The 81,644-nt window shown below is 62.5% G+C and carries 71 protein-coding genes and 1 pseudogene; 32 read left to right on the top strand and 40 right to left on the bottom strand.

The features are described 5' to 3' along the window. Positions 1-38: 38 nt before the first annotated feature. From IT775_RS21330 to IT775_RS17715, 4 genes are all read right to left on the bottom strand, one after another. The gene (locus IT775_RS21330; RefSeq protein WP_246525698.1) at positions 39-497 is read right to left on the bottom strand and encodes a thiamine pyrophosphate-dependent enzyme; all 459 of its coding nucleotides are present in this window, start codon (positions 495-497) and stop codon (positions 39-41) included. Between the two features lie 51 nt (positions 498-548). Beyond that, positions 549-1,517, bottom strand: coding sequence for a thiamine pyrophosphate-binding protein (locus IT775_RS17725; RefSeq protein WP_246525697.1), 969 nt, complete (start codon positions 1,515-1,517; stop codon positions 549-551). Positions 1,518-1,851: 334 nt separating this feature from the next. After that, the gene (locus IT775_RS17720) at positions 1,852-2,016 is read right to left on the bottom strand and encodes a hypothetical protein (RefSeq protein WP_212702571.1); all 165 of its coding nucleotides are present in this window, start codon (positions 2,014-2,016) and stop codon (positions 1,852-1,854) included. 40 nt (positions 2,017-2,056) lie between these two features. Next, entirely contained in the window at positions 2,057-2,527 is a 471-nt protein-coding gene (locus IT775_RS17715; protein ID WP_212702570.1) for a phosphate-starvation-inducible PsiE family protein, read from the bottom strand. A gap of 652 nt (positions 2,528-3,179) precedes the next feature. On the opposite strand from IT775_RS17715, the gene IT775_RS17710 reads away from it, so the two are divergent. Beyond that, complete coding sequence (locus tag IT775_RS17710; RefSeq protein ID WP_212702569.1) at positions 3,180-4,370, top strand: alpha/beta hydrolase; 1,191 nt, start codon at positions 3,180-3,182, stop codon at positions 4,368-4,370. Positions 4,371-4,905: 535 nt separating this feature from the next. On the opposite strand, the gene IT775_RS17705 is transcribed toward IT775_RS17710, so the two are convergent. Then, positions 4,906-5,796 carry a cation diffusion facilitator family transporter gene (locus IT775_RS17705; protein WP_212702568.1) on the bottom strand — a complete coding sequence of 297 codons (891 nt, stop codon included), beginning with the start codon at positions 5,794-5,796 and terminating at the stop codon, positions 4,906-4,908. 211 nt (positions 5,797-6,007) lie between these two features. Here IT775_RS17705 and IT775_RS17700 point away from each other — a divergent pair, with 211 nt between their 5' ends. Next, on the top strand, positions 6,008-8,467 hold the full coding sequence (locus tag IT775_RS17700) for a cation-translocating P-type ATPase (protein ID WP_212702567.1): 2,460 nt from the start codon (positions 6,008-6,010) through the stop codon (positions 8,465-8,467). A gap of 606 nt (positions 8,468-9,073) precedes the next feature. Here IT775_RS17700 and IT775_RS17695 read toward each other — a convergent pair. The 4 genes and pseudogenes from IT775_RS17695 to pncB all read right to left on the bottom strand — a co-directional run bounded on the left by IT775_RS17695 (position 9,074) and on the right by pncB (position 13,413). Further along, positions 9,074-10,054 (bottom strand): heparan-alpha-glucosaminide N-acetyltransferase domain-containing protein, encoded by a 981-nt coding sequence (locus tag IT775_RS17695; protein ID WP_281414374.1) that lies wholly within the window; start codon positions 10,052-10,054, stop codon positions 9,074-9,076. 161 nt (positions 10,055-10,215) lie between these two features. Then, positions 10,216-11,396: pseudogene (locus IT775_RS17690) on the bottom strand (IS3 family transposase). A gap of 40 nt (positions 11,397-11,436) precedes the next feature. Then, the gene (locus IT775_RS17685; protein ID WP_212702565.1) at positions 11,437-12,117 is read right to left on the bottom strand and encodes an NnrU family protein; all 681 of its coding nucleotides are present in this window, start codon (positions 12,115-12,117) and stop codon (positions 11,437-11,439) included. A gap of 3 nt (positions 12,118-12,120) precedes the next feature. Continuing rightward, entirely contained in the window at positions 12,121-13,413 is a 1,293-nt protein-coding gene (pncB, locus tag IT775_RS17680) for a nicotinate phosphoribosyltransferase (RefSeq protein WP_212702564.1), read from the bottom strand. Between the two features lie 125 nt (positions 13,414-13,538). On the opposite strand from pncB, the gene IT775_RS17675 reads away from it, so the two are divergent. Further along, complete coding sequence (locus tag IT775_RS17675) at positions 13,539-14,090, top strand: DUF1176 domain-containing protein (protein ID WP_212702563.1); 552 nt, start codon at positions 13,539-13,541, stop codon at positions 14,088-14,090. A gap of 12 nt (positions 14,091-14,102) precedes the next feature. Here the strand turns inward: IT775_RS17675 and pncA are convergent, their stop codons facing one another. Beyond that, entirely contained in the window at positions 14,103-14,699 is a 597-nt protein-coding gene (gene pncA / locus IT775_RS17670; protein WP_212702562.1) for a bifunctional nicotinamidase/pyrazinamidase, read from the bottom strand. 138 nt (positions 14,700-14,837) lie between these two features. On the opposite strand from pncA, the gene IT775_RS17665 reads away from it, so the two are divergent. From IT775_RS17665 to trhO, 4 genes are all read left to right on the top strand, one after another. Continuing rightward, entirely contained in the window at positions 14,838-15,044 is a 207-nt protein-coding gene (locus IT775_RS17665) for a hypothetical protein (protein ID WP_246525694.1), read from the top strand. Then, on the top strand, positions 15,037-15,417 hold the full coding sequence (locus tag IT775_RS17660) for a hypothetical protein (RefSeq protein WP_212702560.1): 381 nt from the start codon (positions 15,037-15,039) through the stop codon (positions 15,415-15,417). The genes IT775_RS17665 and IT775_RS17660 overlap by 8 nt, the downstream gene beginning before the upstream one ends. 62 nt (positions 15,418-15,479) lie before the next feature. Further along, on the top strand, positions 15,480-16,715 hold the full coding sequence (locus tag IT775_RS17655; RefSeq protein ID WP_212702559.1) for an Hsp70 family protein: 1,236 nt from the start codon (positions 15,480-15,482) through the stop codon (positions 16,713-16,715). A gap of 30 nt (positions 16,716-16,745) precedes the next feature. Next, the gene (gene trhO, locus IT775_RS17650) at positions 16,746-17,660 is read left to right on the top strand and encodes an oxygen-dependent tRNA uridine(34) hydroxylase TrhO (protein ID WP_212702558.1); all 915 of its coding nucleotides are present in this window, start codon (positions 16,746-16,748) and stop codon (positions 17,658-17,660) included. A gap of 86 nt (positions 17,661-17,746) precedes the next feature. Here trhO and IT775_RS17645 read toward each other — a convergent pair whose 3' ends face one another. The 7 genes from IT775_RS17645 to IT775_RS17615 form a co-directional block, all read right to left on the bottom strand. Further along, positions 17,747-18,958, bottom strand: a complete 1,212-nt coding sequence (locus IT775_RS17645; RefSeq protein ID WP_212702557.1) for an MFS transporter — start codon at positions 18,956-18,958, stop codon at positions 17,747-17,749. Between the two features lie 75 nt (positions 18,959-19,033). Then, positions 19,034-19,453, bottom strand: a complete 420-nt coding sequence (arfB, locus tag IT775_RS17640) for an alternative ribosome rescue aminoacyl-tRNA hydrolase ArfB (protein ID WP_212702556.1) — start codon at positions 19,451-19,453, stop codon at positions 19,034-19,036. A 252-nt stretch (positions 19,454-19,705) separates the two neighbouring features. Beyond that, positions 19,706-20,329: a queuosine precursor transporter gene (locus IT775_RS17635; RefSeq protein ID WP_212702555.1), complete on the bottom strand. Its 624-nt coding sequence runs from the start codon at positions 20,327-20,329 to the stop codon at positions 19,706-19,708. A 68-nt stretch (positions 20,330-20,397) separates the two neighbouring features. Further along, a complete protein-coding gene (locus tag IT775_RS17630) occupies positions 20,398-21,312 on the bottom strand; it encodes an esterase-like activity of phytase family protein (RefSeq protein ID WP_212702554.1) in 915 nt (304 codons plus the stop codon). Beyond that, on the bottom strand, positions 21,285-22,214 hold the full coding sequence (mepA, locus tag IT775_RS17625; protein ID WP_212702553.1) for a penicillin-insensitive murein endopeptidase: 930 nt from the start codon (positions 22,212-22,214) through the stop codon (positions 21,285-21,287). Before mepA ends, IT775_RS17630 begins: the two co-directional genes overlap by 28 nt. Beyond that, on the bottom strand, positions 22,187-23,569 hold the full coding sequence (locus IT775_RS17620; RefSeq protein ID WP_212702552.1) for an MFS transporter: 1,383 nt from the start codon (positions 23,567-23,569) through the stop codon (positions 22,187-22,189). The genes mepA and IT775_RS17620 overlap by 28 nt, the downstream gene beginning before the upstream one ends. Positions 23,570-23,633: 64 nt before the next feature. Then, positions 23,634-24,170, bottom strand: coding sequence for an acyl-CoA thioesterase (locus IT775_RS17615; RefSeq protein WP_212702551.1), 537 nt, complete (start codon positions 24,168-24,170; stop codon positions 23,634-23,636). Between the two features lie 133 nt (positions 24,171-24,303). Between IT775_RS17615 and IT775_RS17610 the strand changes: the two genes are divergently transcribed. The 5 genes from IT775_RS17610 (at position 24,304) to pbpC (ending at position 35,170) form a co-directional block, all read left to right on the top strand. Beyond that, complete coding sequence (locus IT775_RS17610; RefSeq protein ID WP_212702550.1) at positions 24,304-24,588, top strand: YggT family protein; 285 nt, start codon at positions 24,304-24,306, stop codon at positions 24,586-24,588. Positions 24,589-24,704: 116 nt separating this feature from the next. Further along, the gene (recQ, locus tag IT775_RS17605; protein ID WP_212702549.1) at positions 24,705-26,744 is read left to right on the top strand and encodes a DNA helicase RecQ; all 2,040 of its coding nucleotides are present in this window, start codon (positions 24,705-24,707) and stop codon (positions 26,742-26,744) included. Positions 26,745-26,777: 33 nt separating this feature from the next. After that, positions 26,778-27,557, top strand: a complete 780-nt coding sequence (gene yaaA, locus IT775_RS17600) for a peroxide stress protein YaaA (RefSeq protein WP_212702548.1) — start codon at positions 26,778-26,780, stop codon at positions 27,555-27,557. 147 nt (positions 27,558-27,704) lie between these two features. Next, positions 27,705-33,140, top strand: a complete 5,436-nt coding sequence (locus tag IT775_RS17595; protein ID WP_212702547.1) for an alpha-2-macroglobulin family protein — start codon at positions 27,705-27,707, stop codon at positions 33,138-33,140. Next, positions 33,137-35,170: a penicillin-binding protein 1C gene (pbpC, locus tag IT775_RS17590; protein WP_212702546.1), complete on the top strand. Its 2,034-nt coding sequence runs from the start codon at positions 33,137-33,139 to the stop codon at positions 35,168-35,170. The genes IT775_RS17595 and pbpC overlap by 4 nt, the downstream gene beginning before the upstream one ends. Here the strand turns inward: pbpC and rsmD are convergent, their stop codons facing one another. Both rsmD and IT775_RS17580 read right to left on the bottom strand, forming a co-directional pair. Next, complete coding sequence (rsmD, locus tag IT775_RS17585) at positions 35,171-35,728, bottom strand: 16S rRNA (guanine(966)-N(2))-methyltransferase RsmD (RefSeq protein WP_212702545.1); 558 nt, start codon at positions 35,726-35,728, stop codon at positions 35,171-35,173. Further along, the gene (locus tag IT775_RS17580) at positions 35,725-36,936 is read right to left on the bottom strand and encodes an NAD(P)/FAD-dependent oxidoreductase (protein ID WP_212702544.1); all 1,212 of its coding nucleotides are present in this window, start codon (positions 36,934-36,936) and stop codon (positions 35,725-35,727) included. Before IT775_RS17580 ends, rsmD begins: the two co-directional genes overlap by 4 nt. A gap of 93 nt (positions 36,937-37,029) precedes the next feature. Between IT775_RS17580 and IT775_RS17575 the strand changes: the two genes are divergently transcribed. The 3 genes from IT775_RS17575 (at position 37,030) to IT775_RS17565 (ending at position 39,790) form a co-directional block, all read left to right on the top strand. Further along, positions 37,030-37,515 (top strand): peroxiredoxin, encoded by a 486-nt coding sequence (locus IT775_RS17575; RefSeq protein ID WP_212702543.1) that lies wholly within the window; start codon positions 37,030-37,032, stop codon positions 37,513-37,515. A 249-nt stretch (positions 37,516-37,764) separates the two neighbouring features. Next, a complete protein-coding gene (locus IT775_RS17570) occupies positions 37,765-38,844 on the top strand; it encodes a hypothetical protein (protein ID WP_212702542.1) in 1,080 nt (359 codons plus the stop codon). A 160-nt stretch (positions 38,845-39,004) separates the two neighbouring features. Further along, positions 39,005-39,790 (top strand): EF-hand domain-containing protein, encoded by a 786-nt coding sequence (locus tag IT775_RS17565; protein ID WP_212702541.1) that lies wholly within the window; start codon positions 39,005-39,007, stop codon positions 39,788-39,790. A 78-nt stretch (positions 39,791-39,868) separates the two neighbouring features. Here the strand turns inward: IT775_RS17565 and IT775_RS17560 are convergent, their stop codons facing one another. The 7 genes from IT775_RS17560 to IT775_RS17530 all read right to left on the bottom strand — a co-directional run bounded on the left by IT775_RS17560 (position 39,869) and on the right by IT775_RS17530 (position 46,612). After that, complete coding sequence (locus tag IT775_RS17560) at positions 39,869-40,714, bottom strand: mechanosensitive ion channel family protein (RefSeq protein ID WP_212702540.1); 846 nt, start codon at positions 40,712-40,714, stop codon at positions 39,869-39,871. Next, a complete protein-coding gene (locus tag IT775_RS17555; protein WP_212702539.1) occupies positions 40,711-41,007 on the bottom strand; it encodes a 4a-hydroxytetrahydrobiopterin dehydratase in 297 nt (98 codons plus the stop codon). The genes IT775_RS17560 and IT775_RS17555 overlap by 4 nt, the downstream gene beginning before the upstream one ends. After that, positions 41,004-42,191, bottom strand: a complete 1,188-nt coding sequence (locus IT775_RS17550) for a GNAT family N-acetyltransferase (RefSeq protein WP_212702538.1) — start codon at positions 42,189-42,191, stop codon at positions 41,004-41,006. The genes IT775_RS17555 and IT775_RS17550 overlap by 4 nt, the downstream gene beginning before the upstream one ends. A 49-nt stretch (positions 42,192-42,240) precedes the next feature. Then, positions 42,241-43,008: a glycerophosphodiester phosphodiesterase family protein gene (locus IT775_RS17545; protein ID WP_212702537.1), complete on the bottom strand. Its 768-nt coding sequence runs from the start codon at positions 43,006-43,008 to the stop codon at positions 42,241-42,243. Next, positions 43,005-43,469, bottom strand: coding sequence for a RidA family protein (locus IT775_RS17540; protein WP_212702536.1), 465 nt, complete (start codon positions 43,467-43,469; stop codon positions 43,005-43,007). The genes IT775_RS17545 and IT775_RS17540 overlap by 4 nt, the downstream gene beginning before the upstream one ends. Positions 43,470-43,574: 105 nt before the next feature. Then, positions 43,575-44,882 carry an HlyD family type I secretion periplasmic adaptor subunit gene (locus IT775_RS17535; protein ID WP_212702535.1) on the bottom strand — a complete coding sequence of 436 codons (1,308 nt, stop codon included), beginning with the start codon at positions 44,880-44,882 and terminating at the stop codon, positions 43,575-43,577. Next, complete coding sequence (locus IT775_RS17530) at positions 44,879-46,612, bottom strand: type I secretion system permease/ATPase (protein WP_212702574.1); 1,734 nt, start codon at positions 46,610-46,612, stop codon at positions 44,879-44,881. The genes IT775_RS17535 and IT775_RS17530 overlap by 4 nt, the downstream gene beginning before the upstream one ends. A 285-nt stretch (positions 46,613-46,897) precedes the next feature. Between IT775_RS17530 and IT775_RS17525 the strand changes: the two genes are divergently transcribed. Next, entirely contained in the window at positions 46,898-47,629 is a 732-nt protein-coding gene (locus IT775_RS17525) for an MlaA family lipoprotein (protein ID WP_343231161.1), read from the top strand. Next, entirely contained in the window at positions 47,619-48,224 is a 606-nt protein-coding gene (locus tag IT775_RS17520; protein ID WP_212702534.1) for an MlaC/ttg2D family ABC transporter substrate-binding protein, read from the top strand. The genes IT775_RS17525 and IT775_RS17520 overlap by 11 nt, the downstream gene beginning before the upstream one ends. Positions 48,225-48,294: 70 nt before the next feature. Here IT775_RS17520 and IT775_RS17515 read toward each other — a convergent pair whose 3' ends face one another. Further along, entirely contained in the window at positions 48,295-50,469 is a 2,175-nt protein-coding gene (locus IT775_RS17515; protein WP_212702533.1) for a transglycosylase domain-containing protein, read from the bottom strand. Positions 50,470-50,728: 259 nt separating this feature from the next. On the opposite strand from IT775_RS17515, the gene IT775_RS17510 reads away from it, so the two are divergent. The 7 genes from IT775_RS17510 to IT775_RS17480 all read left to right on the top strand — a co-directional run bounded on the left by IT775_RS17510 (position 50,729) and on the right by IT775_RS17480 (position 61,293). After that, positions 50,729-51,067 (top strand): P-II family nitrogen regulator, encoded by a 339-nt coding sequence (locus tag IT775_RS17510; RefSeq protein WP_212702532.1) that lies wholly within the window; start codon positions 50,729-50,731, stop codon positions 51,065-51,067. Positions 51,068-51,090: 23 nt separating this feature from the next. Then, positions 51,091-52,434 (top strand): ammonium transporter, encoded by a 1,344-nt coding sequence (locus IT775_RS17505; protein ID WP_212702531.1) that lies wholly within the window; start codon positions 51,091-51,093, stop codon positions 52,432-52,434. Between the two features lie 259 nt (positions 52,435-52,693). Continuing rightward, on the top strand, positions 52,694-55,018 hold the full coding sequence (locus IT775_RS17500) for a Tex family protein (RefSeq protein WP_212702530.1): 2,325 nt from the start codon (positions 52,694-52,696) through the stop codon (positions 55,016-55,018). 65 nt (positions 55,019-55,083) lie between these two features. Then, positions 55,084-56,778 carry an adenine deaminase gene (gene ade / locus IT775_RS17495; protein ID WP_212702529.1) on the top strand — a complete coding sequence of 565 codons (1,695 nt, stop codon included), beginning with the start codon at positions 55,084-55,086 and terminating at the stop codon, positions 56,776-56,778. Positions 56,779-56,924: 146 nt separating this feature from the next. Beyond that, positions 56,925-59,024 carry a 3-hydroxyacyl-CoA dehydrogenase NAD-binding domain-containing protein gene (locus IT775_RS17490; RefSeq protein WP_212702528.1) on the top strand — a complete coding sequence of 700 codons (2,100 nt, stop codon included), beginning with the start codon at positions 56,925-56,927 and terminating at the stop codon, positions 59,022-59,024. A 3-nt stretch (positions 59,025-59,027) separates the two neighbouring features. Next, the gene (locus IT775_RS17485; RefSeq protein ID WP_212702527.1) at positions 59,028-60,215 is read left to right on the top strand and encodes an acyl-CoA dehydrogenase family protein; all 1,188 of its coding nucleotides are present in this window, start codon (positions 59,028-59,030) and stop codon (positions 60,213-60,215) included. Between the two features lie 4 nt (positions 60,216-60,219). Beyond that, a complete protein-coding gene (locus IT775_RS17480; RefSeq protein ID WP_212702526.1) occupies positions 60,220-61,293 on the top strand; it encodes an acyl-CoA dehydrogenase family protein in 1,074 nt (357 codons plus the stop codon). A gap of 223 nt (positions 61,294-61,516) precedes the next feature. Here the strand turns inward: IT775_RS17480 and IT775_RS17475 are convergent, their stop codons facing one another. The 10 genes from IT775_RS17475 to IT775_RS17430 all read right to left on the bottom strand — a co-directional run bounded on the left by IT775_RS17475 (position 61,517) and on the right by IT775_RS17430 (position 70,670). Further along, positions 61,517-62,560, bottom strand: a complete 1,044-nt coding sequence (locus tag IT775_RS17475; protein ID WP_212702525.1) for an NADP-dependent oxidoreductase — start codon at positions 62,558-62,560, stop codon at positions 61,517-61,519. 111 nt (positions 62,561-62,671) lie between these two features. Then, positions 62,672-63,085 (bottom strand): PaaI family thioesterase, encoded by a 414-nt coding sequence (locus tag IT775_RS17470; protein WP_343231160.1) that lies wholly within the window; start codon positions 63,083-63,085, stop codon positions 62,672-62,674. 14 nt (positions 63,086-63,099) lie between these two features. Further along, positions 63,100-64,134, bottom strand: coding sequence for a phosphotransferase family protein (locus tag IT775_RS17465; protein ID WP_212702523.1), 1,035 nt, complete (start codon positions 64,132-64,134; stop codon positions 63,100-63,102). 8 nt (positions 64,135-64,142) lie between these two features. Next, positions 64,143-64,811: a histidine phosphatase family protein gene (locus IT775_RS17460; RefSeq protein WP_212702522.1), complete on the bottom strand. Its 669-nt coding sequence runs from the start codon at positions 64,809-64,811 to the stop codon at positions 64,143-64,145. A gap of 64 nt (positions 64,812-64,875) precedes the next feature. Continuing rightward, positions 64,876-66,078: an acetyl-CoA C-acyltransferase gene (locus IT775_RS17455; RefSeq protein WP_212702521.1), complete on the bottom strand. Its 1,203-nt coding sequence runs from the start codon at positions 66,076-66,078 to the stop codon at positions 64,876-64,878. A 24-nt stretch (positions 66,079-66,102) separates the two neighbouring features. After that, complete coding sequence (locus IT775_RS17450) at positions 66,103-67,032, bottom strand: SDR family NAD(P)-dependent oxidoreductase (protein ID WP_212702520.1); 930 nt, start codon at positions 67,030-67,032, stop codon at positions 66,103-66,105. Next, the gene (locus IT775_RS17445; protein WP_212702519.1) at positions 67,029-67,508 is read right to left on the bottom strand and encodes a MaoC family dehydratase; all 480 of its coding nucleotides are present in this window, start codon (positions 67,506-67,508) and stop codon (positions 67,029-67,031) included. The genes IT775_RS17450 and IT775_RS17445 overlap by 4 nt, the downstream gene beginning before the upstream one ends. A gap of 3 nt (positions 67,509-67,511) precedes the next feature. After that, a complete protein-coding gene (locus tag IT775_RS17440) occupies positions 67,512-68,330 on the bottom strand; it encodes an SDR family NAD(P)-dependent oxidoreductase (protein ID WP_212702518.1) in 819 nt (272 codons plus the stop codon). Positions 68,331-68,340: 10 nt separating this feature from the next. Beyond that, positions 68,341-69,462 (bottom strand): acyl-CoA dehydrogenase family protein, encoded by a 1,122-nt coding sequence (locus tag IT775_RS17435; protein ID WP_212702517.1) that lies wholly within the window; start codon positions 69,460-69,462, stop codon positions 68,341-68,343. An 11-nt stretch (positions 69,463-69,473) separates the two neighbouring features. Beyond that, positions 69,474-70,670 carry an acyl-CoA dehydrogenase family protein gene (locus IT775_RS17430; protein ID WP_212702516.1) on the bottom strand — a complete coding sequence of 399 codons (1,197 nt, stop codon included), beginning with the start codon at positions 70,668-70,670 and terminating at the stop codon, positions 69,474-69,476. 171 nt (positions 70,671-70,841) lie between these two features. On the opposite strand from IT775_RS17430, the gene IT775_RS17425 reads away from it, so the two are divergent. The 5 genes from IT775_RS17425 to IT775_RS17405 all read left to right on the top strand — a co-directional run bounded on the left by IT775_RS17425 (position 70,842) and on the right by IT775_RS17405 (position 75,799). Further along, positions 70,842-72,044, top strand: coding sequence for a branched-chain amino acid ABC transporter substrate-binding protein (locus IT775_RS17425; protein ID WP_246525690.1), 1,203 nt, complete (start codon positions 70,842-70,844; stop codon positions 72,042-72,044). A 71-nt stretch (positions 72,045-72,115) separates the two neighbouring features. After that, the gene (locus IT775_RS17420; RefSeq protein ID WP_212702514.1) at positions 72,116-73,048 is read left to right on the top strand and encodes a branched-chain amino acid ABC transporter permease; all 933 of its coding nucleotides are present in this window, start codon (positions 72,116-72,118) and stop codon (positions 73,046-73,048) included. Further along, complete coding sequence (locus IT775_RS17415) at positions 73,045-74,325, top strand: branched-chain amino acid ABC transporter permease (RefSeq protein WP_212702513.1); 1,281 nt, start codon at positions 73,045-73,047, stop codon at positions 74,323-74,325. Before IT775_RS17420 ends, IT775_RS17415 begins: the two co-directional genes overlap by 4 nt. Further along, on the top strand, positions 74,322-75,095 hold the full coding sequence (locus IT775_RS17410; protein WP_212702512.1) for an ABC transporter ATP-binding protein: 774 nt from the start codon (positions 74,322-74,324) through the stop codon (positions 75,093-75,095). The genes IT775_RS17415 and IT775_RS17410 overlap by 4 nt, the downstream gene beginning before the upstream one ends. After that, positions 75,092-75,799, top strand: a complete 708-nt coding sequence (locus tag IT775_RS17405) for an ABC transporter ATP-binding protein (RefSeq protein WP_246525688.1) — start codon at positions 75,092-75,094, stop codon at positions 75,797-75,799. Before IT775_RS17410 ends, IT775_RS17405 begins: the two co-directional genes overlap by 4 nt. A gap of 295 nt (positions 75,800-76,094) precedes the next feature. Here IT775_RS17405 and IT775_RS17400 read toward each other — a convergent pair whose 3' ends face one another. Continuing rightward, positions 76,095-76,463, bottom strand: coding sequence for a winged helix-turn-helix transcriptional regulator (locus tag IT775_RS17400; RefSeq protein ID WP_212702511.1), 369 nt, complete (start codon positions 76,461-76,463; stop codon positions 76,095-76,097). A gap of 155 nt (positions 76,464-76,618) precedes the next feature. Between IT775_RS17400 and IT775_RS17395 the strand changes: the two genes are divergently transcribed. Further along, on the top strand, positions 76,619-77,329 hold the full coding sequence (locus IT775_RS17395; RefSeq protein ID WP_212702510.1) for an MBL fold metallo-hydrolase: 711 nt from the start codon (positions 76,619-76,621) through the stop codon (positions 77,327-77,329). Positions 77,330-77,439: 110 nt separating this feature from the next. Here the strand turns inward: IT775_RS17395 and IT775_RS17390 are convergent, their stop codons facing one another. Then, entirely contained in the window at positions 77,440-77,940 is a 501-nt protein-coding gene (locus tag IT775_RS17390) for a PaaI family thioesterase (RefSeq protein ID WP_212702509.1), read from the bottom strand. 70 nt (positions 77,941-78,010) lie between these two features. On the opposite strand from IT775_RS17390, the gene IT775_RS17385 reads away from it, so the two are divergent. Then, entirely contained in the window at positions 78,011-78,487 is a 477-nt protein-coding gene (locus IT775_RS17385) for a MarR family winged helix-turn-helix transcriptional regulator (RefSeq protein WP_212702508.1), read from the top strand. A 33-nt stretch (positions 78,488-78,520) separates the two neighbouring features. On the opposite strand, the gene IT775_RS17380 is transcribed toward IT775_RS17385, so the two are convergent. Further along, positions 78,521-80,152 (bottom strand): long-chain-fatty-acid--CoA ligase, encoded by a 1,632-nt coding sequence (locus IT775_RS17380; RefSeq protein ID WP_212702507.1) that lies wholly within the window; start codon positions 80,150-80,152, stop codon positions 78,521-78,523. Positions 80,153-80,446: 294 nt separating this feature from the next. Between IT775_RS17380 and IT775_RS17375 the strand changes: the two genes are divergently transcribed. Beyond that, positions 80,447-81,412 carry an NADPH:quinone oxidoreductase family protein gene (locus tag IT775_RS17375; RefSeq protein WP_212702506.1) on the top strand — a complete coding sequence of 322 codons (966 nt, stop codon included), beginning with the start codon at positions 80,447-80,449 and terminating at the stop codon, positions 81,410-81,412. Positions 81,413-81,644 lie beyond the last annotated feature (232 nt).

Here is an 81,644-nt window from a genome sequence, read left to right as displayed (position 1 = left end):
GCATCGACGAACTCATGCCCTGGAACTTCGCGGTCGCGTCAAGCCGCGCCGCGTAGGGGATCGCCGAGGCGCTTACGGTCCATTTTGCGATCGAGAAATTGAATATGCTCGGCGCCGTAGGCAGAGTCATTTGCCACTATCACGATTAGGTCCTGGTTCATTCGGACGGCGGTGTTGAACTCGTTAATACCCCCCATCATGAAGCCGCCGTCGCCGGTGAAGAGCACTACGGGTCGGGTCGGCACCGCGTAGCCCGCTCCGATGGCGACCTGTAACCCGAGGCCGATGGAGCCGAAATTGGTCGTGGCGATGAAACTTTCGGCGTTGGGGCAGGACACACGGCACCAAACCTCGGTCATAAATCGCCCCCCATCGGTGGTCAGGAAACGGTCCTTGGGCAACACCTCCTCAAGCCGGTCTAGCACGTACTCGAAGTTCACGAAGCCGGGTTTGGTCTCGTCGGGATTGCCTTTGGGATGGGCGGTCAGCACTTCCATGTCCAGTTCGGCTGTGAAGCCGCTTCCGGGGATTTCGGCCTCATCGAGCCATCAGACGATATTGTCCGCCGTCAAACCAGCATCGGCCACGAGCGCGGCGTCTGGATGATAGTTCTTAGCGACTTCGGTTACGGTATCGTTGATCTGCACCACGCGCTTGCCCTTCATCAGTGCCCCCTTGTCGGTGGTGAAATTGTGCAGGGACGTGCCAAAGGCGATGACGCAATCGGCCTTGGCAATTGCGTCATAGGCGGCGGGCGTCGAAAGCGTGCCGAATATGTCGATGTTGTAGGGGTGATCGTTGAACATCCCCTTGGCCTTGAGGGTGGTGGCAAGTGGGGCCTGCAGACGGTCCGCTAGCTTCTTGATCTGCTCGACCGCGTCCTTGGCGCCGATACCGGCCAGGATGATTGGCCGTCGCGCGCTCGCAATCATGCCCACGGCCTCATCCAGGTCATCGCCCTCGGGCACGTAGGCGGGCGCGGTGAAAGCGGGGAAGACGTGCCGGGTGTGCTCCACCTCCTGCCACATGAAATCAATGGGCATGTTCAACACGATAGGCCGCTTTTCCACCTGCGCCCGGTAGATGGCATGGGCGACATCGTAGGAGGCGGTCTCGGGCGAGCGCATCTGTTCGAACCCAGCGCCCGTGATCTTGACAGTTTCACGCTGGTCGATGTTCTGCAGATTATGCGGGTTGGACACGGCGGTATCCCCTGCCAGCAACACCATCGGCACATGGCCACGTGCGCCCTCGGTCAGGGCGGTGACGCAGTTGGTCAGCGCCGGGCCATGAGTAACAGTGGCGATGCCGACTTTGCCCGCAACGCGGCCATAGGCCAGAGCCATCAGAACCGCGCTGCCTTCGAAGGCCACGGGCACGAAGGTTGCGTCGCCGGCACGCACGAAATGATCGACCATGAAAAGATTGGCATCGCCCATCAGCCCGAACATCGTGTCGAAGTCATGGTCTGCAAGGGATTGGGCAATGGATTGGTAAACATACATGTTGCTGCTCATCGGTTGTCTGTCTGTGTGGGCTTTCGAGTTCTTATCGAACTACCGATGCGGAGATTTCGCAAACTTCCAGTTCGCAAAGGGAGTTCTGCGTAAAATGCGCACAATTTGGCGGAACGGTGCGCGGTCCTCGCGTTTTGTAGTTTTCGCGAAGACGGTCCTCTTCTCAAAATCTACCAGGGGCTCGTGACCGCAGTTTGCTGTGTTTGGTCCCGACGTCTGCTTCTGGGACGGGGCGAGGGCTTTGCAAAGCCCCCTTTCTGCGCAAATCCGTCGTTGGTCCAAGCTACAGCGAACGACCACTTTCAGCCCGAAGCGGACGTGGTCGACCGGTAGGTCAGCGCTGCGTCACCTGGGGCACGCTCGCCCCGCCGACCCCGACCGACAAACCAATCTCGAGCTTGTCGTCGCCAAACACGTCTCTTAGATCAATCCCCATGTTCAGGCAGGCGGTGCCATTTGCGCGGTTACCAAGTACAGGTGCCGAGATGTTCTGAAGCACGGCGATGACGGTAGATTTGCTGGTTGCCCAGATCGAACGGTCAGCTGCGCTTTGTGATCAGCCAGTACGTAATTCCCAATGCAAGAACGACGGCCGCCGTTCCATAAATATATGGCGGTGTGATTTGGTCATAGTCGAATATGATGACCTTCCGTGCGATTGCCATCAAGGCCGTCGCGACGACCAGCCGTACCGGGATCACGTTGGTGCTGAGATACATGCTGATATTTACGAATATCTCAATCGCGATCAGCACCGCGAGGAAGGAACCGAAGGTCGCCAGGAGGTCGCTGATCTGCAACAGCATGAAGGGCGGCTCTGTAACGCGTTGGTAGAGGACGAAGATCACATCGCCTAGGCCCCATACAATAACCATCACCATAAGTATTGCTAGAATCTTGACCGCGAAGCGAATGATCCAGTGCAAATAGCGGATCGTTGCATCCTCATGTTCGAGATGCAGGTCGTGACCTGGTTCACGCAAACCCAATTGGTCTTTCTCGTCAGCCATGTCGCCTCCAAGTCATTTTCGGCTGAACTGACGCTACCCGACAGACCGGCCGTTGCAGCCCCACCCCAGTGTTCCGGTTTGAATGTTAGAGCATGACTGGCTGTAGGTCTATCGGGGCCCTGTTTTCAGAAACCGACCACTGAAGTCCTCTGCACTTCGCGTCTGCGTTGGGCCGGAAGCACCAATTGCCAATGACGCCCAAGATGTCGGCAAAGTCCGCGTAGCAGGCATTGGTGTCGTCCGCCGCAAATATCGGTTTCCAGCCCGAAGCGGTCCTGGCTTGCCTCTGAATACCGATTTCGCGGCAGGGCCTGCCTCGGTATGGCGGCGCCTGAGCGCAACTCACCCTATCACCAGAGCGGCAAGCGATCCGACGACATTTCCTATGTCGGCAAACAACACGTACGCCGCTGCGCTGCGCATCGCGTGGGATCGCGCTGTTTAGTATTTGCAATCAATCGACCCGTCTTGGAGAGCCCAGCAATGCTGGTTGATCCTGGTGGACTCCTTCCCTCCGGTCCCACTCAGAATGGGCGCTTGGCCTTTGCGCTGCTTGAAGAAAGCCTCTTAGAGCGGTTGGGATTTCCTTGCTTTGTCTTCAGGCCGCCGATTAATCTTTGGTAGAGATGAGGTGCTGCAGAGGCGCCAGGATATGATCTACTCCTTTTACGACAACAAGTTAGACATCAAACGCTATGCATTGATGCGGGGCGGTGAGAACATCCCTGTTGAGCCGCAGGTTTTTGATATTCTCCACGTACTGGCCGAAAACGCGGGATCTCTGGTAACCAAGGATCAGTTGATCGAAGCAGTGTGGGAGGGGCGGATCGTCTCAGAAGCGACAATCAGCGCGCGGATCAATGCGGCGCGAACGGCTGTCGGGGACAATGGACGGGACCAACGGATTATCCGCACGGTTCCGAGGCGCGGGTTCGAGATGGTCGCGGAGGTAAGCATTCAGGAGAACGCCGGCCCCGTGACAAGGCCCGAGTTGCGTCAGACAATCCGTTACGCCGCTTCGGCAGACGGCACCAGCATTGCGTGGTCGAGTGCAGGAGAAGGAACGCCGGTTCTCTATGCCTGGCATCACCTGTCACACTTGGAAAAGGACTGGTACAGCGGATTGCTGCGCCGGGGTTTGACGGCTCTTGCGGAAAAGCACCGGCTGATCCGATATGATATCAGAGGAGCAGGCCTATCGGACCCGATCAAGCGCGAAGATAGTCTGGAGCAGCATGTGGACGACATGATTGCCGTCGCCGATGCCGCAGGCCTCGATCGCTTTCCGATCATCGCGACCCTGCAGGCTGCTGCCGTTGCGATCCGTCTGGCCGCAAGGTGGCCCGATCGCGTTTCGCGCCTCGTTCTGCACAACGGATATGCTCGAGGCAGGGCCACGCGCGAGAACGCTCCAATAGATTCCGCAAACGACCCATTTATAGCGCTTCTCAAGAGCGGCGGCTGGGGGGATCCGGATAACGGCTTCATGCGTGCCTGGGCAACGATGGTGCTGCCAACGATGTCTTTCGACGAGACAACAGAGCTCATTCAACTCATCGCACATGCCTGCTCGACCGAGGATGCCTTGTTGCAGCGAAATCTGATCGACAACCTCAATGTCCTGGATGATTTGGCAAAGGTGCGCGCGCCAACGCTCGTGATCCATACACAAATGTGTACGATCCACCCGACCGCTGAAGGGCGTCGTGTGGCTGCCGGGATTCCTGGCGCCGAATTTCTGGAAGTGGACAGTTCGAACTCCTTCCCGATCTCGAGCGACCCTGCATTCGGCCGTATCTTCGACGCAACGCTAGAATTTCTGGATCGAGATAAGGAAAACTGAAGGAGGATCTTGGTCGTCATATGGCGTTCGAAGGGAATTCTCTTCGACAATCCAATCAGCAGCGGCGCAACTCCCTCTCTTCGAGCGCAAGACGGACTTTCACAACCCTTTCTCAGTGACCGCATTGGGCCGAATACGTGCGATTTAAAAGGCCCGCCCGACCCTGAGTTTGCAAAGTCAGCTTCCTGCGCAAAGCCGCCGTTGGTTCAGGTCGCAGCGAACGATCACCTTCAGCCCAACGCAGCCGATCATCAAAGGGCTTTTTCGTGTCTGCGTCGAACAGTCCGTCGGTTTGCGGTAAACAAAGATGCTTCATCTTGCTCACGAGTTGGGGCCTTCGGCAAATCCGGTGCGGTTCTGACTACCCGTTGTCCCGCGCGGTGCTTAGTCCTTTAGTTGTTCTGAGAACTTCCAACAGGGGGGGCTGTCCCCGATGAGACTGATTTTTTAGGAATCTGGATACCTGATAAGTATCTGGAGTGCCCGCGGGATGAGCTAGAGATTCTTGGAAAACAAGGCCGGTCCGGATCCCGCGTCAGTCAAGCACGATGATACCGGTGTGTTTCGATTTGTGCTCCGGCTCGACGTGGATCGTGACATTGGTGTCGGGAACGGCCTTGGCGACCGCGGCCTCGACACGATCACAAATCTCGTGCGCGTCGAACACGGACATCTCGCCCGGAACAACAAGGTGGAATTCCACGAAGGTGGCGCTGCCGGCGTGACGGGTTCTGAGATCGTGCGCCTCGACAGCGCCGTGCGCCTCGGCCGATATGGCCTGGCGTATCTGTTCGAGCGTCTCGTCTGGCACCGCCTCGTCCATCAGGCCGCTCAGCGATTCCTTTACCACCCGCCAGCCGGACCAGAGAATGTTGACCGCAACCAGCGCCGCCATCACCGCATCGAGCACCCACCATCCCGTCACCAGGGCAAGCAGCACGCCACCGGCAACGCCCGCCGAGGTCACGACATCCGTCCACAGATGCCTGCCATCCGCGACCAGCGCGGGCGATTTCAGTTTCTGGCCCTGTCGCACAAGCACCCACGCCCATACGCCGTTCAGCGCCGTCGCTGCCCCATTGACCAACAACCCTTCGATCGGCGCGTCAAGCACCCGCGGGCTCATGAACCCATGATATGCCTCGCGCAGGATGAAAAGCGCGGCGACGATGATCATGACCCCTTCAAGCACCGCGCTGAAGAATTCGGCCTTGTGGTGGCCGAAGGGATGGTTCGCGTCGGCGGGACGTGCGGCCACCCGGATGGCGATGAGGGCGGCGAAGGCCGTTGCGAGGTTGACCGTGCTTTCCAGCGCGTCCGACAGGAGCGCGACAGATCCCGTCATCCACCACGCCAGAACCTTGAGGCCAAGCACAAGGCAGCCGATCAAAAGACTTCCGGTGGCCAGTTTCAGCGCAGCAGACATAACATTCCCCTTCAGTTGTGCCTGCCCATACAAGGTGTCGGAAAGTCCCTCAAGTAACTAAATTCGCGAATAATAATGACACTCAAACGCAATCCGGACCTGTTGGGCCTGCGCCGCGCTCGTCCGGATGAGACGAGTTGACTGCCATTCGGGGCAAGCCATAGGCTTTTTCGGACACCCGCTGAGAAACCTAAGAACGGGAAAGCACGACTTGCAACGTAAAGCTCCTCTCGAACGACTCGAAGGATTGTGGACCGAGTTCGAGGGTATAGATGATACCGGGGTGTCGGCACGACGCGCCAAATACGGGCCGAATACGATTGTAGCCGAGACGTCCTCGAGCTGGCTGGAGATCGCGCGCAGCACGGTGCAGGACCCGATGATCTGGTTTCTTGTCGGGACTGCCGCCCTGTTTCTCTGGCTCGGGGATTACACAGAGGCGGTCGTTCTTGCTGCTGCCCTGATCCCGATTGTCGGTATGGACGCCTATCTTCACCGGCGCACTCAGGCTTCAACAGAGGGGCTTCGGGCGAGGCTCGCGTCCCATGCGCGTGTGATCCGGGGCGGGCAGGAGCACGACATTCCCTCGACGGCCCTCGTTCCGGGCGATCTCGTCATCGTTCCTGCGGGCGCCTACTTTCCGGCAGACGGCCTGATCTTGTCCGGCAGCGCCCTTCAGGCGGACGAGTCCACGCTCACCGGCGAGGCTCTGCCGGTTCGGAAAAACCCGATTGCATGCCCCCCTGCCGGCCCCTGGGAGGCGACAATCGACGGGGAACACTGGGGCATGGCCGGCACGCGGTTGCTGACCGGGGAAGCCCGTGTGCGCATCGCATTGACTGGTAGCGAAACCCTCTATGGAGAAATCGCACGGCTTTCCAGCACGACGCGAGCCGAACGGACTCCCCTGCAGGAGGCGATCGCACAGCTCGTCCGGATCCTGCTCGTTGCAGCGCTGTTGCTCTGCGCAATCCTCGCGGTCATCCGGTATGTGCAAGGTTACGGCGTGGTCGATGCCCTCCTGAGCGCGGTCACCCTCGCGATTGCGGCGCTGCCCGAGGAATTTCCTGTCGTTTTTTCGTTCTTTCTCGGGCTCGGCGTCTATCGTCTCGCCAAGCAGCAGGCTCTGGTCCGCCGGGCCGTTGTCGTAGAAAACATCGGCCGGGTTTCCTGCATCTGCACCGACAAGACAGGTACACTGACTGAAGGGCGGCTCTTGCTCGACCATGTCGTTCCCGCCGCGGGGCTGAGCCGGGAAGACGTCCTTACCCTCGGCGCGACGGCCTCGAGAACGGAAACAGAAGACCCGCTGGACCTGCTCCTTCTGAAGAACGCACGCCCCCTAGCCGGACAAGTCGAGGCGGTCTTCCCCTTCACCGAGGATCGGCTCCGCGAAGTGTCGGTTATGCGCGTCGCGGACAGCGCATGGCGCGTGGCAATGAAAGGCGCGCCCGAAAGTGTGCTTTCGATGACCGGCCTGTCGGAGCGGGAGCGTGAGGCCTGGCTGCACCGGACACAGGACCTCGCCGCTACGGGTCACAAAGTCATTGCCGTTGCGGCCCGGTCGCTGCAGAGCTGGTCCGGCGCAGAACCCGAAACCAGTTACGATTTCGCAGGTCTTCTTGCCTTCTCGGACCCGGTACGGCCGGGCGTCGCCGATGCCGTGAAAGAAGCGCAGCAAGCCGGGATTCGCGTGATCATGATCACCGGGGATCATTCCCGGACGGCAGCGGCGATTGCCAAGGAGATCGGCATCGGCGCGGCAGAGCCGCGGGTCATCGACGGTGCCCAGCTGGCCGAGCACCTGCAACTTCACAAGGGTGCGGAGGTCGGTTTCGACGTCGTCGCCCGATGCACGCCGTCCCAGAAACTCGCGCTCGTCGAGGCGCTCCGGGAAAAGGGAGAATTGGTCGCGGTTACCGGCGACGGCGTCAATGACGCCCCCGCGCTTCGTGGTGCGGATGTTGGCATCGCGATGGGGGAACGCGGAACGCGATCGGCGCGCGAGGTGGCCTCGATCGTACTTCTCGACGATAATTTCACGACGATCGTGCGCGCGATCGCCGAAGGCCGCCAACTGTTCACGAACCTTAGACTGAGCTTCGCATATCTTCTTATGCTGCACGCCCCGCTGGTGGCGACGGCAGCCTTGATCCCGCTTCTGGGATATCCGCTGCTATACCTGCCGATCCACATCGTCTGGATCGAGCTTATTATCCATCCAACGGCCATGCTGGTTTTCCAGAACCTGCCATCGCGGGACGCGCTGGCGCGTTCCAACCGGCGGCAGCGGTTACGATTTTTTTCCCCGGCGGAGTGGGCCAAGATCGGAATCGTCGGCGCCATCGCCATCGCGATCATCATGGGTGGCTATGTTTATAATCTCGGCACCGAATTCGATGTCCCGCACGCGCGATCGATGGCGATGGCGGCACTCATTACCGCGAGCGGAGCAATGACGGCGGCGCTGACGCGGCTTGGCTCGCGACCCGCCGTGATAGCATCGGTGCTTCCTGTCATATCGGCTTTCGTCATCATCCAGATCGAACCGATAGCCGCAGTTCTGCACCTGTCTCCGCTCCACTTCATTGACTGGGCAATCGCATTGCTCGGAGGGGGTATCATCAGTGCAGGGGCTGCATTTTCCCGGCGAGAAGGTGCTGAGCCTTGACGACACGACCGTGCTGGAAAACTGGGAATCGTTTCACGGTTATGTGTTTCCTCTTCCCGAGATTCATTAAGGTCTCGAAGCTGCCGTCCGCTGCAAAAGTACTGATGGTTAGCTACGGGCGTTCGCCAAACTTTGCAAAGTCCGCTTCCTGCGCAAAGCTGCCGATGGACTAGGTCACGGTGAAAGTCCGTTTCCCGCCCTTCTCTGTCTACCAGGCTGCAGGCTCCCCCAGCAGTGCATGAGGATCTAAGCCCGCGTACAGAGGCGATGCGCAAGATGGATGGGATTGATGAATACCACGCAATCTGTCTCGATGCCTCGGCATCGGCACGTCCACAAGTCGGCTGGGCGCACTTCTTTTGGCATGGTGATCAGACGTTGGCGCGAATTCACGTCGCTGCCGGGCAGGCCAGGTGACATCAATTTATGTCTGTGCGGGAGCAGTCAGTTCCCGTCCAAACAACTTTTTCCCAATACAAGACGCGTCCAATTCTGGTGCTCTGGTCAATCCCAAACTCGTAGACGCCTGTTGTGAATACAAAACCCGCGAGGAGTACTTCAGGGAGGATCAAACCAGTTCCAGTCAGTTGTGGCTCGTAAATAAGATCAGTCGCGCGCCAGGATTTCCCTGGTGGCTGCGCGCAGCGCTCTTTCTCCGCGTAGTAGGGCGGGCCTGAATCTAGGCTTTATGAGAACACTGTAGGCCATGCTAAGTGGGTACATTGCGGCGAGGCAAAGCACAGCAAGACTTATCCCATGTGTGAGCGCCGGTTCCTGTCCTGACAGGCGGATTGCAAATAAAAAAATAAAGAGACGTGTGACGTAACACATGAGCGCTGATTGCCCGAAGGTGATCAGAACGGCGTCCAGAATACCAAAGTTATATCTCTGCAAAAGGGCGAGAAGCAGACAGTTCACACCGGTGGCATAGACAAGAAGCAGGAGATGAGGCGGATAGCGTCGCAGATGGAACGCCTCGATCAGCGAAGCAGGCCTGTCCAGGAGCGATGCGATAGCAATCCCCAAAACAAACAGCTCCAGGGCGGAAAGACCAACAGGTATGAGCATCGCCTCAAAGCGCTTGCGCGATTCCAGAAAAAGGCGTTCGAGAATAAGGCCACAAAGCGTCATCCCGAGCCAGGGAACTGGCGTATACAGGATGAACGCATCAGGCCAGTGACCAGGTATGGTCAGCGCTGCAATCCAACTTGGAACAGACCTGGTCACATCCGGATAGGTCAACAGCGGCAGGTAAAGCTCGGGTGCCAGCAGAACCAGACCTGCAAATGCCATGACGACAGGTGTCGAGTATCGCATGAGGATGCTTGCCAGGATCATTGAAGTGGTCAAAGAAAATAAGACCCCGTGGAATCTTGTTGGCGCACTGGCATGCAAAAGGAGTGACCACGAGATCTCAGTAAATACCAATCCGTCTTCGGCGAGCTTCCATCCAAGATTGATGACGGTGAACTGCAGCACTATGAGCAGGATGCCGCGCGTCAGAAAGAAGGACTGGAGGCGTGCCGGCTGCCATCCGGCCTTAGATCTGGCGCGGTCAAGCAAGGTCATGCTCATCCCCTTGACCAAGAAAAAAACGGTGTCGCGCTGTGGTTAATGTATCGCACAGCAAATGCAGCCGTGTCGGTATAGGCGGATTGGGGGCGGTGCCAGAACTCCGTGCTCGATGTGCCAAGCGTTATGGCAATGGCATGGCTGATCAGCCCCACCTGAGTGGTCCAGCTTAATTGTTAGTGCATGACCGGCCTCGGGTCCATCGGGACGATGGTTTCCGGGGCTGGTGGGCGGTAGCCCAGAGCGCTGTGCGGTCGTTTTGTGTTGTAGTGTTTCCTCCATTGTTCGATCAGGATCTGAGCCTCACGCAGGCTGTAGAAGACCTCGCCATCGAGCAGTTCATCGCGGAACCGGGCGTTGAAGCTCTCGCAATATCCGTTCTCCCAGGGCGAACCTGGTTCGATGCAGACCGTTCTGGCACCGACAGCCTTGATCCAATCCTGGACGGCCTGAGCTACGAACTCGGGGCCGTTGTCGGAGCGGATGAAGGCAGGGATGCCGCGCAGGATGAACAAGTCGCTCAAGGCATCACTCACGTCGCCCGAGTTCAGCTTGCACTTCACCTTGATCGCCAGGCATTCTCGGCTGTGCTCATCGAGGATGTTCAACGTCCTGAGGACCTTTCCATCCTCCGTCCGGCAATGCACGAAGTCATAGCTCCAGACATGGTTGCGATGCTCGGGCCGGAGCCGAATGCAGGATCCGTCGTTCAGCCAGAGCCGTCCCTTCTTCGGTTGTTTGATTGGCACCTTGAGCCCCTCCCGCCGCCACAATCGTTCGACACGTCTGTCGTTGACCTCCCAGCCCGCCTCTCTCAGCAGAGCTGCAATACGCCGATAGCCATAGCGGCCATACTGACGAGCCAATTCGATCAGGTCCGACACCAGGCAGTCCTCGTCGGCACGCCCTCGCGGCTGGTGTCTCTGGGTGGACCGATGCTGCCCCAGGACGCGACAGACGCGGCGCTCGTAGACCTTCATCTGGCTGCGCACATGATCGATACAGGCGCGACGGCGAGTGGGGCTCAGGGGCTCCGCCCGTTCCGGCCTGAAACGGTCCACTGGACCGTTTCCGAGACGGCCCTCACTCCCTTGGCTGCTTCCGTCAGGATCTGCTTATCCAAGGTCAGATCCGACACGGCTTTTCTCAGCCGGTCGTTCTCTTTCTGAAGCCGCTTGAGTTCCTTCAACTGGTCGGTTCCCATGCCGCCATACTGCTTGCGCCAGCGGTAATAGGTTTGCTCGGTTATGCGAACCTCCCGGACCGCGTCCACGCGTGCCATCCCTTGCCCGACAAGAACCTCAACCTGCCGCAACTTAGTGACAATTTCTTCGGGTTTGTGACGCTTGTTCGCCATTTCTGATCCGCCGTTTTCCTAAACATGACGGTGGACCAACTCAGTGGGGAAGCATCAGGTATGGCGAAACGCCGAAGATCAGCGGATGCAGGCGCAGCAGCGCCGCGTATGTGAGAATTCCGAGGATCGCGCGCAAAGCGGCTTCGGGCAGGGACGCGGGGCTGTGAAACAGCGGCCCGCTGCGCAATGCCTGTCGCTGCCGTTCCCATTCCGCGCCCATCTCGCGCCGTTTGCGCCGGTCGATCAGGCGCATCCCCAGCAGTGAGAAACCCGCGAATGCGCCGAACAGGATCACGTGGGCCAAGTCACCATTCGGCACGATATGCGCCAGCGCCCATATCGCAAACGCTGCGAGGATCGGGTGGCGGGTCCAGCGGATCAGGCCGGGGTGGTCGGGGGAAAACCTGTCGTTGTGCGCACCGCCGAAGGAAAACGGATTGGGCCGCGCGATGGTGAGCGCCAGCAGGATACAGACCATTCCCATCGCGATCAGAGGTACATGATTTTGCCACGGCGCCCAGTCCCACAGCGTTACGGTCGGCGCGCGGCCCGCCGCCGTCAGCAGCCAGTACAGAACCGCCAGCGACAGGATCGAATAGGCGATGGTGAAGCCGCGCGGCCCGAGGACCGCGACGATGCGGGATTTCACGGCGGGGCGGATCGGCAGGCTGTGCGACAGGAAGAAACCGGCGAAAGCGGCGATGAATTCCAGCCAGCCCATCGTTCAGACCTCGACCTTCAGCGCCTGTTGCCGTCCGACACCGAACACCCGCTTGTAGCGGTAGATTTCATCCGCCGGACCCATCGCCTTGTTGGGATTGTCCGACAGCTTCACCGTCGGCCGACCATTGGCTGACACCGCCTTGCAGACCAGCGAGAACGGCGCCAGCGCATCGTCCGGCGTCAGTCCGCGGAAATCGTTGGTCAGCAGCGTGCCCCAGCCGAACGAGGGCCGCACCCGGCCGGCAAATTCGGCCTGCAACTCCTCGATCTTGTCGACATCCAACCCGTCGGAGAAGATCACCATCTTCTGTCTCGGGTCCTCGCCGCGCGATTTCCACCAGTCGATGGCGGTTTCGGCGCCCTTCGACGGATCGCCGCTGTCGATCCTGATCCCGGTCCAGCCGGCCAACCAGTCGGGTGCGTGTTCTAGAAATCCCTCGGTGCCATAGGTGTCGGGCAGGATGATGCGCAGGTTCCCTTCGTGTTCCTCGTGCCAGTCGGCCAGAACCTGATAGGGGGCCTGCGCCAGTTCCGCGTCGCTTTCGGCAAGCGCCGCCGTGACCATCGGCAATTCGTGCGCGTTGGTGCCGATCGCTTCGAGGTCGCGTTTCTTGGCGATCAGGCAGTTCGAGGTGCCGACGAACTTGTCGCCCAGCCCCTCGACCATCGCCTGCACGCACCAGTCCTGCCACAGGTAGGAATGCCGCCGGCGGGTGCCGAAATCGGCGATCTTCAGCCCGTCGATCTGGCGCAGCCGTTCGACCTTTTCCCACAGCTTGGTCATCGCGCGGGCATAGAGCACCTGCAGTTCGAACTTCTTCATGTCGTTCAGAACCGCGCGGCCGCGCAGTTCCATCAAGACCGACAGGGCCGGGATTTCCCACAGCATGACCTCGGGCCAGTTGCCCTCGAAGGTCAGTTCGTATTGCCCGTCGCGTTTTTCCAGGTGGTAATCGGGCAGGCGCAGGTTTTCGAACCATTCCATGAAATCGGGGCGGAACATCTGCCGCTTGCCATAGAAGGTGTTGCCGCGCAGCCATGTGCTTTCGCCGCGGCTCAGCGACAGCGACCGGATATGGTCAAGTTGTTCGCGCAATTCGCCTTCGTCGATAAGGTCGGCCAGCCGGAGATGTTTGCTGCGGTTGATAAGAGAAAAGGTGACCTGGGTGTCGCGGCTGTTGCGGAACACCGACTGGCACATCAGCAGCTTGTAGAAATCGGTGTCGATCATCGAGCGGACGATCGGATCGATCTTCCACTTGTGGTTCCAGACACGGGTGGCAATATCTACCATCGGCGTTCCCCTTTCGGGATTGGTTAAACCAATCTGCTAAGCCCTTGGCAAGGCAGGACGTATTATCGTGATATCTGCCAGCAATTGGTTCGCTGGGCAGTTCGGGTTTAGGAAAGGTTTTTGGAATGAAATTTGTTTTGGCCGCTTCGGTGGTGTTGTTTTCTTTGGCGGTGCCGGTGAAGGCATCATCCGGCCTGTTCTGGGAATACGGATCCTGGACAGTATACGTGGACGATATCGACACTGGCGAAGATCTGCGCCGCACCTGTGTCGCGATCACCGGCGGCGATGGAATGCCGACCGTGAAGGTCGAAATCAGCGACGGCGATGCCGGACCGCCCCACGCCTATCCGTCGGTGGTGATCAACGAAAGCGCGATACGCGGGTATGGCACCGTAATGCAGGACGGGCAGGACGCCTATGTCCGCTTCGATGACGAAGACAGCATGGACGGCACCGTTGCCGGATATTTCGACGATGAAGGTTTCGCCCAGGCCGATATCGCCTTCCATTCGCCCCAAAGCCAATGGGTGTTGCAGGCGATGCGGCGCAACGGACAGATGGACGTGGTCGTCGCCCATCAGGAATTCTTCACCGCCTTTCTTGACGGCTTCACCGCGTCCTATCTGAAAATGATGGAACAATGCGGGTTTGACGGTACAGGCGTCGTCGAATGATGCCTGCGGGGGTCAGTTCAGGCTGACGCCCACCTCCCTCATGCCCGCCATCGCCGCCGCCAGCGATCCGTCAAGGTCGATGGCGCGGCACAGGTCCGTGCGGACCGTCACGTCGAAGCCCAGCTTCGCCGCATCCACGGCCGAGAAGTTGACGCAGAAATCGGTGGCGAGCCCCACCATGGTCAGTTTTCCGATGCCGCGCGTACGCAGATAGCCCTCCAAACCGGTCGGGGTTTTCTGGTCGTTTTCGAAGAAGGCCGAATAGCTATCGATGGCGCGGCGGAACCCCTTGCGCAGCACCTGGTCGGCCCGGTCGGTGTTCAGCTCGGGGTGAAACACCGCGCCCTCACTGCCCTGCACGCAGTGGTCGGGCCACAGCACCTGCGGGCCGTAGGGCATATTCGTCATTTCCATCGGCGCCTTGTCCGCGTGTTGCGAGGCGAAGGAGGAATGATCGCCAGGATGCCAGTCCTGAGTCAGCACCACCGCGTCGAAATCTTCCATCAGCGCGTTGATGCCGGGCACGATGTCGTCGCCGCCGGGAACCGCCAGCGCGCCGCCGGGGCAGAAATCGTTTTGCAAGTCGATCACGATCAGGGCTTGGGTCATGGGTGTCTCCTTCGATCAAGGGGTAGCAGGCTGCGGCAGCGGGTCAAGCGGCAGATTGACTCCTAAACGGTACCAAGGTACCTAAATAGCATGAAGAGAATAGAAAGAGTACAAACCGGGCTGCGATTGGAAAAGCGCATGCTGAAGGTTCTGAAGGGGCTGGCCGAGCATCTGGATATCAGCATGGCGGAGCTGGTGGAGGGCATCACCCTGCACGCGCTGGAGGGCAAGGCGCCGCCGTTCAGCCCGACCGTCCTGGAAAAGATCGAAATGCTGAAGCAGGTCTATGATCTGGACCTGACGTCTGAGGATGCACACAAGATCGGGGAGGCGGAGGATGAGTGATTACGCAGCAAAACTTGCCGCGCTGGATGACGGTACGCTGAACCCGGCGGAATTTTCCCATCGCGACCATGTCGGCGTTACCATCCTCGCTTTGCAGCAGGGGGATTTCTACGACGCGCTGGCGCGGATTTCGCGGGGGCTGCGGGATCTGACCAAGGCGGCAGGTGTGCCGGAGAAATTCAACGCAACGCTGACCTTCGCCTTTGTCAGCGTGATCGCCGAGGCCCTGCCGGACCAGATCGACGATATCGACCGGGTGATCGACGCCCACCCGGAAATGATGGCGCCCGACGCGATTTCTGCGCTGTACGGGGCCGAGCGGATGTACTCCGATATCGCCCGCAGGCTGCCGGTGCTGCCGCTGGCCGGCTGACCCCTTGCCGGGCGCGCGGGATTTGCCTAGAACCGGCTCTTTCGCAACAAGGGGTAGGGCACATGGCCGTCCTGGCAATCGACTTCGGAACCTCCAACACCGCTGCCGGGGTTTGCGTGAACGGCGCGCCTTACCTGATCCCGTTGGAACCGGGTGAAGCGACCTTGCCGACGGCGGTGTTCCTGGATTTTGCCGCCCGCAAGACGTTGTATGGCCGCCGGGCCGCCCGGGCGATGATCGCGGGCAATGACGGTCGCTTCATGCGGTCACTGAAATCCGTGCTGGGCACGCCGCTGGCGCGGGAAAAGCGGCAGTTCATGAACGAGAAGCTGACCCTGATCGAAGTGATCGCGCGGTTCCTGCAGGAAATCCGTATCCGCGCCGAAACGGCCACCTATCAGACCTATGACCGGGCCCTGTCCGGCCGTCCGGTGCGGTTTCATTCCAGTTCAGAAGAACGTGACGCGCAGGCGCTGGTCGATCTAACCGAAGCCTATCACCTGGCCGGGTTCACCGATGTGGCGTTTCTGCCCGAACCAGAGGCGGCGGCGCTGGCGGTGGGCGGCGAGGGGCGCAACCTGATCGTCGACATCGGCGGTGGCACGTCGGATTTCACGCTCTGTGACCGGCAGGGCGGCGAGACGCGGATCATTGCCAGCCGGGGCGTGCGCATCGGCGGTACCGATTTCGACAAGGCGATCAGCCTGTCCCATGCGATGCCGCTGCTGGGCTATGGCGCGCAGATCGGCAATGAATTGGGGGCGGGGCACCATACCGCGCCACGATCGCTGTTTCGGGATCTGGCGACCTGGGAAAAGATCACTTTCGTCTACGGTGCGCCGCTGCTGCGCGATGTGCGCAGATGGGAACGCCTGGCGCCGCAGCCGGACCTGTTCGCCCGGCTGGGCGAGGTTCTGGAGATGCATCTGGGCCATGACGTGGCCTATGCGGTCGAAGCCGGCAAGATCGCTGCGAACGGCGCCGAGGATGGCACGATCAGTCTGGACACGGTCGAGCGCGGCCTGGCCGTGCCGCTGCCGCGCGACGTGATGCAGGCGGAGCTGGCGGATTTTGCCGATCAGGTCGCCAGCCATGCGGTGCAGACCGTGACGGATGCGGGCTGTGACCTGACCTCGGTGGATCGGATCGTCTATGTCGGCGGGTCCAGCCTGATGTCGGTGATCCGCGACCGGGTCGAGGCGCGGTTTCCCAATGCCGCGCCGGAAACGTCGGAGGTGTTTACGGCCGTGGTGGATGGGCTGACGCTGGCCGCCGAAACTGCGTTCGAACGCTTGTAGCGAAACGGCAGAAGGCTTACATCGTCCCCCATGCATATCGTTTGCGCGCTTTATCATTTCACCCGGTTTTCCGATCCGGCGGCCCTGAAGCCGGCGCTGCTCGACCTTGCGCTGGCGCAGGGGGTGACCGGGTCGCTGCTGCTGGCCCATGAGGGCATCAACGGTACCATCGCCGGATCGCGGGCGGGGATCGACGCGATGCTGGCCCATATCCGCGCCCTACCGGGCTGTGCCGATCTGGAGTGGAAGGAAAGCACCGCGTCCGAACCGCCGTTCCCGCGCATGAAGGTGAAGCTGAAGCGCGAAATCGTCACCATGGGCCAGCCCGATGTCGACCCCAAGGCGAGGGTCGGGCACTACGTTGAACCGCAAGATTGGAACGACCTGATCCGCAGCCCCGACGTGGCCGTGATCGACACCCGCAACGATTACGAAGTGGCGATCGGTACCTTCGAGGGCGCGGTCGACCCCCAGACCGAGAGCTTCCGCGATTTCCCCGCCTGGTGGGAGGAAAACAAGCACCGGTTCCACAACAAGCGGATCGCGATGTTCTGCACCGGCGGCATCCGCTGCGAGAAATCCACCAACTTCCTGATCGGCCAGGGGGTGGAGGATGTCTATCACCTCAAGGGCGGAATCCTGAAATATCTCGAAGAGGTTCCGCAGGAGGACAGCAGCTGGCAGGGCGAGTGTTTCGTCTTTGACGGGCGTGTGTCGGTCGGGCACGGGTTGGCCGAAGGTCCGCATCTGATATGCCACGCCTGCCGCCGGCCGATCCTGCCCGAGGACCGGCAGCGCCCCGAATACGAACATGGCGTGTCCTGCCATCACTGCATCGGCGAGACCAGCGAGGCCGACAAGGCTCGGTTCCGCGAACGGCAGAAGCAGATCGAACTGGCGCGCAAGCGCGGCGAGAACCACATGGGCGGCGCGCGCGGCGTCTGAGCGGGCTTGGGGGTGCTGCCCCCGCCGTTGAAAATCGGCGCGATTTTCAACGACTCCCCCGGGATATTTTTGAAAAGAAGAAGCGGTCAGGCGGGCAGGGGTGCCGGGCGGATCGAGCGGAACAGGATCGTCATTGCGATCAGGATGTTCAGCAGGTTCCAGCCGATGCCGTTCCAGAATGCCATCTGATAGCTGCCGGTGACATCGTAGATCCAGCCCGACATCCAGCCGCCAAGCGCCATGCCGATCACCGTGGTCATCAGAACGAAGCCGACGCGGCTGCCCGCCTCTTTCGCGGGCATGTATTCGCGCACGATAACCGCGTAGGATGGCACGATGCCGCCCTGGGCCAGGCCGAAGATGGTCGACACGACATAGAGCGACACCAGCCCGTCGAAGGGCAGGTAGAGAAACAGCGCCAGCATCTGCAGGGTCGAACCGATCAGCAATGTGCGCAGGCCGCCCAGCCGGTCGCTGAGAAGGCCCGAGATCAGCCTTGACGCAACCCCGCCCAGCAGCATCAGCGACAGCATTTCGGCACCCACCGCGGGGCCATAGCCGAGATCGACGCAGAAGGACACGATATGGACCTGCGGCATCGACATCGCGACGCAACAGCCGATCCCGGCGAGGCCCAGCAGGATCACCAGCTTGGTGTGGCTGAAGCCGCTCGATTGTGCCCGTGCGCTCGAGGCGGCGTCGGATCGGGCGGTGGCCTCGAGCGGCACGCGGCGGCGCAGCAGCTGGGCCAGGAGCAGGACCGAGACGGAACAGATCATCGCCAGCAACAGGTAGACCCCACGCCAGCCGTGGCCGGCCTGGAAATCCGCCAGCACCACCGGCCAGAACGCGCCCGAGAGGTAATTGGCGCTGGCGGTGATCGCCACCGCGATGCCGCGGCGTTTGAGGAACCACAGCGACACGTCGGCGATCAGCGGGCCGAAGCTGGCGGCGGTTCCCAACCCGATCAGCAGGTGCAGCGCCGACAGGACGAATACCGTGGGGCTGACCGCAGCCAGGGCAAAGCCCGCCCCGATCAGGATCGCAGACGCGCTCAGCGCCCAGGTGATGCCAACCCGGTCGACGATGGTGCCGATGAGGAAATTGCCCAGGGCGAAGCCGACCATGGTCAGGATATAGGGATAAGAGGCTTCGGCGCGGTCCAGTCCGAATTCCGATTGCACCGCGGGCATGACCACGATGACCACCCACATGCCGACATTGCCGATCAGCCCGATCAGCATGGAAAGACCCAGCCGGGTCCAGGAATAGCGGCTGTCTAGTATGTCGGCTCCCATGGCGGGACTATTGCCCGGAATGCGGACACGCGGAAAGACCGTATTAATCCCGTACTACCGGATTCGCCGGGGCCGCTAGTCGTCCGTGATCCGGCCACGCAGGGCCTTGACCTCGCCGCGCTGTTTCTTGGCCTCTATGCGGCGGCGCTGGCTGCCCTTGGTGGGCTTGGTGGGGATGCGGCGCTTGGGCCGTTCCAGCGCTTTCAGGATCAGGTCGACCAGGCGCTGCCGGGCAATATCGCGGTTGCGCGCCTGGCTGCGGGTTTCGTCGCATTGGATCACCAGCGCGCCCTCCTTGGTCCAGCGCCGCCCGGCCAGCCGTTTCAGCCGCGCCTTCACGGGGCCGGGCAGGGACGGACTGCGTTCGGCTTCGAAACGCAGTTCGACCGCGGTGCTGACCTTGTTCACGTTCTGGCCGCCGGGGCCCGAAGCGCGGACGAACTGTTCGGTCAGTTCCCAGTCGGCGATGGTGATGGTGTCGTTGATCCTGAGCATGTCGGTACTCTAACGCGCCGGGGAAAAAGAGTAAGGGCCGCCCTGCTCGGAGCGACCCTTGAGAGAAAAGGAGGTGGAGCCGGTTAGGCGCTCACCAATTCGGAAAATTTACAACCAAGGGTTGCCTCAGACGCTTGCCTTCCGAACTGTTCCGACACCTCTCTCCGCTATCCCATTAGACACAAGAGCACCTCCTTTCTAAGTTTTCGATAGGAGAATCGTGCCACAGATTTTCGCAAAGTCAAAACAAAATCATGTGGCAGGTGCCGTAAGTTTCCCCACGATGATGCGGAAAGGCACAAGTGCTATGATGGCGAGCGACAGTTTGACCAGCCAATCGGCAACGCCCAGCGAGACCCAGAGCGGCACGGTCGGACCGGCGCCCAGAAGTGGCAGGGTTTCGTTTGCCCAAGATACGTCGTTCGCCGGTTCGATGAAGCTCAGCCCGGCCGAAAAGGCGACAGAGAAAAAGATCGCGGTATCGAGCGACGATCCGACCAGGGTCGAGGCCAGCGGCGCGCGCCACCATTTGCCGCCGCGCAGACGGTCGAACACCGCCACGTCGGTCAGTTGCGCGGTCAGGAAAGCGAGGCCGGAACCGATTGCGATGCGCAGCGTTACCAGCGGGCCGAATTCGCCCATGATCTGGGTGCCGATCAACGAACAGATGACCCCGGTGACGAAACCCGCCACCACGACCTTGCGGGCCGGGCCGGGGCCGTAGACGCGGTTCATCACGTCGGTCACCAGGAAGGCGAAAGGATAGGTGAACGCCCCCCAGGTCAGCCACTGGCCGAACAGGAACTGGACGAAGATATTCGAGGCCAGCACGATGGCGGCCATGGCAAGGATGCCGGGAATATGTGTGCGGTTCATTTTTCGATCCGTTTTTACATGGTAGCGGCGACATGGTTCCCGGTCTCGCGGGAACGAAAGGGCGGCCTCTAATGGCTAAGTGACGCTTTGGCAAGCGTTTCCGCAAGGGCGTATTCCACGATCTCGGTGCGCTGGAAGAACTTGAAATTGTCGTCCGACACCATTGTCAGGCGGATATAGCCGGCCCCGTCGCGCCAGACCGACAGCCCTTCGAGGTTGTCATGCTGACCGAGCGAGGAGGTGAACAGAACTTCGCCTTTTGGGGCGAAATCCGCCAGATCGAAGCGCCGCACCCGGCTGCGAAATCCGATGCCGCCGAAGTTCCGTTCCAGCAGGTAGAACTTTCCGTCCGGGCCGAAATCGGCGCCGACGGGGGCGAAGCGTTCCGAGGGGGTGATGCGCTGAACGATCTGCCATTCGGTCCCGTCGTAGCGGTAAAGCGGCAGGCCGCCGGCGCGGGTCAGCGGCGCTTCGGGCACGGCGTAAAGATGTCCCCGATCATCGATGGCCAACGCTTCGAGAGCGGCATTGCCGGGCATGTCCTTGAAATCGGGATGGCCCGGCAGCCGGGTCGCCGGGCCTTGCGGATCGGAGTAGGCCCAGACCTTGGCCCCGGCTTCGAAGCTGACAAAAAGCCGGCCGTCGCTGCGCAAGGCCAAGCCTTCGGAATCGCGGCGCCAGCCGGTCAGCCGGGTACCGTCGGGTTTGAGCAGGAAATTCGATCCGGTCAGGGTCACGCCCGTCACGGTGCCGTTTTCGCGTTGCAGTTGGCCCTGCAAAAGCAGGGTCCGGTCTGTCACGGCGATGAAATTTTTACCGTCAGCGTCCAGTTCCAGTGCCGAGATGCCGCCGAATCCTTCCAGCGCTTCGTTCCAGCCATAGGCAGACAGCAGGCGCGCCTTTTCCTGCGGCCGGGCGCTGCCCGATACGGTCAGGCCAAAGGCGGCGAGCGCCGCTATTGCGATTGCAAGACGGATACGCATTGGTTCGGCAGATCGGCCATGGTTAGTTCACGGCGCGGTTTCGGCGGCGGTGCGTCGGGATCGGGCGGCTTGGGATGCAGGATGTCGTAAACCCAGTCCTCTGCCGCATCGCAGCCGTCACCGGGCGGTGGCGGTGGCTGGTTCACGCAGCCGCGCGCGCCCTTGGGGCAATTCAGCCGGACATGGAAATGGTAATGATGCCCCCACCACGGCCGGATTTTCCGCAGCCAGGCGCGATCGCCCTTTTCGTCCTTGCACATCTGCACCTTGGCGCCGGGGAAGACGAAGATGCGGGCGACGCGCGGATCGCTGGCGGCGGCTTTGAGGATCTCGTGATGCTGGCGGGTCCAGTTTTCGTTCACATAGGCGCCCTTGGCGCGCCGCATCGAGATCGAGGACATGTTTTCGCGTTCCGTCGCGCTCAGGTCCAGCCGGTCGGCCGGGCGCATCCAGATGTCGATATCCATGCCGATCTGGTGGCTGCGATGCCCGGTCAGCATCGGTCCGCCGCGCGGCTGGCTGATATCGCCGATGTAAAGCCCGCTCCATCCCGGTTGCTTGGCCGCCTTGGCCGACAGGTCGCGGATGAAATCGACGGTTTCCGGATAGCCCCAGTTGCGGTTGCGGCTGAGCCGCATTGCCTGCCATGTCGGGCCGGTTCCGGGCAGTTGCGTGCCGCCGGCAAGGCAGCCCTTGGCATAGCTGCCGTGCGGCTGGGCCTGTTGCGCCGATCCGTGTTCATGGCCCCCGAACAGCTGCTTGGCGGGCACCCCGATCATCGCCTTTGGAATCGCCTGCTGGGTCGAAAAGGCAGGGCGCGCGCCGTCGGTCTGCGGGCCGCTGGAATCGCAGCCCGCCAGGATCAGCGAAAGCGCTACGAGGCTGAGGAGTTTTCTTGCCATGCCTTCGGGTCTCCTTCGGGTTTGACCCAGCGTAGCAAGATCAGCCCGATAAGGAAAAGCGCGATCAGCGGAGAAACGCCCAATTGCTGGTTTTGGCTGATCGTGGAAGCCACCCCTATCAGCATTGGAGCCAGGAACGACGTCGCCTTGCCCGCCAGCGCGTAGAGGCCGAAGCTTTCGACCATCTTATGCGGGTTGCCCTGGCGCACCATCATCGTGCGGCTGGCCGACTGGATTATGCCGCCTGCCGCGCCGATCGCCGCACCCAGCAGATAAAACACGATATCGGGCAGTTTCGATTCCGCCCCGACCGGGATGCCATAGACACTGTCGCGCGACACGAAAACGATGGAGATGGCGACGAAGGTCAATACCAGGATGCAGGCGGTGATCACCGGCTTGGGGCCGAAGCGTTCATCCGCGTGACCGCCGAGCCAGGCAAAGATCGCCCCGGCGATGATGGCGATGATGCCGAAGATGCCGATGTCTTGTACGGTCCAGCCCAGTACGCCCTCGGCGTAGATGCCGCCGAACACATACATCCCGTTCAGCGCGTCACGGTAGAACATCGACGAGGTGAGATAAGCGAAAAGAGACGGCGTGCGCGGCAGCCGGGACACGGTGTGCACGACTTCCTTCAGTGCTTGCTTCACCGCGCCCTTGGGGGCACCGGTGGGTTTCGGATCGCGCACCCACAGGAAGAAGGGGATCATGAATACCGCGAACCAGATCGCGGTTAGCGGGCCGACGAAGCGGGTGCCTTCGCGCATTTCGGCATCCAGCCCGAAGATGGGCGACAAGCCGACGAAGGTTTTGCCGGTCGCCGCGCTTTCGGCGAAGAACGCCAGCATCAGGATCAAAGCGAGCAGCCCGCCGACATAGCCGAAGGCCCAGCCATTGCCGGAAATCCGGCCGATTTCTTCCTTGGTGCCCAAGTCGGGCAGCATCGAGTTGGTGAAGATGGTGGCGAATTCCATTCCGATCAGGCCGATCGCGAACAGGATCAGTATCGGGACCAGGTTGAAATGATCCGGCGCCGCCGTCCACAGGCCCACAGCCCCGACGACATACATGGCTGAGAACAGCCAGATCCAGCGCAGCCGGTTGCCCGATGTGTCTGCCATCGCACCAAGGATGGGTGCCAGAATCGCGATCACCACCCCCGCCGCGCCGATGCCGAAGCCCCAATAGGCTTGGGCCTGTGCATTGGCCGCTTCTTCCTGAAACCCTTGCAACACGAGCGCGTCGCTGACGACTTCCGAGAAGTAGGGCCCAAAAATAAATGTCAGAAGCAGCGTGTTATAGGGCTGGCTGGCCCAATCGAAAAAGAACCAACCCCAAATACGTTTGCGCATCCCTGTCCCCAAATCTTTTATCTCTTGCAACGTGTTATGACAGGCGAATTGTCGCTGAGGCAAGTCAATCCTGAATTGGGGGCCAGGGGCGTGCGTTTTCGGCATCAATCCATTTCAGAACCCATTCGGGCAGTTCCATCGCGGCGGTTTCGGCGGCCAGGGCGCGGCGCACCCGGTCGGTGCCGACGATACCGTTCGCATCGGTGATCGCGGCACGGTAGACGACGTGGTTGGCACAGTCGCCGTTCTTCTTCCACATCGATTGGTCGATATAGAGAAACTTGTCGTCCCAGCCCAGGGCGCGCGAGCGCATTTCGAACGTTTCGAAAACGCGGATGCGACGGCGGTAGCGCACGCAGGATCCGGCCATGGTCATGCCCCAGCCTTCGCGCTTCAGCGTGGCAATCAGCCCGACCCGCTTCGCCAGCAACAGCCGCCCCAGATCGAACAGCGTCAGGGTGCGGCCGTTGTTCAGTTCCATGAACGGGTCAAGGTCCCAGGGCAGGCACATATGCCGCGATACATGGGTGCCGTCATAGGGCAGCGCCGGTGCGTTGCGGTATTTGACGAACTCCTTGACCAGCCGGACCATCGGAAACATTGCGAGCTCCTTTTCAAAACCGTGTTTCTCTGTCGCCGGGCCGGGACAGGGTCAACAGAAACCCCGCGTCAAAGCTTGCGTCTTGGCACCCCGGCGCTTACCTGTTGAGCGACCCAAGAGAGAGGTGCCGCAGATGATTTCGCTGATCCAGATCCTGATGCTTGTGCTGGATGTCGTTTGGTTTTTCGTGATCGCGCATGTGATCATGAGCTGGCTGATCAGTTTCCAGGTGCTGAACCTGCATCAGCAGTTCGTCGCCCAGATCTGGTACGGGCTGAACCGGCTGCTGGAACCGCTCTATTCGCAGATCCGCAAGATCCTGCCGCCGATGGGGGGGATCGATCTTGCGCCGTTGGTGGTTCTGCTGGGCATCATCGCGATCCGCATCGTGGTTCAGAACAACTTCGGGGTTTACTGATCCCTATCTGACAATCCTGTTCCCAAGCCTCGTGCGCTGCCGCCGGGGCTTGTTTACCGATTCTTAGTGTGGGACAACTCCTGTAAGAGCAGAAACAAACAATCTTACAGGTCCTCATGCCAAGCGCTGCCACGCTTCTGAGCGATGTTTTCGGTTACGATGCCTTCCGCCCCGGGCAGGAAGAGGTGGTCGAGGCTGTCGCGGCGGGCCGCAACGTTCTCGCCATCATGCCGACGGGCGGCGGCAAATCCCTGTGTTTCCAATTGCCCGCGCTGATGCGCGACGGCGTCACGGTGGTCATCTCGCCACTGATCGCGCTGATGCGCGATCAGGTGCGCGGCCTGCGCGAAGCGGGAGTCGAAGCGGGCGCGCTGACCAGCGGCAACACCCAGGAAGAAACCGATGCGGTGTGGCAGGCGCTGGAGGAAAAGCGGCTGAAACTGCTGTACATCGCGCCGGAACGGCTGGGCGCGGGATCGGCGTTGAACATGTTGCGGCGGATCGGGGTCAGCCTGATCGCGGTGGACGAAGCCCATTGCGTCAGCCAGTGGGGCCACGATTTCCGCCCCGATTACTTGCGCATCGGAGAATTGCGGCAGGCGCTGGACGTGCCCTTGGCGGCCTTCACCGCCACGGCGGATGCCGAAACCCAGGCCGAGATCGTCACCCGACTGTTCGACGGGCAGCAACCCGACACCTTCCTGCGCGGCTTCGACCGGCCCAATATCCATCTGGCCTTCGCCGCCAAGAACAATCCCCGCCGCCAGATCCTGAGCTTCGCGAGCGCCCGCAAGGGGCAGTCCGGCATCGTCTATTGCGGCACGCGGGCCAAGACCGAAACCCTGGCCAAGGCGCTGCGGGATGAGGGTCACGCGGCCTGCCATTACCACGGCGGGATGGAGGCAGAGGATCGCCGCCAGACCGAACAGCGCTTCCAGCAGGAAGACGGGCTGATCGTGGTCGCTACAGTCGCCTTCGGCATGGGTGTGGACAAGCCCGATATCCGCTGGGTTGCCCATGCCGACCTGCCGAAATCGATCGAGGCCTATTATCAGGAAATCGGCCGCGCCGGGCGCGACGGGGCGCCGGCGGAAACCCTGACCCTGTTCGGCGCCGACGACATCCGCCTACGCCGCGCCCAGATCGACGAGGGGTTGGCGCCGCCCGAACGGCGCATGGCCGATCATGCGCGGCTGAACGCGCTGCTGGGCCTTGCCGAGGCGCTGAAATGCCGCCGCGAAACCCTGCTGGGCTATTTCGGTGAAACCGAGGTCACTTGCGGCAAATGCGACCTGTGCGATAGCCCGCCCGAGGTCTTCGACGGCACCCAGCCGGTGCGCATGGCGCTGTCGGCGATCCTGCGCACCGGGGAATGGTTTGGCGCGGGGCACCTGATCGAGATTCTACTGGGCAACGAAAACGACCGCATCCGGGCCAAGGGGCATAACGAATTGCCGACCTTCGGGGTCGGCAAGGAATACAGCCGCCCGCAATGGCAGGCGATTTTCCGGCAGATGATGGGCCATGACCTGATCCGCCCCGATCCCGAACGCCACGGCGCCTTGCGGATGACCGACACCGCCCTGCCGATCCTGCGCGGCGAGGACACGATCATGCTGCGCAAGGACACCATCGTTTCCGCGCAGCGTCGCCCGGCGGTCAAGGCATTGGTCAGCGACGAAGACGCGCCGCTGCTGTCTGCGCTCAAGGCCAAGCGCCGCGCCCTGGCCGAGGCTGCAAGGGTGCCGGCCTACGTGATCTTCAACGACCGCACCCTGATCGAAATGGCCGAAACCCGGCCCGCGACGCTCGACGACATGGCGCGGATCAGCGGCGTGGGGGCGAAGAAGCTGGAACGCTACGGCGCCGATTTCCTGTCCGTGATCACCGGCGCGGCCGAGGAAATGCATCCCACCCGCCGCAAACTGGCCGGCCGCGATGCCGGGGCAGTCTATGATCGTCTGCTGGAAGTTCAGGCCGATCTGGCGCGCGGCACCGACGGGTCGGAAAAACCGCTGAGCTGTTCGGCGTCGCTCTTGGCCAAGGTGGCGCAGCTGCGGCCGGGCGATGCAGGTACGATGACGCGTCTGCTGGGCGAAAAACGGGCCGACCGTTTTGCCACCGCCTTTCTGGACGTCCTGCGCGAAGCAGGTTAGAAACGTTCTAAACAACATTTCTGAGGACCCGTCATGCTGATCGTCGTTTCCCCGGCCAAGAAGATTGACACCACCCCGGTTGAGGGCATTACCCCCACCCAGCCGCAATTCGCGGATCGGGCCGAGGAACTGGCAGGCGTGGCGCGCGACCTGTCGGTCGATGACCTGATGAAGCTGATGCATATCAGCGAAAAGCTGGGCAAGCTGAACGCCGAGAGGTTCCGCGATTTCGGCGAGATGGAGGCCAAGCCCGCCGCGCTGGCCTTTGCCGGGGACACCTATGTCGGGCTGGAAGCGGGAACGCTGGAAGACGACGAAATGGCTTGGGCGCAGGATCATTTCCGCATCCTGTCGGGGCTTTACGGCCTGCTGCGGCCGTTGGATGAAATTCAGCCCTACCGTCTGGAAATGGGCAGCCGCCTGCAGAACCCGAAGGGCAAGAACCTCTATGAATACTGGGGCGGCGACATCGCCGAGGCGCTGAACGCGCAGGCGGCTGACATCGGCACCGATACGCTGATCAACTGTGCCAGCCAGGAATATTTCGGCGCGGTGGATTTGAACGCGCTGAAGCTGCGGGTGATCACCCCGGTCTTCATGGAAGAAAAGGCGGGCGTGCCGAAAATCGTCAGCTTCTACGCCAAGCGCGCCCGCGGCGCGATGGCCCGTTTCATCATCCAGCGCCGGTTGATCGATCCCGAAGCGATCCGCGATTTCGACACCGGCGGCTATCGCTTCAATCCCGACCTGAGCGAAGGCGACCGCTGGGTCTTCCTGCGCAGCGCTGAAGCAGCACAGGCCAACGCGGCCTGATCCTGGTCGCGGCTCCGTAAGGGCGACCCGCGCCTTTGATCAGTTTGCCCTGCTACGGGGTGTCCCGGATACCGGGCGGTTTCCCTTGCAGAATCTTCGATCCGCATGCCAGCATCGCGGCAATTGATTTAAGCAGGAGCCGCTTTCATGCGACGCGTTCTTTCAGCGCTTTTTGCCGCCTTTTGTCTGACCTCTCCGGGTGCCGCCGAAAATGCTGTGCCGCAGCGGCACTACGTTCTGACCCGCGATGTCGATTTCTACGGTTCCGATCTGCAGGCGCTGTTCGATACCGATTACAATGCGTGCGAACGGGCCTGCCTGGTGGATCCGAGTTGCAAGGCCTTCACCTTCAACGAAAAATCGAACGCCTGTTTCCCGAAATCCGATATCACGGACCGGCAGCCCTACGAAGGGGCGTGGTCGGCGGAAATCATCGAAACCCCGGCAGAGCTGCTTGATGCCGCAGCGGCGCGCGCCGCGGCTGCGCCCTTCCTGGGCCCCGGCGACATTAACGAGGCGCATGGTCAGGCGCAGCGGATTGGCTGGACCCATCCATCGGGGCAATATTCGGTCGAGGCGCTTCTGAACGCTGCACAGGAACGCCGCCAGCAGAAGGACTGGATCAACGCGATGCGCTGGATGGGCGGGGCGGTATCGCATACCGATCAGGCCGACCAGTGGCTGGAATATGCCCGCCTGTCGCTGTTGGCCGCCGAGGCCAGCAAGAACAACAAGAACCGCTATCGCAACCGCGCGCTGACGGCGGCGATCAACGCCTATCTGCGCGCCGGTTCCCCGGCGCTTGCCGCCAACAGCCTGCAGCTGATGGCCGACGCGTTCGAAGCCAACGGGCGCGGCCGCGACATGATCCCGGCCCTGCGGCTGGCGCTGGACAAGCAACCGAACTGGGTTGAATTGAGCGATGCGCTCGATGACGCCATCGGAAAATACGGATTTCGCATCACCGAAAATCTGGCCGAAAGCGACAGTGCCGACCCGCGCATCTGTGCCGAGTTTTCCGAGGCGTTGGTCAAGACCGGCGTCGATTACGCGCCCTTCGTCAAGCTGCCCGCCACGGACATGGCGGTGACGGTCAGCGGCAACCGGCTGTGCGTCGACGGGTTGGATCACGGCCAACGCTACAGCCTGACCTTCCGCGAAGGGCTGCCCGCGGCGAGCGGCGAAACTATGGCCAAGGATGTCACCATCACCCAATATGTGCGCGATCGCAGCGCCTCGGTCCGGTTCTCGGGCCGCGCCTACGTGCTACCGAAATCGCCCGATGCGGCGCTGCCGGTGGAAACGGTGAATGTCGATACGCTGGACCTGACGCTGCGCCAGGTCAGCGACCGCAACATGCTGCGGGTGTTCCAGTCGCATTATTTCGGGCGGCCGCTGAATTACTGGGAAGAAACCGATTTCAGCGCCCAGATCGGCGAACAGGTTTGGGCCGGCAAAGGCGAGGTGCAGAATGAGCTGAACCGCGACATGACCACCCGCTTGCCGCTGGGCGATATCATCGCCGACCTGCCCGCCGGGATCTACGCGCTGTCGGCCGAGGTGCCCGGCGCCGATCCCTATGAGGACCCGCTGGCGACGCAATGGTTCGTGCTGTCCGATCTGGGCGTCACCACGCTGAGCGGCGTGGACGGGCTGCATGTCTTCGTGCGCGGGCTGGGCGATGCCGAACCCGTGGCCGGGGCCAAGGCCACGCTGATTTCGCAATCGAACCGGGTGCTGGGCGAGGTTCAGACCGATGCCGAGGGTTACGCGCATTTCGACGCCGGGCTGACAAGGGGGCTGGGGGCGGCGGTGCCCGCGCTGCTGACCGTGGCGCAGGGGGATCGGGACCTGACCTTCCTGTCGCTGAAGGACCCGGCGTTCGACCTGTCGGATCGTGGGGTGGAGGGCCGCGAACCCAGCCCGCCGATCGATATGTTCCTGACCACCGATCGCGGCGCCTATCGCGCGGGCGAAACCATCCACGCCACCGTTCTGACCCGCGATGGCAAGGCGGCGGCGATCGGCGGTTTGCCGATCACCGCGATCCTGACCCGGCCCGACGGGGTGGAATACGCCCGATCGCTGTCGGCGCAGGACAAGGCGGGCGGCCATGTCTTTGCCTTCGCTCTGGGCGACAGCGTGCCGCGCGGGTCGTGGCGGCTGGATATCAAGGCCGACGTGGATCAACCGGCGCTGGCCAGCCAGACCGTTCTGGTCGAGGATTTCCTGCCCGAGCGGATCGATTTCACCCTGTCGCTGCCCGAACATGACCTCCGCCCCGGCGACCAGCCGCCCCTGACGGTTGAGGCGAAATACCTCTTCGGCGCGCCCGCGGGCGGGTTGTCGGTCGACGGCTCGGTGGTTTTGTCCGAGGCAGAGGAACTGAAAGGCTATCCCGGCTACCGCTACGGGCGGCAGGATGATGGGTTTTACAAACGCACCGAATTCTTCGGCGGCGGCGAAACCGACGATCAGGGCGTTGCGGTGATGCCCTTGCCGCTGCCCGTGATAGAGGATGCCGACCGGCCGCTGACGGCCGAAGTGCGGGTCAGCGTCGCCGAAGGATCGGGCCGCCCGGTCGAACGGCGGCTGACGCGCGACCTTGCCCCGGCGAAACCGATCATCGGCATCAAGCAGATGTTCGACGGCGTCGTGCCCGAGGGCGGCGAGGCGCAATTGCAGGTGATCGCGCTTGGCCCCGATTTGAGCCAGATCGACATGCCGGTGCGCTGGACCCTGAACCGGGTCACCCACCGTTACCAGTGGTATCAGCAATGGGGCAGTTGGAACTGGGAACCGATCACCACTCGCAAACCCATCGCCAGCGGCGAGGCGATGCTGGGCACCGATCCGCTGAAGGTCAGCGTGCCGGTCGAATGGGGCAATTACGAATTGGTGGTGGAACGGCAGGGCGGCGAATACGTATCGGCCAGCAGTTCTTTCTATGCCGGCTGGTACGCACCCGCCGATGTCAGCACCACGCCCGATACGCTGGAACTGTCGCTGGATAAACCGTCCTATCGCAGTGGTGAGGTCGCGCAATTGCGGCTGGTGCCGCGCTATGCGGGCAAGGCCTTGGTCACGGTGATGTCGAACCGGGTGATCGCAATGAAGGCGGTCGAGGTCAGCGAGGGCGAAAACCTGATCCCGCTCGACGTGACCGATGACTGGGGCGCGGGGGCCTATGTGACGGCTTCGGTGATCCGGCCGATGGATGTTAGCGCCGGGCGTAATCCGGCGCGGTCGCTGGGGCTGAGCCATGCCAAGGTCGATCCCGGCGACAAGCAGTTGCAGGTGCGCCTTGATGCCCCGGCGGAGGCCGATCCGCGCGGGACGCTTGCCGCGTCGGTGCAGGTCGAAGGTGTGAAGGAGGGCGAAACCGCCTATGTCACCGTCGCGGCGGTCGATGTGGGCATCCTGAACCTGACCGGTTTCCAGAGCCCCGATCCTTCCGGCCACTATTTCGGTCAGCGCCGGTTGGGCGTGGAAATTCGCGACCTCTACGGCCGGCTGATCGACGGGATGAACGGCGCAATGGGGCAGGTGCGTTCGGGTGGCGATGCCGGCATGGGCGCCGGGTTCCAGTCGCCGCCGCCGACCGAGGAACTGGTCGCCTATTTCACCGGCCCGGTTGAGGTCGGGGCGGATGGCAGGGCCGAGGTCGGCTTCGACCTGCCCGCCTTCAACGGCACGGTGCGGCTGATGGCGGTGGCCTGGTCGCAAACCGGCGTGGGTGAGGCCGAGGCGGATGTGCTGGTGCGCGACCCGGTGGTGGTCACCGCCAGCCTGCCGCGCTTCCTGTCGCCGGGCGATCAAAGCCGGTTGCTGCTGGAAATCGTCCATGCCACCGGCCCGGCGGGGCGGATGGGGCTGGACGTGACCGCCGATGGCGTGACGCTCGATCCCGCGTCGGTGCCGTCTGGCGTGACGCTGGCCGAGAAGGGCAAGGAAGTGCTGAGCTTGCCGGTGACGGCGGGCGAGGTTGGCGATCATTCGATCCGGGTGGCGCTGACGACGCCGGAGGGCCGCCAGCTGGTCAAGGACCTGACCATCGGGGTGCGCAATAACGATCCGGCGGTGTCGCTGACGCAGCGCTTCACGCTCGACGCGGGCAAGACCTTTCTGCTGGACGACGAGGTCTTTACCGGGCTTCGCCCCGGCAGCGGATCGGCGGTGGTGACAGCGGGGCCCTTGGCCAAGCTGAACGCGCCGGCGCTTCTGGCATCGCTCGACCGCTATCCCTATGGCTGCACCGAACAGGTGACCAGCCAGGCGATGCCGCTGCTGTATCTCAGCCAGCTGAGCGAATCCCTGGGGCTTGGGGGGCGTGACCGCATCCGCAAGCGGGTCGATCAGGCGGTGGAAAAGGTGCTGACGCGCCAATCCAGCAACGGCGCCTTCGGGCTGTGGCGGGCCGGGTCGGGCGATTTCTGGCTCGATGCCTATGTGTCCGATTTCCTCAGCCGGGCGCGGGCCGAAGGGATCGCGGTTCCCGACACCGCCTTCCGCATGGCGTTGGACAATCTGCGCAACCGGGTGAACTACAACCCCGACTTCGACGAAGGCGGCGGTGACCTGGCCTATGCGCTGATGGTGCTGGCGCGCGAAGGGGCGGCGGCGATGGGTGACCTGCGTTACTATGCCGACGTCAAGGGCGATGCCTTCACCACGCCGCTGGCGGCGGCGCAGCTGGGCGCGGCGCTGGCGTCTTACGGCGATCAGACCCGGGCCGATGCGATGTTCGGCCGTGCCGCCCGCATGCTGCGGACCCTGCCGGGTGAGGACAAACCGGTGCTGCGGGCCGATTACGGCACCAACCTGCGCGATGCCGCCGGGGTGTTGTCGCTGGCGGTCGAAGCCGGCAGCGCGGCCGTTGACCGCGATGCACTTGTGCAGCGCATCGGTGCCGCGGGGCGGGTGATGTCGACGCAGGAAGCGTCCTGGTCGCTGCTGGCGGCCAAGGCGCTGGTGCTGGACCCGTCGCTTTCCGGGCTGGAAATCGATGGCAGGCCGGTCGACGGTCCTTTCGCCCGCATGGTGGCCGACCGCGTTGGCGCGCAGCCGATAGCGATCCGCAACGTGTCGGGTTCGGCGACGCCGATCACCCTGACCACCACCGGCGTTCCCGAAGGCGGCGTGGATCAGGGCGGATACGGGTTCCGGATCGACCGCAGCTATTACACCACCGAGGGCGAGCCGGTGACCCGGGATCAGATTCGTACCGGCATGCGGCTGGTCGCGGTTCTGAAGGCGACCCCGTTCGAGGATGGCGGTGCGCGTCTGATGATCAACGACCCGCTGCCGGCGGGGTTCGAGATCGATAATCCCAACCTGCTGCGGCAGGGCGATATCCGGGCGCTCGATTGGCTCGACCCGGCCGAAACCGAACACAGCGAATTCCGCGCCGACCGGTTCCTTGCCGCCGTGGACCAATCCGGCAAGGACCCGATCGAGCTGGCCTATATCGTGCGGGCGATTTCGCCGGGCGCATTCCATCATCCGGCGGCCACGGTCGAAGACATGTACCGCCCGCAATACCGCGCCAATACCGCATCGGGCCGGGTGCGGATCGCGGAATGAAACGGCTCTGGCCGGTCCTGCTGGTCGCCCTGCTGCTGGGCGGGGGGGCCTTGCGCGACGGGTTCGACCGCTGGGTGGACCGGACCGAGCTGCCGCCGCTGATCGTCGACACCTCGGCCGAGGCGCGTGATCGCAATGGCGTGTTGCTGCGCGCCTATACGGTGGCGGATGGTCTGTGGCGGCTTCTGGTGGCGCGCGATGGGGTCGATGATGGCTATATCGCGATGCTACTGGCCTATGAGGACAAGCGGTTCTGGCGTCATCATGGCATCGATCCTTGGGCGCTGGTGCGGGCCGGGGGACAAGCGCTGTGGAACGGCCGGATCGTGTCGGGCGGATCAACGCTGACGATGCAGGTGGCGCGGCTGCTGGAGGATGGCAGCACCGGGTCGTGGGCGGGCAAGCTGCGGCAGATGCGGGTGGCCTTGGCGCTGGAACGGCGGGTCAGCAAGGATGCGATCCTGGACCTCTACCTGCAGCTGGCGCCGTTCGGCGGCAATATCGAAGGGGTGCGGGCGGCATCGCTGAGCTATTTCGGCAAGGAACCGGGGCGGCTGACCCCGGCGGAGGCGGCGTTGCTGGTGGCGCTGCCGCAATCGCCAGAGGCGCGCCGCCCGGACCGGCACCCGCAAGCGGCCGAGGCCGCGCGGGGCCGGGTGTTGGCGCGGATGCAGGAGGCGGGGGTCTTGAGGGCCGGGGACGTTGCCGCGGCCGCCTATGACCCGGTGCCTCGGACGCGTCGCGCCTTCCCGGCGCTGGCCGCCCATGCAGCGGATCACGCGCGCTCCTTGCAACCGGATCGCGGACGGATCGACCTGACGCTGGAGGCCGGGTTGCAGGCGGGGCTGGAGGAATTGGCGGAACTGTCTCTGCACGGCAAATCCGAGCGTCTGTCCATCGCGATCCTGGTCGCCGATCATCGCAGCGGGGAGGTTCTGGCCTCGGTCGGGTCGCGCCGGTTTGCGCAGGGGCGCGGACAGGGATTTGTCGACATGACACACGCGCTCCGGTCGCCGGGATCGACGCTGAAACCGCTGGTCTATGCGATGGGATTCGATCAGGGCCTGATCCATCCCGAAACCCTGATCAACGACCGACCGGTCGCTTTCGGGGCCTACGCACCGCGGAATTTCGACGGGCGTTTCCGGGGGCAAATCAAGGTGTCGACGGCGTTGCGGGAATCGCTGAACATTCCCGTCGTGCTGCTGACCGAGGAAATCGGGCCGGGCCGGTTGATGGCGGCGCTGCGGCGGTCGGGGGTCGCGCCGGTGATCCCGGGTGGCAAGCCTGGACTGGCGGTGGCGCTTGGCGGGGTCGGGATCACCCTGCGCGATCTGGTGCAGCTTTATGCGGGGCTGGCCAATGGCGGACAGGCGGTGCGATTGCACATGACCGGGGGCGCGGAGCCGGGGGAACGGATCGTCAGCCGCTCCGCCGCCTGGCAAGTCGGGCATATCCTGTCGGGGCTCGTCCCGCCCGACGGCGCGCCGCGCAACCATCTGGCCTACAAGACCGGGACGTCTTATGGCCATCGCGATGCCTGGGCGGTGGGGTTCGACGGGTCGCATGTGATCGGGGTCTGGATCGGGCGGCCTGACGGGACGCCCGTGCCGGGCGCCTTTGGCGGCGATCTGGCGGCCCCGGTGCTGTTCAAGGCGTTCCAGCGGCTGAAGCCGGAGCTTGATCCCTTGCCGCCGCCGCCGCCCGAGACGCTGATCGTGTCCACGGCGGAACTGCCGCAGCCGTTACAGCGGTTTCGCGGTCGCCACGCGGTGTTCGAACCCGAACCGGACACGCCGAAACTGGCCTTTCCCCCGAACGGGGCGCGGCTGTCGCTGGATGGGGGCGGATTGGTTCTGAAACTGCGTGACGGGGTGCCTCCGTTCACGATTCTGGCGAATGGCGAACCGGTGCTGACCGGATATCACCGGCGGCAGGCCGATCTGGGCCCCGTCGGCAAAGGCTTCGTCAGCCTCTCAGTGATCGATGCGAAGGGACGGTCGGACCGGGTTGATCTGCAGCTCGAATGATCAGGCTTCCAGCAGCGTGATCGTGGTGTCGCCGTATCTGCGCGCGTCGAGATGGGTCAGGCCCTCGGGCACGGTGATGGCGGCTCTTTCTTCCCAGACGATGAGCGCGCCCTCGGCGATCCAGTTGCCCCGCAGCGCGGCCGCCAGTGCGATTTCACCCAAGCCCTTGCCATAGGGAGGGTCGAGGAAGATCAGGTCGTAGGGATCGCCGGGATTTTCCGGCAGCTTGCGGGCATCGCGTCGTATCATCTTGGTCTGCACCTGTGCCTCGCAGATCTTGATGTTCTGCTTAATCAGGCTGCCCGCCTTGTTGCCGTCATCGACAAAGGTGACATGGGCCGCGCCGCGTGACAGCGCCTCCAACCCCAACGCGCCGGTGCCGGCGAACAGGTCCAGAACGCGGGCGTCGGTGATCGGGTCACCGAACCGCCCGCCCATCAGCATGTTGAACAGGCTTTCGCGGGTGCGGTCCGTGGTCGGGCGCAGATGCGCGCCGGGATCGCCCTTGCCGACCGAGGCCAGCGCGCGGCCCTTGAAGGCGCCGGCGACGATCCTCATGCCTTCATCAACGCTTTCATGTCGGTTTCCGGGTCAGCCACTAGATCGGGGGCAGGCGATTTGCCCCCGTCGATCAGTCGCTTGCCGACCATGTAGGCGCGCGGGTCGTTGGCAGCATCCACAGCCAGCAATTCGTCGCCCCTGTAATACCAGAAGGACACCGATCCGTCCTTGTCGCCGGCCCGCGTGATCACCCGGTCGTACCCGGCGTTGAGCCCGGCGATCTGCAGTTTCACATCGTACTGGTCGGACCAGAACCACGGTTTGGGCACATAGGTCTTGCCCGCGCCCATGATGTTTTCGGCGATGCATTCGGCCTGATCGATGGCGTTGGGCACAGATTCCAGGCGGATGCGGCCGCCCTTGTACGGGAAGGAGGCGCAATCGCCCGCCGCCCAGATATGCGGGTCGCTGGTCTGGCCCAGTTTGTTCACCTTGATGCCGTTGTCGATCTCAATGCCCGCCGCCTCGGCCAGTGCGGTGGCCGGGGTGATGCCGACACCGACAATGACGAAATCGACGTCCAGCGTGCTGCCGTCCGACAATTTCGCGCCCGCGACGCGGCCCTCGCCGGTCAGGGTTTCAAGGCCGACACCTTCAAGGATATTCACCCCGTGCGATTGATGCAGGGTGCGGAAGTAATCCGAGGTTTCCGGCGAGGCGACCCGCTGCAGGATACGGTCGGCCATTTCCACCAGCGTGACCTGCAGCCCCTTCTTGGCCGCCACCGCCGCTGCTTCCAGCCCGATATAGCCGCCGCCGACGATCAGCACCTTCGCACCGTCGCGGAATTCCGGCGCCATGGCATCGACATCCTTCAGGTCGCGCACCACGTAAACGCCCTCCAGCTCCCCGCCGATCGCGGCGGGCAGGCGCCGCGGCACCGACCCGGTGGTCAGCACCAGTTCGTCATAGGGAATGGATTCGCCGCCAGCGATCACCACCTTGTCGGCGCGGTCGATCGCCTGCACCGTTTCGTCCAGATGCAGGGTGATGTCGTTTTCGCCGTAGAAGCTTTCGGGCCGCAGGAACAGCCGTTCCAGCTCCATTTCGCCCAGCAGGTATTTCTTTGAAAGCGGCGGGCGCTGATAGGGGGGGACGTGTTCTTCGCCGATCAGGGTCACGAGGCCGGTGAAGCCTTCATTGCGCAACTTGGCGACAAGGGATGATCCGGCCTGTCCGGCGCCGATCACTACGACCTTTTTCATTATTGGTCCTCCCGGGAAAATTTTGCTGGCTGGCGTTGATCCGAACCCTATATGAGCCCTTACAGGAAACGCAATCAGGGACGTTAATTGACGATGACAATTTCAGTAGACGACCACCTGCCCGAGGCCGTTTTGTCGCTCATGGGCGACGAAGGACCCGAAACCGTATCGCTGTCGGACAAGACCAAGGGACGCAAAGTGGTGATCTTCGCGGTGCCGGCGGCCTTTTCGACCACCTGCCAGACGGCGCATATGCCCGGCTTCATTCGGACCAAGGATCAATTCACGGCGAAAGGGGTGGATGAAATCATCTGCGTCGCGGTGAACGACCTGTTCGTGGTGAAGGAATGGGATAAGGTCACCGGCGCGGGCGAGGCCGGGATCACGCTGCTGGCCGATGCCGACGGGTCCTTTACCAAGGCGATCGGGATGGAATTCGACGTTCCGACCCTGGGTTTCTTCAGCCGCTCGAAACGCTACGCGATGCTGGTCGAGGACGGCGTGGTGACGCTGTTCCAGCCCGAACAGACGCGCGGTTGCGAAACCTCCAGCGCCGAAGCCCTGCTGGCCGCCATGTAAACGCCTGTGCCCGCAAACCGGGTTTTCCCGGTTTGCGGGTCGATCCCCGTTCGGAACGGGTATCTGTCGCATGTGTGCGGTTCTTCAATTTAAGATTAAATCTGAAAACATTTAACTCCCCCATAGGTAGACTTTGAGGGCATTTCCGCTAATCTGAAATCTCTTTCAAGACCGTTTCAGGCCTTGGGCCTGGCTGTCATCAGCACTGGCAGAGGTCGTTATGCCATTATTTGCAAAGGGAATTTTCAGATGACCTTCATGTCCAGGATCGCATCACTCTCTCTTGGCGCGGCGCTGATGGTGCCGACAGTTATCCAGGCCCAGGACTGGCTGACCATGTCGGATGCGGACTTCGCGACCACCTATGTCGATCAGGCCTTCGGCGGCACGCCGGAACAACGCTATGAAATCGCCTGGATGCTGTTCGCCCGGGTGAACCAGCAAATCGAAAGCGAGGGCCATACCGTTTCCGTGTGGGAAACATGGCCCAGCGATCCGGATACGTTCCAACCCGCGCCGAAATTCATGCTGGGACAAAAAAATCGGGTGGAACCGGATTTCGTGATCAACAAGGGCATACGGACCGAAATGATCGACACCAAGGATGTCGGCGTCGGAAAGGAAGAAGTGACCCGCAACATGCTCGGATACGACTATGTCGTTGGCAACGGGTTGAACACCGCCGCCGGGGTGACGGCCTACCTCACGTCCGGGAACATGGTGCAGATGCCGATCGGGGCGGTCGAGATCAAGGCGCGTTGGGAGGCCGCAAACACGCCTGAAACCGAAGGCGCCTACCAGTTCTATGACGGAAAGTATGCGCTGACCGGGCTGCACGTCATGGTCAAGATGAAAGAAACCCCGAAAGAGGTCTATACCTCGCCCGATCCCAGCTGGTTCTGGACCACCTTCGAGTTCGACAAGAATCCGGGCCTTGCCCATGCGCGCAGCCTGATCGATCAGCCGCATGACAGCGCCACGACGGCACGGGCGACCATTCTGCAGCAGGCCGGGCTGGGCGGGTCGGCGTTCGAAATGTATTCGCCGAACGGCACCCAGATCACCTTTGAAGAAGATGGTCAGTTCAAGGTGTTGGGCCATACCATGATGGAAGACTTCGCCGGCGTGCCGCAGGGGCCGGTCGTCGATTGGACGTCGTGGAATTCTTCCTGCCATGCCTGTCATGCCACCGCGTCCTGGAACGTCGAGACGAGCACCGGCAACCCGATGCCGGAACCGGTGGGCAACCTGACCGCGAAGGAATTGGCGGATCTGAAGGGCTACACGCCGCTCGATTTCATGTGGCCAATTGCATTCAACGCCAAGTGACAACCTGAACCTGTGCGGCAAGAAGGGGGCGGGAGCCCCCTTTTTTTACTTGGCCGCAGGGGGTTACGGAATTGGTCGGCGCTTGGTCTAAACATGTGTAGCGGCATGACCGTTAGCCTGACTCGTAAGGTAATGCGGTGAGGGTTTCACAATGAATGTAATGTCAGCATCCCACGGACATCCGGTGATGCGCGCGGCGCAATATCAGGGCGCTGATAGTGGTGGCAAGGCCGCTGCGGCGTCTCTTGGTGAACAGGTCGCTACACGGTTCGATCAGAACGAAGACGGCGGCGTGTCCGCCGACGAACTTCAGGGGACACGGCTGGGCCGGAAGATGAGCGTCGACGCGTTCTCCAAGATCGACGGCGATGGCGACGGAAAGCTGACCGCGGAGGAATTCGATTCCGCCGTCGAACAGGCCGGTCTGCCCGGTCGTCGCGTGGGCTGGACGCGTCACCCGCACGGGCTGCATCCCGGCGGCACGAATGCTGTGTTGAACCGTATCGAAGCGACACAGGGCGGCACCGCCGAAACGCCCGCCGAGGATACGGCCACACCGGTCGACGGTTCTGACGGGGCGGCTGGCGCCGCAAGCACCGAAGCGATCGGAACGGATGCCGCCGAACCCTCCGAGATCGTGGCGGAGACCGCGTTGGAAGAGGGCACGGAAAGCTTGGCGGAGGCGAATGCGGCCGATGCTGCGGACGCCGCCGCTGCGGTTGACGAAGCCGTTTCCGGCGCCCTGATGGACCAGGCTGCGACTGCAGATGTGATCGAAACCGTTACTGCGCCGGAAGAACCGGACGCGAGCACCGAGGTGATCGAAGACTTGGGAAGCACGGATCAATCCGCTGCGGTCGAGACCGCATCGGCAAGCGAGATGACGAATACGCTCGCGCTGAACGCCTACGCGAAAACGAACGAGCTTATCGCGGAAGCGGCCTGAAGTCACAAAACGGCGCCCCGGTGGTGATCCGGGGCGCCGTTTCAACGGTGTGCGTGACACCCGGTCCTGCCGGGTGCATCAGGATTGAATGACCGTGCGGGTGGGGAAGGGAATGTCGATCCCCGCTTCGTCAAGCGCTTCTTTCACCTTGCGCTTCATATCCGCCTGGTAGGCGAAATAGTCAGAGGACTGCACCCAGGTCCGGGCCAGGAAATCGACCGAGAAATCGCCGAGGTTGTTGACCTGCAGGAACGGTTCGGGATCGGTCAGCGACCGGGGATCGGCCATCAGCGTGTTGCGAATGGTTTCTTCGGCCAGCTTCAGATCGGCATCGTAGGCGACACCGAACACCCATTCGGCGCGGCGGGTGTCGTAGACAGAATAATTGGTGATCGTGTTGCCCCAGACATTGGCGTTGGGGATGATCGTCTGCACGTTATCGGTGCTGGCCAGCTCTGTATAGTTCAGGGATATGTTCTTGACCGTGCCCATCTGTCCGCCCACCTCCACGAAATCGCCCAGCTTGATCGGGCGGAACAGCACGATCATCACCCCGGCGGCGACGTTCGACAAGGTGCCCTGCAGCGCCAGACCGACGGCAAGACCGGCGGCACCGATCACCGCCACGATCGAGGTGGTCTGCACCCCGAACGTGTTCAGCACGAACAGAATGGCAAAGCCCATGATCGCGTAGCGGACTAGGTTGCCAAGGAAATTGAACAGGGTGTCGTCCAGATCCTTGTATTTCTGACCCAGATGGATCAGCCGACGCCGCGCCCATCCCGACAGGATGCCGCCCAGGACAAGGATCGCGATGGCGGCCAGAACCGACCCGGCGATGGAAGCGAGGAAGTCGATGGTCAGAAGAGCGCCGAGGGTCTGGCCGTTCCAGACCTCGACATTCATGATTTCGGAAAGGGTCATTCTGCGAGTTGATCCATTTTGCGTGCGAGTTTCGCGTCAAGCGCGCTGAGCCCGCCGACGTCGTGGGTGGATAACGTCACCTGCACCACCTTGTAAACATTCGTCCATTCCGGGTGATGATCCCACTTTTCCGCCCAGAGCGCAGTGCGGGTCATGAAGGCGAAAGCGGCGGTGAAATCGTCGAAGGTGTAGGTCTTGGCGATCGCGTCGCGCCCTTCGACCATTTCCCATCCGGATTTGAACAGCGGCTCCAGCATGGTCTTGCGGCCGGTATCGCTCAGCAATTCGGTCATTCCTGTTCCTCCCCTGATGACTTTCGAAACGGGCCATAGGCGGTAAGGATCTCGATATCCTCGGCCACCGCGGCCCGTTCGGCCTGCAGATATTGCCCGACCGCTTTGGCAAAGCCGGGATCGGCGAACCAATGCAGCGAATGGGTGGTCGCCGGCAGATAGCCGCGCGCCAGCTTGTGTTCGCCCTGTGCCCCCGCCTCGACCCGTTGCAAACCGGTGTCGATGGCGAACTCGATGGCGCGATAATAGCACGCTTCGAAATGAAGGCAGGGATGATCTTCGATACAGCCCCAATATCGGCCGTACAGCGTGTCGGCCCCGATGAAATTCAGCGCCCCGGCAATCGGTAATCCGTTGCGTTCGGCGATCACCAGCAGGACATCGTCGCGCATGGTGTCGTGGATCAGGTCGAAAAAGGTTCGGGTCAGGTAGGGCGTGCCCCATTTGCGCGACCCGGTGTCCTGATAGAAGGTCCAGAACGCATCCCAGTGCTGCGGTTCGATCGCGTCGCCGGTCAGCATCCGGATGTCGCCGCCGAAACCATTGGCGGTGCGGCGTTCCTTGCGGATCGTCTTGCGCTTGCGCGAACTGAGCGAGGCGAGGAAATCGTCGAACGTTTCGTATGCGTGGTTGACCCAGTGGAATTGCTGGCTGGTGCGGTGCATCAGCCCCATCCGTTCGCCCGCCAATGCCTCGGCCTCGGTACAGAAGGTGACGTGCAGCGACGACAGCCCGTTGTCCGAGGCAATCTGCACCGCGCCCTGAACCAGCGCGCTCATCCCCACCGCGTCGAAACCGGGGCGGGTCAGGAACCGGCGTCCGGTGGCCGGGGTGAAGGGCGCCGCGATTTGCAGTTTCGGATAATAACGCCCGCCGGCCTGTTCATAGGCATGGGCCCAGTTGTGATCGAAGATATATTCGCCCTGGCTGTGCGACTTGGCGTAAAGCGGCGCGCAGGCGATGACCTGTTCGTCGGACCGGACGACGAGGTATTGCGGCTGCCAGCCGGTGCCGGGGCCGACCGAACCGCTGTCTTCCAGCGCCTTGAGGAAACGATAGGTGGTGAACGGGTCTTTCGCCCGCCTGCCATGGGCGGCCTCGGGGCAGGCGCACCCATCCCAGTCGGCCGGATCGATCTGATCCAGCGACCCAATCAGTTGAATTTCCACCTTTTGATCGTTCATTTCCCGGCCCCTCGCGCCCGATCACTATCTGGGGCTTGGACCATTCGGATCAACCCGGGATTTCCGCAAGATACCCTTCGAAGGTTATGTTATGTGCTATTTTTCGCGCTTCGGCCTCGGCTTCAGGCGACCGGATCGTCCAGCACAGAACGCCCGCCCCGCGCCGTTTCAGGTCGGCCACACGGGGACGGTCCAGGTCATCGGCCTCGTGGCTGATGAAACAGCAATCCAACGCGTCGTAATCGGGGATTTCGCGCAGCCGGTCGCGGGTGCCGTTGGGCAGCAGAAGCCAATCTTCGGGCCGATAGGCCGATGTGGTCAGCCCGCGCGGGATGTCCGGGCAAAGCCCGGCCATCTTCTGCACCGAATTGGGATTGAACGACATCAGCGCAACCGGGCCTTCATAGTCCTGCAGCGCGGCAGCCGTGGCCTCTTCCAGCTTGCCGATATTGGCGCCCATCTGCCCGTCCTGATCCTTGATTTCGATCAGCAGGGGGGCTTTGCCCGCGACCTGATCCAGTACCTGCGCCAGCGTTGGCACCGTGTTGGACCCGCCCAGCAGCGGGATCTGGTTCAGTACGGCAGCGCTGCGCCGCTGGATCGGGCCTTTTTCGCCGGTCAGGCGTTCCAGATCATAGTCATGAAACACCATCGCCTGCCCGTCGGCGGACAATTGCAGGTCAATCTCGATCCCGTATCCGGCATCGATCGCCGCGCGGATCGCCGCCGGGGAATTTTCCGGCCGGCCCTGCTCAATATCGTGCAGCGCCCGATGGGCGATCGGGCGTTGCAGGAAAATATCGGGTAACCGGGTCATTTGATCTGGAAAATCGCCTCGATTTCCACCGCGACGCCCAAGGGCAGGGCGGCGGCCGACACCGCCGAGCGCGAATGGCGGCCGATATCGCCAAGGGCCTCGACGAGGAAATCGGAACATCCGTTAACGACCTGCGGCTGTTCGGTGAAATCGGCGGTCGAATTGACGAAGCCGGTCAGCTTGACCACCCGCACCAGTCGGTCCAGATCGCCGCCGCAGGCCGCCTTGCACTGTGCCAGCAGCGCGATGGCGCAGGTCTTGGCGGCGGCGGTGCCGTCCGCGGTGGTCATGTCGTCGCCCAGTTTGCCGGTGATCAGCCCGTCGGGACCGTTGGAGATCTGACCCGAAACGAAGACCAGATCGCCGACCTGCACGAAGGGCACGTAGTTGGCCGCGGGGGCCGGGGCTTCGGGCAGGGTGACGCCAAGTTCGGCAAGGCGGGTTTCGATTTGTACGGTCATGATCTTTCTCCTGTCAGGGAATTTCTGGCGGCGACGCTAACGCCCTGCGCGGCGAATGCAACGCCAAACCGAACCGCACCGGCCCGGTTCGCGCGGCAACGGCGATCATTCCCGGAACGCCTTGGCGAAATAGTCGGTCAGCGGCTTTATCAGGTAGGCCAGCGGCGTGCGGTCGGCGGTTCGGATGAAGCTTTCGACCGGCATGCCGGGCACCAGTGTCACCCCTTCGGGGAGCTTTGCCATTTCGCCGTCATTCATCAGGATTTCCGCACGATAGAACGACCGGCCGGTTTTTTCGTCGGTGAAGGCATCCGCCGACACTTTCGAAACCCGCCCGCTGAGTTCCGGCGTGGAGCGCTGGTCCAGCGCCGGGAAACGCAGGGTTGCGTCCTGACCGGGATAGACCTTGTCGATATGGATCGTTTCCACCTGCGCCGCGATCACCAGGGGGCGGTTCTGCGGCACCAGGTACAACACCGGGTCGGCGGGCCGGATAACCGAACGGGGGGTGAAGAACTGAAGACCATAGACAATGCCCGAAACCGGCGCCCGGATATCCAGCCGGTTGAGCCGGGTCAGCAGCGCGCGGCGGCGTTCGGCCAGTTCCAGTTCCTGGTATTGGAGGTCGCGCAGGCGGGAAACCGCTTCTTCCCGCCTGCCGGTGTCGAGTTTCAGAATCTCGATCTGGATTTCGGTAATCCGTCCCTCGGCCTGCGCCGCTTGGGCTATCAGGTTGCCGACCTGTCCGCTCAGCCGTGCCTCTTCGCGCTGCAACGACAACACGCGGGAGGCCTGCGCCAGCCCCCGGTCAAGCAGCGATTGCTGGTTGGCCAGTTCCTCTTCGATCAGGCTCAGCTGCCGGGTCAGCGCCACGCGCTGTGCCTCGACCCCTTCGATCTGGCTGCGGATCTGCGCCACGCGCTTTTCAAGCTGATCGATTTCCTGTTTTTCGGATTCGTCGCGCGCTTGCAAAAGCCGCACCTGGCCGGCGATCAGGTCCTTCACCTCGTCGTTTTCTTCCGCCGCCCGCAGCAGGGCCGGGTCGAAGCTGATTGCGGAACTGCTGTTCTGTTCGGCTTCAAGCCGCCCGCGCCGGGCCATGAGTTCGAAAAGCTGACCTTCGACGATGACCAGTTCCGATTTGAGCTCGGTTGGATCGAGCCGGATCAGAAGCTGGTCGGCCTCGATGAAATCGCCCTCGTCGACAAGGATTTCCGCGATCACCCCGCCATCGGGGTGCTGTACCACCTGCCGGTTTTGATCCACCTCGATCTGGCCGCCAGCGACGATGGCGCCGGCGATCTGGGTCACGACCGACCAGACGCCAAAGCCCCCCACGAGCACGGCCAGTGCAAGGAAACCGATGAAAAGCGGTACGGCAACGGAAAAGGGTTTCGGGGACGGATTGGTCATCTCACGCCCCCCTGTCCCGTCGATTTCTGGATCTGCTGGGCGTTTTTCACCACTTCGCGCAGCACGTCATCCTTCTGGCCGAACGCCTTGGCGGCGCCATTGTCCAGCATCAGCAGCAGATCGCATTCCTGGATCGCCGCCGGGCGGTGCGCCATGATGATCACCGATTTTCCCTCGGATTTGAGCGTCTTGATTGCCGAGTTCAGCGCCATCGATCCTTCGTTGTCGAGATTGGAGTTGGGTTCATCCAACACCAGGATTACCGGGTCGGAATACATCGCGCGGGCCAGTCCGACGCGCTGGATCTGTCCGCCGGACAACCGGCCGCCCGAAGCGGTCACGCGGGTGTCGTAGCCGTTGGGCAGCTTCAGGATCATGTCATGCGCATCGGCGCGCTTGGCGGCGGCGACGATTTTTTCGGGATCGGGTTCGGGCGACAGCCGGGCAATGTTGTCGGCAATGGTGCCGTCGAACAGCTCGACCCGCTGTGGCAGGTAGCCGATCAACTGGCCCAGAACCGTCGGATCATATTGGTCCAGCGTGGCCCCATCGAGCCTGATCTTGCCGCCCGCCGGCCGCCACAGCCCGGTAATGGCCCGCGCAAGCGACGATTTGCCGGCACCCGACGGGCCGATCACGCCCAGGGCGGTCCCGGGCGGCAGGGTGAAGTTGACCATCCGCAAGGTCGCCTGGGCTTCGCCTGGGGGCACCACGGTCAGGCTTTGCACTTCCAGCCGGGCTTTAGGGGTGGGCAGCGGCGTGCGCGTGCCCTCGGGCGGGATCAGCGACAGAAGTTCGGCGAGGTTGTTCCAGCCTTTCGAGGCGCGCTGAACCACCGGCCACTGGTTGATCAGCATTTCGATCGGGGCCAGCGCCCGGCCCATCAGGATCGACCCGGCGATCATCGCGCCGGGTGTCATTTCGCCATGCAGTACCAGATAGGCCCCAAGCCCCAGCATCGCCGATTGCAGGAACTGCCGGAAAACCTTGGTCGTGACGGAAAACCCGCTGCCCGAATCGTTGGCCGAGATATAATCGCTCAGCGCCTTGTTGCGGCTTTGCTGCCACCGGTGGAATGTCGCTTCGCGCATCCCCATCGACTGAACCGATTCCGCCTCGGCCTGCAATTGCGCGGCGATATGTTCGGCTTGCACCGCCGCCTGGTTCGCCTGCGCCGTCGGTTGCCGGGTGAAGATCTGGTTCGCGACGGCGATCAGGATCAGGATGAACCCGCCGCTGATCGCCAGATAACCCAGCCACGGGTGGAAGATCATGATGCCGAACAGGAAAAATGGCGTCCAGGGAATGTCGAAAAACGCGGTCAGGGCCGGGGAACTGATCAGCCTTTGCACCGCTTCAAGGTCGCGCAGTCCGGTGGCCGAATGTTCATCCGGTTTCACCGCCGCCTTGCGGATCACCGCGTTGAATACCCGCCGGTCCAGCCTTTGTTGAAGCCGGGCGCCGACCCGCGCCATGATCCGCGTCCGGGCGATATCCAGCATACCCATCATCAGGAACAGGAAGGCGACGAGCAGCGTCAGGCTGAACAGCGTTTCGACCGACCGGCTGCCCAGCACGCGGTCATAGACCTGCAGCATGTAAAGCGGGCTGGTCAGCATCAGTAGGTTCACAAAGAAACTGAACAGCGCGACGCTCCAGTACAGCCCGCGGCTTTCGCGCCGGGCGTCCAGCAGTTCCTGCCTGCCTTTTTCTGTCTGGCTGTGCTGCATCCGTGTCATACCGACCTTTTTACAAATCTTATGGTCAGCAGCATAGTCGGAGGAGACCCGCTGCTATATAAAGCGCGAAAGAGATTCCTATGTCTCTTATCTGCCACAGAGAAGTGTTAACCGCTTCCCGGCGGGCTGAGATCGGAACATTCATGAATTACATACACGTTCAATAATCAGAATTCGGTTGAACAATTGACGGTTAACAGCAGAAAACACAAGCGACCCGCCGGGGTAAAGTCTGTCCTGCTTTGTCTTGGGCTGGCTCTGGCGGGGTGCACGCCGGTGGATCCCGCCGCATTGAAGTCTGGCGGGGTCTTCGATCCGTATGAAGATGCCAACCGCGAAACCCACGCGTTCAACCGTGCCATGGACCGCGCAGTATTGCGGCCGGCCGGCAAAGGGTATGCCAGCGTGGTGCCCGACGATATCCAGGACGGGGTCGCCAATTTCGCCGACAACCTGTCCGAACCGAGCATGGCGGTGAATCATTTGCTGCAGGGCGATCCGAAAGGATTCGGCATCAACCTGTACCGTTTCGTCGTCAACACGACGCTGGGCTTTGGCGGGATGTTCGACGTGGCGGCCGATTTCGGCGTGAACAAGGACGATACCGATTTCGGCGAAACCCTGCATGTCTGGGGCGCGTCCGAAGGCGCCTATGTCGAATTGCCGTTGCTGGGGCCTTCGAACGAACGCGATGCGGTGGGCAAGTTTGTCGACCTGTTCACCGATCCTTTGTCCTACGTCATTCCCAGTCCCGAGAAGTATTACGGTACCGCGGCGCGGGTCGTGTCCAAGGTCGGCGATCGCGGCCGGTATGCCGATACGGTGGATTCAATCCTGTATGAAAGCGCCGACAGTTATGCGCAGGGGCGGCTGCTTTATACACAAAATCGCCGCTTCGAACTTGGCGGCGGCGGATCGGATACCTATGTGGATCCGTATTCGGACCCTTATTCCGATCCCTATTCAGATCCGTATTTTGATCCGTACGAGGACCCTTATGCTGAATAATCCGTCTCGCCGGTCTTTCCTGTCGCAGATCAGCGCGGTTGCGCTGGCTGCCGCGGTGCCGATGCCCGCCTTCGCGCTCAGCGCGTCAAGCGCCAAGTCGCTGGTCGACAAACTGGTCGCCGACATCAACGCGGTGATCGATTCAGGCAAATCGGAATCCGCGATGTACAAGGAATTCGAAAGGATCTTCGCCCGTTACGCCGATGTGCCTACCATCGCGCGCTATGCGCTTGGCGTCGATGCCCGCAGCGCCAGCGCGGCGCAAATGCACGAATTCACCAAAGTTTTCCAGCGCTATATCTCTGTCAAATACGGCAAGCGGTTCCGTGAATTCATTGGCGGCAAGATCGTGGTGAATTCGGCGCGGGCGATCAAAAGCTTCATCGAGGTGAAAACCACAGCCCATCTGCGCGGCGAAAAACCGTTCGAGGTGGTGTTCCTGGTGTCGGACAGAAGCGGGTCGGCGCGGTTCTTCAATCTGTTCATCGAGGGCATCAACATGCTGCTGACCGAACGCACCGAAATCGGCGCGATGCTGGATCAGCGCCGGGGCGATCTCAACGCTGTGATCGCGGATCTGCGCAAGCTCAGCTGATCCGGACCATAGGATGCGACAAGGGGGGGCTTTCGCCCCCCTTTTTAATGACCTGTGATATTTGCCGGGCCTAGCGGTTTCGCGGCCCCAACAGATCGCGCAGCAGTTGATTGATCCCGTTGCGGGTGCCGCCGCCGTCCGTGGTGCCGCCATTCCTGGCGGGCGCGCCGTCGCGCAGCATCGGCAGGGGTTTCGGGTCGATGCCCTCGTGCACGCGTCTCATGGTTTCATGCCAGATCTCGGCGGGCAGCCCCGATCCGGTGACGCCGGTCAGCGGGGTGTTGTCGTCGTACCCCATCCACACACCGGCAACGTAATCGGCGGTGAAGCCGATGAACCAGGCATCTTTCGCAGAGGAGGAGGTGCCGGTCTTACCGGCGACTTCGCGGTCCGGCAGGTTGGCGCGACGTCCCGACCCGCGGGTCGCCACGTTATACATCATCCATGTCAGTTCGCGGGCTGCGTCTTCGCTGATTACCCGTTCGCGGATTCCGCCGGTCGCGGTCATCAGCGGATCCTCGTCATGCTGCATCCGCAATTCGACCAATCCGTAAGGCACCACCGAACTGCCGCCGTTGAGGATCCCGGCATAAGCGCCGGTCATTTCGAGCAGCGTTGTTTCCGACGCGCCAAGCGCCAGGGCGGGCCCCTGCGCCAGGTCGGAACGGATGCCGAAGCCCTCGGCCACCCGCCGCACATTGTCCAGCCCCGCGGCGCGCGCCACCTTGACCGCCGGGATGTTGAGCGAACTGCGCAACGCTTCGGTCAGGGTCACCTCGCCATGGAACTTCCTGTCGTAGTTCTGCGGCGACCACGGGCCCGATCCGGGAATGTCGATGGTCAGCGGTTCGTCCATCACCGTGTCGTTCGACGACCAGCCCAGTTCCAGCGCGGTGGCATAGACGAAGGGTTTGAAGGCGGAACCGGATTGCCGTTTCGCGGTGGTGGCGCGGTTGAACACGCCCGCGACCTTGGTTTCGCGCCCGCCCACCATGCCGCGCACCGCGCCGTCGGCCGACATCACCACGATTGCCGCCTGCGCCTTGGATCCTTCCTTCACCTTCTCGGAGAAGATGTAGGTCATCGCGTCTTCGGCGGCTTTCTGGATGCGCTGGTCCAGCGTGGTGCGGATCACCACGTCGGACCGGGTGTTGCGGGTGAAATATTCCGGCCCCGAGGACATCACCCAATCGGCGAAATAGCCGCCCGCCCGCGCTTTGGCGGCCGAGGACAGTTCGGCGGGGTGATTCAGCGCGTCCTGCGCGGCGGAGGCCGACAGGTAGCCCTGGTCGCGCATCAGCCCGATCACCACGGCGGCGCGGTTCTGAGAACGTTCCAGGTTGTTGGTCGGCGCCAGCGAGGTCGGCGCGGTCAAAAGCCCCGCCAGCATCGCGCCCTCGGCCGGGGTCACGGCAGCGGCGGGTTTGCCGAAGAAGCGCTGCGACGCGGCCTCGGCGCCATAGGCGCCGCCGCCCATATAGGCGCGGTTGAGGTAGATCGAGAGGATTTCGTCCTTGCTGTACTTGGTTTCCATCGCCAGGGCGAAAATCGCTTCCTTGACCTTGCGCCACAGCGATCCCTGGCGGCAGTCCGCTTCGTATGCGGCTTCGCTCTCCCAATCGTCGGCGTCGTATTCCACGCCAAGGCACAAAAGTTTCGCGGTCTGCTGGGTGATGGTCGACCCGCCGTGACCCGACAGCGGGCCGCGGCCTTCGCGCAGGTTGATCCGGATCGCGCTGGCGACGCCGCGCGGAGAAATGCCGAAATGGCGATAGAAGCGCTTGTCCTCGGTCGCGACGACCGCGTTTTTCAGATGCGGCGATACGGAATCGGCGGTGACCACGCCGCCGAACTGGTCGCCGCGCCAGGCGAACACCTCGCCATTGCGGTCGGTCATCGTGACCGACCCCTTGGCGCGGCCGTCCAGCAGCGTTTCGGCGGCCGGAAGCGTGCTGTAGATATAACCCACCGCCAGCGCCACGAGCAGCGCCACCACCGTGCCGATACGCCAGCTGAACCCCCAGATGACGCGGAAGATCAGGCCGAAAAGCCGCCTGAAGAGCCGCGAAATCGGGTTTCCGGTGGTTTTCGCCGGCTTGCGCAGCGCCGCGCGGCGCTTCGGCTTGGCCGATTTGGGCTTCGGTTTCGCCGTCTTGGGTTTCGTCGATTTCGGCTTGCTCCGGGTGGATCCCGGATATCGTCGTTCAGCCACAAGGGGCGGCCTTTTCCGACCTGAATCGCTCATGATCTTGTCCTGCTCGGCTCGTCGTTTTGGGCATGATACAGGCCGTGGTCGGGAATGTTGAGGCTTTCTGTTTGCCCTGAAATCGTTTCGTGGATGATTAAATAATAGGCATCCAGGTCATATCGACTAAAAAATATGCAAAACGGCCTGAGTTTCAACACGAAGCCGGGCTTGTCGCTTCACGCAACGCCCCGGACCCGGCTTCCTTGGTCCTGCAATCTGGCGGGGGTTCCCGCAGCATAGTGACAAGGGGATCAAGGTGAAACTCATCATTGCAACAATCAAGCCGTTCAAGCTCGAGGAGGTCCGCGAGGCGCTGACCGACATCGGCGTGCGCGGCATGATGGTGACCGAAATCAAGGGTTTCGGCTCTCAGTCGGGTCACACGGAAATCTATCGCGGTGCCGAATACGCGGTGAATTTCGTGCCCAAGGTCAAACTGGAAATCGTCGTGAGCGCCTCAATGGCCGACCAGGTGATCGAAACCATCACCAGCACCGCGCGCACCGGCAAGATCGGAGACGGCAAGATTTTCGTGTTGGACGTGGCGCAGGCCGTGCGGGTCCGTACCGGCGAAACCAACGAAGACGCGCTGTAAGTCGCGGATAGGGGATTAAGGAAATGCAAATCAACCGTATCACGAAACTCGGCTTGGCTGCGGCATTCGTCGCGTTGCCCAGCCTTGGCCTGGCTCAGGACGAAGGTCCGGTCCCGGGGGTAAACGCTTCGACCGACACCGTCTTCATCCTGAATTCGCTGCTGTTCCTGGTCGGTGGCTTCCTGGTGTTCTGGATGGCCGCCGGTTTCGCTATGCTGGAAGCTGGCCTGGTGCGCTCCAAGAACGTGACCATGCAGCTGACCAAGAACATCGCGCTGTTCTCGCTGGCCGCGATCTTCTACTACCTGATCGGCTACAATCTGATGTATCCGCTGGGCAGCTGGTCTATCGACGGCGTGTTGTCGGGCGTCTGGGGCCCCGGCGTGCTGGAAGCTGTCGGCGTGACCGCCGATGCGGCCGACGATTACAGCTACGCATCGACCGGGTCGGACTTCTTCTTCCAGCTGATGTTCTGCGCCACCACCGCCTCGATCGTGTCGGGCACGTTGGCCGAACGGATCAAGCTGTGGCCGTTCCTGATCTTCACCATCGTCCTGACCGCGGTCATCTACCCGCTGCAGGCGTCGTGGAAGTGGGGCGGCGGTTTCCTGGATGAAGCCGGTTTCCTGGATTTCGCAGGTTCGACCGTCGTGCACTCGGTGGGGGGCTGGGCCGCTCTGACCGGTGCTCTGATCCTCGGTCCGCGTCTTGGCAAGTACAAGGACGGCAAGGTGCACCCGTTCCCGGGTTCGAACCTGACGCTGGCCACCCTGGGGACGTTCATCCTGTGGCTGGGCTGGTTCGGCTTCAACGGCGGTTCGCAACTGGCCATGGGGACCGTGGGTGACGTCGCCGACGTGTCGCGCATCTTCGCCAACACCAACACCGCTGCGGCGGGCGGCGCCATCATCGCGCTGATCCTGACCCAGGTCCTGTACAAGAAGCCCGACCTGACCATGACGCTGAACGGCGCGCTGGCCGGTCTGGTGTCGATCACCGCCGAACCGCTGACCCCGACCCTGGGCGGAGCGACCCTGATCGGTATGGTCGGCGGCGTGATCGTGGTCTTCGCGGTGCCGTTCCTGGACAAGCTGAAGATCGACGACGTCGTCGGAGCCATCCCGGTTCACCTGCTGGCCGGTATCTGGGGCACCATCGCGGTTGTCTTCACCAATTCCGAGGCGTCGCTGGGCACGCAGCTGTATTCGATTGTCGTGGTGGGTATCTTCACCGTGGTCGCATCGGCCGTGGTCTGGTTCGTCCTGAAGGCTGTCTTGGGTCTGCGGGTCGACGAAGAGACCGAAATCAACGGTCTGGACATGGCGGAAATGGGCATGGAAGCCTATCCCGAATTTTCCAAAGGCTGATATTTCCTTCCTATTCAGTCTTTTATCACCTGGACCGGGCGTTTCGACGCCCGGTTTTTTCTGTCCGGGTCTTGCCGGATTGTGCGCCCGTCCCAGGCGCGCAGGATGAGCGCTGACGCGCGATTGCGAGGCTCTGCCTCGCGCTTCGGGGTATTTTGGCCAGGAAAAGCCGACGGGGACGGGGCGGTTTTTTTCGCCCTTGCGCGGGCAGGCGGGGGGATTATTGTGGCGCTCCCTGATCTTTAGACACCGGATCCTCATGGCCCAAGACGTTTCGCTTCGCATCCATCGCACCATCGCCACCGATATCGGCGCCCGCCCCGAGCAGGTGGGGGCCGCAGTGCAATTGCTGGACGAAGGCGCGACGGTGCCCTTCGTGGCGCGCTACCGCAAGGAAGTGACCGGCGGGCTGGACGATACGCAGTTGCGCCTCTTGTCCGACCGGCTGACCTATCTGCGCGAACTGGAGGCGCGGCGCACCGCGATCGTCGAATCGATCAAGGGACAGGACAAGCTGACCGACGACTTGGCGCGGGCAATCGCGGGGGCCGAAACCAAGGCGCAGCTTGAAGACCTTTACCTGCCCTACAAGCCCAAGCGCCGGACCCGTGCGATGATCGCGCGGGAAAACGGGCTTGGTCCGCTGGTCGACGCGATCCTGTCGGATCGGAGCGCCGATCCCGAGGCGTTGGCGCAGTCCTATGTCACCGAAGCGGTGCCAAGCGTCAAAGATGCGCTCAACGGCGCACGCGACATAATCGCGGAAACCCTGAGCGAAAACGCCGACCTGATCGGCCGGTTGCGCGATTTCATGCATAAGGAGGCGGTGATCAGCGCCCGGGTGATCGAGGGGCAGGAACAGAAGGGCGCGAAGTTTTCCGACTATTTCGATCATCGCGAAAAATGGGCCGACGTGCCCAGCCACCGGGCGCTGGCGATGATGCGGGCCAGCAACGAGGGCGTGTTGAGCGTCGATGTCGCGCCCGACCCCGAAACCGGCGCCGCGCGGGCCGAGGCGATGGTGGCGGCGGTGTTGCAGGTGTCGGGTGACGGCCCCGGCGATCAGTGGCTGCGCAAGACCGCCGGCTGGACCTGGCGGGTGAAGCTGAGCCTGACCATGATGCTCGACCTGATGGGCGATCTGCGCAAGCGGGCGCAGGACGAGGCGATCAAGGTGTTTGCCCGTAATTTGAAGGACCTGCTGCTGGCCGCGCCGGCCGGGGCGAAGGCGACCATCGGGCTTGATCCCGGTATCCGCACCGGGGTGAAGGTGGCGGTGGTCAATGCCACCGGCAAGCTGCTGGATACCGACACGATCTATCCGTTCCAGCCGAAGAACGATCTGCGTGGGGCGCAGGCAACGCTGGCCGCGCTGATCCGCAAGCACGATGCCGCGCTGATCGCCATCGGCAACGGCACCGCCAGCCGCGAAACCGAAAAGATGGTCGCCGACCTGCTGCGCGACCTTCCCGGGGCGAAACCCACCAAGGTGGTTGTCAGTGAAGCCGGCGCCTCGGTCTATTCCGCGTCCGAACTGGCGGCGCGGGAATTCCCCGATCTCGATGTCAGCTTGCGCGGCGCGGTGTCGATCGCGCGGCGCCTGCAGGACCCGCTGGCCGAGCTGGTGAAGATCGAACCCAAATCCATTGGCGTCGGCCAGTACCAGCACGATGTCGATCAGTATCAACTGGGCCGCGCGCTGGAAGCGGTGGTCGAGGATGCGGTGAACGCAGTGGGGGTCGACCTGAACATGGCCTCGGCGCCGCTCTTGGCGCGGGTGTCGGGGCTGGGTGAATCGCTGGCCGAAGCCATCGTCGCCCATCGCAACGCCAATGGCGCGTTCAGGACAAGGAAGCAGCTGCTTGATGTGGCGCGGCTGGGCCCGCGCGCGTTCGAGCAATGTGCCGGGTTCCTGCGGATCAACGATGGTGAAGAACCGCTCGACGCCTCCGCCGTGCACCCCGAAGCCTATGGCGTGGCGCGCCGCATCGTCGCCGCCTGCGGCCGCGATCTGCGCAGCCTGATGGGCGATGAAAAGTGCCTGCAGGGCCTCGACGCGCAGGATTTCACCGACGACACTTTCGGCCTGCCCACCGTGCGCGACATCCTGTCGGAACTGGCCAAGCCCGGCCGCGACCCGCGCCCCAGCTTCAAGACGGCGAGCTTCGCCGAGGGGGTCGAGGACATCAAGGACCTGAAACCTGGCATGTCGCTGGAAGGCACCGTCACCAACGTCGCCGCCTTCGGCGCCTTCGTCGATATCGGTGTGCATCAGGACGGGCTGGTCCATGTCAGCCAGCTGGCCGACCGTTTCGTCAAGGACCCGCATGAGGTGGTCAAGGCGGGCGATATCGTCAAGGTCCGGGTGACCGAGGTCGATGTGCCGCGCAACCGGATCGGTCTGTCGATGCGCAAGGATGGCGGCAAACCCGGCCCGGCGCGCGGCGGTGACGGGCGTGGGCGCGATAAGTTCTCCGGCAAGCCCTCTGGCAAATCTTCGGCCAAGCCGCCGCAGCGCAAGACGGACAGCGCGGCGAACGGGGCGCTTGGCGCGGCGCTGGCGGATGCCTTGAAAAAACGCTGATCGCGCCTCGCCTCCCCTCCGGTTCCGTGGCATCCTCGGCGCGCAACCGGAGACAGGAGAGCATGATGGCGGAACTGGACCAGCTGATCGATCAGGGGCGCGGGGTGGAGCCCGCCGATATCGTGCTGCGCGGAGGCAAGGTGCTCGATCTCGTCACCGGCGAATTGCTCGACGGCGACGTGGCGATCTGCGGCGATACCATCGTCGGCACCTGCGCGGCCTACGAGGGCAAGCGCGTGATCGACGTGTCGGGCCAGATTCTGGTGCCCGGATTCATCGATACCCATCTGCATATCGAAAGCTCGCTGGTCACGCCGTTCGAATTTGACCGCTGCGTGCTGCCGCGCGGGGTCACCACCGCGATCTGCGATCCGCACGAGATTGCCAATGTGATCGGCCCCGACGGCATCCGATATTTCCAGCAGGCCGCGCTGCACACGCTGATGAGCATTCGGGTGCAACTGTCCTCCTGCGTGCCCTCGACCGAAATGGAAACCGCCGGTGCAAGGATCGAAGCCGCCGATCTGGTCCCCTTGATGGACCATCTGACAGGCATTGGGCTGGCCGAGTTCATGAATTTCCCCGGGGTGCTCTACAAGGACCCGGGCGTGATGGAAAAGCTCAACCTGTTCCGCGGCAAACACATCGACGGCCATTGCCCGCTGCTGTCGGGCAAGGACCTGAACGGCTATATCGCCGCCGGTATCCGCACCGAACACGAAGCGACCACGGCCGAGGAGGCGCTGGAAAAGCTGCGCAAGGGGATGCGGGTGCTGATCCGCGAAGGGTCGGTGTCCAAGGACATGCATGCGCTGGCGCCGGCGCTGACCGACCGCACCGCGCCTTACCTGTGCCTGTGCACCGACGACCGCAATCCGCTCGACATCGCCGAATACGGCCATCTCGATTACATGATCCGCAGCCTGATCGGGCTGGGCGCGCCGGTGCTGGCCGCCTATCGCGCCGCCAGTCTGTCGGCGGCCGAAGCCTTCGGGCTGAAGGATCGCGGGCTCATCGCCCCGGGCAAGCGCGCCGATATCGTGGCGTTGACCAGCCTTGAAGACTGTGATGTGCAAAGGGTCCTCTGTGGCGGTGTCGAGGTGACAGACGAAGCCTTCGCCGCGCGCGACACGATCCCGCCGGTGGGGCGCCATTCGGTCAACGCGCCGACGGTGACTGCGCAGCATTTCCGCACTGCGGGCAACCGCGAAGACACCGACGTGATCGGCATAATCGAAGGCAAGATCATTACCGAGCATTTGCACGAGGTGATCCCGATCGAAGACGGCGACAAGCGCCCCGATCCGGGTCGCGACCTGATCAAGATCGCGGTGATCGAACGGCACGGCAAGAACGGCAACATGGCCACCGGTTTCGTGCGCGGCTTTGGGCTGCGGCATGGCGCCATCGCCTCGACCGTCTGTCACGACCACCACAATATCGCGGTGGTGGGGGCCGATTACGATGACATGGCGCTGGCCGCCAACCGGTTGGGGGAAATCGAGGGCGGTTTCGTGGTGGCGCGGGATGGTAAGGTGCTGGCCGAACTGGCCCTGCCGGTGGCCGGGCTGATGAGCCTTGACCCGTTCGAGGCGGTAAAGGAAAAGCTCGAACATCTGCGTGCAGCGGCACGTTTGCTTGGCGTCACGCTGGAAGAACCCTTCCTGCAACTGGCCTTTCTTGCCTTGCCGGTGATCCCGAACCTCAAGATCACCGACCGGGGGCTGGTCGACGTGAACCGGTTCGAGATCATCTCGTAACCTGACGTCATTGCTTCGTTCTGCTGTGCAAAACAAAATTCCGCGCGTTGACGCGCCTGTCGCTTCGCTTTAGTTTGGCCGCGAAGGAGGAGGCCGCTGGACGGCCTGTATCCCTCTGTACGATTGCAGGAGCGTGAGGCAGCCAGATGACCGATGTCACCCAGGTAAACGAAAAGATTTCCATCGAACGGCAGGGCGACATTGCCTTGATCATCATCGACAATCCACCGGTGAACGCCACCGGGCAGGTGGTCAGGCAGGGCTTGCAGGATGCGATCACCCGGTTGAACGAAGAAGGCACCGCCAAGGTCATCGCGATCTATGCCGAGGGCCGTACCTTCGTCGCCGGCGCCGATATCACCGAATTCGGCAAACCGCCGCAGCCGCCGGCGCTGCCGGATGTCTATAACATCATCGAGGCCAGCCAGATCCCGGTGATTTCGGTCATGCATGGCACCGCGCTTGGCGGTGGTTTCGAACTGGGCATGGCGACCCATGCCCGCATCGGCATCAAGGGGCTGCGCGTCGGCCTACCGGAAATTCTGCTGGGGCTGCTGCCCGGCGCCGGTGGCACGCAGCGGCTGCCGCGCATCGCTGGCATTCCCTTCACGCTCGACATGGCGCTGTCGGGACGTCAGGTGAAGGCCGAGGAAGCCTTGGAAAAAGGTGTGATCGACCGTCTGGTCGATACCACCCCGCGCGAGGCCGCCCTGCAGGCCGCGCAAGACGTTCTGGACGGCAAGCTGGCGACACGCCGCACCAGTGAACTGCAGGTCGAACGCGACGACAAGGCGCTGGAAGACACCGCCGCGAAGCTGAAGGCGAAGCAGGCGCACCTCTTTTCGCCGCACAAGGTGGTCGAGGCGGTGGCGGCTTCGTCCCTGCCGCTGACAGAGGGGCTGAAGATCGAACGCCAGGCCTTCTTGGATTCGATGCAGACCCCGCAGCGCGCCGGGCTGATCCATGCGTTTTTCGGCGAACGTGCCGTGTCCGGCATCCCCGAAGCCAAGGGCGACAGTCGCGAGATCAATAAGATCGGCGTGATCGGCGGCGGCACGATGGGATCGGGGATCGCCACCTCCTGCCTGCTGGCGGGCATTCCTGTGCGTCTGGTCGAAGTCGCGCAGGAAGGGCTAGATCGCGGCGTTGCGACGATCACCAAGAACCTCGAAGGCGCGGTGAAGCGCGGCAAGATGACCGCCGAGCAGAAAGACGCCGCGCTGAAGATGCTGGAACCGTCGCTGGGGCTGGAGGTACTGTCCGATGTCGATCTGGTGATCGAGGCGGTGTTCGAACAGATGGACGTGAAGAAGGACATCTTCGGCAAGCTCAACACCATCTGCAAGGAAGGCGCGATCCTCGCCTCCAACACCTCCTATCTGGACGTCAACGAAATCGCCGACAGCACCGACCGTCCGCAGGACGTGCTGGGGCTGCATTTCTTCAGCCCCGCCCATGTGATGCGGCTGTTGGAAATCGTGCAGGGGGCGAAAACGGCACCCGATGTTCTGGCCACCGGTTTCGCGCTGGCGAAGCGGCTGAAGAAGGTCGGCGTTCTGGCGCAGGTCTGCGACGGCTTCATCGGCAACCGTATCCTGGCGCATTATTCGAAAACCGCCAGCTATCTGGTGCTGGACGGCGCGTCGCCGCAGCAGGTGGATGATGCGCTGGAAGGCTTCGGGTTTGCCATGGGGCCGCACAAGGTGGGCGATCTGGCCGGGCTCGATATCGGTTGGATGACCCGCAAGCGCAAGGCGGCGACCCGCGATCCGAACGAACGCTATGCCGGCGACGTGGCCGACAAGATCTGCGAAAACGGCTGGTTCGGCCGCAAGGCGGGGCAGGGATACTACATCTACGGCGACGCCGCGCCGGAACCCAACCCGGAAGTGGCCAAGATCATCGACGCGGTGCGCGCCGAGAAGGGCATCACACCGCGCACCTTCACCGATGCCGAAATCGTCGACCGCTACATGACCGCGATGATCGTCGAAGCAACTCGCGTGGTCGAAGACGGCACCGCCAAGCGCCCGGTCGATGTCGATATGGTGTTCCTGTTCGGCTACGGCTTCCCGCGTTTCCGCGGCGGCCCGCTGCACTACGCGGATACGATCGGGGCCAAGGAACTGGTCGCCCGCATCACCGAATACGCCAAGGAAGACGCCAATTACTGGCAGGTGCCGCCGCTGCTGCAGAAGATGGCGGACGAAGGCACCACTTTCGCCGATCTGAACAAGGGAGCCTGAGTGATGGATCTGAGCTTTTCCGCAGAGGACATCGCGTTCCGCGACGAGGTTCGCAGTTACCTTGCCGAAAACCTGCCCGCCCACATTTCCGACGCGGTGCGTTCGGGGGGCGAGCTGACCAAGGAAATTATGGAAGAATACCATGCCATCCTGAACGCCAAGGGCTGGCTTGCCACCACCTGGCCGAAGGAATTCGGCGGCCCCGGCTGGACCCCGGTACAGCGCCATATCTTCGAAGAGGAATGCTGCCGCGCCTACGCGCCGCGCATCGTGCCCTTCGGGCTGTCGATGCTGGGGCCGGTGCTGCAGAAATTCGGTACCAAGGAACAGCAGGATCATTACCTGCCGCGTATCCTGGACGGCACCGACTGGTGGTGCCAGGGCTATTCCGAACCGGGCGCCGGGTCGGACCTTGCCAGCCTGAAAACCCGCGCCGTGCGCGATGGCGACCAATGGGTGATCAACGGTCAGAAAACATGGACCACGCTGGGCCAGCATGCCGACTGGATCTTCTGCCTGTGCCGCACCGACCCGGACGCCAAGCAGCAGTCGGGCATCAGCTTCATCCTGGTCGACATGAAGACGCCGGGGATCGAGCTGCGCCCGATCAAGCTGATCGAGGGCGGTCACGAGGTGAACGAGGTGTTCTTCACCGATGTGCGCGTGCCGTACGAAAACCTGGTGGGCGAGGAAAACAGGGGCTGGACCATCGCCAAGTACCTACTGACCCATGAACGCACCGGCATCGCCGGGGTGGGTTTTTCGATGCAGGCGCTGGAAGAGGTCAAGGCGCTGGCGGCTAAGGTGCAGCGCAATGGTCGCCCGCTGATCGAGGATCCGCTCTTCGCCGCCCGTGTGGCGCAGGCGGAAATCGACCTCGAAGCGATGAAGATCACCAACCTGCGGATGCTGTTCAAGGCGCAGCAACAGGGCGCGCCGGGGCCGGAAACCTCGATCCTGAAGATCAAGGGCACGGTGATCAACCAGGAACTCAAGGATCTGGCCCGCCGCGCGCTTGGCCCGGCCGCCGCGCCCTTCCCGGGTTACGTCAACGACGGCAACCTGATGTTCGGCCCGGCCGACACCGCCAACAACGCGGCGCGGTATTTCAACAACCGCAAGACCTCGATTTTCGGTGGATCGAACGAGATCCAGCGCAACATCCTGACCAAGACCATGCTGGAGCTGTGAGACGATGGATTTCAATCTGACCGAAGACCGCCAGATGCTCAGCGACACGTTGAACCGCTACCTGGCAGAACAATATCCCGTGGAACACCGCAACAAGGTGGCCTATGAGGCGCCGTTCCACGACCCGTCGAAATGGGACGAACTGGCCGAACTGGGTGCGCTCTTCGCGCTAGCCCCAGAAAGCGCGGGCGGCTTCGGCGGCGCCGGTTTCGACATCTCGGTGGTGTTCGAAGCGATGGGCCGCCAACTGACCCCGGAACCGGTGCTGGGTGCGCTGATGGCCTCGCGCCTGCTGAATGCTGCGGGCGAGGACCAGGAAGCGCTGCTGTCGGGCGCGACGAAATACGCGGTGGGCTTCACCGAGATCGACGCGCCCTATGAACTGGATCAGATCGCCTGCTCAGCGACCGCGAAGGGCGATAATTTCACCCTGTCGGGCCGCAAGAGCACCGTCTATGGCGGCCAGGCCACCGATGTTCTGTTGATCGCGGCCAAGCTCGACGGCACGCTGGCACTGTTCGAGGTGCAGGCGGCTGATGCTAACGTGACCGGTTATGCCATGATGGAAGGCGGCGGCGCGGCCGAGGTCCTGCTGGATGACACTCCGGCGCGTCTGCTGATGGCCGATGCGGGGGATGCCATGCAGGACGCGATCAATGCCGGTATCGTCGCGCTCTGCGCCGAGGCAGTGGGCGCGATGGACGTGACCCATGCGACCACGGTCGATTACCTGAAACAGCGCAAGCAGTTCGGCGTTCCGATCGGCAAGTTCCAGGTGCTGCAGCACCGCGCGGTCGACATGCTGACCGAGATCGAACAGGCCCGCTCGATCACGATCAAGGCGGCGGCGGAACTGGGCGGCGAAGACGCTTCGCGCTATGCCTCGATGGCCAAGAACATGATCGGCCGCGCTGCGCGCCTTGTGGCGGAGGAAGCGATCCAGATGCATGGCGGCATCGCGATGACCTGGGAATACCCGATTTCGCATTACGCCAAGCGCCTGGTGATGCTGGACGCGCAGCTGGGCGATACCGATTATCACCTGACCCGGGTGATGGCTGGCAACCGCGCCGCCTGACCGGAATTGTGCGTCCTTTCAGGGCGCGCAGTTTTCGCTTCGTCTCGGGGCGCACAACCGCCCCGGGTGCGCTGCCCCGAACCACCGGAGCATTCGCGCTGGGCAGGAAGGGGAAAACGCCCTTGCTTTTTCTTGGTGAAAATACCCTGGGGGGTGAATTGGCCGAAGGCCAAAAGGGGGGCAAGGCCCCCCTTTTCCCGCCCGCGGCACGCGCAGGCGGATTTTATTCCGCCACTTTGACGATCTGCTTGCCGAAATTGCCGCCCTTCAGCATGTTCATGAAGGCGCGCGGCGCGTTTTCAAGCCCTTCGGCGATATCCTCGACCGTCTTGATCTTGCCACCGGCCACGCGCGGTCCGGCATCAGACAGGAAGTCCGGGTAGCGGTCGAAATGATCCGAGATGATGAATCCGTGCACATGCAGCCGGTTGACCAGAATCGTGCGCCACATCTTCGGCAACTGGTCCTTTTCGCCCTGCTGATTGCCGCCGAGCGCCCCGGCATTGTACCAGGCGATCATGCCGCAGACAGGAATGCGGCCGCCGACATTCATCAGCGGCAGCACCGCTTCCAGGACCTTGCCGGCGACGTTTTCGAAATAGATGTCGACGCCGTTCGGGCAGACGTCCTTAAGCGCCGCGCGTAGCGCCTTGGCGTCGTCATAGGCGCGGTGATCGAGGCATTCGTCGAAGCCGAACGTGTCCTTGGCGAGCTTGCATTTATCCGCTCCGCCGGCGATGCCGACAACACGCAGGCCCAATTGTTTCGCCATCTGGCCGACCATCGATCCCACAGGGCCGGTGGCGGCGGCCACGACCAGGGTTTCGCCCGCCTTCGGCTTGCCGTATTCGGTCAGGCCGAACCAGCCGGTGAAACCGGGCATGCCCAGCACGCCGAGCGCGTTGGTCACCGGGCCGTGGGCCGGGTCGAGCTTGCGCAGTTCCTTGCCCGGCAGGCAGCCGTGGCTGGCCCAGCCGAACATGCCGAAGGCGAAATCGCCGGGGGCGAAATTCGGGTGGTTGGAGGCGATCACCTCTCCCACGGCGCCGCCTTCCATCGTGTGGTCGATCTCGACCGGCTTGGCATAGGACTTGGCGTCGTCCATACGGCCCCGCATGTAGGGGTCGAGAGACATATGGGTGACGCGGACTAGAACCTCGCCGTCGCCGGGCGTGGGCATCGGCGCCTCTTCAAGCCGGAAATCCTCGTCGACCGGTTCGCCTTGCGGGCGGCGTGCCAGCACGACCCGTTGCATCATTTCTGCCATGGAAATTCCTCCTGTTCCTTCTGTTTTATTCTGGGTAAAAGTCATTGAAATACTAGGGAATTACGCGATTTCACGAAATGACATCGCGTCATGTGCGAACCCCGATTGACCCTATCTCGACCGGTAGCGAAACACCGCCGTTCCCGTTGCGATCAGGGTGCCGAGGTCGTCGGTCACCCTGGCTTCGGCGAAGAAGGTCTTGCGGCCGCCACCGGTTCGGAAACCTTCACAGATCAGCAAACTGCCCTTCATCTGTCCGACGTAATTCACGTTCAGCGACAGCGTCATCGCCAGCTGTTTTTCCGCCGGATCGCCGGTATAGCATCCGGCGAATCCCATCGCGGTATCCAGCAGCGTCGCGTGCACCCCGCCATGCGGGATGCCATAACGGTTGCCCAGGTGATCCTGCATCGGCAGTTCGACACGGGCGTAATCCTTTTCCCAGCCGGTGATCTTGAAACCCAGATGCTTTTGCAGCGCATAGGGGTCTTCGGCCAAGGCGGGGTCGATGTGACTGTCTCTCACGTTCATTCCTTCCGTCATACGGTCTTGGCGGCGGCCAACCCGTTTGCGGCGAAGGTGGACACGTAGCCGCCCAGTGTCTTCGCCCGTTCGGGATTGGAGGCGTTGCCGTCCAGCGCGCGTTTGTAAACGCCCTGGATGATGCCGGCCATGCGGAAAAATGTGAACGCCAGGTAGAAGCCGAAACTGTCGATGCCGGGCAGGTCGCGTCGGGCGCAATAGGCGTCGACAAAGGCGTCGTCGCTCATCAGCCCTTGCGCGGCGCGGTCGACGCCGGCCAGCCCGCGGCCTTCGGGGCCGGGCGGCATTTTCCATTGCATGATCACCGCGGCCAGATCGGCATAGGGGTGGCCGATGGTGGACAGTTCCCAATCCAGCACCGCGGCGCATTCGGGCCGGTCGGGGTGGAACAGCATGTTGTCGATGCGGTAATCGCCGTGCACCAGCGTGCGCTGGCCGTCCTCTTCGGGGATGTTGGTGTCGAGCCATGCGATCAGCTCTTCCATCGCCGGGATTTTGTCGGTTTCCGAGGCGCGGTATTGCTTGGTCCAGCGGTCGATCTGGCGGCGATAGTAATTCCCCTGGGGCCCGTAATCGGACAGGCCGGTGGCTTCCAGATCGACATTGTGGATCGCCGCCAGCACTCGGTTCATTTCATCGACGATCGGCAGCCGGTCTTCCTTCGCCAGTTCTGGCAGGCGTGGGTCGTTGAAATGCCGCCCGACGATTTCTTCCATCACGTAGAAGGCCGACCCGATCACGTCGTCGTCTTCGCAAAGCAGGTACATCTTGGCCACCGGCACGTCGGTGTTGTGCAGCGCGCTTTGCACCCGGAATTCGCGATCCACCGCATGGGCCGATTTCAGAAGAACTCCGGGCGGTTTGCGGCGCAGCACGTAGTTTTTTTTCGGTGTGCGCAGCCGGAAGGTCGGATTGGATTGGCCGACGTTGAATTTTTCGGCCTCGACCGGGCCTTCGAACCCGTCAAGGTGATCGCGCAGATAGGCGGCGACGACGTCGGTATCCAGCTTGGTGGGATCGGTTTTTGTCATGATGGGCCTCAGCTATAGGTCAGCAGCGGGTCGGCGTTGGCGGCGTTGATATGCGGGGTTTCGTTGAACCCGTGCAGGTAGAAACTGCGTGCCGAATAAACGAAGCGGTTCACCGCGCAGTTCTTCATCTGCAGTTGTAGGCGGATCTGTTGTTCGGCCGGGGTGTTCAGCGTGGCCGCGATCATCTGACCGATGGCGCCGCCGGAACTGACCGCGATGATGGTCTTGGCGCCGCTATCGATCATCGCCTGCCGCGCGGCTTCGACCCGAGCGGTGAAATCGGCCCAGGTTTCGGGCGGATCGGTGATTTCGTCGCGCTGCCAGGCCAGCACCGTGTCGCGCAGGGTGCGGAAATGCGATTTGCGTTCGCTGTGCATGTTTTCTGGCGCCGGGCGGTCGCGGTAATGGGCATCGAGCAGGTTCTTGAAATCGAATTCGTTCAGGCCCGCGTGCATCTGCACTTCGGGCAGTTCGCGGCCCAGCCCCTTGAAAATGCCTTCCAGCGTTTCGCGATGGCGGCGCTGCGCCCCGATGAACAGGGTGTCCGGCTCCACGCCCTGCAGGGCCAGCGCCTTGCCCAGGGCTTCGGATTGGTCATGACCCAGATCGGACAGGACATCGTAATTCGCCGCGCCAAAGGACGCTTGGGCGTGACGGATCAGGTAAAGTTCGGGCATTGCGGGGCCTTCTTGCTGACGGGACCGCGAGGATGCGGTCCCGTAGTTTGGGTTTCGTATAGGATCAGAGCACTTCGAACAGGCCCGCAGCCCCCATGCCGCCGCCGACGCACATGGTGCAGACGACGTATTTGGCACCGCGGCGCTTGCCCTCGATCAGGGCGTGGCCGACCATGCGGGCGCCCGACATGCCGTAGGGGTGGCCGATCGAGATCGCGCCGCCATCGACGTTGAGCAGCTCGTTCGGGATGCCCAGCACCTTGGCCGATTGCAGCACCTGGCAGGCAAAGGCTTCGTTCAGTTCCCACAGGCCGATATCGTCCATGGTCAGCCCGTGCGCCTTCAAAAGCTTCGGCACCGCGTAGACCGGGCCGATGCCCATTTCATCGGGTTCCAGACCGGCGGCCATCACGCCGACATAGCGGCCCAGCGGCTGCAATCCGCGCTTTTCGGCTTCCTTGGCTTCCATGATGACGCTGGCCGAGGCGCCGTCGGACAGCTGCGACGCGTTGCCGGCAGTGATGAACTTGCCTTCCTTCACCACCTGGCCGTCCTTGAACACCGGCGACAGCCCGGCGAGGTTTTCCAGCGTGGTCGAGGGGCGGTTGCCTTCGTCCTTGGACAGGGTGATTTCCTGGTCCGATACTTCGCGGGTTTCCTTGTTCACCACCTTCATCACGGTGGTCATCGGCACGATTTCGTCGTCGAACTTGCCCGCTTCCTGCGCGGCGGCGGTGCGCTGCTGCGACTGCAGGGCGTAGGCGTCCTGTTCCTCGCGCGACACGCCATAGCGGTCGGCGACGATTTCGGCGGTTTCCAGCATGGACATGTACAGCTCGGGCTTGTGTTCCATGGTCCAGTCGTCGCGCAGCCAGTCGGTGCGCATCTTTTCGTTCTGCACAAGGCTGATCGATTCGACGCCGCCGCCGATGACGATATCCATGCCGTCATGCACCACCTGCTTGGCCGCGGTGGCGATCGCCATCATGCCGCTGGCGCATTGACGGTCCATCGACATGCCCGCGATGGTCACCGGCAGACCGGCGCGGATCACCGCCTGACGGCCGATATTGCCGCCGGTCGACCCCTGCTGGATCGCGGAACCGACGATGCAATCCTCGATTTCCGATCCGTCGAGACCGGCGCGGCTGACCGCGTTTGATACGGCATGCCCGATCAGGGTCTGGGCCGAGGTGTTGTTGAACGCACCGCGATAGGCCTTGCCGATCGGGGTGCGGGCGGTGGAAACGATAACTGCGTCACGCATTTTCAAATTCCTTTTGGTCAGGGTTCATTCGCCGGGCAGGGTGACGCCGCGCGCCGCCGCTGCATTCCGGACGTATTTATTGGTCTGGTCGAAAGCGTTGCCCATCACTTGCTGATTTTCCGGGGCACGGATTTCCGCCATCCGGGCCAGCACGGTTTCCGGGCTCAGGTCTGCGTCCTGCAGGGTGATGCCTTGGGTCTCATAGACCTTGGTTTCGGTGAAGCAACCGGCACCGGCGCCGAGGATCATCTTGGTCGGGGCTTCTTCGCTGACCAGCGCCAGCAGGCCGGGGGTGATGGTTTCGGGCTGCAGCAGCGCCAGCAGTTCGTCGGGGATCAGGCCCTCGGTCATCCGGGTCGCCGCGGTGGGGGCCAGCATGTTGGCGCGCACGTTGTATTTCGCGCCCTCGATGGACAGCACGTTCATCAACCCCAGCATCGCCGATTTCGCCGCGCCGTAGTTCGACTGGCCGAAATTGCCGTAAAGCCCCGAGGCCGAGGTGGTGAAAACGATGCGACCGTATTCGCGTTCGCACATGTGCCGCCACAGCGCATGGGCGGTGTAGACCGATCCCATGAGGTGTACGTCCATCACCATGCGGAAATCGCCCAGCGACATCTTGGCGAAGGTCTTGTCGCGCAGGATGCCCGCGTTGTTCACCAGGATGTCGACATGGCCGAATTCGGCGATCGCTTCGTCGACCATCGCCTGCACCTGCGTTGCATCGGCGACGTTGGCGCCGTTGGCGATCGCCTTGCCGCCACCGGCGCGGATTTCCTCGACCACCGCGCGGGCGGCGTCCGATCCCGACCCGCTGCCGTCGGTGGCCGCGCCCAGATCGTTGACCATGACCTTGGCGCCACGGGCGGCAAGGCCAAGCGCATGGCTGCGGCCCAGACCGGCCCCGGCGCCGGTGACGATGGCCACCCGGCCGTCAAAACTTACTTCGCTCATGCTTCTCCTCCCATGTAGCGGCGGCCAAGCCATTGGGCCACCAGCGCGGGTTTTTCCTGCCCTTCGATTTCGACCGTCACATCCATCGTGGTCTGGAATTCGCCCGGTTTCAGTTCCTCGAACTTGGACAGAACGAAACGGCCCCGGACCCTTGAGCCGACCTTGACCGGCGATATGAAACGAACCCGGTCGAATCCGTAATTGACACCCATCACGATGCCCTCGATCGAGGGCATCTGGTAAACCATGGCCGACAACAGCGACAGCGTCAGGAACCCGTGCGCGATGGTGGTGCCGAAGGGCGTCTGCGCCGCCGCTTCGGGATCGACATGGATATACTGATGGTCATGGGTGCAATCGGCAAACTGGTTGATCTGGTCCTGGGTGACGCTGAACCAGTCGGATACGCCCATTTCCTTGCCCAGCAGGGCCTCGAAATCTTCGCGTGACAGCTTTTTGCCTGAAGGAAGCGTCATCGGTTACAGATCCTCGTTGAACAGGGAACCGGGGGCGTTCGATTGCATCCCGCCTGACAGCGGTAGGATCGCGCCCGACACATAGGAACCGCCCTTGCCGCAAAGATACAGCAGCGCGCCAGCGATGTCTTCGGGGCGTCCGACGCGGCCCAAAGGCACTCCTTGCGCCGATTTCGCCTGACCTTCCTCGGTGCCGATGGCAAAGGCGGTCATCTTCGACACGAAGGGCCCCGGCGCGATGGCGTTCACGGTGATGCCCTCGGGCGCCAGATCGTTCGACAGAACGCGGGTCATGTGATGCACCGCGCCCTTCGACACGGCATAGGAATAGGTGCGGGTGCCCTTGGGAATGTCGCCCATCACCGATCCGACATTGACCACGCGGGCCGGATCGTCGGGGGTGCTGGCGGATTTCAGCAGCGGCAGCAATTGCTGGGTCAGGTGGAACATGCCGGTGACGTTGAGGCGCAAGAGCTTGTCCCAGGCTTCGTAGGGGTGTTCGCCCATCGCGGCGCCCCAGGTGCGGCCCGCGTTGTTCATCAGGATATGCAGCTTTTCGGTGCGCTTGTTCACCTCGGCTACCAGAGCGTCGACGCCTTCCTCGGTCGACACGTCGCTGCCGAATCCTTCGGCGCTGCCGGTGTAGTCCATGCCGTTCAGTTCGGCAGCGACCGCTTCGCAGGCATCAACCTTGCGGCTGGTGATCAGCACCCGCGCGCCGGCGGCGACAAGCCCTTCGGCTGCCATGCGGCCGATGCCGCTCGACCCGCCGGTGACCAGTGCCACCTTGCCAGTCAGATCGAAAAGATCAGTCGGTTTCATGTTCCCTCCCTCAGAATCCGCGTGCCGCGGCGACCTGCGCGGCGTGATAACCATAATCGCCAAGCCATTCGGCCCCGACACGGGCGCGCTTCATGAAGAAGCCCATGTCAAATTCGTCCGTCATGCCGATGCCGCCATGCATCTGCACCCCTTCCATCACCGCCAGTTTCGCGGTGGCGGTGGCGCGGGCCTTGGCGACGGACACGGCCAGTGTGGCCTGATCCGGCGCCTCGTCCAGCATCCGCCCGGCATTGATGACGGCCGAGGCGGTGACCTCGATCTCGCTCCACAGATGCGCGGCGCGGTGCTGCAGCGCCTGGAAGCTGCCGATGGTGCGACCGAACTGTTGGCGTTCCTTCAGGTAGCTCAGCGTCATCGCATAGGCGCCGCCGCTTAGCCCGGTGAGCTCGGCCGCCAGCGCCGCCTGTCCCGCCTGCAGTCCGTGACGCAGCGTCGCGAGCCCGTTGTCCAGCTCGCCGACGACATCCTCGCCGGTGGCTTCCAGCCCGTCGAAGGTGAACCGCGCATGATCGCGCGAATCGACCGTTCCAGTGGCATCGCGCTGCAGCCCGGCGCGGTCCGCGTCGATATCGAATAGGGTCAGCCCGTCCGCTTCGCCTGCCGCGCCTGCGGTGCGGGCCAGAACCAGAACACGGTCGGCCGAGGCGCCGTCGGCGACGAAGGTTTTCATCCCCGACAGCCGATAACCGTTGCCGGATTTTTCCGCCTTCAAAGCGGTTTTCAGCGGCGCGTGCTTGGCCCCTTCATCCACCGCGATGGCATAGATCGCCTCGCCCGAGGCGATCTTTTCCAATGCGCCGTTGCCCGAACCGCGCAGGGCGGTGGCGGCGATCACGGCGGTCGAAATGAACGGCGAGGCGGCCAGGACGGTGCCCATTTCCTCGGCCAGGATACCGGCCGCGCGGTGGCCCATATCGGCGCCGCCCTGATCTTCGGGCACCAATACGCCGGTCCATCCCATCTGTGCCATTTCCCGCCAGAGGCCCGGATCGAAGGCGCGGCCCTGATCGCGGTTGGCGCGCAGGGCGGAAACGGGCGAGGCTTCGCTCAGAAACCCCCGCGCGGAATCGCGCAGCAGGGTTTCGTCCTCGGTTTCAAGAAGACTTGTCATCTGTCAGGTTCCTATTTCGACGGCAGTTCGAGAACGCGCTTGGCGATGATGTCGAGCATCACCTCGGAGGTGCCGCCCTCGATCGAGTTGGCCTTGGTGCGCAGCCATTCCGCTGCCAGCGACCCGTGCGGACTGTCCCATTCGGTGCCTTCGCTGCCTGCCGCCGACATCAGCAATTCGTAGCGGCGCTTGTTGATCTCCGTGCCGTAGTATTTCAGCATCGCACTGGCATTGCCGACGCCGCACCCCGATTGTGCCTGGTCCTTGTAGCGGTCCAGCGTCATGCAGAAGGCCAGCGTGTCCACTTCCAGTTCCATCGCCTGCGACCGGATCACCGGATCGGCCAGCGTGTCGGCGTCGAGATTGCCGAGGAATTCGCCGGTGGACCGGCCGCCCAGCAAACCCTGCGCGCCACCGCTGATCATTTCGCGTTCATGGGTCAGCAGGTGTTTCGCCACGTCCCAGCCGCGATTGATTTCGCCCACATGGGAGGGGATGTTTTCGCCATAGGATTTCGGCACTTTTACATTGTCGAAGAAGGTTTCGCAGAACGGCGACTTGCCCGAAATCAGCCGGATCGGCTTGGTCGTGACGCCGGGCGACGTCATGTCGATCAGCATGAAGGAAATGCCCAGATGCTTGGGGGCGTCGCGGTCGGTGCGCACCAGCGCGAAGATCCAGTCGGCCTTGTCGGCATAGGAGGTCCAGATCTTCGAGCCGTTGACCAGCCAGTGATCGCCCATGTCCTCGGCGCGGGTCTGAACGCTAGCCAGGTCGCTGCCTGCGCCGGGTTCGGAATAACCCTGACACCAGCGGATTTTGCCGCTGGTGATCTGCGGCAGGAAATGCAGTTTCTGCTCTTCGGTGCCGAAGGCCAGAAGCGCCGGTCCCAGCATCCAAAGCCCGAAACTTTCCAGCGGGCTGGGCGCCTTCAGGCGCGCCATTTCCTCGCGGAAAATCTTTTCTTCGGCCCGGCTCAGCCCGGCCCCGCCATAGGCTGTTGGCCAGCGCGGCGCGGTCATTCCCTTGGCGACGGCGCTTTCCATCCAGAGCCGCTGTTCTTCGTGCTTGAAGGTCCAGTTGCGGCCGCCCCAAACGATCGAATCTTCGTCGATCGGGCGCTTGCGCAGCGACTCGGGACAATTATCGGTAATCCATTTTGCGATAGCTTCGCGGAAGCTGGACAGCTCCGTTGACACGTCGGTCATTCAACACCTCCCTTGTCGAATGTTTCGCATTGCAGAATAGAGTTTCACAAAATGATTGACAAGAAGCGAGTCCCCGCTTTTGATCGGGGGCGGAAATGACGTTGCGGCGTCATCCACAGACGGGAGGAAACATCTATGAAACGCATTACATCGGTTGCCCTGGCAGCTGCTATGAGCATGGTAGCCGTGTCCGGCGCCTCTGCGGAGACGCTGAAAATCGCCTTTATCGACCCGCTTTCGGGTCCGTTCGGGCCGTCGGGGCAGGCGGGGCTGAACGAATGGATCTATGCCGCCGAACAGATGAACGCCAACGGTGGCATCAACGGCAACGAAGTCGAAGTCATCGGTTACGACAACAAGATCAATCCCAAGGAATCTCTGGTTCAGCTGCAGAAGGCGTTGGACAGCGGTGTTCGCTACATCGCGCAGGGCAACGGGTCCTCGGTCGCCTCGGCGCTGATCGACGCGATCAACAAGCACAACAAGCGCAACCCCGGCGAGGAAGTCCTGTTCCTGAACTACGCCGCGGTTGACCCGTCCTTCACTAACGATCGCTGCAGTTTCTGGCATTTCCGTTTCGACGCGGATGCCGACATGAAGATGGAGGCCGTCACCAACTGGGTGAAAGATCAGCCGGACATCAAGAGCGTCTACATCATCGGCCAGGATTATTCCTTCGGTAAGGCCGTTGCCGCCGCCGCCGTCAAGAACCTGACCGAAAAGCGCCCCGACATCGAAATCGTCGGCAACGAACTGCACCCGCTGGGCAAGGTGAAGGACTTTACCCCCTACGTGCAGAAAATCATCAGCTCGGGCGCCGACGCGGTGATCACCGGCAACTGGGGCGCCGACATGGTGCTGCTGATCAAGGCGGCGACCGATTCTGGCTTTGATGGCCCGATCCTGACCTATTACGGCGGGTCGAAAGGCGCCGCCACGGCGATGGGCGAAGCAGCGGTCGGCCAGGTCAAGGCGATCGTCGAGAACAACACCAACCTGCCGATGTCGGACGCCCAGGCGGCCTATGTCGACGGCTACGAGGCCAAGTACACCGAAGACAACTACTACTACCACCGCATCCACAACGCGATGAACATGCTGTCGATGGCGGCCGAGAAGGCCGGCAGCATCGACCCGATGGGTGTCGCGTTCGCGCTGGAGGGCATGGAATACGACAGCCCCAACGGCGTTGTCACCATGCGTGCGGACAACCACCAGATCCTGCAGCCGATGTTCATGTCGACCTTCTCGGACGACGTGGAGCGCGGTGTCGAGAAGCTGCCCTTGGGGTGGAAGTCGGGCGACGCGGACCGCATCGAAGCGGAAGACACCCGCACCGAAACCACCTGTAAGATGAAGCGCCCGAAGACATAAGGCCGCCTGAATCTTATTCCAAGAACGGTGCCGCGTGACATCACGCGGCACCTTACTGCTAAGAGGTTTTCATGGAAACGATCGTATTTTCACTCCTCAACGGGGTGATTTACGGGCTCCTTCTGTTCATGCTGTCGAGCGGTCTGACACTAATCTTCAGCATGATGGGCGTTCTGAACTTCGCCCATGCCAGCTTTTACATGCTGGGAGCCTATTTCGCCTACACCATCTCCGAAGCCAGCAGCTTCTGGCTGGCCCTGGTCTTTGCCCCGATCCTGGTCGGGCTGGTCGGCGCTTTGGTGGAAAAATACGGATTGCGGACCGTTCACGTGAACGGACACGTGGCCGAATTGCTGTTCACTTTCGGACTCGCCTATCTGATCGACGAGGTGGTCAAGATCGTTTGGGGCCGCAACGCAGTTGATTACCGGGTTCCCGAATTGCTGGACTTCCCGCTGTTCGAATTGTTCGGAGCGCAATACCCGGCCTACCGGATTTTCACCCTGTTCGTGGCGCTGGCCATGCTGGCGGCGCTTTGGTTCATCCTCAACCGTACCCGCGCCGGCCTGATCATCCAGGCCGCGCTGAGCCACCCCCACATGGTGGGCCATCTGGGCCATAACGTGCCGCGCATCTTCATGACGGTGTTCGGTGTCGGCTGCGCGCTGGCCGGGCTGGCGGGCGTGATCGGCGGCAACTACCTCGTGACCGATCCGGCCATGGCGGTGCAGATGGGGCCGATCGTCTTCGTGGTCGTCGTCGTCGGTGGCCTGGGCAGCCTGATGGGGGCGTTCCTTGCCGCCATGCTGCTGGGCCTGTTGCAGACCTTCGCGGTCGCCATCGATGCCCGGTTTGCCGATATCTTCGGCTGGCTCGGGCTGAGCGAGGCCACCGAACTTGGGAGCATCACCATCGCTTCGCTGGCGCCGATGATCCCCTTCCTGATGCTGGTGCTGATCCTGATGGTCCGCCCGCGTGGTTTGCTGGGAGACCGTGAACTATGACCAATGTTGCAGTCAATTCCGTGAACGTCCTGGGGCCGAGCGGCAGCCAGAAGTTCATGCGGCGGATCGTTCCGCTGATCGCCCTTGCCGTCGTTCTTGCCGTGATCCCGTTCTTCGGGCCGTCGCGCACGGTCTATTCTCTGATGAGCGCGATGGGCGTGAATATCGTTTTTGCCATGTCCTACAACATGCTGCTGGGCCGGGCCGGGCTGCTGTCCTTCGGGCACGCGGTCTATTTCGGGCTGGGCGGTTACGCCGCCGTGCACGCGATGGGCGCGATCGAGGCCGCAAGCTATGGCGAGGGCGGCTTCTGGGCGTCTTATCCGGTCTTCTTCCTGCCGGTCATCGGCTTTGCCGGCGGTGCGCTGGCAGGCGCGATCATCGGCTGGCCGTCCTGCCGGCGCGCGGGCACGCCGTTTGCGATGATTTCGCTCGGCGTGGCGGAACTGATCGCGGCGGCCGGATTCATGTTCGGATCGATTTTCGGCGGCGAAGAAGGCATTTCCGGCGACCGGATGAACGGGCCGGAACTGTTCGGCCTGTCGCTGGGGCCGATCGACGAGGTCTACTGGTTCATCGCCTTCTGGACGTTCATCGGGGTCCTGGGCACTTATGCGTTCACCCGCACGCCCCTGGGCAAGATGTCCGAAGCGACCCGCGACAATCCCGAACGGGTGGAATTCGTCGGCTATGATCCGCAGAAGGTGCGCTATCTGGTGTTCATCTTCTCGGGCGGGTTCGCCGGTCTGGCCGGCGGCATGGCTGCGGTGAACTATGAAATCTTCACTCCCGAAGCGCTGTCTCTGGTACCGTCCGGCATGGTTCTTCTGATGGCCTATATCGGCGGTATTCGCTACTTCGCGGGCCCCATCATGGGCGCGGTTCTGCTGACCTACATGCAGTCGATGATGTCGGATTATTCCGAAGCTTGGCTGCTGTACCTTGGGCTGCTGTTCATCGCGATCGTGATGTTTGCGCCCGGAGGTCTGGCCGGGATCGTCGTCGGGCTGTTCAACGGGCTGCGCGGCGAAGGAGCGGGCGAGAATTTCCGCAGATGGAGTGTTCAGATCGCGGGGATCGTTCTGATCATGATCGGTCTCATCACCCTGGTCGAGGTTTCGGTGCACTGGTCGAACAATTACGGCGAGGTGTTCGAACCCTTCGGGATGCACCTGCCGCATGACGGCGTGCTGACCTGGGCCGTGATCTTCATCCCGTTCGTTGCCGGTGTCGGCATCCTGCGCATGGCGCACAAAAACAAGGAGGGCCAGGCATGAGCATTCCGGCGCTTTCCATCAACAACCTGCATAAAAGCTTCGGCCCGGCGCATATCATCCGGGGCGTGACGCTGGACATCGAGCCCGGCGAACGCCACGCGATCATCGGGCCGAACGGTGCAGGCAAGTCGACCCTGTTCAACCTGATCTCGGGCGGCTACCACCCGAGCAAGGGCAGCATCAAGTTGCGCGGCGAGGAAATCGGCGGGATGAAACCGTTCCGGATCAACCGCATGGGATTGTCGCGCAGTTTTCAGGTGTCGAACATCTTCTCCAACATGACGGTTCGGGAAAACGTGCGCTGCGGCGTGCTGTATTCGATGGGCTACGGCTACGGGTTCTGGCGCAATGTCGGCAACCTGCATGACGTGCAGCGAAAGACCGCGGAAATCCTTGAAAGCGTTGATCTTCTCGACAAGGCAAACCTGCCCGCGGCGCTGCTTCCCTATGCCGATCAGCGGACCTTGGAGATCGCGATCACCATCGCGGGGGGGGCGGATGTGATCATGCTGGACGAACCCACTGCCGGCATGTCGCATTCGGAAACCGAACGCGCGGTGGCGCTGATCAAGCAGGCCACCGAGGGCAAGACGCTGTTGATCGTGGAACACGACATGGGCGTTGTCTTCAACCTGGCCGACCGGATCAGCGTGCTGGTCTATGGCGAGATCATCGCCACCGGCAAGCCGACGGAAATCCGCGGCAACGAAAAGGTGCGCGAGGCCTATCTCGGTGACGAGGCGGACGCGATCGAAGGAGATGCGGCATGACCCAGGCGATGCTGTCCGTGAAGGACCTGAACGCGTTTTACGGCAAATCCCACGTGCTGCGCGGCGTGAACATGGAAATCATGCCGGGCGAGGTGATCGCGCTTCTGGGTCGCAACGGGGTGGGCCGGTCCACCACCGCCAAGGCGATCATGGGCGAAGTGCCGCCCAAGGGCGAGATCCTGTTCAAGGGCCAGCCCATATCGGGCCTAGAAAGCCACCAGATCGCGCGGCTGGGGCTGGGATACGTCCCCGAAAGCCGCGATATTTTCCCCACGATGACGGTTCGGCAGAACCTGATCCTTGGCATCAAGGACATGCGCCATCCGGGAAAATACACGGTGGATGAGATGCTTGACATGTTCCCCAACCTGCGGGAGCGGGCCGACAACCTGGCCGGTGTGCTGTCGGGCGGGGAAAAGCAGATGCTCACCATGTGCCGGACCCTGATGGGCGATCCCGAACTGATCATCATCGACGAACCGACCGAGGGCCTGGCCCCGAAGATCGTGCATCAGATCGGCGACATGATCGCCGAGATCGCCAAAACCGGGGTGGCGATCCTGCTGGTCGAGCAGAAGCTGTCGATCGCGCTGCGGATCGCCGACCGGGTCTATGTCATGGGGCATGGCGAAATCGTCTATTCCGGCACCCCGGAGGAGTTCAAAACCCGCGACGATATCCGTTCCGAATGGCTGGAAGTCTGAGGCGGAAACGCGTTCCGGGCGTCATAAAACCGGCGCCGGGATTTCCACTATACATTTTATGCGAGACTTATCGTATAGATCGTGGGGTGTAAGCGATTCTGCGGAGCGGGGATTGGGAGGAGACCCGTTTCGCATCTCCCCGGCACTTTGGGGAACGCGCCCGGCTGGTTGAGGGGCCAGCCGGGCGTTTTTACGTTTTGTGACCGGGGCGCGCTTAACCAAACCGCGGTACAGAAGTTTGTCGGCATTTGCCGGATTTGTAGGCCGAAACGGTACAGATGCCCGGGGGTGCCACTCAGCGCGCAAGGGGATGGCTGTCGGTCTGGGCTGATAGCGGGTACAGTACGGACCAGTCGTAGATCTGCGACAGGATCGCTGCGAGGGCGCTGCCCTTTTCGGACAAGGAATAGGCGATGCGGTTTCGCGCATCGTTGCGTTCAGTCCGGGTGATAAGCCCGAACGCCTGAAGGTCGCGCAACTGTTCGGCCAACACCTTGCGGCTGATCCCGTCCAGCGCGCGGGTCAGTTCCAGAAAATACAGGTCGCTCATTGCAAGGCAATGCAGGATACGCGGTTTATGTTTTCCCCCGAGTGCATGCAGCGTGTCCGCCACCGGGCAGTTGCCGCTGTCAGGGCGTACCCATTGGATGATGGGGGGTGTCATGTCTTTCATGGCAAATCTCCGATCGGAGTTGTGGGGCGGCGTCGCCGGGTGCGCAACGGTGCGCCGGTCGCGGTTACAAAAAAGTGCCTAATTGTGGGCCCTTCAGGGTCGTGCCAACTAAACGGCAGAGATGACGACAAAAGGAAAATCATCCGATGACCGACCCGAAAATCGTTCCCGTCGAGATGCTGCCCTTCGGTATGCTGAATGCGTTTCTGGTGGTGGAAAACGGCCGCGCCATGCTGGTCGATACTGGGCTGCCGAGGTCCGCTTCGAAGGTGAAGGCCGCGTTGGAAAGGCATGGCCTGACCCTGTCCGATCTGAGGCTTATCGTCGTGACCCATGCCCATATTGATCACGCCGGTTCCGCGGAGCAATTGCGCGCCCTGTCCGGAGCGCCGATCTTGGCGCATCAGGACGAGGTCGACTATTGTGCCGGGGAGCCGCCGCTGCTGCGGCCGTCGGGCCTGTTCGGGCGGCTGTTTCAGAAATCCGGCGTGATCGAAAGGCGGTTCGAGTATTTCACCCCCGATCATGTGATGACGGAAGCGGAAACCGGGCTTCAGGATTTCGGGTTCGACGCGCAGGTGCTGCACACGCCGGGGCACACGCCGGGATCGCTGTCGGTGTTGTTGCCGGACGGAAATATCCTGGCCGGCGATCTTGCGGCGTCGGGCATTCTTCTGGGCGGGATCGCCCTGAAGAACCGCCCCAAGAGCCCGCCTTTCGAGGAAGCGCCGAAGCAGACCGCGCGGTCGCTGGAGCGGTTGCTGGCACGGGGTGGCAAAAGGTTTTACCTGGGGCATGGCGGACCGTTGTCGGCGCAGCGTATCCGGGCGCATGCGGCGAAGCTGAAGTGGTTGTAGGTCAGGCCCGGCCGGAGCGTGCGGAAGCGGTGAAGCGCCTTGCCCGAGATGGGCATCGACCGGCGGCGGGTCGGGGTTCGGGTGGGCGGGGGCTGCGACGCCCCGGCCCGTCAGCCGGCAGTGTGCATCGGCTGGATAAAGCAGCTGGTCGTGGCCAGCGCCAGCACCCGGCCTTTCCGATCCTCGATCCGGCCCTCGGCATGGGCGATGCGGCGGCCGCGCGATTGCAGCTTGCCCAGGGCGCGCACCTGTCCGGTCTGCGGCGTGATCGGGCGGAGGAATTTCACGCTGGTATCCAGCGAGGCATAGGTTTCGCCCCGCGCCATGACGGTATGGACCGCGGAGCCGAGAGCCGAATCGAGCAGGGTCATCGCCCAGCCGCCATGCACCTGGCCCATCGGGTTGAGGATACGGGCCGAAGGTTCGCCGCGAAACTCGGCTTCGCCTTCGGCCACGGCATGTAACCAGAAATCCAGTGCCGGCGCCATCGACGGGGCGGGAAAGTCACCCCGAAGCAGGGCTTGCAGTTGTTCCAGGCCGGTCATCTTGGCGGCCTGTTCGATGGGCGCGATCCCGATCGGGAGGTCGGGTCTTGGCACGGTGTCGAACATGACGTAATCTCCAGTTCAATGCATATGCATGTATAATCCATGCATATGCATGCAGTCAACGGGAGTGCAGATGACGTTACGTGACGAGACAGGGGAAATGTCGCCCGAACTGGCCGAGGTATTGGCCGGGAACTGTTATTGCCTGGCGATGCGCAGGGCGTCGCGCCGGTTGATCCGGCTTTATGACGCGGCGCTGGAAGGGCACGGGTTGACGGTGACCCAGTTTTCCACGCTGGTCTGGATCAAGGCGCTGCGACGACCGACGGTGCAGAAGATCGCGGATTACATGGATATCGACCAGTCGGCGCTGTCGCGCGGGTTGGTGCCGCTGGACCGGATGGGCGTCATCAAGTCGATGCCGGACGAACAGGACAAGCGCAAGCGGGTACTGTTCCTGACGTCGGAGGGTGAAGCCAAGCTGGAGGCCGCTTCGAAATCCTGGAAGGCGGCGCAGCTGCAGGTGGTCAGGGAAAACCCCGACATCGACATGAAGCAACTGCTTGCCGGGTTGCAGGACATAGCCGGGGGATATGCAAAGGGCGCCTGACGGCGCCCTTTGCGGTTCTCCGATGTCTGGCGCTCAGCGCAGATCGGGCAGTTTGTAATCCGCGAACTGCTGGCGCAGGGTCAGTTTCGAGGTCTTGCCGGTCGCCGTCAGCGGCAGTTCGTCGACCCAGATCAGGTCGTCGGGCAGCTGCCACTTGGCGAAATGTTCCGACATGTGGTCGTGCATGTCTTCGAGCGCCGGCCGGTCGTCGCCCGCCGGCACCGCGATCAGCACCGGGCGTTCGTCCCATTTCGGGTGCGGCATCGCGATGGCGGCGCAATTGGCGATGGCCGGGTGCGACATGGCGGCGTTTTCCAGGTCGATCGAGGAAATCCATTCGCCGCCCGACTTGATCAGGTCCTTCGACCGGTCCTGGATCGACAGGAACCCGTTTGAATCGATGCTGGCGATGTCGCCGGTGCCGAACCAGCCTTCGGCGTCGATCGCCTTTTCCGACGCTTCGGCATTGTTGAAATAGCCCGACACGATGGTGTTGCCGCGCACGTACAATTCACCGATCGCCTTGCCGTCATGCGGCTGGCGGTTGCCGTGATCGTCCACGATCTTGAGTTCCACGCCGAAGACGCGGCGGCCCTGCTGGGCCTTCTTGTCGATCATCTGGTCGAAGGGCAGCTGCTTGACCCAGTTGGGCATGTTGCCATGGGTGCCGATCGGCGACATTTCGGTCATGCCCCAGGCATGGCCGACGCTGACATCCATCTTTTCGAACGCCTCGATCATCGAACGCGGCGCGGCGGACCCGCCGACCACCACGTCGGCGAAGCCTTCGGGTTTGCGGCCCTGCGCCTTGATTTCCGCCAGCAGCCCCATCCAGACGGTGGGTACGCCCCAGGCGGAATGGACCTTTTCGCCATCCATCAGCTTGTACAGGCTGGGCCCGTCCAGCGCGCCGCCCGGCATGATCATGTTCAGCCCCAGCAGCGGCGCGGTATAGGGCAGGCCCCAGGCGTTGACGTGAAACAGCGGCACCACCGGCAGCACGCCAGCGCCTTCGGGCAGGGTGGACCCCAGCACCGAGGTCACCAGAAGCGCGTGCAGCACGGTGGAACGGTGCGAATAGAGCGCGCCCTTGGGGTTGCCCGTGGTGCCCGAGGTATAGCACAGGCCCGAGGCGGTGTTTTCATCCAGCATCGGCCAGTCGAAGCTTTCCGGCTGCCCGGTCAGCAGTTCTTCGTAACACAGCGCGTCGAGGCTGTTTTCCGGCATGTGATCGCGGTCGGTCATCACCACGTAGATCAGATCCTTGGGCAGGTGATCCTTCACCGCTTCGAGGATCGGCACGAAGGTGGTGTCGACGAAGAGCAGCTTATCCTCGGCATGGTTGACGATGTAGATCAGCTGTTCCGCCGACAGGCGCGGGTTGATCGTGTGGCAGACCGCGCCGATGCCCGAGATCGCGTAGTAGAGTTCGAAATGGCGGTAGCCGTTCCAGGCCAGCGTCGCCACCCGGTCGCCAAGGCGGATGCCGTGACCCTGCAGCGCATGGGCCAGCTGCGACACCCGGGCCAGCGTTTCGGGATAGGTCTGGCGATGCAGGTCGCCCTCGGTCCGCACGGATACAATTTCCGCTGTCGGATGCGCCTCGGCGGCATAGGTCAGAATATCGCTGATCATCAGCGGACGATGCATCATCATGCCAAGCATGATCTCCTCCCGAATTGTAAAAATCTCCCTGAGCGGAGACTAGCGTGGGCCTTGGATTTACAAAAGCAGATTCGTCTGGGCGGTCTGGAATTCCGATTTGCGCTCAAGGGATTGTGAGAAAACGGAAAATCATTCCGCAAATGTCCCGAGCGTCAAAAGAGGCGCGAAAAGTGCCGCACCGTCACTTTGGCGCGGCCGGGTGCAACGATTGCCCGGAACGGGCCGCGCCCCTACACTCGGGGGTGAAAATACGGCCTCGGGGAGGGGCCATAGGGAACGGTGGAGGAACCCGGAATGAAAGCCATTATCTGCAACGAATTCGCCCCCTTGGAGCAATTGGAATACGCCGATATGCCGGACCCGGCGGCCAAGGGAAGCGACGTGGTGATCAAGGTCGAGGCCGCGGGTGTGAATTACCCCGACGGGTTGCTGGTTCAGGGGCTTTACCAGATGAAGCCCGAACGTCCCTTCGTGCCGGGGATGGAGGCCGCCGGGGTGGTGGAAAGCGTCGGGCCGGATGTGAAGACCCTGAAGGTGGGCGACCGGGTGGCGACGATTTGCCAGCTCGGCGGTTATGCCGAAAAGGTGGTGGCCGAAGAAGGCCGGGTGTTCCCGATCGGCGACATGGATGGCGGCGATGCCTGCGCCTTGATGGTGGCCTATGGCACTTCGCATCACGCGCTGAAGCAGCGGGCGGATTTGAAGGCGGGCGAAACGCTGGTGGTTCTGGGCGGCGCGGGCGCGACCGGCGTGGCGGCGATCCAGATCGGCAAGATCATGGGGGCGAAGGTGATCGCGGTCTGTTCCAGCGACGAGAAGCGCGCCATCGCGCTGCAGGCCGGGGCGGACGAAGCGATCGGGTACGAGAACCTGAAGGACCAGCTGAAGGACATGACCGGCGGCAAGGGCGTCGACGTGGTCTACGACGTGGTCGGCGGCGAGGCGTTCGACGCCTGTTCGCGGTCGATGGCGCGCAATGGCCGGTTGCTGATCATCGGCTTCGCCAGCGGCACCATTCCGAAATTCCCGGTCAACCTGGCGCTGGTCAAGGAATATGCCGTGGTCGGCGTGTTCTGGGGCAACTTCACACGGGCCGAGCCCGAGATCTATGCCGACAACATGAAGGAGCTGATCGGCTGGTATCAGGACGGCAAGGTCAAGCCGGTGGTCGAGGGGCGCTATCCGCTGGCGGATGCGGCGGATGTGCTGAAACGGGTGCTGGGGCGCGGGGCGACGGGGAAACTGGTGCTGGAGCCGTGAGCGGGGGCAAGTTCCCCGGGATTTGTGAGAAGATGGCCGGGCTGAAGCCCGGCCTACATCTTTCTGTGTTCACTCGTGTAAGAAATTCCCTAGAACTCTATTATCAGAAGTGACGTGATAAATTGTTCGCTATCGTTCGGTAATCGAACATATCGTAGGGTCAGGACTCATAGCCAATAGATGACGGTTGCAGCGAGCGCGATTGCGGAGAGGAAGACCTTCGGGCACCTGT

This window comes from Thalassovita aquimarina (genome assembly GCF_018219815.1).
Taxonomy (GTDB): domain Bacteria; phylum Pseudomonadota; class Alphaproteobacteria; order Rhodobacterales; family Rhodobacteraceae; genus Thalassobius; species Thalassobius aquimarinus.
The sequence above is the reverse complement of the archived record's forward strand: the minus strand, read 5'-3'. Positions and strand labels throughout refer to the sequence as shown.

What these genes read in the sequence shown, in the direction of transcription:
- IT775_RS17615 (WP_212702551.1), bottom strand. Translation starts at nt 24,170, where the DNA reads ATGTTTCCGATGGTCCGGCTGGTCAAGGAGTTCGTCAAATACCGCAAC.
- IT775_RS17395 (WP_212702510.1), top strand. Translation starts at nt 76,619, where the DNA reads ATGACCGACCCGAAAATCGTTCCCGTCGAGATGCTGCCCTTCGGTATG.
- IT775_RS17620 (WP_212702552.1), bottom strand. Translation starts at nt 23,569, where the DNA reads ATGCGCAAACGTATTTGGGGTTGGTTCTTTTTCGATTGGGCCAGCCAG.
- IT775_RS17565 (WP_212702541.1), top strand. Translation starts at nt 39,005, where the DNA reads ATGTCAGCATCCCACGGACATCCGGTGATGCGCGCGGCGCAATATCAG.
- IT775_RS17555 (WP_212702539.1), bottom strand. Translation starts at nt 41,007, where the DNA reads ATGACCGAATTGCTGAGCGATACCGGCCGCAAGACCATGCTGGAGCCG.
- IT775_RS17660 (WP_212702560.1), top strand. Translation starts at nt 15,037, where the DNA reads ATGAGTGATTACGCAGCAAAACTTGCCGCGCTGGATGACGGTACGCTG.
- pbpC (WP_212702546.1), top strand. Translation starts at nt 33,137, where the DNA reads ATGAAACGGCTCTGGCCGGTCCTGCTGGTCGCCCTGCTGCTGGGCGGG.
- trhO (WP_212702558.1), top strand. Translation starts at nt 16,746, where the DNA reads ATGCATATCGTTTGCGCGCTTTATCATTTCACCCGGTTTTCCGATCCG.
- IT775_RS17715 (WP_212702570.1), bottom strand. Translation starts at nt 2,527, where the DNA reads ATGGCTGACGAGAAAGACCAATTGGGTTTGCGTGAACCAGGTCACGAC.
- IT775_RS17515 (WP_212702533.1), bottom strand. Translation starts at nt 50,469, where the DNA reads ATGAGCGATTCAGGTCGGAAAAGGCCGCCCCTTGTGGCTGAACGACGA.
- IT775_RS17380 (WP_212702507.1), bottom strand. Translation starts at nt 80,152, where the DNA reads ATGCTTGGCATGATGATGCATCGTCCGCTGATGATCAGCGATATTCTG.
- IT775_RS17430 (WP_212702516.1), bottom strand. Translation starts at nt 70,670, where the DNA reads ATGACCGACGTGTCAACGGAGCTGTCCAGCTTCCGCGAAGCTATCGCA.
- IT775_RS17710 (WP_212702569.1), top strand. Translation starts at nt 3,180, where the DNA reads ATGATCTACTCCTTTTACGACAACAAGTTAGACATCAAACGCTATGCA.
- IT775_RS17440 (WP_212702518.1), bottom strand. Translation starts at nt 68,330, where the DNA reads ATGAAACCGACTGATCTTTTCGATCTGACTGGCAAGGTGGCACTGGTC.
- IT775_RS17445 (WP_212702519.1), bottom strand. Translation starts at nt 67,508, where the DNA reads ATGACGCTTCCTTCAGGCAAAAAGCTGTCACGCGAAGATTTCGAGGCC.
- IT775_RS17385 (WP_212702508.1), top strand. Translation starts at nt 78,011, where the DNA reads ATGACGTTACGTGACGAGACAGGGGAAATGTCGCCCGAACTGGCCGAG.
- IT775_RS17580 (WP_212702544.1), bottom strand. Translation starts at nt 36,936, where the DNA reads ATGAAAAAGGTCGTAGTGATCGGCGCCGGACAGGCCGGATCATCCCTT.
- IT775_RS17390 (WP_212702509.1), bottom strand. Translation starts at nt 77,940, where the DNA reads ATGTTCGACACCGTGCCAAGACCCGACCTCCCGATCGGGATCGCGCCC.
- IT775_RS17375 (WP_212702506.1), top strand. Translation starts at nt 80,447, where the DNA reads ATGAAAGCCATTATCTGCAACGAATTCGCCCCCTTGGAGCAATTGGAA.
- IT775_RS17425 (WP_246525690.1), top strand. Translation starts at nt 70,842, where the DNA reads ATGAGCATGGTAGCCGTGTCCGGCGCCTCTGCGGAGACGCTGAAAATC.
- IT775_RS17435 (WP_212702517.1), bottom strand. Translation starts at nt 69,462, where the DNA reads ATGACAAGTCTTCTTGAAACCGAGGACGAAACCCTGCTGCGCGATTCC.
- IT775_RS17655 (WP_212702559.1), top strand. Translation starts at nt 15,480, where the DNA reads ATGGCCGTCCTGGCAATCGACTTCGGAACCTCCAACACCGCTGCCGGG.
- IT775_RS17530 (WP_212702574.1), bottom strand. Translation starts at nt 46,612, where the DNA reads ATGCAGCACAGCCAGACAGAAAAAGGCAGGCAGGAACTGCTGGACGCC.
- IT775_RS17505 (WP_212702531.1), top strand. Translation starts at nt 51,091, where the DNA reads ATGCAAATCAACCGTATCACGAAACTCGGCTTGGCTGCGGCATTCGTC.
- IT775_RS17455 (WP_212702521.1), bottom strand. Translation starts at nt 66,078, where the DNA reads ATGCGTGACGCAGTTATCGTTTCCACCGCCCGCACCCCGATCGGCAAG.
- IT775_RS17460 (WP_212702522.1), bottom strand. Translation starts at nt 64,811, where the DNA reads ATGCCCGAACTTTACCTGATCCGTCACGCCCAAGCGTCCTTTGGCGCG.
- IT775_RS21330 (WP_246525698.1), bottom strand. Translation starts at nt 497, where the DNA reads ATGGAAGTGCTGACCGCCCATCCCAAAGGCAATCCCGACGAGACCAAA.
- IT775_RS17550 (WP_212702538.1), bottom strand. Translation starts at nt 42,191, where the DNA reads ATGAACGATCAAAAGGTGGAAATTCAACTGATTGGGTCGCTGGATCAG.
- IT775_RS17675 (WP_212702563.1), top strand. Translation starts at nt 13,539, where the DNA reads ATGAAATTTGTTTTGGCCGCTTCGGTGGTGTTGTTTTCTTTGGCGGTG.
- IT775_RS17635 (WP_212702555.1), bottom strand. Translation starts at nt 20,329, where the DNA reads ATGAACCGCACACATATTCCCGGCATCCTTGCCATGGCCGCCATCGTG.
- IT775_RS17540 (WP_212702536.1), bottom strand. Translation starts at nt 43,469, where the DNA reads ATGACCGTACAAATCGAAACCCGCCTTGCCGAACTTGGCGTCACCCTG.
- IT775_RS17685 (WP_212702565.1), bottom strand. Translation starts at nt 12,117, where the DNA reads ATGGGCTGGCTGGAATTCATCGCCGCTTTCGCCGGTTTCTTCCTGTCG.
- ade (WP_212702529.1), top strand. Translation starts at nt 55,084, where the DNA reads ATGGCGGAACTGGACCAGCTGATCGATCAGGGGCGCGGGGTGGAGCCC.
- IT775_RS17480 (WP_212702526.1), top strand. Translation starts at nt 60,220, where the DNA reads ATGGATTTCAATCTGACCGAAGACCGCCAGATGCTCAGCGACACGTTG.
- IT775_RS17705 (WP_212702568.1), bottom strand. Translation starts at nt 5,796, where the DNA reads ATGTCTGCTGCGCTGAAACTGGCCACCGGAAGTCTTTTGATCGGCTGC.
- IT775_RS17610 (WP_212702550.1), top strand. Translation starts at nt 24,304, where the DNA reads ATGATTTCGCTGATCCAGATCCTGATGCTTGTGCTGGATGTCGTTTGG.
- IT775_RS17450 (WP_212702520.1), bottom strand. Translation starts at nt 67,032, where the DNA reads ATGAGCGAAGTAAGTTTTGACGGCCGGGTGGCCATCGTCACCGGCGCC.
- recQ (WP_212702549.1), top strand. Translation starts at nt 24,705, where the DNA reads ATGCCAAGCGCTGCCACGCTTCTGAGCGATGTTTTCGGTTACGATGCC.
- IT775_RS17410 (WP_212702512.1), top strand. Translation starts at nt 74,322, where the DNA reads ATGAGCATTCCGGCGCTTTCCATCAACAACCTGCATAAAAGCTTCGGC.
- IT775_RS17575 (WP_212702543.1), top strand. Translation starts at nt 37,030, where the DNA reads ATGACAATTTCAGTAGACGACCACCTGCCCGAGGCCGTTTTGTCGCTC.
- IT775_RS17405 (WP_246525688.1), top strand. Translation starts at nt 75,092, where the DNA reads ATGACCCAGGCGATGCTGTCCGTGAAGGACCTGAACGCGTTTTACGGC.
- rsmD (WP_212702545.1), bottom strand. Translation starts at nt 35,728, where the DNA reads ATGAGGATCGTCGCCGGCGCCTTCAAGGGCCGCGCGCTGGCCTCGGTC.
- IT775_RS17490 (WP_212702528.1), top strand. Translation starts at nt 56,925, where the DNA reads ATGACCGATGTCACCCAGGTAAACGAAAAGATTTCCATCGAACGGCAG.
- mepA (WP_212702553.1), bottom strand. Translation starts at nt 22,214, where the DNA reads ATGGCAAGAAAACTCCTCAGCCTCGTAGCGCTTTCGCTGATCCTGGCG.
- IT775_RS17570 (WP_212702542.1), top strand. Translation starts at nt 37,765, where the DNA reads ATGACCTTCATGTCCAGGATCGCATCACTCTCTCTTGGCGCGGCGCTG.
- IT775_RS17400 (WP_212702511.1), bottom strand. Translation starts at nt 76,463, where the DNA reads ATGACACCCCCCATCATCCAATGGGTACGCCCTGACAGCGGCAACTGC.
- IT775_RS17500 (WP_212702530.1), top strand. Translation starts at nt 52,694, where the DNA reads ATGGCCCAAGACGTTTCGCTTCGCATCCATCGCACCATCGCCACCGAT.
- IT775_RS17415 (WP_212702513.1), top strand. Translation starts at nt 73,045, where the DNA reads ATGACCAATGTTGCAGTCAATTCCGTGAACGTCCTGGGGCCGAGCGGC.
- pncA (WP_212702562.1), bottom strand. Translation starts at nt 14,699, where the DNA reads ATGACCCAAGCCCTGATCGTGATCGACTTGCAAAACGATTTCTGCCCC.
- IT775_RS17465 (WP_212702523.1), bottom strand. Translation starts at nt 64,134, where the DNA reads ATGACAAAAACCGATCCCACCAAGCTGGATACCGACGTCGTCGCCGCC.
- IT775_RS17630 (WP_212702554.1), bottom strand. Translation starts at nt 21,312, where the DNA reads ATGCGTATCCGTCTTGCAATCGCAATAGCGGCGCTCGCCGCCTTTGGC.
- IT775_RS17535 (WP_212702535.1), bottom strand. Translation starts at nt 44,882, where the DNA reads ATGACCAATCCGTCCCCGAAACCCTTTTCCGTTGCCGTACCGCTTTTC.
- IT775_RS17485 (WP_212702527.1), top strand. Translation starts at nt 59,028, where the DNA reads ATGGATCTGAGCTTTTCCGCAGAGGACATCGCGTTCCGCGACGAGGTT.
- IT775_RS17595 (WP_212702547.1), top strand. Translation starts at nt 27,705, where the DNA reads ATGCGACGCGTTCTTTCAGCGCTTTTTGCCGCCTTTTGTCTGACCTCT.
- IT775_RS17475 (WP_212702525.1), bottom strand. Translation starts at nt 62,560, where the DNA reads ATGGCAGAAATGATGCAACGGGTCGTGCTGGCACGCCGCCCGCAAGGC.
- arfB (WP_212702556.1), bottom strand. Translation starts at nt 19,453, where the DNA reads ATGCTCAGGATCAACGACACCATCACCATCGCCGACTGGGAACTGACC.
- IT775_RS17560 (WP_212702540.1), bottom strand. Translation starts at nt 40,714, where the DNA reads ATGACCCTTTCCGAAATCATGAATGTCGAGGTCTGGAACGGCCAGACC.
- pncB (WP_212702564.1), bottom strand. Translation starts at nt 13,413, where the DNA reads ATGGTAGATATTGCCACCCGTGTCTGGAACCACAAGTGGAAGATCGAT.
- IT775_RS17725 (WP_246525697.1), bottom strand. Translation starts at nt 1,517, where the DNA reads ATGAGCAGCAACATGTATGTTTACCAATCCATTGCCCAATCCCTTGCA.
- yaaA (WP_212702548.1), top strand. Translation starts at nt 26,778, where the DNA reads ATGCTGATCGTCGTTTCCCCGGCCAAGAAGATTGACACCACCCCGGTT.
- IT775_RS17665 (WP_246525694.1), top strand. Translation starts at nt 14,838, where the DNA reads ATGCTGAAGGTTCTGAAGGGGCTGGCCGAGCATCTGGATATCAGCATG.
- IT775_RS17420 (WP_212702514.1), top strand. Translation starts at nt 72,116, where the DNA reads ATGGAAACGATCGTATTTTCACTCCTCAACGGGGTGATTTACGGGCTC.
- IT775_RS17520 (WP_212702534.1), top strand. Translation starts at nt 47,619, where the DNA reads ATGCTGAATAATCCGTCTCGCCGGTCTTTCCTGTCGCAGATCAGCGCG.
- IT775_RS17645 (WP_212702557.1), bottom strand. Translation starts at nt 18,958, where the DNA reads ATGGGAGCCGACATACTAGACAGCCGCTATTCCTGGACCCGGCTGGGT.
- IT775_RS17545 (WP_212702537.1), bottom strand. Translation starts at nt 43,008, where the DNA reads ATGACCCGGTTACCCGATATTTTCCTGCAACGCCCGATCGCCCATCGG.